The sequence below is a fragment of the Pseudarthrobacter sp. NPDC092439 genome, assembly GCF_044754945.1.
Classification (GTDB): domain Bacteria; phylum Actinomycetota; class Actinomycetes; order Actinomycetales; family Micrococcaceae; genus Arthrobacter.
Window position 1 is genome coordinate 165,493 of the sequence record NZ_JBIVQB010000003.1, and the last position, 115,343, is coordinate 280,835.

Sequence of the window (115,343 nt, forward strand, 5' to 3'; positions counted from 1 at the left end):
CTGGACCGGCTCCACTTCTCCCCGCTGGGTCACCACACCATCGCGGCCATGGTGCTGGACGCCCTCAACGTGGAACACACCCTGGAACCGCTTCAGCCCAAGCCGCTGCCGCCCCGCACCTGGCGCGAGGCGCGCTCCGGGGACCTGGTGTGGGCGCGCGAGTACTTCGTGCCGTGGGTGCTGCGCCGGCTCATGCACCAGTCCTCCGGCGACGGCATCACCGCAAAACGTCCGACGCCGGGTCCCGTCTTTGGCCCTGGGGTTCCGCTGGGTTCCGGCGAGGGGCCGCCCGGCAGCGCCAACGGGCAGGGCACCCGGGAAGAAGGCACCCGGGAAGGAGCCGGGCAGGGCAGCCGGGCTTAAGCTGGAAGGACACACCTGAGAGGCGATTCCCCGTGAACAACCTGTTTTTCTGGATCCTTGTCCTGTCCTTCCTCATCCCCATGGGGCTGCGGATGTACCGGAAGTCCGTGGCCCGCCGGAACCAGGACCAGGGATTCCCCGGCCAGTACCCGGGGCAGTTTCCGGGGCCCGGACAGTTCCCCGGATCAGCCGGCCCCCGGAACAGGCAGCCGCGCGACGGCTACACCCAGCAGGACTACTTCTCCGGCGGATTCCAGGACATCAGCCGGCCGCGTCCGGTGGAGCCGCCGGCTCCGCTCCCGGATCTCTATGGCGGGCCGCCCGCGCCGCCCCGGCCCTGGCAGCAGCAGCCGGCTCCGGAAGAGCCGGCTGCCCCGGCCACTCCCCCGCCGCCGTCGGCCCCGCAGGGCTTCCGTGCCCGGAAGCTCGCGGAACTCGACAGGCAGTACAGCGACGGCGAAATCTCCATGGAGGAGTACATGGCCCGCCGCAACGAGATCATGAACGGCTAGTGTCAGTCCACCTGCGGGAAGCCGAGGTCGATGACGGAGGTTGAGGGGTCCGGCCACCGGGTAGTGACCACCTTGCCGCGGGTGTAGAAGCGGATGCTGTCCGGGCCGTACATGTGCGTGTCGCCGAACAGCGAGTTCTTCCAGCCGCCGAAGGAGAACGTTCCCACCGGCACCGGGATGGGGACGTTGATGCCCACCATGCCGGCCTCGACATCAAACTCGAACTGCCGGGCCGCGCCGCCGTCGCGGGTGAAGATTGCAACTCCGTTGCCGAATTCGTGCTCATTGACCAGGCGGACGGCATCGCTGTAGGTTTCGGCGCGGACCACGGACAGCACGGGACCGAAGATTTCCTCGTCGTAGACCTTCATGCCGGGCTTGACATGGTCCACCAGGCTGACGCCGATGAAGAAGCCGTCCGAATCGAACTGCTGCCGGCGGCCGTCCACCACCACGGTGGCGCCTTCGTCTTCAGCGCCGGCCACGTAGGACGCGACGCGGTCCCGGTGTTCGGCAGTGATCAGCGGGCCCATCTGGGAGGCCGGATCCGTGCCGGGGCCGATCTTCAGGTCCGCCATCCGCGTCCGGATTGCCTCCACGAGGTCGTCGGCGATGTTGCCCACCGCCACGAGGACGCTGACGGCCATGCAGCGTTCACCGGCCGAACCGTACGCGGCGGAAACCGCGGCGTCGGCTGCCATGTCCAGGTCGGCGTCGGGAAGGACCACCATGTGGTTCTTCGCGCCGCCCAGGGCCTGGACTCGCTTGCCGTGGTCCGCCGCACGCTTGTAGATGGACTGGGCGATGGGGGTGGACCCCACGAAGCTGACCGCCTTGACGTCCGGGTGCTCAAGGAGGACGTCAACGGCTTCCTTGTCGCCCTGGACCACATTGAGGACGCCGGCAGGCAGGCCGGCCTCAGCGAACACCTCGGCGATGAAAACGGCCGACGACGGGTCCTTTTCGCTCGGCTTCAGCAGCACGGTGTTGCCGCAGGCCAGGGCGCTGCCGATCATCCACAACGGGACCATCGCCGGGAAGTTGAACGGCGTGATGCACGCCACCACACCCACTGGCTGGCGGACCGAGTGGACGTCGACTCCGCTGGAGACCTGCTCGGAACGCTCGCCCTTGAGCATGTGGGACAGTCCGGTGGCGAATTCGATGTTCTCGAGGCCGCGGGAAATCTCGCCCTCGGCATCGGAGAGGACCTTGCCGTGCTCGCTGGTAAGGATGGCGGCAAGTTCGGGCTTCCGCTCGTTGAGGATCTCGCGGACCTTGAAGAAGATGTTGCTGCGCCGGGCCAGGCTGGTGGCGCGCCACGCCGGCAGGGCAGCCTTCGCCGCCGCGATGGCTTCCTCCACCCGGGCACCGGAGGCCAGGGCAACCTGCTTGTCCTGGGCGCCGGTGGCGGGGTTGAAAACAGGGCCGAAGCGCTCTGCGTCGCTGACGCGCTGGCCATTGATGAAGTGCGGAATTGTCTGCATGGGTCTCTTTCGGGCTGGGAAGTTCGGTACGGTCAGGCGGACTGGTCTGCGGCGTCGAGCGAGCCGTCGGCGAGCTTGATGATCATGGAGCAGTCCTTGCCGGACTCCCCCGCATCGATCAGCCGCTGGAACAGCTGCTGGACGTGCTTGCCGATTTCCAGCGGAGTCCCGGTGTCCTCTGCTGCGCTGATGGCCAGGCCGATGTCCTTGTTGGCCAGTTCCGTGGTGAAGGTGGGGGCAAAGTCGTTGTTGGAGGCCGCCGTGTCCACCACACCGGGGACGGGGTACCACGTCCGCAGTGCCCAGCTGTCCCCGGAGGACACCGAGGCGATGTCCCAGAAGACCTGCTTGTCCAGGCCCAGGCGGTCGGCCAGGACGGCGCCTTCGGCGGTGGAGGCCAGGTTGATGAAGAGCATGAGGTTGTTGCAGATCTTGGCGGCCTGGCCGGTGGTGGCACCGCCGGTGGGAATGATGTTCGATGCCATGGGGCGGATGTATTCGGTGGCGTCGGCCACCGCGCCGTCCTCGCCGCCCACCATGAAGGTCAGCGTGCCGGCCTTGGCCCCGCTCATGCCGCCTGACACCGGGGCATCCACAAAGCGGAAGCCGGCGGCAGCTGCGGCGTCGTGCAGTTCCTGCGCCGAGGCGATGTCGATGGTGGAGGAATCCACCAGGAGGGTGCTGGTGGACGCGTGGGCCAGGACGCCGTCCGGGCCCAGGTACACGGCTTTGGCGTGCTCGCCCTTGGGAAGCATGGTGAAGACGACGTCGGCCCCCTCCACCGCCTGGGCAATACCGGCGACGGGCTTGACCCCGCCGGCCTCCGCAGCGGCCACGGCGGCGGGGTTGAGGTCGAAGCCCCGTACGTCATGCCCCGCCTTTGCGAGATTCACTGACATGGATCCGCCCATGTTTCCCAACCCGATCCAACCGATAACTGCCATGTGCAAGCTCCTTCGCTTCTGTCCCGGCCGCCTTGGCCGGAATGGTCTGTGTCCACCATCACATGCTGCTAAAGTGCAATCAAGGTAAAAAATCACAGATGCCATGTGCATTGATGCACAGGCTTGGAGGGCGGAACACGTGGGCAGTCTGCCGAGCCCCGACGATTTGCTGATTCTGCTGACGGTGGCGAGGCTGGGCCGGTTCAACGCGGTGGCGGAGACACTGGGCACCACGCATACGACGATTTCGCGGCGCATCCTTGCCCTGGACCGGCAATTGGGCGGCCGCACGCTGGAGCGCAGTCCGCACGGCTGGGAACTGACGGAACTCGGCGCCTCCGCCGTGGCGGCGGCCGAGGCGATCGAGGAGACGCTGGGTACCCTGGCCGGCGCCATCGGCCAGGAGCGCGATGCGCTCTCCGGGATGGTGCGGATCAGCACCTCGGACGGTTTTGGCGCCGACTTCGTCACCCCTGCGCTGGTCCGACTGCAGCAGCGCCATCCGCTGCTGAACGTGGAGATGCTCAGCGCCACCCGCAAGGTCAGCCAGAACAGGTCCGGCGTGGATCTGGAAGTGGTGGTGGGGGGAACGGACGTGCGGAATGCACAGACCATCTTCCTCACCAATTACTACCTCCGGCTGTACGCCAGCGCCGGCTATGCGGCCCGGCGGGGGGTTCCGGACACGCCCGACGACGTCGGGCAGCACGGCTTCGTCTCCTACGTTGAGTCCGCGCTCCAGGTGGCGGAACTGGGGCACCGGTCCTCGCAGCTTCCGATGCCGAAATCGAGCTTCCAGGCCACCAGCATCTTCGCCCAGGTCGAGGCGGTGCGCCAGGGCGCGGGCATCGGGCTGCTGCCGAGCTTCATGGTCAGCCGCGACCCCGATTTCGTTCCGGTCCTGCCGCACGACTTCGAACGGCAGCTGCCCATCTGGGCCGTGGCCCGGCCGGAGTCGCTGCGCTCAGGACGGGTGCAGGCGGTCATTACGGCGCTCAAGGAAGAGGTGGCCGCGCGGCAGGACCTGCTCGCGTCCTGAGGACAGCATCCTTCCGGGCCTTGCGTTGATGCGTGCGCCCGGGCCGGCTCAGGGCTGGAAGAGCCGCCGCACTACGCGGCCGGCCGCGAGGGCGTCCAGGCCTTCGTTGATTTCAGCCAGGGGCCGGGTGTCCGTGTGCAGGAGTTCCACGGGCAGCCGTCCTTCACGCCAAAAGCCCAGGTAGCGCGGGATGTCGCGCTCCGGGACCGCGTCGCCCATGTAGGAGCCCAGCAGCCGCTTGCCCGCGCCGGCGAACTGCAGGGCCGGGACCGTCAGTTCCGCAGAGGGATGCGGCAGGCCCACGGACACCACTGCACCCCCGCGGGTAACCTGCTCCAGGCAGGACGCGATCACGCGCGCGGAACCTACGGCCTCCACTGCCACGTCCACGCCGTCACCGGTGGCCTCCGCGATCAGCCGGGAGGCATCGTCCGGAGTTCCCGCCGCCGTGGCTCCGCAGTCCAGGGCGAGCCGGTGCTTGCCCTCGTTCGGGTCGATGGCAATGACGGAGGCCGCGCCGGCAAGGCGTGCTGCCATGACTGCCGAAAGCCCCACGGCGCCGAGGCCGAAGACGGCGACCGACTGGCCGGCGTCGACCGCTGCCGTGTTGAAGACCGCGCCCATGCCGGTGAGCACTGCGCAGCCGAACATGGCCGCCACGGTGTCCGGGATGCCGTCGTCGATGACCACCACCGACTCCCGAGCCACTACCGCGTAATCGGCGAACGCCGAGACACCCAGGTGGTGGTTGATTCGTTCCCCGGAGGCCGTCCGAAGCAGGGCCTCACCGTGCAGCAGGTCCCCTGAGCCGTTGACCTCGGCGGCACGGTGGCACAGGGCAGGCCGGCCGGCCCGGCAGGCGCGGCAGTCGCCGCAGCTGGGAACGAAGACCAGCACCACGTGGTCGCCCACGGAGACACCTTCGACGCCGGGTCCCACGGCCTGCACCCGTCCTACCGCCTCGTGTCCCAGCGCCATGGGAAGCGGGCGAACGCGCGATCCGTCCACCACCGAGAGGTCCGAATGGCAGAGGCTGGAATAGGTGATGGCGATGCCCAGTTCCCCGGCGCGCGGCTCGGGGCGGTCAAGCTCCTCCACCACCAGGGGACGGGCATCTGTGTAGCTGGTTCCGGCGGGAACGGTGTTGTAGAGGACAGCGGCTCGCATGGCGGCTCCTTGCTGTGGATGGTTCATGGCATGCAGCTGCCCGGACCCGGAAACCGGATCCGGGCAGCTGCCCTGGCTGGTGTCGCCGTGGGTTACTTCTTGGACGCGGCGAGCAGGTCCGCGGTGCCCTTGGCATCCGCAGCGTCAACGTCGCGCAGCGAGATACCCCGGGTTTCCTTGAGGAAGAAGACCGAGATGGCCGTGACGACGCAGGCTCCGAGCAGGTACAGCGCCACCGGCGTGGAGGAGCCGAAGTTGCTCAGCAGGGCCGTGGCGATGATCGGGGCCAACGAACCGGCAACGATCGAGGTCACCTGGTAGCCCAGGGATACGCCGGAGTAGCGCATCCGGGTGGGGAACATTTCGGCCATGATGGAGGGCTGGCCCGCGTACATCAGGGCGTGGAAGATCAGGCCGATGGTGATGGCTGCCAGGATAATCATGTCGTTGGCGGTGTCCATCATGGGGAAGGCGAAGAATCCCCAGGTGCCGCCCAGGATGGCGCCGGCCATGTAGACCGGACGGCGGCCGAAGGCATCGGACATCTTGCCCACCAGCGGCACCGTGCAGAAGTGGATGAAGTGGGCCACCAGCAGCAGGAGCAGGATCCGGGACGTGTCCGTTTCCACGACGACCTTGAGGTAGGTGATGGAGAACGTCACCACCAGGTAGTAGAGGATGTTCTCGGCGAAGCGCAGGCCCATGGCGGTGAAGACACCGCGCGGGTAGCGGCGGAAGACCTCTGCGACGCCGTAGCCCTTGTTTTCAACGGCAACTTCCTTGCGGGCCTCGATGAAGATCGGGGCGTCCTGGACTTTGGTCCGGATGTAGTAGCCGATGATGACGATCACCGCGGAGAGCCAGAACGCAACACGCCAGCCCCAACCGAGGAAGGCCTCCTGGGAGAGCGTGGAGGACAGGGTGAAGAGGACGCCGGTTGCCAGCAGGTTGCCCATGGGAACTGCGGACTGCGGCCAGCTGGACCAGAAACCGCGCGACTTGTTCGGGCTGTGCTCGGCCACGAGCAGGACGGCGCCGCCCCACTCACCGCCGACGGCGAAGCCCTGCACGAACCGCAGGAAGACCAGCAGGGCCGGTGCCCAGTAGCCGATCTGCGCAAACGTGGGCAGGCAGCCCATGAGGAAGGTGGCAACGCCCACCAGGATGATGCTGAGCTGCAGCAGCTGCTTGCGGCCGAACTTGTCGCCAAAGTGGCCGAAGACAATGCCGCCGATGGGGCGGGCGACGAATCCGACGGCGTACGTCACGAAGGCGGCGATGATGCCGTCCAGTTCCGTGCCCGAATTGGGGAAGAACGTCTTGCCGAACACCAGCGTGGCGGCCGAGGCGTAGAGGAAGAACTCGTACCATTCAACGACCGTGCCGGCCATGGAAGCCGTAACGACCTTCTTAAGGCCGCTGGCCTGGACGTCAGGTTCCCCGACCCGCCCTGCGGCTGACTTTTCCGTACTCATTAATGAACTCCTTCGGCGTCTACGTCGACGCCAGATGCGACCAGGATGAGGCAATGCGATGTGATGTACACAACATACCGCCACTTCACACGAGTATGGCCTTTCTACAGGCGCAACCTCAACGGCAAATAGTGCAGAAGGCATCTGCATAAATGCACACAGGAGGCTGCAAGGGGCCCGGATTATGCGCCGAGGTGATCACGCAGCCGGGCGCCGAGCTGGCCGATCTCGGTCAGGAAGCCGTCATGGCCGATGGGCGCGGCAATGAGGTGGACGTCCACCTCTCCGGGCAGGGCGGCGGCGAGCTCGCGCGACTGCTCCGGAAAATACAAACGGTCGGAATCCACCGCGGCCACGAAGAATCTCGCGGTAGTCCGGGCCAGGCTTTCCGCCAGCGATCCCCTGCCGCGGGTGACGTCGTGGCTCATCAGCGCCTCGGTGAGCACGATATAGCTGTTGGCGTCGAAGCGCCGGACCAGCTTGGCGCCCTGGTGGTCGAGGTAGCTTTCCACCTGGTACCGGCCGCGCCCAGCCAGGGTCTCCGCCTGCAGCGGAGCTTCGCCCGCTTGCGGGTTGCGGCCGAACCTGCCGTCAAACTCCTGCGCGGAACGGTAGGTGATGTGGGCGATCCTGCGGGCCAGCGCAAGGCCGCCCTCGGGGAACGCGCCGTCGTAATAGTCGCCGTCGTTGTAGTTGGCGTCCTGTCGGATGGCGAGCGTCTGGGCCTGGGCAAAGGCGATCTGCTCGGCGGTGCTGGCTGCGCCGATGGCGATGACCGCACAGCGATGGACCCGCTCAGGGTAGGTGACGGCCCATTCCAGCGCCCGCGCCCCGCCCAGGGATCCACCCAGCACTGCGAACCAGGACCGGATGCCCAGCTGGTCGGCGAGCCGCGCCTCGGCCACGGTGCTGTCGCGCAGGGTCACCAGCGGGAAGCGGGAGCCCCAGGGTTTCCCGTCCGGAGCGGGCGACGACGGCCCGGTGGACCCGTAGCATCCGCCCAGGATGTTAATGGCCACCACAAAGAATTTGTCCGTGTCCACGGGCGCGCCGGGGCCGGCGAGCTCTTCCCACCAGCCGTCCTCGTCCGTGTCGCCGCGCGTCACGTGGGTACTGCCGGTCAGTGCATGCTCAATAAGGACGGCATTGGAACCGTCGGCATTCAGGGTGCCCCAGGTCTCATAGGCCAGCGTGACATCCGGCAGGAATCCGCCGGCCTCCAGCTCCATCCCGCCAATGCCTGCGTAGCGGACCACGCCATGCCGGGGCCCTGCGGTACGGGGAACGGTGACTGTCATATACAAACCTCTTCTGCGCGCTTGCCCGCCGCCGGGAGGCCGGCAGGCCAGGTCCTCACCCGGGGCACCCCGCCGCGGAAGGAGGGTTGCCGGCCAGCAAGCCGGGGCTGTTGCTGGCACTCATGACCTCCCCCGAGTGTATGAAAGATCCCCCGGGCGGCGCCACGCATGTGACCCGTTATGACATCCGGCGTCACGCCGGCGCGCCCTTCCGGGTGGTCGTCCGGGACGGCTCCCCGCTTATTTCCAAGTAAGGCGATCCTAAGCTGAGAGCCCGATCACAAAGTGCCAAGATGTTGCCATGCGCATGGATCACGTCTCTTACGCCTGTGAACACGATGGCCTGGCTGCCACCACTGACCGGATTTCCTCCGCCCTTGGCGTCGAGGCGGTTAAGGGCGGGGTGCATCCCCGCTTCGGGACGCGCAACATGATCATCCCTCTGGCGGGCCACAAGTACCTTGAGGTCGTGGAGGTCCTGGACCACCCGGCGTCGGACAAGGCTCCGTTCGGCCAGGCCGTCCGCTCCCGTTCCGCGGCCGGCGGCGGCTGGATGGGCTGGTGCGTCGAAGTGGACGACCTGGCACCCTTCGAGGAGCGCCTGGGCCGCTCCGCGGTCAACGGCAACCGCAAGTTCCCTGACGGCCGCGAACTGGTCTGGAAGCAGATCGGCATCCTGGGCCTGATCGCTGATCCGCAGGTCCCCTACATGCTCAAGTGGGAGGGGGATCCCTCGCTGCACCCCTCGAACGCCTACAACAGCAGCCTGAAAATGCGCTCGCTGACCATCGCCGGCTCCCCCGAGCGCGTCACCGAATGGCTCGGCGAGCCGGTGGAACGCCCGTTGGAAGACGTGGCCGTGGACTGGGTGGCCCCACACGGCACCCCGGGCATCCTCGCCGTCACGTTCGAGACCGCCACTGGCCCCGTCACGATCTGACCGCACCACAGCTTCGGCCGCCATCAGCGGGTGACAACGGCGTCGCCCACCGATGGCGGCCGAATTCTCTTTAAGCCAAATTCCCTTCAACCGCGCTGAATCAGCCCAGGCCCACGGCACGGCCGAAGAGGCTAAAGCCGACGAAGGCCACCGTGTCCAGCAGGGCATGGGCGACGACCAGCGGCATGACCCGGCGCGTCCGGGTGTACAGCCAGGCGAAGACGATCCCCATCACCACGTTTCCGATGAAGGGCCCAAACCCCTGGTACAGGTGGTAGGTGCCGCGGAGCAGGGCGCTGACGGCAATGGCAGCCGGCACGCTCCAGCCGAATTTTCCGAACCGGTCCAGCAGGTAACCCACCACGATGACCTCCTCCACCACCCCGTGGCGGACGGCGGACAGGACCAGTACCGGGACCGTCCACCAGTAAGCGTCGAGGGCGCTGGGGACGATGGCGGTGGTGATACCAAGTGCCCGGCCGGCCGCGTAGAGGCCCAGCGAAGGCACCCCGATCAGGGCGGCCAGCCCCAGTCCGTGCAGGATGTCCCGGCCGGGGCGGGCCAGGTCGAAGCCCAGTTTCCGGAAGGCTGACCCGCTCTGGGCAGGATCCCCGGTGCCTGCCTGCCGCTGGCCCGTGAGGAAGTAGATCACCAGCAGCACCGGGACCAGGGCAAAGATGATGTCCAGCAGCTGGTAGGCCAGGTCGAAGTACTCGCGGCTGCTCTGGGAGCGGTTCAGCGTGGACGTGCCTTGTGCCAGCGGCGCGCGGGACATCTTGTCCAGGAGCTGCACCACGGAGTACACCGCCGACTGGCCCAGGGACAGGCCCAGGACGATGAGGACTTCGAATGTGAGGCGTCGGCGCGATGAGACCAGCATGTCAGGCAGGCGCCACGATCACTTGAGTGCCACTGGCTTCGAAGGCGGCCTTGTCACGCGCGGAGATCCCGGCGTCGGTGATGAGCCTGGTGAAGTTGTAGCCGTGCATGGTGGCGAAGGCGCGGACCCCCACCTTGGAGGAATCGGCCAGGACGTAGGACACGCGGGCCCGGCTGGCCAGGAGGGTGTTGACGGAAGCTTCCCCTTCGCCGGTGTTGGTGGGCCCCACCTCGGGATCGATGCCGTTGACGCCGATGAAGGCGATGTCCAACACCACTTTCTGCATGATGATGTCCGTATAGGGGCCCACCAGTTCGTAGGAACGGGGGTTGAGGATGCCGCCGGTCACCATGACCTTGATGTTGGGCCGGACGGCCAGCTGCCCGGCGATATTGATGGCGTTGGTGACCACGGTGAGGGTGGGCTGGTTGGACGGCGCGTTCAGGTCCTCGCGCGTGGCCAGGATCTGCGCCAGCACCGTGCTGGTGGTGCCGCCGCACAGTCCGATGACGGCACCGGGGGTAATCAGCGCGGACGCGGCCTGGGCGATCTGCTGCTTGGCCTCTGCGTGGTCGTCCCGGTTGTACCGGCCGGGAAGGTCATAGGCCAGGGCACCGGTGGTCGCCCCTCCCCGCGTGCGGGTGAGCAGCCGGCGCTTGGCCAGGCTGTCCAGGTCCCGCCGGGCGGTGGCGGGCGAGACGTTCAACGTGTTGACGATCTCCTCGACTTCCACCTGGCCTGTCCGGGCCAACAGGTCCAGGATCGCCGTGAGTCGGTCGGTTCGGGTCATGCGGCCTCCGGGGATTGCAGTCTGGGGGCCGGCTGCTACGCCACCCGTACGCCGGCCCGCCACACAGCGTACGTCAGCGGCATGCCCGGACGGTAGGCGAGGTGCGTGGCGGAGGGAGCGTTGAGCAGGTGAAGGTCCGCGCGGTGTCCGACGGCGATGGAGCCCACCGCGCGTTCGCCGTCGGCGTCCTTTCCGGCCTCCCGATGGAGGGCGAGCGCGCCCCCGTAGGTCGCGGCCCGGACGGCCTCGTGAACGCTCAGCCGCATCTGCAGGACTGCCGTAGTGACGCAGAATGACATGGAACTGGTGTACGAGGTGCCGGGGTTGCAGTTGGAAGCCAGCGCCACCTGGACGCCGGCGTCCAACAGGGTGCGGGCGGGGGCCAGCGGCTGGCGGGTGGAGAGGTCGCATGCCGGAAGGCACGTGGCCACGGTGCCGCGGTTTCCGGTGCCCGCGGCGGCATCCCAGCCGGTCCAGGTATCCGCGAGCGCGGCAACGTCCCGCTCCGACAGGTAGTTGACGTGGTCCACGCTGGCCGCTCCCACTTCCACAGCAAGCTGCACGCCCGGGCCTTCGCCCAACTGGTTGCCGTGCACCCGCAGTCCCAGTCCGGCGTCGCGGCACGCCAGCAGGACCCTGCGGGACTGCTCGGCGGTGAAGGCCCCTTCCTCGCAAAACACGTCCGCCCACTTCACATAGGGGCGGACGGCGTCCAGCATGGGGCCGCACACCAGGTCCGTGTACGCCTCCGGGTCCTGGCCCGCCGGGACCAGGTGCGCGCCGAGGAAAGTCACTTCGTCCGCGACGGTGGACGCGATGCGGGCGCTGCGGGCCTCGTGCTCAACGTCGAGGCCGTAACCGGTCTTGGTTTCCAGGTAGGTGGTGCCCTGGGATGCCGCTTCCGCCACCCGCCCCATGGCCAGCCGGGTCAGGTCGAAGTCGGAGGCCTCCCGGGTGGCCCCCATGGTGACGCCAATGCCGCCGGCGGAGTAGGACTCCCCCGCCATGCGTGCCTCGAACTCCGCGGTACGGTCCCCGGCGAATACCAGGTGGCTGTGCGAATCCACCCAGCCGGGCAGCAGGGCACGGCCTCCGGCATCCACGGACTCATCGGCGGCCGGGGCGTCTCCCGCGGAACCGATCCAGGCGATCCGCTCCCCTTCCACCACCACGGCCGCTCTCTTCAGGACCCGGTGCTCCAGGTCCTGGGTCATCAGCTCGGCAATGTTCGTGATCAGGGTGCTCATGCAACCATTCTTCAGCGCCGGATGGACCAGCGCGTGGCTGCCACCGCCTGCGTTGTCCGGGATTCCGGACTGCCTCCAGCCGCCTGGCCGGCCAGGATTTGCGCCGCGGCGAGTTCGGCCAGGGCCGAGGAGGTCTGGAAGCCGTAGCCGCCCTGGCCCGCCAGCCAGTAGAAGCCGGGCGCTTCGGCATCGAACCCGGCTACCGGAATGCCGTCCGCAGCCTCGGTCCGCAGCCCGGTCCAGGATTTCCGCACGGCCGTGATTCCCAGCGTGGTCACCGTGTTCAGCAGTTCCACCAGCCGTTCGACGTCGTCCGGGCGCGGCCGTGCATCCTCCGGGCCGCTGGGCACGCTTTCGGACGGTGAAATCAGCACATCCCGCCCTTCAGCGCGGAAATAGAAGGTACGGTCGGCGGCCGCCACCATCGGCGCGGACTCCGGCAGGGGACGGTCGACGGCGGCAATCGCCGCGGTGCGCCGGTACGGCTGGAAGCCGAGCTTCTCCACGCCGCTGAGCACGGCGAGTTCATCTGCCCATGCCCCGGCGGCATTGACCAGCACTCCGGCCTGGAACGCCTCGGTCCCTGCCCCCGCCTGCCAGCCGGAGCCAAGCCGCTGGGCCGAATGCACCCTGGCGCCGGTGATGATGTCCGCACCGGCGGCAAGGGCGCGCTGGCGGTGGTCCGCCAGGAGCAGCGGCGCGTTGCACGCGAAGGATCCGGTGTCCAGCCCGGCGGCCTGGAAGGAATCCGGAACCAGCGCAGGGCACAGTTCAAGCGCATGCTCCGCCGTAATGGGCTTCATGTGTCCGCTGGCTTGTGCCGCCACGGCAGCCTCCGAGCCCACCAGCATGAAGCTGCGGGGTGTGAGGACCGGTTCGCGGAGCGCGGAGTCGCGCTCGGCCATGAGTTCAAGCGTCCGCATGGTCAGCTCCTGGACTACCGGCGGCCCATAGCTGGGTATCAGCTGGCGGGCGGAGCGGGAGGACGTGTGGTACGCCAGCTCCTGCTCCGCCTCCACGAGTGCCACACTGCAATGGCCGGCAAGCCGGGAGGCCAGGGACAGCCCGGCGATACCGCCGCCCACGATCAGGACATCGTACTGTGCGCTCATGGGTCCATGATGGCAGAGTACGGGCCTCGTGGCCGCGGTCTAGGCCGCCACCTCCGCGCGGCTGGCCATGAAGGCGCGGACGCACGCTTCGACGTCGCCGGCAGAATGCGCTGCGGAGAGCTGGACCCGGATCCTGGCCGCTCCCCTGGGGACCACCGGGAAGCTGAAGGCTGTCACGAAGACGCCGTGCTCGAGCATGCGGTCCGCCACCTTGGCGGCCTGGACGGCGTCGCCGAACATGACCGGGACGATGGCGTGCTCTCCCGGCAGCAGGTCGAAGCCTTCCTGTGACATCCGGCGGCGGAAGAGTTCCGCGTTCTGGAACAGGCGGCTCCGCAGGTCCGCCGAATTTTCCACCAGGTCCAGGGCCTTGATGGTGGCGGCTACGATGGCGGGCGCGAGCGAGTTGGAGAACAGGTAAGGGCGCGCCTTTTGCCGGAGCATGGACACTACCTCGGCCCGGCCGGACACATACCCGCCGGAGGCACCGCCCAGAGCCTTCCCGAAAGTTCCGGTGTAGATGTCCACGCGGTCCGAAACGCCCGCGTGTTCCGGCGTTCCGGCGCCGGTCTCGCCCATGAAGCCCACGGCGTGCGAGTCGTCCACCATGACCAGCGCGTCGTACTTCTCGGCAAGGTCGCAGATGGCCTCCAGCGGAGCAAGGTAGCCGTCCATGGAGAACACGCCGTCCGTCACGACGATCCGGCGGCGTGCGCCCGCGGACTCGATGAGTTTCGCTTCAAGGTCCGCCATGTCCTGGTTGGCGTAACGGTAGCGCTGCGCCTTGCAGAGCCGGATGCCGTCAATGATGGAGGCGTGGTTCAGGGCGTCCGAGATCACTGCATCTTCGGCGCCCAGCAGGGACTCGAACACACCGCCGTTGGCGTCGAAGCAACTGGAGAACAGGATGGTGTCCTCGGTGCCCAGGAAGCGCGAAACCCGGGCCTCGAGCTCGAGGTGAAGGTCCTGGGTGCCGCAGATGAAGCGCACGCTGGCCATGCCAAAGCCGCGCTGGTCCATGGCGTCCTTCGCGGCGTCGATGATGTCCGGGTGGTCCGCCAGCCCGAGGTAGTTGTTGGCGCAGAAGTTGAGCACGTCCGCGCCCGGCCGGCCGGGCTGCCCGGCGGTGATGTGGCTGGACTGGGGCGAACTGATGCTGCGTTCGGCCTTGAACAGCCCGGCAGCGCGGATGTCGTCCAGCTCGGCGCGCAGTTGGTCCTTGATTGAGGTGTACATGGCGTTTCCTTAGAGTTTGGTCCAGTCGAGGACGACCTTGCCGCCGGTCCCGCTGCGGGCAATGTCGAAGCCTTTTTCCCATTCCGCGGCAGGCAGGACATCGGTCACCACCGCTGAAATCCCGGCATGGAGCACAGGGTTGGAGGAAAGCATGGCGCTCATGGCATACCAGGTCTCATACATCTCGCGGCCATAAATACCCTTCAGCGTCAGCATGTGGGTGACCACCTTGGCCCAGTCGATGGTGATGTCCTGGCTGGGCAGGCCCAGCATGGCGATGCGGCCACCGTGGTTCATGTTGTCAATCATCTCCGGCAGGGCGGACGGGTGCCCGGACATTTCCATGCCGATATCGAACCCTTCCCGCAGGCAGAGCTCCTGCTGGGCTTCGCGGATGCGGGTGGTGGAGACATCGATGGCAAGGTCGGCGCCCAGGCGGCGCGCCAGCTCCAGCCGCGGCCCGGAGACGTCCGTGATGGCGATTTTGCGGGCGCCGGCGTGCCGGGCCACGGCGATGGCCATCAGCCCGATGGGACCGGCGCCGGTGATCAGGACATCCTCGCCCACCAGCGGGAAGCTCAGGGCAGTGTGGACAGCATTGCCGAAGGGATCGAAGATGGCACCGAGTTCAGGCGTGACGGAAGGGTCATGGTGCACCCAGACGTTCGTCTCGGGAATAACAACGTACTCGGCAAAGGCGCCGTCCCGCTGCACGCCCACACTGACGGTATGAATGCACATCTGCCGCCGGCCGGCCCGGCAGTTGCGGCAGATCCCGCATACCACGTGGCCTTCGCCGGAGACGCGGTCGCCCACCTTGACGTCCCGGACGCCCGCGCCGGTTTCCACCACTTCGCCATAAAATTCATGGCCGGGAATCAGCGGTGCCTCGATGATGCCCTGCGCCCAGGCGTCCCAGGACTGGATATGCAGGTCCGTTCCACAGATGCCGGTGGTCATGACGCGGATCTTGACGTCCGCCGGGCCGGTGACGGGGTCCGGCCGGTCCACCAGCTCAAATCCGGCTTGCGGGCCGGCCTTGTACAAAGCCCTCATCGGCTTCCTTACTCTTCGTCCATACGCTTGGGCAGGGTGCTGCCCTCCCCATTACAGCCGGGAAGAAGCTTTAGAACAACAGCAAATATCTCAATCGACGATGTAGCACTTCCTAATGTTTAGACTGATGCGATGGAAATACACCAGCTGGAAATCCTGCGCGAACTTGGCGCCTTGGGCAGCGTGAAGGCGGTGGCGGACACGCTCATGGTGACGCCCTCGGCCGTGTCGCAGCAGCTTGCCCTGCTCCAGCGCTCCGTGGAGGTCCCGCTGACGCGCAGGGAAGGCCGCAACCTGGTGCTGACGGAGGCCGGCCAGGTGCTCGCGGACGCCGGGGCGGCGGTGGTCAGCGCCATGGCCGACGCCCGGAGCGCGATCGGCAGCTACCACGGCTCCGCGGCGGCGCGCGTCACCCTGTCCGGGTTCCACAGCGCCGGGCAGGCACTGTTCGCGCCGCTGGCCAAGGCGCTGGACGGACCCGGGCGGCCGAAGATCGAACTCTCCGACGAGGACGTGGCCCAGAATGACTTTCCCGCGCTCACCGCCCGGTACGATCTGGTCCTGGCCCACCGGATGGACCACAGCCCGCGGTGGCCGGGCGAACGGGTTACCGTCATTCCACTGGCACACGAACCGCTGGATGTGGCCCTGCCCGCCGGTCATCGGCTGGCGCAGCAGGAGTCGGTGTCCGTGGCCGATGTGGTGGATGAAGCCTGGGTGACCAGCCACGCCGGCTACTCCCCCGCGGACGTCCTCTCCGCCGTCGCAGCGGTGTCCAGCCGGGAGCTGAGGATCGTGCACCGGATCAACGACTATTCCACGGTGGCCGCACTGGTGGCAGCCGGCGGCGTGGCCGGCCTGCTGCCGAGGTACACGGCGGGGCCGGTCCTCAACCCGGCCGTCATCCTGCGTCCCCTCCAAGGCATCAGCACGCGGCGCCGGATAGACCTCCTGGCCCGGCCCGAAAACCTGAAGCGACGCGCGGTCATGGTGGTCTGCGAGACGCTGCAGGACATCATGGCCGGCCTGGTGGAGCCGGATTAGCGTCCTCCGCCCCGAACATTTCCGGCGCCGGGGGCAATCCGCGTCGCCGTCACCCGGTCCCCCTCCTTGACACCGAAAACGCGGACCCAGTCCCCGACGGCAATGTCCGGGACGGTGCCGGTCCGCGGCCCGGCCGGCTTGTCGTCGTCGTCCGCTGCAGGCGACCGGTGGCCGAAGGCCGCAGGGTGCCCGCTGATCCTGGTGTCGGCGTCCACAGCGTAAGCCTGTGAGTAGCCGTCTTCGCTCCGGACGGTAACCGAGGTGCCGCTGACCGCTTCCACGGTTCCGCGCTGGACCAGGACGGTCCGGAAGCTGCCGTCCGCGTCCTTGACCACACTCTCGCTGTGCTGGAGCCTGCCGCCGCGGGCATGGTCGGCCTGGTCTTGTTTGTCAGGCCCGTGCTGTTTGTGGGCCCGGTGCTGCTTGCCGCCTTTGTCCTGCCGGTACTGGCTGTCCTGGTGGCCCGGCGGAGAACCGGCACGGCCCGGCGGATCGTGAGAGGGCGAAGGGGCCGGTGCGGTGGAGGACGGCGACGGGGAGGGGCCGTCGGCGGGCCAGGCCAGTGCCGCGCCCGTACCCGCGAGCGTGAGGGCAACAGCGCCGGCGAGTACCAGTCTCCGCGCCCTTCCCCGGTCCTTGAACGGCACGGCCGCCCCCCTTTACATAGCTGGCCGGGACCGCAGCCGCGGCCCCGTGGGGTCCAGTGTAGGGCTGAGGGGCCCACTGCACACGAGTACTTCTTGCAGCGCCAACCTGAGTACTTGAAGCGTGAACCGGGTAGCGCCCAGCGTCGGTTTGGGCGATCAGAACGACACTTTGCGCTACCCGGCGGGGCGGGAACAGCTAGGCGGAGACGCCCAGCCTTTCGAGGATGAGCTCGCGGACGCGGCCGGCATCGGCCTGGCCGCGGGTGGCCTTCATGACCCCGCCCACGATGGCGCCGATGGCCTGGACCTTGCCGCCGCGGATCTTATCGGCGACGTCCGGCTGCGCCGCAAGGGCGGCGTCGATGGCCTCCAGGAGGGGGCCGTCGTCGGACACCACGGCCAGGCCGCGCTTCTCCACGATTTCCGCGGGAGTGCCCTCCCCGGCGAGGACGCCGTCCAGCACCTGCGACGCCATCTTGTTGTTGATCTTGCCGTCCTCCACCATGCGGCTGAGCTCCACGATGGTGGCAGGCTGGACGCCCAGCTGGCCTGGGTCCACGTCGGCGGCCTTGGCACGGCCCACGATCTCGCCCATCCACCATTTGCGCGCCACAGACGCGCTGGCGCCGGCGGCGATGGTCTCCTCGATCTCGTCAAGGACGCCGGCGTTCACCACATCGCGGAACTCCAGCTCCGAGTAGCCCCAGTCCGACTTCAGCCGCTTGCGGCGCTCGGCCGGCGGCTCGGGCAGGGTGGCGCGCAGTTCCTCGACCCATTCACGCGACGCCACCACGGGGACCAGGTCCGGCTCGGGGAAGTAGCGGTAGTCGTCGGCGTCGGACTTGGGCCGGCCCGAGGTGGTGGTGCGGGTGTCCTCGTGCCAGTGGCGGGTTTCCTGCACCACCGGGTTGCCGGCGTCCAGGACGGCGGCATGGCGCTGGATTTCGTAGCGGACGGCGTGTTCGACGGCGCGCAGCGAGTTGACGTTCTTCGTTTCGGACCTGATGCCGAACCGTTCCCGCCCGTGCGGGCGGAGGGAAACGTTGGCGTCGCAGCGCACGTTGCCGCGTTCCATCCGGGCATCCGAGACGCCCAGGTTCTTCACGATTTCCCGGATGGCCGCCACGTACGCCTTGGCAAGTTCCGGGGCGCGGGAGCCGGCGCCCTCGATGGGCTTGGTGACGATTTCGACCAGCGGCACGCCGGCGCGGTTGTAGTCCACCAAGGAGAAGTCGGCGCCGTGGATGCGGCCCGTGGCACCGCCCATGTGGGTCAGCTTGCCGGCGTCCTCCTCCATGTGGGCGCGCTCGATCTCCACACGGAACACCGTGCCGTCCCCGAGTTCGACATCCAGGTAGCCGTCATACGCGATGGGTTCGTCGTACTGGGAGGTCTGGAAGTTCTTGGGGGTGTCCGGGTAGAAGTAGTTCTTCCGGGCGAAGCGGCAGCTCTCTGCGATCTTGCAGTTCAGCGCCAGGCCGATCTTGATCGAGGACTCTACGGCCGTCCGGTTCACCACGGGCAGGACACCCGGCATGCCGAGGTCCACCTCGTTGACGTTGGTGTTGGGCTCGTCGCCGAAGACGTTGGGCGCGGAGGAGAACATCTTGGTCCGGGTGTTGAGCTCCACGTGGACCTCAAAGCCCAGGACGGGGTCGTACTTCTCCATGGCCTCTTCGAAGCTCAGGATTTCGTCAGTGCTCATTATTTTGCCTCCTGGGTTTCGAGGGCCGGGGAGCCGGCAAGTTCGGGGGCCTGGGCCAGCAGCGGGCCGCCCCACTTGTCCTCAAGCAGCGATTCGAGCACGGCGCCCACGCGGTACAGCCGGGCATCCTCGCGGGCGGGGGCCAGCAGCTGAATACCGACGGGCAGCCCGTCCTCGTCCGCCAGGCCGCCGGGCAGGGAGAGTCCCGGAACACCGGCCAGGTTTGCGGGGATGGTGGCCACGTCGTTGAGGTACATGGCCAGCGGATCGTCCAGCTTTTCGCCCAGGCGGAACGCCGTGGTGGGCGCCGTGGGGGAAATCAGGACGTCGGCCACCGTGAAGGCGGCGTCGAAGTCGCGCTGGACAAGGGTGCGGACCTTCTGCGCGGAGCCGTAGTAGGCGTCGTAGTAGCCCGCGCTCAGGGCGTAGGTGCCCAGGATGATGCGGCGCTTGACCTCGTCGCCGAAGCCTGCAGCACGGGTTGCGCCCATGACGCGTTCGATCGTCATGGGACCGTCTTCGGGCAGGACGCGCAGGCCGTAGCGGACGCCGTCGAACTTCGCGAGGTTGGAGGAGGCCTCGGACGGCATGATGAGGTAGTAGGCACCCAGGGCGTACTGGAAGTTGGGGCAGGACACCTCGACGATTTCCGCTCCCGCGTCCTTCAACAGTGCCAGGGCTTCCTTGAACCGGTTTTCCACGCCGGCCTGGTAGCCCTCGCCGTGCAGCTCCTTGATGATGCCCACCCGCAGGCCCTCGACGTTGCCGGTCTTCGCCGCGGCTACGAGGTCCGCCAGCGGTTCAGGCAGGGAGGTGGAGTCGCGGGGGTCGTGTCCGCCGATTACCTGGTGGAGCAAAGCGGAGTCCAGGACGGTGCGGGTGACAGGGCCGATCTGGTCCAGCGAGGATGCCATGGCGATGGCTCCGTAGCGGGAGATGCTGCCGTAGGTGGGCTTCACGCCCACGGTGCCGGTGACCGCACCGGGCTGGCGGATGGAGCCGCCGGTGTCCGTGCCCAGCGCCAGGGGGGCCTCGAAAGCAGCGACGGCGGCAGCGGACCCGCCGCCGGAGCCGCCGGGGATGCGGTCCAGGTCCCACGGGTTGCGGGTGGGGCCGTACGCGGAGTGCTCGGTGGAGGAGCCCATGGCGAACTCGTCCAGGTTGGTCTTGCCCAGGATGGGCATCTTCGCGGCGCGCAGGCGCTCCACCACGGTGGCGTCGTAGGGGCTGTGCCAGCCTTCGAGGATCTTCGAGCCGGCGGTGGTGGGCTGGCCCACGGTGACGATCAGGTCCTTGACGGCGATGGGGACGCCCGCCAGGACGTGCAGGGCCTCCGCTTCGGCCCCTCCCGCGGCGCGGATGGCATCCACTTCGGCGGCGACGGCAAGCGCTTCTTCGGCGTTGACGTGCAGGAACGCGTTGACGCCGCGTTCGCCGCCGTCCACGGCCGCGATACGGTCCAGGCAGGCCTGCGTGATGGCCACGGAGGTGACCTCGCCGGCGGCGAGCTTTGCGGCCAGTTCCGCGGCCGAAAGCCGGATCAGGGCCGAGCCGGCGGTGTTCAGTTCAGTCATGGTTATGCCTCATCCAGGATTGCCGGGACCTTGAAACGGTTGTCTTCGGAATCCGGCGCGCCGGAAAGTGCCTGTTCGGCCGTGAAGGTGTGGCCCACAACGTCCGCGCGGAACACATTGGTCAGCGGGATGGGGTGGGACGTTGCCGGGACGTCGTCCCCGGCGGCCTGACTGACGGACTTCACCGAATCCACGATGACGGCAAGTTCCCCCGCCATCCTGTCCAGCTCTTGGTCACTCATCTCGATGTGAGCGAGCCGCGCGAGATGCGCAACATCGTCACGGTTGATCGCAGCCATGGATCTCCCCTGCAAAGTACGAATTGTTTTCCGATCCAGTCTAGTGGGGAAACGGCGGCGCCCGCCGGACCACCCCCGGCGGGCGCCGGTACCGGACCGTTGCGGCTAGGAGCCGCTCTTCCGGGCCACCAGCTCGATCTCCACCAGCATCTTCGGGTCCAGGAACGGCAGGACGTGCACCAGTGACAGCGTGGGCCGGATGTCGCCGAAAACCTCGCCGTGGGCGCGGCCGGCGTCCTCCCATTTGCTGATGTCCGTCAGGTACAGCTTGGACTGGACCACGTCTTCGAAGCTGAAGCCGGCGTCGGCCAGCACTTTGCCGAGCTTTTCCAGGATGTACTGGGTCTGGGAGTAGAAGTCCTCGCCTACGATCCCGTCATCACCGCTTGCCGCGGTGGCTGAGATGTACAGGGTGTTGTCCACCTGGACGGCCCGGGAGTAGCCGAGGGTCTGTTCCCAGACAGAGCCGGTGCCGAAGGTTTTGCGCATGGTGGAGCCTTTCAATACTGGATTGGGTCGGCACCACTTTAGGGCTGGTGCACGTCCAGCCGGTAAACCAGCAGCTTTATGTCGGTCCCGGGGACCAGCCAGTCACGCTCCGGGACCCGGCGGAAGCCGGTCGCCTGGTAGAGCCCGTGCGCGCTGAGCCAGCTTTCGCCCGTGGTCAGTGCCACGGCGCGGATCCCCGGAAGCGCCCGGGCGTGCGCGATGATCGCTTCCAGCAGGGCACGTCCGGCGCCGCTGCGCTGCACGGCGGGGTCCACCACCAGCATGCGGAACTCAAGTTCGTCCTGCAGCGCGATGTCCGCATAAGGCTCTCCGGCCACAGCCAGCGTCACAGACCCCACGACGGCGCCGTCACGTTCGGCAACCCAGATGGTGGCCTCGCCGGCGCGCAGGGCCACGTCCTGGATCCTGCGCATGTACGGATGGTCCGCGTCATCGAAGTACCCCGCAGCGAGGTAGGCGTCGCGCGTGATGCGGGCGACGTCGTCGTAATCTGCCTCGACGGCGGGACGGATGGTTATCTGCGGCTGCACCCGTCAATGGTAGTGGCGGGTGCGGCCCCAGAGGCGCCGGAGGGCATTTTCCGTGACTGAACTATCACTCCCGGCGCCGGGTCAGAGCGGAAACCTGCCCGAAAGCTCCAGCCCCGCGGCGCACGTCCAGGCATCCAGTCGTTCCTGGTCCGACGGACCGCCGTCCAGCGGGCTGGCCAGCCGCGGCCGGCGTACCCAGCAGCCGGCCTCCTCTGCGATCAGGGCACCGGCGGCGAAGTCGTGTTCATTGAGTCCCCGCTCGCCGTAGGCGTCGTGCGTGCCGTCCGCCACCATGCACAGGTCGAGGGCAGCCGAGCCCAGCCGACGGACGTCCGCAAAGCCCTCGGCCAGCCCGGCGAATGCCGCCGCCTGCTGCGACCGGACGGCCGGATCGTAGCTGAAACCGGTTGCCAGGATCTGCCCGGTCCGCCCGGGCACCGGGCCCTCCAGCCGGGCCTGTCGCCCGCCCTCCTCAAGCCACGCCCCCTGGCCGCGCACCGCGTGGTAGATCCGGCCAAGGGCGGGGGCATGGACGACGCCGGCCAGCCACGTCCCGTCCGGACCGGCCACTGCCACCGAGGTGGCGTAGTAGACGATATTGCGGATGAAGTTGGTGGTCCCATCCAACGGGTCGATGGACCAGCGGTAGCCGCTGGGTTCAGCCGGGCGCGTGGTGCCGTGCTCTTCCCCGGTGATGGTGTCGCCTGGACGGGCCGCGGTGATGACGCCCCGGACGGCGTCCTCAGCGGCGACGTCGAAGGCCGTCACCCAGTCTCCTGCCGCGCCCTTGTTGCTGGCGGCCAGGGCGTCGGCGGTGCGCCCGGCGAGGACTTCGGCGCCTGCTGACGCGGCTGCCCTGGCCACGGCCAGGAGTTCGGCCGGGGCGGTCATGCCTGACCCTCCGCGGTGACGGCCGCGTCTTCCGGCGCATCCGGATCCGGGATGTCGCCGGCCGGATCCCCCAGCGCTGCCGGTCCGCCGTCGAGCAGTTTCCGGAAGCCGTCCTCATCCAGGACGGGAATGCCCAGCTGCTCGGCCTTGTCCAGCTTAGTGCCTGCGCTTTCGCCGGCCACCAGGTAATCGGTCTTCTTCGAGACCGAGCCCGCTGCCTTGCCGCCGCGGACCAGGATGGCTTCCTTGGCCTCGTCCCGGCTGAAGTTGGGCAGGGAGCCGGTGACCACCACGGTCAGGCCTTCCAGGGTACGGGGCGTGGATTCGTCGCGCTCGTCGGCCATCCGCACACCGGCGGCTGCCCAGCGGTCCACGATCTCCCGGTGCCAGTCCTCGGCGAACCACTCCTTGAGTGCCGCGGCGATGGTGGGGCCAACGCCGTCCACGCCGGCCAGTTCCTCTTCCGAGGCCTGCCGGATGGCGTCCATGGTTCCGAATTCGGTGGCCAGTGCCCGCGAGGCGCGGGGGCCGACGTGCCGGATGGACAGCGCCACAAGCACCCGCCACAGCGGTTGGGACTTGGCCTTTTCCAGCTCCTTGAAGAGCTTCTGGGTGGTGGCCGTGGGCTTTGACGGAGATTTGGCCGTGCCTTTGCTGTAGAAGTAGGGCACCAGTTCAAACTCCCCGGTGGGCACGCCCTTGCTCCGCTTTTCCCGCCGGATCCGGACCTCGGCGAGGGATTCGGGGGTGAGGTCGAAGAGGTTCGCCTCGGAAGTCAGCGGCGGCTGCTCAGGCTCAGCGGGCTGCGTCAGAGCGATCGCCGCCTCCCAGCCGAGCGCTTCGATGTCGAACGCCCCGCGGCCGGCAAGGTGGAACACCCGCTCGCGCAGCTGCGACGGGCAGGACCTGGCGTTGGGGCAGCGGATGTCCACGTCCCCCTCCTTGGCCGGCTTCAGCGGCGTGCCGCAGGAGGGGCACTCAGTGGGCATTACGAAATCGCGGACGGGCGGGTCCTGCTGCCCGCGGAGCGCCAGGACAGGACCCACGATTTCAGGGATGACGTCGCCGGCCTTGCGGAGGACCACGATATCGCCGATCTTCACGCCCTTGGCCTTGACCACGTCCTGGTTGTGGAGCGTGGCCATCTCCACGGTGGACCCCGCAACCTTGACCGGCTCCATGATGCCGTACGGGGTGACCCGGCCGGTGCGTCCCACGTTCACGGCGATGTCCAGCAGCCTGGTGTGGACTTCCTCGGGCGGGTACTTGTAGGCGACCGCCCAGCGCGGAACACGGCTCGTGTAGCCCAGGGCCCGCTGCGTGGCGAAGTTGTCCGCCTTGACCACGATGCCGTCGATTTCGTGGAGCAGCTTATGGCGCTGCTCACCGTACTTCCGGATGAACTCCAGCACCTGGTCCAGCCCGCCCAGGACCTCGAAGTAGGGGCTGACCGGCAGGCCCCATTCCTTCATCAGCGCATAGGTTTCGGACTGGCTCCTGGCCACCAGCCCCTCCCGGGCGCCGATGCCGTGGACGAACATCTTCAGCGGCCGCTTGGCTGTTTCCGCGGGGTCCTTCTGCCTCAGGGAGCCGGCAGCAGCGTTGCGCGGGTTCGCCAGCGGTGCCTTGCCCGCCTCGATGAGCGCCGCATTGAACTCCGTGAACGCCCTGGACGGGATGAAGACCTCGCCGCGTACTTCCATCTCCGCAGGGAAGCCCGAACCCGTGAGCTGCTGCGGGATCTCCTTGATAGTGAGGACGTTGTGGGTGATGTCCTCACCGGTGGTGCCGTCTCCGCGGGTGGCTGCCCGGACGAGTTTGCCGTCACGGTACAGAAGGTTGACCGCAAGTCCGTCGATCTTCAGTTCGGTCAGCCAGGCGGTTGCGGATGCGCCGTCGCCCAGCCTGGCGATGTTGGCCTGCGCCTTGGCAAGCCAGGCTTCGAGCTCCTCGAGCGAGAAGACGTCCTCAAGGCTGTACATCCGCTGCAGGTGTTCCACCGCCGCAAAGGCCGTCGAGACTTCACCCCCCACTTCCTGGGTGGGCGAATCGTTAGCCACCAACCCGGGGTGCAGCGCCTCGATTTCCTCCAGGCGGCGGAAAAGAGCGTCAAACTCCGCGTCCGAGACAAGCGGGGCGTCTTCCTGGTAATACGCAAAGCGGTATTTGCGCACCAGGTCCACCAGGTTTTCGTACTCCTCACGGATCGCACCGGACGGCGTGGGCTCCTGGCCCTCCGGCGCTTCAATCCTGGTGGCGGTCAATTCTGCGGGGCCTGATCCTGTGCTCACAGACCTATCTTGCCTTACCCGCGCAGGGCCCGCTTAGTGCGCCCGTACCCGGTTCCTGCCGTACCAGGCGAAGGCGGCAGCACTGATTCCCACCAACATGCCGCCGGCGGTGATGTTCAGCGGGTCAGGTCCCCCGGAGCCGCCGGAACGGGAAACAGCGGCGGCCTGTGTGGGCCGGTCGGACCTGGTGTAGGGGGTGTCCCAGTTCGGACCCGTCGACGCAGCCGCCGTGGCCGGAGCCGTGGCCGCGGATGTGGCAGTCTTCGACGGCGCTGCCGTGGCCGGAGGCGCCGCGGGATCGGTTGCGGGCGCGGGAGCGGGTTCCACGACGGGATCCCCCGGGGCCGGTGCTTCCGGCGGCGAGGTCTGTTCGGGTGCCGGCGGGCCGGGCGTTTCCTTGTTCTTGCCGCGTCCCTCGCCGGGACGGGATTCCGTTCCCAGGCAGGAGTCGCCGCAGTCCGGGGACGTGGTGGCGTCCGGCGAATCCGCCGCCGCTGCACCGCCTGCCGAGAGGCTCACCGAGAGCGCCAGGACGGCAGCCGAGGCCGAGGCGGACATAGCGCGGAGTGCCGGATGGGAGGGGGTCATTGCTACCTTTCGATGCGCGCAGTCCCCCCGCCCGCGGCTTTCTGGTCCAACCGGTAGTCTGCTATACCAGCCGGAGGGCCGCAAATCAGGTAACGGCAGCTGCCAGGGCGTCCACGACAATCACGGTGACATTGTCCCGGCCCCCGTGGTCCAGTGCCGCGTGGATCAATTCCATCGCGGCTTCCTGCGGATCGGCCACCGTTTGGAGGATTCGGGCGATGATCCGGTCCGCCAATTCGCCCGTCAGTCCGTCCGAACAGACCAATATGCGGTCGCCGGCTTCCGCGGGTACCAGCCAAAAATCGGCCTCGTTGTCCTCCCCGGTTCCCAGGGCCCGGGTGACCACGTGCCGCTGCGGGTGGACAGCGGCCTCTTCAGCGCTGATCTCACCGTCATCGACCAGCTCCTGGACCAATGAGTGGTCCACACTGAGCTGTTCCAGCCGCCCGTGGCTAAGCCGGTACGTGCGGGAATCGCCAACGTTCATGACCAGCCAGTAGGGCAGGCCGAGATGCTCCACCAGGACCGCCCCGGAGAGCGTGGTTCCGGCGCGCGACCCTGTGGCGCGGCGAATTTCCGCGTCTGCCCGGAGCAGATGGTCCTGGAGGGCGGCGGCCGTGAGGCTCCGCTCCCCCGTTTCGACCTGCGGAATGGCCTCAAGGGCACGCACGCACAGGCCGCTGGCCACTTCCCCTGCCTCGTGGCCACCCATCCCGTCAGCCACCGCGAAGACAGGTTCCTGGGCGAGGTACGCGTCCTCGTTCAACGCCCGGCGGTGTCCCCGGTCGGTACCGTGCCCGCAGGCGAGGGCGAGGCCGGTGCGGGCGGTAGTCCCTGCGGCCTGGTGTGGTTGTTCTTTCATCTTCGTCATCACGTTAGGACAGGCACCCGGCCTAGTCCACCACCAGCCCCTTGCCCAGTCCGCGTGTCAGCCGCACCGGCCTGATCTCGCCGAAGCCGCGCACGTTCTCCGGCGGCCGCGGCTCCATGACGAAGCGCTCGTCGTGTTCCAGCGCGGCGGCGGTCATGGAGTCGATCAGCACCGTTCCTGGATCTGCCAGCGAGGTGAGGCGGGCGGCGAGGTTCACGGTGGGACCGTAAATGTCGCCGAGGCGGGACAGGATCCGGCCCCACACCATGGCCACCCGTGCTTCAGGCAGGATCTCGTCCTCAGTGAAGGCCTGCGCCAGCGCCAGGGAAATCTCTGCCCCGGCGGCCGGGGTTTCGGCGATGTAGAGGACTTCGTCACCCACCGTTTTAACCAGCCGGCCGCCGCCCACGGAGATGATCTCGGCGCACTTGTTCTCGAACCGCTGCACCAGCCGGGCCAGCGTCTTCTCGTTCATCCGCCGGGACAGGCTGGTGTAGGAGACCAGGTCCGCAAAGCCAACGGCGCGCGCCAGCGGCAGCGGGGCATCATCTTCGTCGCCTTCGCGGCCTTCCTCGCTGGCGCGGAGCCCGGCTTCGGCGCGCACGGCCAGCCTTTGGATGCCGGCATTGAGCTGCCGCCGCCAGGAGTAGACGAGCATCTCCTCCAAGGCATCAACCAGCGCGGGAAGTTCGTTGACCAGCCTCTTGCGGGCTATCGCGTCCGTCACGCCCTGTTCGTGGACCATGTCCTCCACCAGGGCTTCGATCTGCCACACCACCATCCGGTCCGTCATCTGGCCGATGGAGCGGGTGATCGAGATGGCCGCTTCTTCCGTCAGCTTCCCGGAGCGGACCAGGTCCACGACGGTGGAGAGGGCCGCCTGGTCGCGCTCGGTGAAGGCGACGTCGTCGTCACCGAAGTTGGGGAAGCCGAGGGCCCGCCACAGTTTCCGCGCTGACAGCAGGGAGAGGCCGGCACCGGCAGCGACTTCACGACGGCGGAGCTTGCGTTCACCGCCCAGCAGGCGGGACTCGAGGGCCTTTGCTGCCAGCCGCTCGGCGGACAGGGCTTCGGGCGCGGCGGCTTCGACGGGCTCCTCTGCGTGCTCACCGTTCATACCGTCCACCTTCTCCCGCTGCCCGCTGTCCGCCATTGCCTGCCCCACCACTGCCTGTACCGTCACCCTCCGGCGCCCTGCTGCCCAATCCCTCCGCGCCTGTTCCGGATTCCCGCGGGTCCGCCGGGAGGTCCGCGATGGCGTCCAGGATGAAGTCCCGGAACCGCGCCGCCTCCGGCACGTCCGGGAGTGTCATAGTGCCCTGGTATCCGGTTTCCAAGGATATATTCCCGCTCCGGAGCAGACGCTGTACCAGCGTTTCATGGACGGTGAGGTTACGCACGGAGGCAAGGTTCACCTGGTTTTCCCGGCGCCCCACCACCCCTGAACGGGCCAGGAGGCGGCGGCTGGTGAGGATGTAGCGGGTCCCGTGCCAGCGGAGAAGCCGCGGCAGGCAGTAGCCCAGCCAGGCCGCCAGGACGGCGGCAGCGCAAGCTCCCAGCAGCCAGGGTGTCCAGCCCGGGCGGACGGCCGGCACGAGCCGGGCGGCCTCGCCGCGGACCACCCAGGCAGTGGCGAACGCGGCAAGGGCGGGAGCCAGCACGAAGACGACGGCGGCACCGGCAAGTTTCCGTGGCTGCGGACGGGTGGTGACAATTACCTGCTCGCCCGGAACCAGGTGTTTACGCATAGCCGCCCTGGCCGGAACTGTCCGGCGGTGTCCACGGCCGCAAATGGACCACGTCGCCGGCGGTGACCACGTGTTCACGGCCGTCCCGGTCCACCACCAGCAGGGACCCGTACTCGTCCAGCCGCGTGGCGTGTCCGATGATTTCATGATCGCCGGGCAGCTGCGCGCGCACCTGCTTGCCCAGCGTGACCATGACCGACCCGACACGCTTGTGCAGCGAAGGTCCGCCGGCCAGCCCGGCCGCAGGGTCGCCGTCGGCATTGCAGAAACTTCGGTAAAGCGCGGCAAAGTGCGAGAGGTAGCTCTTAAGCAGCTCCGTGCGGTTCACGGTCTTCGGCGACTCCAGCGCCACGGACGTGGCCGTGGGCACCGGGAGGTCTTCCTCCCGTAGGGTCACATTCAAACCGGTGCCCAGCACCACGGGCACGGCCCCGTCCACCATGGGGGCCAGCTGGGCCAGGATGCCGGCGATTTTCCGGCCCCGGACCAGGACGTCGTTGGGCCATTTCAGTTCAGCGGGGATGCCTGCCGTTTCCAGCAGGGTTTCACGCAGCGCCACTGCGGCGATCAGGGACAGCCACGAGTAGGTGTCCGTGGGCAGCGGCCGGCCTTCCGCATTGACCGGGCGCAGGACAAAGGAGACGGAGACGGAACTCAGCGGCGGCGCTTCCCAATGCCGTTCCAGGCGCCCGCGTGCCGCCGTCTGGTACTCGGCCGTAAGGACGGACAGGTCCGTCCAGGTGGCGGGATCGGACGCGACCGCCCGCAGCAGGTCGGCGTTGGTGGAGCCGGTGGAGTCCACCACGTCCAGCCGCGGGATGCCGACGGCGGACAGGAAGCGCTGGTCCGCCAGGTCCGTCCGGTCCAGGGGGGTGCCGTGGGTGAGTGCGTCGTCCATGACTTGATCCTATCGACACGGACCGGCCGCGGCCTGCACGGAAACCGGCTGGGCCCGGGGCCTTCCGCTGATGGCTTAGAGGAAGATGTCCGGGACAAGCCGGTCTTCCGGCGCGCCCAGGCTGTAGGGACGGAAATCCTTCACTCCGGCCGCCCGGAGCACGTCCTCGTCCGTATAGAAATTTCCGCTCGGCGCCCGCCCTTCCCCGATCGTCCCCGTCAGGATGGCGTGGGCGGCGTCCGCCATGATGCGCGGCCCCCGGGCGGCCTTGACGATGGCTTCCCCGTGCGGCATGTTGCGGATCGCCGCGGTGTCGATCAGGGTGCACGGCCACAGGGAGTTAACGGCGATGCCGTCTTCGGCGAGTTCCTCGGCAAGGCCCAGGGTGGTCAGGCTCATGCCGTACTTCGCCATGGTGTAGGCGAGGTGACGGCCCGCCCAGGCGGGATCGAGGTTCAGCGGCGGCGAGAGCGTGAGGATGTGGCCGTGCGGGGACTGCCGCAGCGCCGGCAGCGCCAGCTTGGACAGCAGGAAGGTGCCGCGGACGTTGATGTCCTGCATGAGGTCGTACTTCTTCATGTCGATCGCGTCTGTTGTGGAAAGGTCGATCGCGGAAGCGTTGTTGATGACCGCGTCGATGCCGCCGAAGCGTTCCACGGCCGCCTCAACGGCGCGGGCCACGTCCCCGTCCCGCCGCACGTCGCCCACCAGCGGCAGCGCAGCGCCGCCGGCAGCGGTGATCTGTTCAGCAGCCGTATATACCGTGCCGGCCAGGCGCGGATGCGGCTCGCCGGTCTTGGCCATCAGGACGATGTTGGCGCCGTCCTGTGCCGCCCGTTCCGCGATTGCCAGGCCAATGCCGCGGCTTCCGCCGGAGATGAGAAGGGTCCTGCCCTGCAGGGATCCGGTGGCCCGGTAGGGGCCGCCGGCTGCCGTCAAAGCGTCGTTGCTCGAAGTCATGCCAACACTGTAACCCAACTAAGTTACTGGCGAGTAACATTACGTTGAGGCTGACGGCGCGGCAGAAAATTGTAGGTTCCCTACAGCTGCAGGCGCAGGAAGCGTCACTAGACTAGCCAGCAGGGTCCGTTTTTTGTGTGGAAGCTACTTAACGTCCAGCACCGCGGTCCGCCAGCAAAGACAGCGCCACAGAACCAATCTGCTACAGAGCCGGAGATATTGATGAGCCACGATCTGACAACGACAGCGGGAAAGATTGCCGATTTCCGCGACCGCCAGGCCCGTGCAGAGCAGCCCTCCGGCCCCGAGGCCATCGAAAAACAGCACGCGCGCGGGAAGAACACCGCCCGGGAGCGCATCGGCCTGCTGCTGGATGAAGACTCGTTTGTGGAATTCGATGCCCTCGCCGTCCACCGGTCCGCGGCATTCGGCATGGAGAAGAAGAAGCCGCTGGGAGACGGCCTGGTCTCCGGCTACGGCACCGTGGACGGGCGCCTGGTCGCGGTCTACAGCCAGGACTTCTCCGTCTATGGCGGTTCGCTGAGCCAGGTCAACGGCGAAAAGATCGTCAAGGTCCAGGAATTCGCGCTCCGCAACGGCTGCCCCGTCGTCGGCATCCTGGACGGCGGCGGCGCCCGCATCCAGGAAGGCGTCGCCTCGCTGGCCATGTTCGCGGACATCTTCCGCAACAATGTGCACGCGTCCGGAGTGGTGCCGCAAATTTCGCTCATCATGGGCCCGTCAGCAGGCGGCGCCGCCTACTCACCCGCTCTGACCGACTACGTGGTGATGGTGGACAAGACCTCACACATGTTCATCACCGGTCCGGACGTCATCAAGACCGTCACCGGTGAGGACGTGGACATGGAAACCCTGGGCGGCGCCCGACAGCACAACGCCACCACCGGAACCTCCACCTACCTGGCCTCGGACGAAACGGACGCCATCGACTTCGTCCGCGAACTGCTGGACTTCCTGCCCTCCAACAACCTCGCCGAAGCACCGGTGCTGGAACACCACCAGGAGCTCGAAGTCGACGACGACGATCTGGCCCTGGACACGCTCATCCCGGACTCCGCGAACCAGCCGTACGACATGCGCACCGTGGTGGAGCAGATCGTGGACGACGGGCACTTCCTGGAGATGCAGGCGCTGTACGCACCAAACGTGATGATCGGCTATGGCCGCGTGGAAGGCCACACCGTAGGCATCGTCGCGAACCAGCCGCTGCAGTTCGCCGGCACCCTGGACATCGCCGCTTCGGAGAAAGCGGCCCGCTTTGTCCGCCACTGCGACGCATTCAACATCCCCATCATCACCCTGGTGGACGTGCCCGGCTTCCTGCCCGGCAAGGACCAGGAGTTCCAGGGCATCATCCGCCGCGGGGCCAAGCTGCTCTACGCGTACGCGGAAGCTACCGTCCCCAAGCTCACCGTCATCACGCGCAAGGCGTACGGCGGCGCGTACATCGTCATGGGCTCCAAGAAGCTCGGGGCGGACCTGAACCTGGCATGGCCGACGGCGCAGATCGGTGTGATGGGCGCCCAGGGCGCGGTGAACATCCTGTACCGCCGCGACATCGCCGCCGTGGCCGAGGCCGGGGGCGACGTCGAGGCCCGCCGCGCCGAAATGATCCGTCAGTACGAGGAAGAGCTCCTCAACCCCTACCAGGCAGCGCAGCTGGGATACGTGGATGCCGTCATCGCGCCTTCCGAGACCCGGGTGCAGATTATCCGCGGGCTCCGGGCCCTGCGGGACAAGCGCGCCAGCCTGCCCGCCAAGAAGCACGGGAACATTCCGCTGTGACGGATCCCAAGGAAAACCAGGCGTTCGAAGCCCAGGCAAACGGAGAGCGGGCACCCGAAGCGCCGCTGCTTTCCGTAGTCAAGGGACAACCTACAGCCGAAGAGCTCGCGGCGCTGACCGCCGTCGTACTTTCCCTGGGCGGAAGCGAAAACGCCGGCGCCGTCCGTCCCGGCGTCCGCCACTGGGTGCGGCGGCAACAGCTGCGTCTGGCGCCCACCCCTGGACCCGGGGCTTGGAAGCGCAGCAGGGGCTGACGTTCGGCTAGTCTCGGGGTGTGACTACCGACACTGCCCCGTCCCGCCGCCCGCGTACCCGGATTGACGCCGTCGCCGACGATTACACCGAGACCCTCCTCGCGCTGAACCCGACGTTTGCCACCACCCTGGGCATCCCGGGCCACGAAACCGAGTACCAGGATTTCTCCCCGGCCGGAATCGCCGGGTTTGCCGAGGCTGCCCGCGACGCATTGGCCCGGCTGGAGGGCCTGGAGCCCGAAGATGATGTGGACGCCGTCACCCTCGATGCGATGCAGGAGCGGCTCGGGCTGCAGCTGCTGATCCACGCCTCCGGCTGGGACTATGCGGAACTGAACAACATCGCTTCGCCTGCGCAGGATATCCGGGCCATTTTCGATCTCATGCCCACCGACACGGAAGAGCAGTGGGCGCACATCGCCGGCCGTGCCGGCAACGTTGCGGGAGCCATCGACGGTTATATCGAATCGCTGCGGGAAGCGCGCGACGCCGGCCGGGTTGCCGCCGCGCGCCAGGTCAGGATAGTGGCGGGGCAGGCTGCGAAGTACGCGGCGGAGGACGGCTTCTTCGCCCGGCTCGCCGCCGATGCGGCGACGGCAACCGGCCCCCTGGGCTCCGCCACGCAGAAAATGCTCGACGACGGCGCGGCAGCCGCCCGGGGCGCTTACGCCCGCCTTGCCGAATTCCTCGAGACGGAACTGCTGCCGTCCGCACCGGAGAAGGACGCGGTGGGCCGGGCCCGCTACGCCCTGGCTTCGCGGTCCTTCCTGGGCGCCACAGTGGACCTTGAAGAGACGTACGCGTGGGGCGTGGAGGAGCTGGACCGGCTCATCGCCCAGCAGGAGGAGGTGGCCGGCGTGATCAGGCCGGGCGCCACCATCGCGGAGGCAAAAGAGTTCCTGGACAACGACCCCGCCCGGCAGCTGCAGGGGACGGAGGCGCTCCGCGCGTGGATGCAGGCGTTGTCCGACAAGGCTGTAGCGGAGCTGGCCGGGGTGCACTTTGAGATCCCGGATGTGATGAAGAAGCTGGAATGCCGGATCGCTCCCACCGATGAGGGCGGCATTTATTACACCGGTCCCTCGGACGATTTCAGCCGGCCCGGCCGGATGTGGTGGTCCGTCCCGGCCGGGGACGATACCTTCACAACGTGGGCCGAGACCACCACCGTCTTCCACGAGGGCGTGCCCGGCCACCATCTCCAGGTGGCAACCGCGACCTATCGCCGCGAACTGCTCAACAAGTGGCGAAGGAACGTGTGCTGGACCTCCGGCCACGGCGAAGGCTGGGCCCTCTACGCCGAGAAACTGATGCAGGAACTCGGCTACCTGTCCGATCCCGGCGACCTCATGGGCATGCTGGATATGCAGCGCATGCGGGCGGCGCGCGTTGTCTTCGACATCGGCGTCCACCTTGAACTCGACATGCCTGCACGATGGGGCTCCGGGACCTGGACCGCGGTCAAGGGCTATGCCTTCCTGAAGGAGAACCTGCCCATCAGTGAGGGCCAGCTTGACTTCGAGTTCGCCCGGTACCTTGGCTGGCCCGGACAGGCTCCCTCCTACAAGGTGGGCCAGCGGCTTTGGGAGCAGATCCGGGCCGAACTCGAAGTCCGGCCCGGGTTCGACCTCAAGGAGTTCCACACGCGCGCACTGAACATCGGCTCGGTGGGGCTGGACACCCTCCGGCGGGCACTCCTCGCCTGATCCGCGCCTGCCCTTCCCTGCACCACGCCGGGAGAGATATGTCATATTGGGGCCGGGAATATGTAACACTCCGGCCGGAGATCCGCGTGTTTGCACCGACTAAAGCGGCCGCGCCGATTTCCGGCTGCGTAATATTTCTCAATGTTCATTCGTGGTGCTATGTACCGTGGGCCTAGCTTGTACCGGTGAGCACATCGACTAGCACCCTTCCCCCCGCCGGAAAGACCGGCTTCCAGCTGCCCCGGTGGGCCGGATCCTTCGGCGTCCAGATCATCGCGGCCCTCATCGTTGGCCTGGGCCTTGGCCTGCTGGCCAAGTACACCGGAAGCACCAAAGACATGCCCAACGGCCTGGGCGCCACGCTGCAGACCATCGGCTCCAGCTATGTCTCTCTGCTGCAGACCGCCGTGGTGCCCCTGATTTTCACGGCCGTGGTCAGCTCCATCTCCAACCTTCGGGAAGTCTCCAACGCAGCCAAGCTCGCCTGGAACACCCTCCTGTGGTTCGCCATCACCTCCCTGATCGCGGTTCTGATCGGCATCGGCCTCGGCATCCTCCTGCAGCCGGGCACCAACACCGGGATCACCGGCGAAGGCTCTGAGCCGGCCAAGGTGGGCACTTGGTGGGCCTTCCTGATCGGCCTGTTCCCCAAGAACTTCCTGGGCCTCGGCGCCGCTTCCACCGTGGCCGAAACCGGCGCGGTCACCACCGCTGTCAGCTTCAACGTGCTGCAGATCCTGGTCATCGCCATTGCCGTGGGCGTCGCCGCGCTGAAGGTGGGCAAGGCCGCCGAGCCGTTCCTGGCGCTGAACGCCTCGGCCCTGGCGGTCATCCAGAAAGTCCTCTGGTGGATCATCCGGATCGCCCCGCTGGGCACGGTAGGCCTGATTGGCAACGCCGTAGCCGTCTACGGCTGGGACACCATCGGCTCGCTGGGCCGGTTCACCTTCGCCATCTATGTTGGTCTTGCCCTGGTCATCTTCGGTGTCTACCCGGCGCTGGTTCGCAGCCACGGACTGTCCGTGAAGCAGTACTTCTCCGGCGTCTGGCCTGCTGTGCAGCTGGCGTTCGTGTCCCGCTCTTCCGTCGGCACCCTGCCGCTGACCCAGCGTGTCACCGAGCGCAGCCTGGGCGTCCCCCGCGCCTACGCCTCCTTCGCCGTGCCGCTGGGCGCCACCACCAAGATGGACGGCTGCGCGGCAATCTACCCCGCCATCGCGGCGATCTTCGTGGCCCAGTTCTTCGGTGTCCAGCTGGACCTGAGCCAGTACCTGCTCATCGCCCTGGTCTCCGTCCTGGGCTCGGCGGCCACCGCCGGAACCACGGGCGCCGTAGTGATGCTCACCCTGACGCTCTCCACGCTGGGACTGCCATTGGCCGGCGTCGGACTCCTCCTGGCCGTCGACCCGATCCTGGACATGGGCCGCACCGCGGTCAATGTTGCCGGCCAGGCACTGGTGCCCACCATTGTGGCCAGGCGCCACGGCATTCTGGACGAAGCACTGTACAACGCACCCCGCAACGGCACCCCGTTCGTGGATGACAGCGAAGACTCCGCCGCTGGGGACACCCTCGTCCTCCAGGACGCCAAGGCCTAAGCCTCCACGCCGAAAAATCCCCGGGACGCCTGTCCCGGGGATTTTTGCGTGCATTCTGCAGCCAGCGGCCGGATCAGTGCCCGCCGCCGCCAATCACGCCGGCCTCCACGGCTTTGGTAACGGCGTCGGCCTCCGCCTGCGTGAGCTTGCCGTCGGTTACAGCCTGGTCCAGCCGGTCCTTCAGGGCCGCAGCCCGTTCAGCCTGCGCTTCGGTCCGGAGCTCCTCGAGCGCCGCGGTGACCTTGGCCTCCTCGATGCCCAGGGCTTCGGCCAGCGATTTCGCCAGTTTCTCATCCATGGCGGCCCGGTCCGGGCGCCCCTCCGCCGGCGGGGTGGACGGGCGGTTCGCTTCGTGGAAGGCCTGCAGCGCCTCCGTCACTTCCGCTTCCTCCACTCCCAGCTTCCCGGCGAGGGCCGCGGCCTTTTCATCACCATGCATGCCGCCGCCGTGCATGCCGCGGCCGCCGTGCATGCCCATGCCGCCTTCAGGTGCCGCGGCGCCGCTCTCAGCGGATGCGCTGACGCTGGGTGACGGGGCGGGCGTGGTGGCGGCGGCCATGCCCGCCAGTCCCAGTCCGGCGCCGAGGGCCAGCGCGGTGGCCGACAGTCCGAGGGTCATTTTCTTTGTGCGTGACATTGCTGTATCTCCTGGATCCGCCGTCCGTGACGGCTGCTTGCGGTTCGTTCCCTTCCGGGACATTTCCAGCATGGGCGGGGAGGATCTGTGCGGGCTTTCGGGAACCTTTCATTCTGCTGTGAAGGTGTTTCCAGGAGCGGGGGCAAGAACTTGCTCACAGTGCAAAGTTGCACGTAGTGTAATCACGTGAGCATTCCTGCCGCTGTAACACCGGCGCCTCCCGCATCCCGCCGCGAACTTAACAAGGCGGCCACCCGCCAGAACATCACCGACGCCGCGCTGGGCCTCCTGCGCACCAACGGCCCGGGAAACTTCACCGCAGAGGACATTGCCGAGGCCGCTGGCATCTCCCGCCGCACGTTCTTCAACTACTTCGGCAGCACCGACGCCGCACTGGCCGCCATCACGCACAGCTTCCTGGACAACGCCATCCAGCAACTGCGGCTGCGGCCCGCCGGGGAACCCATTCTGGAATCCGCCCAGGCGGCCCTGATGGCCCTGGCGGATCCGGCGGCCGTGGCGCCGCTGGCCGAGCTGTTCTCACTGACGTCGGACAGCGCACTGATGTCACAGTCCGAGCTCGCCGCCTGGGACTACTGCCGGGGACAAATCACCACAGTGGTCCGGGAGCGCACGTCCGGCACGGCCGGCGACCTTTACGCCCACGCGCTCGCTGGCTCGGTGATTGCCTGCGGCAAGGCCGCCCTGGAGGTCTGGTTCAGCCACTGGGGGCCGGACCTCTCCGCTGAATCCCTCGCTGCCCTCCGCGGGCAGCTCATCAATGCCATGGGCCTCCTGGGCTCGGGCTTCACCGCACCACAGCCTTCTTCCTCCCGTTCCTCCTGACCAGATCGGTTCCCTCATGGCACTCCTCCTCTACCGCCTTGGAATGTTTTCCTACCGCCGCCGCTGGCTGGTTATCTCGCTCTGGCTCGCCGCCCTCCTGGCAGTAGGCGGTTCCGCCGCCGTCTTCCACGGCACGCTGTCCAACAACTTCCAGATCCCCGGCACGGAAACGCAGCGGATCGCGGACAAGCTCAAGGCAGACCTGCCGTCGGCGTCCGGCGGCACGGCCACCATCGTCTTCGAAGCGCCCGACGGCGGATTCACCCCCGCACAGCGCACAGCGGTGACGGATGCGCTGGGCAAGCTGGAGTCCCTGCCGGAGGTCCGCGGCACGGTGGACCCGTTCGCCACCCAGGCCGAACTGGACCAGGCCGGCCAGGCCATCCGTGACGGCGAAGCCCGGCTGGCCAACGGCACCAGGGAGCTGGAAGACAACCGGGCCCGGCTGGAAGCCGGCGAGGCACAGCTTGCAGCAGCGGAGCAGCAGCTCGCCGCCGCAGGAGCCCCTGCCCAGGTCATAGAAGCACAGCTGGGCCAGCAAAAGGCTGCGCTCGCTGAAGGCCGCGCCAAGCTGGAGGCCGGAACCAAGGAGCTTGAGGCCGGCAAGGCAAAGCTGGAGCTGGGCAAGCGCCAGGCGGAGGCCTCCGAAGGCATCCGGTTCGTTTCCGAAGACAACCTTGCCGCCGTGGCGCAGGTGCAGTTCAACACCTCCATCAACGGACTCAGTCCGGAGCTGCGGCAGCAGGTCCAGGACATCGTGCACGGAACCTCCAAGGCCGGCGTCACTGCCCTGGCCAGCAAGGAAATCACCGAGGACATTTCGGAGCTGTTCGGCACTGCTGAAATCATCGGCATCGGCGTCGCTGCCCTGGTTCTGATCATCATGCTGGGTACCCTGGTGGCCGCCGGGCTGCCCCTGCTTATGGCCGTCATCGGGGTGGGCATCGGCGTGGGCATCACCTTCGCACTCTCCGGGGTGTTCGACATGAGCTCCATCTCCCCCATGCTCGCCCTCATGCTGGGCCTGGCGGTGGGGATCGATTACTCGCTTTTCATCGTGAACCGGCACCGGACGCAGCTGCGGGCCGGCATGGACCCGGCCGAATCGGTGGCCCGCGCAACGGGCACCTCCGGCAACGCCGTGGTGTTCGCGGGCCTGACAGTGATCATCGCCCTGGCCGCCCTGGTGGTCCCCGGCCTGCCGTTCCTGGCCGTGATGGGCCTGGCGGCTGCCGGGACCGTCGCGGTGGCCGTACTGGTCGCCATCACACTGACGCCGGCAGTGCTGTCCCTGATCGGCCGGCGGATCATCTCCCGCCGCGCATGGGCCCGCGCGGAGGCGCACAACGCCGAGCCTGGCCACGAAGCCGCGGACCAGGCCGAGGACCGGGCGAAGAGCAACCGGGGCTGGGGCGGGCTGGTGACCCGCCATCCGGTTCTGTCACTTATCGCAGGCGTCCTGCTGCTGGGCACCCTGGCGCTGCCCGCCGCACAGCTGCAGCTCGCCCTGCCGGACGGCCGTTCCGAACCTGTCGAGTCGGAGGCTTACCAGGCCTACAGCGTCACGGCCCGCAGCTTCGGGGAAGGCGTTACCGGACCCATCGTGGCCGTGGGGGAGTTCCCGGCAGGCCTCGACGCTGCACAGGCGCAGAACCTGCAGTTCGACGTGGCGGACAGGCTTCGCTCGGTGGACAACGTGGTGGCAGCGGTCCCCGTGGCCCTGAGCGGGGACCGCCGCACGGCCGTCTTCCAGATCATTCCCGAAGAGGGACCCGCCAGCGCCGGCACCGTCCAGGTGGTATCCGAGCTGCGCGGCCTGAACACGGAAATCAAGGACGACTTCAACGTGTCCATGGGGCTGACGGGGCAGACTGCCGGCAACATCGACGTCTCCACCAAGCTCGGCGACGCCCTGCCGCCCTACCTGGCGATCGTCGTCGGACTGTCCCTGGTCCTGCTCCTGCTGGTGTTCCGCTCCATCGTGGTTCCCCTGCTGGCCACGGGCGGATTCCTGCTCTCGCTCGCCGCAGCCTTCGGCGCCGTGGTGGCCGTCTACCAGTGGGGCTGGCTGGGCAATGTGTTCGATGTGGCCAACCCGGGGGCGGTCCTGAGCTTCCTGCCCATTATCCTGATCGGCGTGCTGTTCGGGCTGGCCATGGACTACCAGGTGTTCATTGCCTCCGGCATGCGCGAGGCCTTCATGCACGGCTCTCCGGCCAGGCAGGCGGTCCGGGTGGGCTTCCACCATGCCGCGGCAGTGGTAACGGCGGCCGCGATCATCATGGTGAGCGTCTTTGCCGGCTTCATCTTCAGCCACCTGACCATGGTGCGTCCGCTGGGCTTCGCGATGGCTTTCGGGGTGCTGCTGGACGCCTTCGTGGTGCGCATGACCATCGTGCCGGCGGCCATGTACCTGCTGGGCGAAAAGTCCTGGTGGCTGCCGCGCTGGCTGGACCGCATTCTCCCGGACGTGGACGTGGAAGGCGCGCAGCTGGCACGCCCGGAGGCATCCGCCGCGGCGCCCCAGCCCGTCCACTAGGCTGGAGGCGTGGTCCGCCTGATTCTCGCTTCCCAGTCCCCTGCCCGCACCAAGCTCCTGGCCGAAGCCGGCATCCGGCACACCGTGCTGGTCTCAGACGTGGACGAGGACGCCGTCCAGGCCAGGTACGGCGTCACGGACCCGCACGACACCGCCCTGCTGCTGGCCCGGGCCAAGGCCGAGGCGGTGGCCGCGCTCCCGGAAGCCGAGGGGGCCCTGGTACTGGGCTGCGACTCCGTCTTCGAATTCGACGGCGAGGCGCACGGCAAGCCCTATACCGCCGCCGTCGCGCGTGAACGCATGCTGCGAATGAGCGGAAACTCGGGCGTCCTGCACACCGGCCACTGGCTGGTGGACTGCCGGGACACCTCGGCCGACGGCGGCGCGGGCGTAGCGGGGTCCGGCGCCACGCTGGGGACGGTCGCCTCAGCCGAGGTCGCCTTCCTGGAGATGGAACCCGCGGAAATCGACGCGTACATCGCCACGGGCGAGCCGCTGCACTGCGCCGGGTCCTTCACGATTGACGGGCTGGGCGGGGCGTTCATCCGGAAGGTGGACGGCGACCCGCACACCGTGGTTGGCCTTTCCGTTTCCACGCTGCGGGGTCTGCTGGCCGCCGCGAACGTGCGGATCACCGAACTCTGGACGGCACCGGAAACGTCGTACTGAAATGTCCCGTTTCCGGCGCACTTGTAGCTTCCCTACAAAGCGGCCGCCGTTTACACGCGGAATCCGCAAGTAATATCGGCGGAACCTCCAAAACCGCGCTAGGCTCCCTGAAGGAAAGAAGGAGACGCCTTGTCAGCAAATTTGGAGCAGTCCGCACGTCCGACGCACTCGACCCTCACAAAGGTGCTGATAGCCAACCGCGGTGAAATCGCCGTGCGCATCATCCGGGCTGCCCGGGACGAAGGCATCGCCTCGGTGGCTGTGTACGCCGACCCGGACCGCGACGCCCTGCACGTTCGCCTGGCCGACGAGGCCTACGCCCTGGGCGGGAACACCGCCGCGGAGTCCTATCTGGTGATGGACAAGATCATCGACGCCGCCCGCCAGTCGGGCGCGGACGCCATCCACCCCGGCTACGGCTTCCTGGCCGAGAACGCCCAGTTCGCCGCGCGCGTCATTGAGGCCGGCATCACCTGGATCGGCCCCTCCCCCGAGGCCATCTCCGCACTGGGCGACAAGGTCCAGGCGCGGCACATCGCCGAGAAGGTGGGCGCACCCCAGGTTCCCGGCACGGCGGACCCTGTCGAATCGGCCGAAGAGATCCTGGCCTTCGTGGACAAGTACGGTCTTCCCGTCGCCATCAAGGCGGCCTTCGGCGGCGGCGGCCGCGGCATCAAGGTGGCCCGTACCCGGGAGGAGATCCCCGAGCTCTTCGAATCCGCCGTGCGTGAGGCCACCGCCGCGTTCGGACGCGGTGAATGCTTCATCGAACGCTTCCTGGACGCCCCGCGCCACGTGGAAACGCAGTGCCTGGCGGACGCGTATGGCAACGTGGTGGTGGTCTCCACCCGTGACTGCTCACTGCAGCGCCGCAACCAGAAGCTCGTGGAAGAAGCACCGGCGCCGTTCCTCACCGAGGAGCAGAACCGACGCCTGTACGAGTCCTCCAAGGCCATCCTGAAGGAAGCCAAATACCTGGGCGCGGGCACCTGCGAGTTCCTGGTGGGCCAGGACGGCACCATCTCCTTCCTCGAGGTCAACACCCGCCTGCAGGTGGAGCACTGTGTCTCCGAGGAAGTCACCGGCATCGACCTGGTCCGGGAGCAGTTCCGGCTGGCCCGCGGCGAAGAGCTGGGCTATGGCGACCCCGAGGTCCGCGGCCACTCCATCGAGTTCCGTATCACCGGCGAGGACCCGGGCCGGAACTTCATGCCCGCCCCCGGCACCGTCCGCGTCCTGAAGAACCCCACCGGCCCCGGCATCCGCATCGACTCCGGCATCGAGCAGGGCGACGTGATCAGCGGGAACTTCGACTCCATGCTCTCCAAGCTGGTGGTCACCGGAGCCACCCGCAAACAGGCACTGGAGCGGTCCCGCCGCGCGCTGGAGGAGATGGTGGTGGAGGGCATCCCCACCGTCATCCCGTTCGACCTCGCTGTGGTCTCGGATCCCGCATTCGCGCCGGCGGAGGGTCCGTTCAGCGTGCACACGCGCTGGATCGAGACCGGCTTCACCAACAACCTGCCCGCCTGGACCCCGGACGGGGCGGCCGACTCCGACGCAGGGGGCGGCGACCGCCAGCGCGTGGTGGTGGAAGTAGCCGGCAAACGCCTCGAGGTGGTCCTGCCCGCTGCCCTGGGGTCCGTGTCCGCTTCTTCCGCAGGCACCGGCAAGCCTGCCAAGGCCAAGAAGCGCTCCCGCTCCGGCGGGCCCGCCGCCGCCACCGGCAATGCGCTCGCATCGCCCATGCAGGGCACCATCGTGAAGGTGGCCGTTGCCGACGGCGACGTCGTGGCAGAGGGCGACCTGGTGGTGGTGCTGGAGGCCATGAAGATGGAACAGCCCCTGACCGCCCACCGCTCCGGCACCATTACCGGGCTCAAGGCAGCCGCCGGCGAAACTGTATCCGCCGGCGCCGTCATCGCCACCATCGAAGACTAGGCCCGGGGAGGACCTCATGCTTGCACCCAGTTTCCAGGAAGAAGTGGACCGCTACCACGCGGCCGTTCCCGAAATAACCCGTGGCAACACGGATCCCATCAAGGACCTGTATTCGCGGCAGGACGATGTCACCCTGGCGAATCCCTTTGGCGGGATCGCCCGCGGCTGGGCCCAGGTGGAGGCCCGCCTGGACCAGGCCGCACGGCAGTTCCAGGACGGCGAAATGCTGGGCTTCGATACCGTCACGTCCTTCCACGCGCAGAACACCGGCTACCTGGTCGAGACTGAGCACTTCCGGGCCCGTCTCGAAGGTGCAGCCGCATCGGAGGAGTTCGCCCTGCGCGTCACCAGCATCTTCCGCCGCGAGGAGGGCTACTGGAAGCTGGCGCACCGCCACGCCGACCCGGCGGCCAAGTCCGGGTCCCGCCGCTCGCTGGTGCAGCCCGCCGGCTGACACGGGCTTGCGGCCAAGGCAGACTTAGCAGATGCTGCCATTCCTGCTCCTGGCCTCCCGCGCGGAAGATGCCGCCGCCGAGGACGAATATGCCGCCTACCTGCGGTATTGCGGGCTGGATCCGAGGGAATTGCACCGGATCCGGCTGGAGGCCGGTCCCCTGCCGCGCCTGGATCTTGAGCGCTATTCGGGCATCATCGTCGGGGGCAGCCCGTTTACCTCCAGCGATCCCGTGGAGCAGAAAAGCGCCGTGCAGCGCCGGGTGGAAGGCGAGCTCTCGCAGCTGCTCGATGCCGTCGTCGAACGCGATTTCCCGTTCCTGGGCGCCTGCTACGGGGTGGGTACGCTGGGCAGGCACCAGGGCGCACTGATCGACCGTACCTATGGTGAGCCGCTGGGAGCCGTACAGGTGGAGCTCACCGACGCCGGCCTCGCTGACCCCCTGCTGGCCGGCTTGCCGCCGTCGTTCACCGCATTCACGGGCCACAAGGAGGCCTGCACGGTTTTGCCCGCGCACGCCGTGCTGCTGGCCCGGTCCGCCACGTGTCCGGTGCACATGTTCCGTATCCGCCGAAACCTGTACGCCACCCAGTTCCACCCCGAGCTCGACTCGGAGGGGCTGGCCACGCGGATCGACATTTACCGGCACGCAGGCTATTTTCCGCCCGAGTCCGCCGGAGAGCTCATGGCAGCGGCCCGGCAGGCCACGGTGACCGAGCCGATGGCCATACTGAGGAACTTCGTGAGCCGCTACGCCCGGTGAGGCGCCGGCGCTTCAGGAAGGGTGGCACCGGCAGCACAATGCCCGGCGCACTCCCCGCTTCGACAGGGAGCACACCGGGCATTCCAGCGCAAAGCAGTCCGGTATGTCAGGCCACGTTGTTCTCGTAATCGGTGTTCTTGGTCTCGCGGGTCATCCACAGTGCGATGAAGGTGAGCACCGCGGCAGCCGCCATGTAGAGGCCGACCAGCCAGGTGCCTCCCCCGGCCGCCTGCCACAGCGCAATGGCCACGAACGACGCCGGTGCCGCGCCAATGACGCTGGAGAGGTTGTAGGCGACAGCGGAGCCGGTGTACCGGACGTTGGCCGGGAACAGCTCCGGCAGGATCGCCGCCATGGGTCCGAAGGTCAGGCCCATCAGAGTGAAGCCGACGATGAGGCCGACGACAGCCGCCGCCGTACCCGGTCCGAACATGGTGAACCAGAAGATACCGAAGACGAAGATACCCGCGGTGACGCCGAGCAGGAACTTCCGGCGCCCCCACTTCTCGGCCAGCGGACCCGAGACCAGGGTGAAGATACCGAAGAAGACGACGCCGAGGATCAGCATCCAGAGAAAGTCTCCCCTCGGGATGCCGAGGCCGGGAACAAAGTTGGCCACTTCAGCCGCGGACATTGGCTTGCCGGCCTTCTCTGCTGCTGCCTGGGCGGCTTCGACGGATGCCGGCTTGGTGCCGTACGTCAGCGTGAACGACGTCATGACGTAGAACAGGACGTAGGTGGCAAACATGATGAAGGTGCCCGCGAGAACCGGCCGCCAGTGGCCCTTGAACGTGGCGAAGAACGGAATCTTCGCCACCTTGTCCTCGTTCAGGACCTTCTGGAACGAAAGGCTTTCAACGAGCTTCAGCCGGACATACAGGCCAACCACCACCAGGACGGCGCTGAGCAGGAACGGTACGCGCCAGCCCCAGGCGAGGAAGGCCTCCGGGCTGAGGGCGAAATTCAACCAGATGAACAGCAGGTTGGCCAGGATGAAGCCGATCGGGGCGCCCAACTGCGGGAAGGTTCCATAGACTGCGCGCTTGCCTTTGGGGGCGTTTTCGGTGGCCAGCAGCGCTGCGCCGGACCATTCGCCGCCGAGGGCCAGGCCCTGGGCGAAGCGGAGCACCACCAGCATAAGCGGGGCCAGGACGGCCCAGCCGGGCAGTGACGCCGTGGGGAGCAACCCGATCAGGAAGGTCGCGATGCCCATGGTGAGCAGGGAAGCCACCAGGGTGCCCTTGCGGCCGAACTTGTCGCCGAAGTGGCCAAAGAGCACGGACCCGACCGGGCGGGCGATGAAGGCGACGCCGAAGATGGCGAACGAGCTCAGGAGGGCGTTGATGTCCGTAGCGTTCGGGAAGAACAGCTTGGGGAACACCAGGACGGACGCCGTGGCATAGATGTAGAAGTCGTAAAACTCAATCGTGGTGCCGATGAGGCTGGCAAAGATTACTTTGCCCTTGGAGTTGACCGGTTGTGCCGATCCCGGCTCCGTCGTGGTTTCGAGTGAGGACATGTAAGCGCGCTTTCGTGAGAAACCGGCCGGACATTGATCAGCCCGGCATGCATGGGATGCATTACGTAGAGTTCGATATTACTTGGCGGCGTCCAGTCATTGGACAAAAGGTCCACAATGCGGACAGGCGTGTCGCGCGAAGGCGCCGCGAGTGCCCTCACCCCCGCCCGGGAACGCAGATAGGCAAATGTCACAGCGTGTTAACACGCGGCGTCGGTCCGCGAAACGCGCCGTCCCTACCTTGGAGGAACAACATCCCCCAACAGGAGGTACCCCGTGACTGATGACCGAACCGCAGGTGCCGGTACCGGACATTCCCTGGACCTTGACGACGCAACGCGTCCCGCAGCCGCAGCGGCACTGGATTTCCGCCCTGGCCGCTGGATCGCCAACTGGGATGCCGAGAACCGCGGACAGTGGGACAGCGCCGGGCGCTCCATCGCCCGCCGCAACCTTAACTGGTCCATCTTTGCCGAATTCCTGGGCTTCGTGGTGTGGCAGCTCTGGTCCATCGTGGTGGTCCAGCTCCCCGCCGCAGGGTTCTCGTTCACCACATCCGAAATTTTTTGGCTTATTTCGATGCCCAGCCTGGTGGGCGCCACGCTCCGGATCCCCTACACCTTCATGGTCCCCCGCTTCGGCGGCCGCAACTGGACCATCGTCTCCGCCCTGCTCCTGCTGATCCCCTCCGTGGGCCTGGCACTGTGTGTGTCCAACCCGCAGACCCCCTTCGGAGTCATGCTCCTGGTGGCAGCCCTTGCCGGTTTCGGCGGCGGCAACTTCGCCAGCTCGATGGCAAACATCACCTTCTTCTACCCCGCCCGGGAGAAAGGCTGGGCGCTCGGACTGAATGCGGCCGGCGGCAACCTGGGTGCGGCCGTCGCACAGCTTGCCGTCCCGGTGGCGATCACCCTGCTGGGCGCCGGAAGCGTCAACCTGCCGATGGCCGGCCTGATGTGGGTTCCGCTGATCATCATCGCCGCGTTCGGCGCGTTCAAGTACATGGACAACCTCACCAGCGCCAAGGGGGACGTAGCCGGATCGATCGCCGCGGTGAAGGAACCGCACCTGTGGATCATGGCCCTGCTGTACATCGGCACATTCGGTTCCTTCATCGGATTCGCCGGTGTGTTCCCCAAGCTCATCAAGGACTACTTCCCGGAATTCTCCACCATCGGGCTGGGAACCGTGGCCCTCTCGCTGGCCTTCCTGGGTCCCCTGGTGGGATCCCTGGCCCGGCCCTACGGCGGCCGGATGGCTGACCGCATGGGAGGGGCCCGGATGACTGTCAGCGCCTTCGCGGCCATGGCCGTCATCACGCTGGTGATGGTGTGGACGCTTCCGCTGAAGAACTTCTGGCTCTTCCTGGCCCTGTTCCTGATGCTCTTCACCGCCAGCGGATTCGGAAACGGTGCGACATACCGCATGATCCCGGTCATCTTCGCTACCTCCAGCCGGGCGGCACGCTCAGGTGCCAGTTCGGTGGCAACGCAGCGGCTGGCGTCCTCGGCGCTGGGCCTGATCTCGGCCATCGGCGCCTACGGAGGGTTCGTGATCCCCCAGGTGCTCAATGCCTCCAACACCGCCAGCGGTTCCTACACCCCGGCGTTCTACGGCTTCGTTGGAGCGTACGTCGTGATGCTGTCCGTGTGCTGGTTCTTCTACATCCGCAACGCCAACCGGAATGCGATGGGACACGTCTAACATGACCACAAGCGCCAACACGCACTGCCCCTACTGCGCCCTGCAGTGCGCCATGACGCTCACTCCTGCCAAGGAGCAGGCCCCGGCCGCCGCGCCGGGGCCTGTCCCCGTGGCCCTGGCTCCCCTGCTGGAGGTTTCGGGCCGCGACTTCCCCACCAACCGCGGCGGCCTCTGCCGCAAAGGATGGACGTCCGCCACGCTGCTGAACCATCCGGGCCGGATCACCGAGCCGCTGCTCAAGGGCCCCGACGGCATCCACCGGCCCATTGGCTGGGACCAGGCGCTGGACCTTGCCGCGCAGTCCGTCAGGGACGCCCGTGCACGCCACGGTGCGGACGCCGTCGGCGTGTTCGGCGGCGGGGGCCTCACCAACGAAAAGGCGTACATGCTGGGCAAATTCGCCCGTGTCGCACTGGGTACCTCGCGCATCGACTACAACGGCCGGTTCTGCATGTCCTCCGCCGCAGCAGCAGGAATGCGCGCGTTCGGCGTTGACCGCGGCCTGCCCTTCCCGCTGGAAGCCCTGGACACCGCCAGCACCATCCTGATGCTCGGCTCCAACGTGGCGGAGACCATGCCGCCGTTCATGCAGCACCTCCAGGGAGTGCGCGACGCCGGCGGGCTGATCGTGGTGGATCCGCGCCGCTCCGCCACGGCTGCGTTCACCAACGACGGCGGCGGGCTCCACCTGCAGCCCCGGCCGGGCACCGACCTGGCCCTCCTCCTGGGCATCTCCCACGTTGTCATCCACGAAAACCTCGCGGACACGGCCTTCCTCCAGGACCGTACCTCCGGCTTCGACGCCGTGGCCCGCAGCATCAACGCGTACTGGCCCGAACGCGTTCAGTCGCTCACGGGTGTCCCGGCAGGCCTGATCCGGGACACCGCGCGCCGCCTGGCCGCCGGTGCCCGGCAAGGCGGCAGCTACATCCTGACCGGCCGCGGCGTTGAGCAGCACGTGGACGGGACGGACACCGCCACTGCCGCCATCAACCTCAGCCTCCTCCTGGGCCTGCCCGGCTCGGCCCGCAGCGGCTACGGCACGCTTACCGGCCAGGGCAACGGCCAGGGCGGCCGGGAACACGGCCAGAAGGCAGACCAGCTTCCCGGCTACCGCAAGATCACCGACCCCGCCGCCCGGGCCCACATGGCCCGCGTTTGGGGTGTTCCGGAGGAAACCATTCCCGGCCCCGGCCTGCCCGCGGTCCAGCTGCTGAAGTCGCTGGGACAGCCCGACGGCGTCCGCTGCCTCTTCGTCCACGCCTCCAACATCGCGGTCGCCTCGCCGGATGCCACCAGCGTCATCGCGGGCCTGCGAAGCCTGGACTTCCTGATGGTCTGCGACTTCTTCATGTCCGAGACGGCGGCGGAGGCCGACCTGGTGCTGCCGGTGCTCCAGTGGGCCGAGGAGGAAGGCACCCTGACCAACCTCGAAGGCCGGGTCCTGCGCCGCCGCCGCGCCCTGGCCCCGCCCGCCGGAGCCCGGAGTGAACTCTGGATCATGGCCCGGCTCGCGGAGCGGCTGGGCGCACCCTCCACGTTCAGCGAGGACCCGGAAACGGTCTTCGAGGAGCTGCGCTCTGCCTCCGCCGGCGGGCTCGCGGACTACTCCGGAATCGACTACGCCATGCTGGACCGCGGCGAAGCCGCGTACTGGCCCTATCCTGCCGGCAGCACCGGCACGCCACGCCTGTTCCTGGACCACTTTGCGCACCCCGACGGCAAGGCGGCCCTGGTCCCGGTGGCGCCGCGCCGCCGTCGTACGTCCGCAGGAGGCCCTGACGCCGAAGCGAAGGAAATGACCCTGATCACCGGCCGCCTCCTGGAGCATTACCAGTCCGGCTCGCAAACCCGGCGGGTGGCCGAACTGCTGGCCGCGCGTCCGGAGGCCAAGCTGCAGATCCACCCAGCCGCAGCCGCAGCCCTGGGGATCACCGAGGGGGCGCTGGTGTCAGCGTCCAACGGGCGTGGCGAGGTGGTGTGCGCGGCGGAACTGAGCCCGGCCATCCGCCCGGAAACGGTCTTCCTGCCGTTCCACTTCCCCGGGCCGGAGAGCGCCAACCGGCTGACCGAGGCCGCCACGGACCCTATCTCCGGGATGCCCGAATTCAAGTCCAACCAGGTGTGGGTCCGGCCGGTGGCCGCACCCGCGTCCGCCAGCATGCTGCAGACGATGGAGGCCTCATGAGCGAGCAGATTGTCATAGTGGGTTTCGGCCCGGTCGCGGCCCGGCTGGTGGACGAGCTCCTGCCCGCCGTGCGCGCCGGCCAGGTGCGCCTCACCGTGGTGGGCGAAGAAACATCCGCGGCCTACAACCGCGTGCTGGTCGCTGACCTGGGCGTGGGCCGCACCACCATGGACGCCCTGGCGCTGGCCGATGCCGTGGCGCTGGCCGCGGACGGCGTGGACGTCCGGCTGGGCGTCCGGGCGAAGCGGGTGGACCGCGCCCGGCAGCAGGTCCTGCTCTCTGACGGATCCCGTGCCGGCTACGACCGGCTGGTGTTTGTTACCGGCTCCCGGCCCGTCATCCCCAATCTCACCGGTATCAACCCGGACCCCTCCTCACCTGTGCTTCCGGCCGGAGTGACCGCGCTGCGCGACCTGCGCGACGCCGGCGTGCTCCGGCAGGCCGTGGCCGGCGGCAAGCGCGTGGTGGTGCTGGGCGGCGGCGTGCTGGGCCTGGAAACCGCGCTGGCTGCGGCCGAGGAGGGCGCCACCGTCACGGTGGTCCACAACGGACCGCACCCGCTGGGCCGCAGCATCGACCAGGGCGGCGGCGCCGTGCTGGCTGCGGGGCTGCGCCGCTGCGGCGTCCGGGTGGCCGGCAACGCGCGGTCAACGGGGGTGGAACATAACGCGCCCGACGGCGGGTTCTCGGCCCTGCTGCTGGACGACGGTTCCGCGATTGACGGCGACCTCCTGGTCATTTCGTGCGGTGTGCGCCCCCGCACCGAACTCGCCGAAGGCTGCGGGTTGTCCACCGGCTCCGGGATCCTGGTGGACCACCGGCTCCGCGCCCACCACGAGCCGCACATCTTTGCCATCGGGGACTGCGCGGAGGTGCGCTGCCCGGATCCCGGCTGCGCCGAATGCCGCGGCGCGCAGGGCCCGTCCGGGCTGGTGGGCCCGGGGTGGCGGCAGGCCGAATGGCTGGCCGGGTACCTGACGTTGCTGGCCTCCGGTTTGCCGGAGGATGCCGGCCTGCTCCCCGAGCTGCCCGCCGAAAGGCCGGGCGTCATCGTCCTCAAGGCCCGGGGCATGAACCTGGCGTTGGCCGGGGACAATGGCGCCGACCCCTGGGACGAAGAGGCGCTCACAGCCGGAGCGGTGGAGGGCCGGCCGCGCCTGCAGGTGGCCCAATGGGCGGATCCGGAACACGGCCGCTACGTGAAGATGACCACCCGCGGGGGCGTCCTGGAAGGGCTGGTGGCGGTGGGCATGCCGCGGACGGCAGCGGAACTGGTAGGACTGTTCGAGCGCTCCGCCGAACTGCCCGCAGACCGGTCGCTCCTGCTGCGCCTGGACGGCCCCGACCAGCTGGCCACCGCAGCGGCGGATCCGGCGGGCACCGTGTGCCGCTGCGCCGGGGTGGCCGGCGGCACCATCGCTGACGCCGTGGCCGGCGGCTGCGCCACCCTGGGCGAGGTCTCCAAGGTTACCCGCGCCGGCACCGGCTGCGGCGGCTGCCATGAGGACATCAAGGGGCTGATCGAAAAGCACTTCCAGGCGGTTTCTGCCGCGTGAGCAGGCCGGCGCTGCCCGAACTGCTTCGGGCGGGGCCGGCCGGCGTCAGAATTTGGCGCGGCGGACAAGGTTGATGAGTTGTTCCCTGGTCTCCTCGGCGGACGGTCCGGACGGGGAAATCAGGACCTGCGCGACAAATGTGGCCAAAGTGCGCCCGCTGACTGCCTGGATGGTCAGGACCGTGATGGGCACGTCCCCGGACGGTCGAAGCGACTTGGCGCCAGGGGGCTCGGTGCTCATCGAGAACGTCGCCCTGTCCCCGATTCCTGTAACCGGCTCCCCTTTCATCATCGGGACGGCGGGGCTCGAAGATGAAGCCTGGAGGACTTCGGCGACGAAAATCGTCGAATCCGGCCCCGGCGTCCCCAGGTCTCCAAACGTATAGCGGCAGCTGACCTCGCCCGGAAGCAGTTGCGGCTCCTTGGACGCTCCAAAGGCGTTCCTGACCTCAGCGGCACTGAACATTGCGCAGACCGGGTTGCTGGTCGTAGCCGGCGGGCCCACCGGCGGAGCGGCCGGAACGGTGAGCGGAGCCCCGTTTCCCCAGCCGGCGTCCACGGCGGCCTGGGCGAGGGCCCGCGCAATGGCATTGCCGTCAGGAGCACTGCCACCCTCCGTGGGCGGCCCGGTGACATAAGGCATTTCGAGCGTTTCGGTTCCGCGGACGGCCGTCAGGACCACGTTCGCCGATGCACCACCGATGTCACCGCGGAAATATCCGGTCCACTGGAGGCATGCGAAGTCACCAATGCCTGTCACCGGTGCGCAGTCGGACGTGGCCTTCGCTTTGGCGATGTCCTCCTCCGACGCAGGCGAAACCAGCGCCACGGACAGCGCAGTCATGCCCGTGTCTGACTTGGCCCAGTAGGAACACTGGTCGGCCTTGCTCCCAGGGGGCCTGGCCCCGCCATACGGGCCCGACGGTTCCAGGCCGGGCACAACCTGTGCCGCGATCTCCGGCGTGATGAGATCGCAAGCCGGGCTGCCGGTGACGGGTGCCGCGCCCGGTCCGCCCGTCGACGGCGGAGAACCCGCATTCGGTCCGGCCGGCGGCGAGCAGGACGCGGCCAGCAGTACGAAGGCCCCACCTGCCAACAGCCTGACGGCAAACCGGGGGGTGGGCAACGGAATCCGGACGCGGTGGGGACACATAGGGCCAGTGTGACGCTGCGGGGCTGGTCCCCCTAGGGTCCAAAGTACCGCTTCGGGCCGATACTGGCCGCGGCACCGGGTATCCCGAGGCCTTCGTTGAGGAGGGAGGCCGCCAATGCGCGGCCGCCCCCCGGTCCCGGGGCCGCCCCCGGATGCCCGTCCTGCAGGTGGTTACAGGTGCACGTGCAGGCGGCGGGCAGCCTCGGAGATGGATCCGGTCAGCGACGGGTAGACCGTGAAGGTGCTCGCCACATCGTCCACGTGCAGCTTCTGCTTCACGGCGATCGCGATCGGGAAGATCAGCTCGGAAGCGTTCGGGCCCACCACTACGCCACCAATGACGGTTCCGGAACCCTTGCGGGCGAAGATCTTGACGAAGCCGTCCCGGTGGTTGCGCATCTTGGCACGGGCGTTGCTGCGCAGCGAAAGCTTGATGATGTCGCCCTGGTACTTGCCGGCGTCGATCTCCGCCTCGGAGACACCCACGTTGGCGATTTCGGGGGACGTGAAGATGTTGGACGCCACCTGGTGCAGCTTCAGCGGCGTGACGGTGTCACCCATGAAGTGCGCCACGGCGATGCGGCCCTGCATGGCGGCCACCGAGGCCAACGGCAGGACACCGGTGCAGTCACCGGCGGCATAGATATTCGGCGCGGTGGTGCGGGAAACGCCGTCCACCTTGATGTGGCCGCTTTCGCTGACAGCCACGCCGGCTTCCTCCAGCCCGATGCCCGCGGTGTTGGGAATGGACCCCAGGCAGAGCAGGCAGTGGCTGCCGGTGACCTTCGTGCCGTCACCCAGGGTGACCACTACGCCGTCGTCCGTCCTTTCCACCGACTCCGCGCGGGACCGCGAGAGGACCCGCACGCCCCGGCGCTCGAAGACCTCCTCCAGGACCACCGCGGCATCCGTGTCCGAACCCGGCAGGACGCGGTCACGGCTGGAGATCAGCGTGACCTTCGACCCGAGTCCGTTGTAGGCGGAGGCGAACTCAGCGCCCGTCACGCCGGAGCCCACCACGATCAGGTCCTCGGGGAGTTCGTCCAGGTTGTAGATCTGCGTCCAGTTCAGGATCCGCTCACCGTCCGGGCGTGCGGTGGCCAGCTCACGCGGGTGGGCGCCGACGGCCAGCAGGATGGTGTCTGCTTCCACGGTCTCGGTGCCCTCTGCGGTGAGGACCTCGATGGTGTGGTTGTCCAGCAGCCGGCCGGAGCCCGCCAAGATACGCACGCCCTGATGCTCCAGGCCGTCGTGGATGTCCTTGGACTGGCTGCGGGCCAGGTTCAGCAGGCGGTCGTTGATGTGTTTGAGGTCCGCCCGCATGACCGGCACGAAGTCTCCGCCGTCGACGTCGAACTTCACGCCCAGCTCCCCCGCCTCGCCCACGCGCGTCATCAGGTCAGCCGTGGCGATCAGGGTCTTGGACGGGACCACGTCGGTCAGGACGGCCGAGCCGCCCAGGCCGGCGCGCTCGATGATGGTCACCTGCGCTCCGAGCGAGGCGGCCACCATGGCGGCCTCGTATCCGCCCGGACCACCTCCCAGGATTGCGATCCGGGGAGAACTGAAATCTGGATGCGTAGTCACAATCAACCATTCTCGCCCATCCGGCACCGGAGGGCCAAGAATCCCCAGGGGCGGCCGGGGTGGGCGCAGCGGGAACGGCAGGATAACTTGTACCAGTGAGTACAACAGACTTCCTGAACACGGATCCTTTCGCCGCCGCGCGCGCAGCCGCCGACTACATCGCCGAGGAAACGGGCGTGGACAGCCACGACGTCGCCCTTGTCCTCGGCTCCGGCTGGGGCGAGGCCGCTGACCTGATCGGCGACACCACTGCAACCCTGTCCGCCCAGGAGGTGCCGGGATTCCACGCACCGGCCGTGGAAGGGCACGTGGGCACCATCCGCTCCGTCCTTACCTCCGAGGGCAAGCGCGCTTTGGTGCTCGGTGCGCGGACGCACTACTACGAGGGCAAGGGCGTCCGTTCCGTGGTGCACGGCATCCGCGTGGCTGCCGCCGCAGGCTGCACGACCCTGGTCCTCACCAACGGCTGCGGCGGGCTCAACGAGGACTGGGCCCCCGGCACGCCCGTGCTGATCAGCGACCACATCAACCTGACTGCCGCGTCACCGCTGGAAGGTGCCACCTTCGTGGACCTCACGGACCTGTATTCGCCCCGCATCCGCGGCCTGGCGCGCGAAGTCGACCCCACGCTGGCCGAGGGCGTCTACGCCCAGTTCCCCGGTCCGCACTACGAGACCCCCGCCGAAGTGCAGTACGCCAAGCGCATCGGCGCCGACCTGATCGGCATGTCGACGGCGCTGGAAGCCATCGCGGGCCGGCATGCGGGCATGGAGGTGTTCGGGATTTCGCTGGTCACCAACCTTGCCGCCGGCATCAGCCCCCAGCCGCTGAGCCACCAGGAGGTCATCGAGTCCGGCCAGGCGGCCGGCCCCCGGATCTCCAGGCTGCTGGCGGGGATCATCTCCCGGCTTTAGCCGAACGCGGGGTCACTCCCGGCCCGATGACGGCGTGTCATCCGGCCGGAAGTGACCCCGCGCTGCCGTTGGGGTCGGGGACGGCGCCGCCCGTTGCCGCCTTCGCCTGCTGGTGGAACCACTCGATGTGCTCCTCCAGGAGCCGCGCGGCGAGGTCGCCGTCGCGGGCCCGGACGGCATCGAAGATTCCATGGTGCTGGGCCCGCAGCACGGCAAGGACCTCCGGCCAGTCCTCCATGGCTCCCATGGCGCCCTTGACGTATCCCACGATGGACCCGCTGAGGGACTCCATCATCGTGGCCACCACGGCGTTTCCGGCCAGCGAACTGAGCGCCACATGGAAGCGCGCATCGAGCTCATGGAACGTTGCCCGGTCGATGCCGGTGTTGTCCATGGCGTGCAGCAGGCCGGCTGCCTGGGCCAGGTCTTCGTCGGACACCTCCCTGGCCGCGGCCGCCCTGGCGGACCACGTCTCCAGGAGGATGCGTGTCTCCACGATGTCCGCCACGGGCAGCCGGCTGCTGGCCACGTGCAGCCGGAGAGCCGACGAGAGCCCCACCGAAGGGTCGGAGATGACGATGGCCCCCGAGGTGGGTCCGGAGCCGACCGACCGGCGCAGCACGCCCATGGCATCCAGCACGCGGATGGCCTCGCGGACCGAGGCCCGGGAAATGCCGTAAGCCTCGGCCAGCGCACGCTCACCGGGAAGCCGGTCGCCCAGCTTGATCCTGCCCGAGCGAAGGTCCGCCTCGATGTCCTTTAGAAGGGCGTCATGCGTGCGGCCGCGGGGGGCCGCACCGGCTTCTCCGGCTGTCACTCTGGTTCCTTCCGCGGCAGGGCAACTGTTCCGCCTACCTTATTGCAGGGACGGGCGGACGCAGCGGAGCGTCCGGCCATCCCACCTTACGCAATCCGGGCAGGCCGGTCCCCGTCGCCCGTTTCCTGGACAAATGTGCGCCTGTTCACGTCCCGCCGGGGGGCTGCAGCTGCCCGAAGCGGCTTGGATTGCAGCCGAGGCAGGGCAATGACGATAGCGTTAGGACCATGACGTCTTCCGATCCCACGCTCCGCCTGCTCGATGAAGCCCGCGGGTGGGCTGCCCAGGACCCTGACGCCGCCACAGCCGCGGCCCTGCTCGACCTGCTCCGGCTCGCGGAGGAAGGTGTTCCGGCAGCGCTGCAGGAACTTGAGGACAGCTTCAACGGCACGCTCCAGTTCGGTACGGCCGGACTCCGGGCAGCCCTCGGACCCGGGCCGAACCGGATGAACCGCGTGGTGGTGCGCCGCACCGCGGCAGGCTTCGCGGACTTCCTGGTCCGGACGGTCCGCGAGGCTTCCCCCGGAACCCGGCCGCGCGCCGTCGTCGGCTACGACGCCCGGCACAACTCCGACATCTTTGCCCAGGAGAGCGCCGCGATCTTCACCGCCGCCGGCATCGAGACGTTCCTGATGCCCGCGGCCCTGCCCACTCCCCTGCTGGCCTACGCGGTGCGGGCGCTCGAGTGCGACGGCGGGGTGATGGTCACTGCCAGCCACAACCCGCCGCAGGACAACGGCTACAAGGTCTACCTGGGGCGGCACGCCGTTCCGGAAAGCGGCAACGGCGCCCAGATCGTGGCTCCGTACGACGCCCGGATCGCGGCCCGGATCGCGGCCGTGGGAACGCTTGACTCCATCGCCCTGGCCGCGGACGGCTGGACGGTCCTGGGAGACGACCTGGCCGCCGGGTACCTGCGCGACACGGCGGCCCTGGCCCGGCCGGAACACTTCCCGGCGCGGGACCTGCGCATTGTCCTCACCCCGATGCACGGGGTGGGCGGCGAAACGGCCCTGGCCGTCCTGGCCGCTGCGGGATTCAACGACGTCACGCTGGTGGCTGAGCAGGCCGATCCGGACCCGGATTTTCCCACGGTCAATTTCCCCAACCCCGAGGAACCCGGCGCCCTGGACCTGGCACTGGAAACCGCCGGCCGGCTGGACGCGGACCTCGTCATCGCGAACGATCCGGACGCGGACCGGGCCGCCGTGGCAGCCAAGGATCCGGACACCGGCGCCTGGCGTATGCTCCGCGGGGATGAAGTGGGCGCGCTCCTGGGCGCCCACGTGGCGGCCCGCCTGGCGGCAGCAGATGCTGCGGACGCCGGCGCTTCCCACCCCGGCGAAACAGCCGCCGGGGATGCAAACCGCGGCGTCTTCGCCAACTCCATCGTCTCCTCCCGCCTTCTGGCACGCGTCGCCGCCGCAGCGGGATACGCCCACGAGGAAACCCTGACCGGATTCAAATGGATTTCTCGGGTTCCCGGCCTGGTGTATGGCTACGAAGAAGCGCTCGGCTACTGTGTGGCGCCGGAGCTCGTCAAGGACAAGGACGGCATCTCGGCTGCGCTGCTGATCGCCGAACTCGCCGCAGCCGCCAAGGCAGCCGGGAAAACCGTCTTCGACACGCTGGACGAGCTCTACCTCCAGCACGGCCTGCACGCCAGTGACCAGCTCAGCATCCGCGTGGCGGACCTGGGCCTGCTGGACGCCATGATGAACCGGCTGCGGGTGTCCCCGCCGGAATCGTTCGGTTCATCAGCCGTGACAGTCTATGCTGACCTGGCCGAGGGCTCGGAGCAGCTGCCGCCCACGGACGGCCTGCTTTACATCACCCGCGACCTGACCCGCGTGATCATCAGGCCGAGCGGCACCGAGCCCAAGCTCAAGTGCTACCTGGAAGTCATCCATGAGGTGGGCTCCGCCGCGGAACTTCCCGGGGCGCGGCAGGCGGCCCGGGCAGCCCTCGACGAGGTGTTGCGCGACGTGAGTGAGGCGCTGGGGCTCTAAAGTTCCACTTCCACCCAGCCCCCGGTGAGGCGGGTGCGGAAGGTGGCCAGGCCGAGCCCGGGCGTACTGAAGCACTCTCCCGTTTCCAGGTCGTAGACCTCTTTGTGCAGCGGGGAGGCAATGGTCAGACGGCTTCCCTTCGAGCCCAGGATGCCGCGCGCCATGACATGCGCGCCCGTGGCCGGGTCTTCCTGCGCCACGGCGTAGACACTGTCCGCAGTGCGGAACAGTGCCACCTGCCGCCCCGCGATAAGCGCCGCCTCGCCCCATGCGGGCTCCAGGTCCGCAAGCGGGCACACCCGGTGCCAGCCGGCGGCCGCAGTTCCGGCGGCCGTGTCAGTACCGGTAGCCAGTGCCCCAAATTCCAGTGTTGCCGTCATATCCGGCTCCTCTCCCCGTGGTGGTCCGTGCCTGCAGGTGCAGTGGCCGTCAGTGCAGCCTTTTTCCACGGTAGAGCCGGGGTGTTTCAAGGGCATGCGATGAATGTGTCCGGCGGGTAAAAGCCACCTCACGGAGCCGGAAACGCGTTCGTGATGCAGAAGTTAAGTCTGCGAAACAATCGGGAAACTGAAGCGAAACTGCGGCTCCCTAGTCTGGATGGACACTCGACAAAGAAGGCTGCGCAGCATTCACCTGCAGCCCTTGCGAAAGGCCCGCCAGTGACCGAACAGACTTCCCGCACAGAGATTCCGCGCCGCATCGTCGTCGCCGGCGGCGGCCCTGCGGCCCACCGTTTCGTGGACGCCATGCATGCCCGTGGGCTTGAGGGCTGGCATGTCACGGTCCTCACCGAGGAAGCCCACCTCCCTTACGACCGGGTGGCGCTCTCCAAAGCCCTCACCGACATGGACTACGACCTCACCCTGGGTGAGGCGTCCATGTGGGACCACGAATCGCTGGAGCTGAAGACCGGCGAGCGCGTGGTGAAGATCAACGCCGGGGCCAAAACGGTTGAGACCGCTGCGGGCAACACCTTTGCATACGACGAGCTGGTGGTCGCGACAGGCTCGAACGCGGCGCGGCTTCCCATCCCCGGCAACGAACTGACCCACGTCTACCGCACCCTCGAGGACGTGTGGGCCATTAACAAGTCCATCGCAGAGCTCACCAAAAAGCTGGGCCGCAAAGTCAGGGCAGTCACCATCGGCGGCGGTCTGCTCGGCCTCGAATCCGCCGCCGGCACCGAACAGCTCGGCGCTACCCCTGTAGTCATCGACGGCTCACAATGGCTGATGGCCACGCAGCTCGACGAAGGTGCCGGCCAGGCAATGGGCCGGCTGATCAAGGAAAAGGGCTTCGAAGTCCACGGCGGCGTCTTCCCGTCCGAGGTCCTCTCCGACGCCGAAGGGCAGGTCACCGGCGTCCTCATGGCCGACGGCCGCATCATCGATGCGGACATGGTCATCGTGGCCATCGGCGTCCGGCCCCGCGACGAACTCTTCCGCGCCGCCGAGGGCGAGGAACAGGTCTTCAGCCTGGGTCCCCGCGGCGGCGCGGTCATCAACGACTACTGCGAAACCGAAGTACCCGGCATCTGGGCCATCGGCGAGGTGGCCAACTACGGCGGCATGTGCCTGGGCCTGGTGGCTCCGGCCAACACCATGGCGGAGATCGTTGCCGACCGCCTCCACGGCGGCGAGGCCACGTTCCCCGGATTCGACACCGCCACCAAGCTGAAGCTCTCCGGCGTGGACGTGGCCAGCTTCGGTGACGCCTTCGCCAAGACCGAGCACGCCCTCGAGATCGTCTACGCCGACCCGGCCCGCGGCGTCTACCAGAAGATCGTCACCACCGACGACGCCAAGACCCTGCTGGGCGGCATCTTCGTCGGCGACGCCTCGCCGTACATGAGCCTCCGCCCGCTCCTCGGCCGCGAACTTCCCGCCGAGCCCGGCGCGTTCCTCAGCGCCGCCGGCGGCGGCGACGCACCCGAGACCGAGCTGCCGGACGACGCCACCCTCTGCTCCTGCAACAACGTCACCGCGGGAAGCATCCGCGACGCCATCAACGGCTGCGGCGCCTGCGAGGGCAACGCACCCGTCCAGGAACTCGGCGGGCTGAAGGGCTGCACCCGCGCCGGCACCCAGTGCGGCTCCTGTGTTCCGATGCTCAAGAAGCTGCTGGAAACCGAACTCACCAAGTCCGGCGTCGAGGTCTCCAAGGCACTCTGCGAGCACATCGAACTGTCCCGCCAGGAACTCTTCGATGCCATCCGCGTCCTGGAACTGACCTCCTTCGAAGAGATCATGGCCAAGTACGGCACCGGCGCCGGCTGCGACATCTGCAAGCCGACCATCGCGAACATCCTGGCCAGCCAGAACAGCGCCTACGTGCTGGACGCCGGCCGCGGCACCCTCCAGGACACCAACGACCGCGCCCTGGCCAACATGCAGAAGGACGGCACCTACTCGGTGGTCCCGCGCATCGCCGGCGGTGAGATCACGCCCAAGAAGCTCGGCGTCATCGCCGCCGTGGCCGAGAAGTACAACTTGTACACCAAGATCACCGGCGGGCAGCGGATCGACATGTTCGGCGCCCGGCTGGAACAGCTCCCCGAAATCTGGAAGGAACTGGTGGACGCCGGCTTCGAATCCGGCCAGGCCTACGGCAAGAGCCTGCGCACGGTAAAGTCCTGCGTCGGTTCCACCTGGTGCCGTTTCGGCGTCCAGGATTCGGTGGCCATGGCCATCAAGCTGGAGCTGCGCTACCGCGGCCTGCGCAGTCCGCACAAGCTCAAAATGGGTGTTTCCGGCTGCGCCCGCGAATGCGCCGAGGCCCGCGGCAAGGACGTGGGCGTGATCGCCACCGCGGACGGCTGGAACCTGTACGTCGGCGGCAACGGCGGCGCAACCCCCGCGCACGCACAGCTGCTCGCCAAGGACCTCGACGACGAAACGCTGATCAAGTACATCGACCGCTACTTCATGTACTACATCCGCACCGCGGACCGCCTGCAGCGCACGGCCCGCTGGCAGGAAGAGCTCGACGGCGGCATCAAGCACGTCGAGGACGTGGTGGTCAAGGACACCCTGGGCATCGCCGAGGACCTCGAGGCGGCCATGGCCAGGCACGTGGACACTTACATCGACGAGTGGGCCGACACCCTCAAGGACCCCGAGCGCCTGCGCCGGTTCCGTTCCTTCGTCAACGCCCCGGACCAGAAGGACGACTCCATCACCTTTGTCCCGGACGAGCGCGGCCAGATGCGCCCCGCCACTCCGGAAGAGAAGGGCAAGGTCCTGATCGGGGCTTCCATCCCCGTCAGGCCAGGCGCCCCGGAAACCGCCGGAAACGAGGCATAGCCATGCAGCTCAGCATCGATCTCACCGGACGCGACGTCCTGGTCACGGGCTCCGACACTGCCGCCCGGCAGGCGGTGCGCCGCTACGAAGCCGCGGGTGCCGTCGTCTACCGCCTGAGCACCCCGCAGGGCGCGGGCCATGACGGCCCGCTGCCCGAACGGCCGTTCCTCGTGGCGGCGGTCGACGACGGCCAGCCCGGCTGGGCGGCGCTCCTTACCCGCTGCGCGGAAGCCGGAATTCCGGTGGCGGCCGAGCCGGCCGCGGGTGCGCCCGGGCACGTCACCCTGGTGGGCGGCGGACCCGGTACGGCTGAACTGCTGACCGTTGCCGCTGTCACCGCGCTGCGCGACGCGGACGTGGTGTTCTACGACCGGCTGGCCCCGTACCAGGAGCTGCCGTCCCTCACCTCGGCCGAGCTCGTGGACGTGGGCAAGAAGCCCGGGCACCACAAGGTCAGCCAACGGGACATCGAGAAGCTAATGGTGGAAAGCGCCCTGGCGGGGAACAACGTGGTCCGGCTCAAGGGCGGGGACCCCTATGTGTTCGGCCGCGGCGGCGAGGAAGTGGCTGCCTGCGTGGCCGCTGGGCTCAAGGTGCGCGTCGTCTCCGGAGTCACCAGCGCCATCTCCGTGCCGGCAGCGGCGGGCATCCCGGTCACGCACCGGGAAGTCAGCCACATGTTCACCGTGGTTTCCGGGCACGCGCCGCTGACCGAAGAGGAACACCGGCACCTGGCGGGCCTGGGCGGAACCATCGTGGTGCTGATGGGAATAGGCACCCTGCACCAGCTGGCGGCCGGACTCCGGCGGGCAGGCATGCGCCCCGACATGCCGATGGCCGTCGTCGAGCGCGGGTACCGCCCGGGCCAGCGGACCACCATCGCCGACCTGGGCACCATTGCCTCCGCAGCTGCGGGGTGCAGCAACCCGGCGGTGCTGGTCATCGGCGAGGTGGTACGGGTGGCTGAGGCCAACCGCGGGCATGCGGAGGCCGCCGCGGACCTGGACCGGCTGGCGGCCTCGCTGCTCGGTTCATGAAAGGATTGACCCCCATGACTGTCCTTGCAGCGGCCCAGGCCGCCCAGCCCGTGGCGCTGCCTGACCCCGCCGAGTCCGTGCCGGTGCCGGAAACGCCGTTGGAAGGGTTCCGCATCGGCGTGACGTCCCATCGGCGTTCCCGCGACCTGATCGAGGCCCTGGAGCGCCGCGGGGCGGAAGTGCTGCACGCCCCGGCGCTGAAGATCGCCCCGGTACGGGAGGATCAGCACCTCATCGAGGACACCCGGGCCATCATCGCCGCCAAGCCGGACCTGTGCATCGCCACCACCGCGTATGGCATGCGGCGCTGGTGCGAGGCGGCCGACTCATTCGGGATCGGCGACGAACTGCTCGAAACGCTGGGCGCCTGCCGGATGTTCGTCCGCGGACCCAAAGCGCGCGGCGCCGTGCGCGCGGCCGGTCTTGCCGACGTCGGCATCAGCAGTGACGAAACCACCGCCACCCTGGTGGATATGCTGCTGGCGGAGGGCGTGCGCGGCAAGACGGTGGCGGTGCAGCTGCACGGCTATACGGACGTGCGGCAGCTGGAACGCCTGCGGATGTCCGGCGCCACCGTCCTGACTGTCACGCCGTACCGCTGGGTCAAGCCCGACGGTGCGGACCGGCTGCCGCGGCTGATCGAGGCCGCGTGCAGCGGAAACCTGGACGTCCTGACGTTCACCAGCGCCCCGGCGGTAGACGCCGTCTGGAGCACGGCCCACGAGATGGGCGTGTACCAGGACCTCATCCACAGCCTGAAGACAAACGTCACTACGGCCGTGGTGGGGCCGGTGACCGCGCAGCCGCTGCTGGACGCCGGAGTGACGCCGATCGTGCCGGAGCGGTACCGCATGGGCGCCCTGATCCGGCTGGTCTGCGAGCACCTTGCCCTGAACCACGTGCGCCGGCTAGAAACCCGCTCGGGAATGATTGAGCTGCGGGGGCGCTGCCTGCGGATCGATGGCGAGCCCGTGGAGCTGCCGCCGGCTCCGCTGCTGTTGCTCCGGGCGCTGCTGGGTGCGGGGGGCGCGGTGCTCTCGCGGGAGTCGCTGTCCGAGCTGCTGGAACTGCGGGGATCCGTCCACGCGCTGGACATGACCGTCAGCAGGCTGCGCTCCGCGCTGCCCGACGGCAAGCTCGTGGAGACCGTGGTGAAACGGGGTTACCGGATCCGCCTCTAGGGTGTCCAAAGCGGGCTAATGTGTCGGATTCCTGCACGGATGAGAGGCCGGTCACGGGTTCTGTTACCGGCCGGTAAACACTGGCGAACGCGACCCTGATAAACAGCAACTGCGGGGAAACACCCCGGAAAAGAGGCGGGCCTACGCTGGGTCCATCACGAAGTTCCGGCCGTTTCCGGCCGCCAGCGAAAGGGCCAGCACATGTCCGCTCCGGTACCCACCTCCGCCACCCGCATCGTCATCGCAGGGGCCGGCCCGGCTGCCCAGGCACTGGTCAGCCGGCTTGACCGGGCCCGTTTCGCCGGCACCATCACTGTGCTGAGCAGCCGGGACGACACCCCGGCGGAACTGCTCAAGCTAGCCATGCTGCCGCAGGTCTCAGTGCGGTTCGGGCAGCCGGCCAGCCACATCGACGCCGTGAACCGCACGGTGACCACCTCCGACGGCATGGACTTTGCCTACGACCAGCTGGTTATCGCCACCGGCTCGGCAGCCGTGGCCCGCCCCGTCGAGGGAGCAGCCCGGTGCTTGAGCTACTCCACCATCGACGACGCCGCACGCGTCGGAGAGGCCGTGAGCCAGGTGGCCAGGGAGCTGGGCCGGCGTCCGCTGGGAATCCTGGTGGGTACCGGCGCAGCCGCTGGCCAGGCAGAGGCCGTCCTCCGGGCCCGCGGTGTTCGCCCCGTCCGTACGACGGCGCGCCCCGCTTCCGTAATCCCTGCCCCATCAACGTCGGGCTTTGCCGCCGCCGGTGTGGTTTTCGAGGACGGCAGCAGCATGTACGGCGACCTGGTGGTCCTGGCCGAAGAACGCGAATCCCGGGACGGCCTCGCCGCCAGTGCGGGCCTGGTGACGGCGGCCACCGGCGGGATCGTCATCAGCCAGGACTTCCGGACCTCCGTGCCGGGCATCTGGGCCATCGGCGACGCCGCAGCGTTCGACGGCGTCCGGCTGGGGCTTCTGGTGGCCGCCGCTTCCGCTGCGGGCGCCTGCGCCACGCAGCTGCTGACGGCAGCCTGAACAGCAGCGCGGGCCGCCCCCGGCCCTGTGCGCCCTGCCGCTATCGGGCCGGAAGTATCCGCGCGCTGCGGTAGGGTGCGGGCTGCGGCGGCTGTGCGGTGCGGGATGCGGTGTGTGGCAAGATGGTTCCCGAAAGAGCCCCGGACGCTGTAATGCGGCATGCCCACAAGGCCTGCCGGAGAGGACCACCATGAGCAACGACGCCCCTTCCGCCAACCCCGCGGATGCAGCCACCGGCAACCTGGCCAAGTTCATCGACCACACCCTGCTGAAGCCCGAAGCCGGCGAAGCCGACATCCTGAAGGTCTGCGCTGAAGCTGCCGAATACGGCTTCAAGTCCGTCTGCGTCAACCCGGTCTGGGTGAAGACCGTCAAGACCGCGCTTAAGGGCTCCGGCGTGCTGACATGCTCCGTGGTGGGCTTCCCGCTGGGCGCCACGCCGACCGACGTCAAGGCCTTCGAGGCCCGCGGCGCCGTGCTGGATGGTGCGGACGAGGTGGACATGGTCATCAACATCGCCTCGGCACGGGCAGGTGACAAAGGCGCCCTCGTGGAGGACATCACCGCGGTGGCCGATGCCGTGCACGCAGGCGGCGCCATCCTGAAGGTGATCATTGAGACCGCGCTGCTCACCGACGACCAGAAGGTCATGGCGTGCCAGGCCTCCGTGGAAGCCGGCGCGGACTTCGTCAAGACCTCCACCGGGTTCAATGGCGGCGGCGCCACGGCGGAAGACGTGGCATTGATGCGCCGCACCGTTGGCCCGGACCTCGGTGTCAAGGCCTCCGGCGGAGTACGGTCCCGCGAAGACGCTCAGGCTATGATTGCTGCAGGTGCAACGCGTATCGGCGCCAGCTCGGGGATTGCCATCGTCAAGGGTGAACAGGGTTCATCCGCTTACTGACGGCTCCCTGCCGGACGCCACAGACTGAGGGCCCCGCGGGGCCAAGGAGGAACAATGTCCAGCAAAATCACGGCCACTGCCGACGCGGCGGAAGACCGCCCCATCCGTACCCCGCAGAACGAGAACAACCTGGCCACCAGCGTCATGCTGTTTGTGGTGTGCATCGTGCTGTTCCTCGGCGCGATCTACTCGCTGTCCTTCCTCACCCTGGACAACTCGTGGCCCATGGCCATCTGCCTGGGTCTGTTCGCGCTAGCATTCTGGGTTCCGCTGACGATCACCGGCCGCTCCGATTCCGCCGGCGAGCACTAGATTCTTCCAAGACAGCAACGGCCGTTATGAACATTCATAACGGCCGTTGGTGTTTGCCGGGCCAACTGCTTCCCGCTTCAGCGGCCCAGGCCCGCCCACGCATCAGCTGCCAACGCGGCCACACGGGGCCAGTGGCCTTGCACGAGGGCCCATCCTGCCGCGGCCATGCCCACCATCGCGTAGGCGCTGACCGGGATCAGCAGCAGCCATTCACGCTTCGACCCGGCGCGGCCCAGGAACGGCAGGGCCAACGCCCCATTGGGCCGCCAGACTGCCCGCAGCAACGGCATCTTCCGCAGGAAACGGGGCGGACGAACCACCAGCGGCCACAGCAGCGGCACTCCCCCGGTGGTGATGAGGTCGCCCACGATGTGCGCCACCACACCGATCAGCATGGACATGGGCAGCCATATCCATTGCTCCGGCGCATAAATGGTGACCAGCCCGGCCATCACCAGCGCGAAGATCCAGTTGGAGATGAAGCCGTTCTTCGGAAACAGCTTCAGGGCTTTGGCAGCGATGTTGATCATGAACATGCACAGCAGGCCCGCGCCAATGGACAGCTGGCCCCGGGGTGTATCCAGGTGTATCTGTCCGGCCACGGCGGCAAGCGCCACGAATGCCCCTCCGCCCACGATGGAGTGCGTGCCCTGCCGGTGCCCGCCGCTGGCGCTCTCGATTCCCCGCGCGACGGCGTTGGACAACGGCGGCAGGGAATGTGCCACGGTACTGGACCGGTGGTCCCAATCGCACACCAGAGCAGTTCCGGCCGTTGCCATGCCGCCGATCAGGATGCCGGTGGCGTCCAGCGGGTACCAGCCCAGGGTGTACGGACCCGTCGAGGCAACAGCAACCCACGCCGCAGCTCCCGACGCGGCGTGGTGTCCTCCCATCACGGTCAGTCCGCCGCGGGTGCGGCGGCAACCGGCTGGTCGGTGAAGATGTTGCGGATCACGCCATTGGCCCACTCCAGGATCTCGGCGTCCTGCAGGTCCCGCCCGCCGATCCGTGCGGTCTTGGGTTTGGGAATCAGCACCGCGTCCAGTGCCGGCTTGGCCTGCGACCCCGGGTACATCCGGTTCAGGCGCATGACCTTGGACTCCGGCAGCCGGGCCGGCGAGAACCTGATGAAGTTCCCCTGCAGGGCGACGTCGGAAAGGCCGGCTTCGCGGGCGCCCACCCGGAAGCGGGCCACGGCCACGAGGTTCTGCGCAGGCAGCGGCGGCTCGCCGTAGCGGTCCACCAGTTCGGCAAGGACTTCGTCGATCGCCTCATTGGTGAGCGCGGAAGCGAGCTTCCGGTAGGCCTCCAGTCGCAGCCGTTCACCCGGGACATAGTCGTGCGGCAGGTGGGCATTGACCGGCAGCTCGATCTTCATCTCGGCGGCCTTTTCCTCTGCTTCGCCGCGGAAGTCCGCCACGGCCTCGCCCACCAGCCGGATGTAGAGGTCGAATCCGACGCCCTGGATGTGGCCGGACTGTTCGCCGCCCAGCAGGTTGCCCGCACCGCGGATCTCCAGGTCCTTCATGGCCAGCTGCATGCCCGCGCCGAGCTCGTTGTGCGCCGCCACGGCCTTGAGGCGTTCCAGCGCCACCTCCCCCAGCGGCTTCTCGGACGGGTACAGGAAGTAGGCATAGGCACGTTCCCGGCCGCGGCCCACGCGGCCGCGAAGCTGGTGAAGCTGGGACAGCCCGTACTTGTCCGCGCCGTCCACGATCAGGGTGTTCGCGTTGGAGATGTCCAGGCCGGTCTCGATGATGGTGGTGCACACCAGGACGTCGAAGCGCCGCTCCCAGAAGTCCACGATGATCTGTTCCAGGCGGCTCTCGGACATCTTGCCGTGCGCCACCTCCACGCGGGCTTCCGGAACCAGCTCTCGGATCTTCGCCGCCGTCCGTTCAATGGTGGACACCCGGTTGTGGACCAGGAACACCTGGCCTTCGCGCATCAGCTCCCGCCGGATCGCGGCGGAGGTCTGCTTGTCCGTGTACGGGCCCACGTAGGTCAGCACGGGGTGGCGTTCCTCAGGCGGGGTGGCCAGGGTGGAGGTCTCGCGGATGCCGGTGAGGGACATCTCCAGGGTCCGGGGAATCGGGGTGGCACTCATGGCCAGCACGTCCACGTTAGTGCGCATCTTCTTCAGCGCTTCCTTGTGCTCGACGCCGAACCGCTGCTCCTCGTCCACTATCACCAGTCCGAGGTCCTTGAACTCGAAGTCCTTGGACAGCAGCCGGTGCGTGCCGATCACCACGTCCACCGCGCCGTTCTTGACACCCTCCGCCGTCTCCTTCGCTTCCTTGGAACTCTGGAAACGGGACAGCGGCTTGACGCGCAGCGGGAAGCCGGAGAACCGTTCGGTAAAGGTTTCGTAGTGCTGCTGGGCCAGGAGCGTGGTGGGCACCAGCACAGCCACCTGTTTGCCGTCCTGCACCGCCTTGAAGGCTGCGCGCACGGCGATCTCGGTCTTGCCGTAGCCCACGTCCCCGGACACTAGGCGGTCCATCGGGATCTCCCGCTCCATGTCCGCCTTGACCTCGTTGATGGTGGTCAGCTGGTCCGGCGTCTCCACGTACGGGAAGGCTTCCTCCAGTTCCCGCTGCCACGGGGTGTCGGGGCCGAAGGCGTGCCCGCGCGAGGCCATCCGAGCCGAGTACAGCCGGATCAGCTCCCCGGCGATCTCCTTGACGGCCTTCCGGGCCTTGGACTTGGTGCTTGCCCAGTCCGCGCCGCCCATCTTGCTCAGGACCGGGGTGTCCCCGCCCACGTAGCGGGTCACCTGGTCCAGCTGGTCCGTCGGCACGAACAGCCGGTCCCCCGGCGCGCCCCGCTTGGACGGTGCGTACTCCAGGACCAGGTATTCGCGCACGCCGTCGGCGCCGCCGGCCACCTTGCGCTGGATGAGCTCGACGAACCGGCCGATGCCGTGCTGTTCGTGGACCACATGGTCCCCCGCCACCAGCTGCAGGGGGTCGACGGCGTTGCGCCGCTTGGACGGCATCCGCCGCATGTCCTTGGTGGAGGCTGCGGAGGTCCGGCCCAGCAGGTCGGCTTCCGTGAGCAGCCCCAGTTTCAGGCCGTCCAGGACGAAACCGCGTCCGACGGCGGCGGTGGTCACCTCGATGATCCCCGGCTGGGGCTCGTGGTCCAGGCTGTCCACCCGGGCACAGGGGATGTCGGCGTCGTGGAACAGTTCCGCGAGCCGCTGGGCGGGGCCCGGGCCTTCCGTGGCCACGACGATCCGCCACTGGTCGCGCACATGCGAACCGATGAAGTCCATCATTTCGGCGACGTCGCCCTGGTAGCCGCGGGGCTCCCGTGCGTGCAGGTTCAGGACGTCGATTTCCGGGAGCAGTTCCGCGTCCTGGGCCAGCGAGGTGATGGACCACCAGGAGACCTGGTGGGCCAGGGCCGAGCTCCGGGTCTCGGCGAGCGAGCGGAAGCTGGCCGAGTGCAGCGCCGCCGACGCCTGGGAGCTGAGGTCCAAAGGCGCCGTCCCGCCGTCGGACGCCGTGGACCAGGCAGCTTCGAGGAATTCCTCATTGGTCGCCGCGAGGTCGTGGGCGCGGGTGCGCACCTTTTCCGGTTCGATGACCACGGAAATGGAACCCTCCGGAAGCTGGTCCACGAACGGCACCATCGCATCGACCAGCACCGGGGCCAGGGATTCCATACCCTCCACGGCGATGCCGCCGGCGATCTTCTCCAGCATGTCCGCTGCCGCGGGCAGCTGTGCCTTGAGCGTGGCGGCGCGGGACATCACCGACGGCGTAATCAGGATTTCGCGGCACGGCGGGGCGTGCAGTTCCGTGGGATGGTGGATTCCGGGGGCTGACAGCGAGCGCTGGTCGGCCACGGCGAACCAGCGCATCTGGTCCACCTCATCCCCGAAAAACTCAATACGGATGGGGTGGTCCTCGGTGGGCGGGAAAACGTCGATGATGCCGCCGCGGACGGCGAACTCGCCCCGGTGCGTCACCATGTCCACGCGGGCGTAGGCGGCATCCGCCAGGCTGCGGACCACTTCGGTGAACGGGATGTCCTGGCCCACCTTGAGCGTGACGGGAACCAGGTCCCCCAAGCCGGCCACTACCGGCTGGACCACGGCGCGGACGGGCGCGACGACGACGCGCAGCGGCCCCGCCGTCGAACCTTCCGGATGCGCAAGCCGGCGCAGCACGGACAGCCGCCGCCCCACGGTGTCCGAGCGTGGCGATAGCCGCTCGTGCGGCAGGGTTTCCCAGCTGGGGAATTCGGCCACGGCGTCCGCGGGAAGGTACGCGCGCAGTGCGGCGGCAAGGTCCTCGGCTTCGCGTCCCGTGGCGGTGACTGCCAGCACGACACCCGGCGCGCCGTCTTCGTCTCCTGCCACGGCCGCCAGCCCGTCGGCCATCTCGGCAAGCAGCACGGGCCGCAGGCCGGACGGAGCGCTGATCTGGTAGTCCTGGCCGCGGACGCTGAATCCCCTGGCGGCTTCCGCCCGGACGCGCGCGAAGGTCTGGTCCTCGGCGAGGACGCGCCGCAGGCCATCCAGCGACGGTCCTGCAGTGGATGTGCCGGCGGCGGACGGGCCGGGAAGGCTCATGGCGGAAGCTCCTGTGGTGTTCAAGGGGATCGCAGGCAACGCGAAAACCCGAAATTCGCTGCGAATCCCGGGGAACTTCCAGCCTACCGCGCACGGGCGGCATTCCGGGCCCCCGCCAGTCCCGGAAGCGGCCCCTGCGCTTAGGCTGGCAGGGGGGCCGCTGGTTCAGCAGGGCTCACTGATTTACGGGCGCGGCCGTCCGGACAGGCTGCCGCTCCGAACCGCTGAGGACGAACAGGAGCGAGCATGACCGGAACCAATGCACCGCAGATCCCCAAGACAGTCCTGGTGACGGGAGCCACCGGCTACATCGGCGGCCGGCTGGTGCCCCGGCTCCTCGAGGCGGGCCACACCGTCAAGGTGCTGGTCCGCTCTCCGGACAAGATTGCAGGGGTGCCGTGGCGGGACAAGGTGGAGGTGGTGGAAAGCAGCCTGGACGACGGTGAGGCGCTGCGCAAGGCGCTGGACGGCGTCGAGGTCTTCTACTACCTGGTGCATTCCATGGCTGCCGGGGCGGGTTTTGAGGCCAAGGAGAAGGCGATGGCGGCCGTGGCGGCCCAGGCGGCGGCGGATGCCGGAGTGGGCAGGATCGTGTACCTGGGCGGACTGCATCCGCAGGGTGTGGAACTGTCCACCCACATGCGTTCCAGGGAGGCCGTTGGCCAGGTGTTCCTCGACGGCCAGGTGGACGCCATCGTCTTCCAGGCCGGCGTGGTGATCGGCTCCGGTTCGGCGTCCTTCGAGATGATCCGGCACCTTTCCGAGACGCTGCCCCTGATGCCGGCGCCCAGCTGGGTCCGGAACCGGATCGAAGCGATCGCCGTGCGGGACGTTCTGTACTACCTGGTGGCTGCGGCATCCCTGGACGGGTCCATCAACCGGAGCTTCGATATCGGCTGCCGACAGGTGCTCACGTACGCCGCGATGATGAAGGAGTACGCGGCCGAGGCCGGCCTGCCCTACCGGGTGGTGCTGGCCCTGCCGGTCCCGGCCCCCAAGCTCGCCGGGATGTGGGTGGCGCTCACCACCCCCATCCCGCTGTCCATGGCGTTCCCGCTGGTCCAGTCCCTGCAGCACGACGCCGTGTCCAGCGAGCATGACATCGACCGGTACATCCCGCAGCCCGACGGCGGCCTCACGCCCTATCGGACCGCCGTCGCGCTGGCACTGGGCAAGGAACGGGACGGACAGGTGGAAACCACTTGGGCCAACGCCGGCGTGGCGTCCGATCCCCTGCCCAGCGACCCCGACTGGTCCGGCCATACGGTCTACATCGATGAACGCACCTTCCACGGGGACGTGGACCCGGAACACGTGTGGACCATCATCGAGGGGATCGGCGGCCGGAACGGCTGGTACTCGCTTCCGCTTGCGTGGCAGGTTCGCGGCTGGCTGGACAAGCTCACCGGCGGTGCGGGGCTGCTGCGCGGGCGGCGGCATCCGCACAGCCTTGCCGTAGGTGAAGTGGTGGACTGGTGGCGTGTGGAACGCATCGACCGCGGCCGGCTGCTGCGGCTGCGGGCCGAGATGCGTGCGCCGGGCCGGGCCTGGCTGGAGCTGTCAGTGGAACCCGACGGGAAGGGCAGCCGCTACCGGCAGCGGGCCATCTTCTTTCCGAAGGGTCTCAGCGGCCGGTTGTACTGGCTGGCGGTGCTGCCATTCCATTCGGTGATTTTCCCGGCCATGGCACACAACATCACTGCCGCGGCGCAAAAAATCACCGATGCGGAGCGGACGGGCTCAAACCCATAGGATGTTTGGAGCCAATTTCGTTCCGAATGTCCCCCAGGAGGACCCATGGCCCTGAGCGCCACCACTATGCTTCCCCACTCCGTTGACAGCGTCGCTGCCGTGCTGGTCAACGAGGACTTCCAGCGCCACGTAAGCCAGTTGGTAGGCGGCACGCTGGAATCCTTCACCGTCGACGGCGACGTTGCCGGCGCCTTCAGTGCAACGTCCGTGCGTACCCTGCCGACCACCCGCCTGCCCGAGATCGCCCGCAAGTTCGTGGGCGATCACCTGAAGGTCACCCAGGTGGAGAACTGGGACGCCCCCGCCGCGGACGGTTCGCGCCAGAGCAACATCTCCCTGAAGGTTGCCGGCGCGCCGGTGGACGTCACCGCAGTCCAGCGCCTGGTGGCCGAGGGCGGGAGCACCCGGGTTGAGCTCGCCGGCAACGTCACCTCCTCGGTGCCGTTCCTGGGCAGCAAGATCGCCGACGCCGCTGAGCCCATGGTGGCCAAGGCCCTGAACCTGCAGGCAGCCCAGGCGCAGGCCTGGCTGGAAAGCCACTAGCACCGTGGAGTTGCCCGTACTTGCCGGCCTGGTGCTCATTGTGTCCGGCATCTGGTCCCTGGTGGTGTGGCCGCAGTTCCTGCGCCGTGTCCGGAAGGACCCGCGCGCCCGGGATGCGGCAGGAAAGGCAACGAAGTTCCTGACCGTCCACCTGGTGCTGGTCAGCGTCTCGATGGTCCTTGGCGCCGCCACCGCCGTCATCGGGCTTCTGGGGCTTTTGGGCTAGCAGTACCTGCGCGGGCCAGCCACGTCCCACGCCGTCTCCGAGGCATCTGCGGAAGCCCTGTGGAAGCCCGCAGGGTTTTCGCAGGGCCATGGTTATGTCCCCGGCAGTGCGGGATGGTGGAGCTGTGCGGATCTCTGTTATTGGTTGCGGCTACCTGGGTGCTGTCCACGCAGCATGCATGGCAAAGCTTGGCCATGACGTGGTGGGGATCGACGTCGACCAGGGCAAGGTCGCCCGGCTAAGCGAGGGAAAGGCACCGTTCTACGAGCCTGAGCTTGATGCCCTCCTGACAGAGCTGGAGGAGTCCGGACGCCTCAGCTTCACCACCGGCATGGAGGCTGCAGGAGGCTGCGAGGTCCACTTCATCTGCGTAGGCACGCCGCAGAAACGGGGAGAAAACGCAGCCGACCTGCGCTTCGTGGATGCAGCCGTGGCGGAACTGGCCGGCTTCTTGTCTCCGGGGGACGTAGTGGCCGGCAAATCGACTGTTCCAGTAGGGACCGCGGAAAGACTCGCTGAAGTCATCGCCGCCAGGCAGCCGGCGGCCGCCCTCCTGTGGAACCCCGAGTTCCTCCGCGAAGGCCATGCCGTTGACGACACCCTGCGTCCTGACCGCTTCGTCTACGGAGTCCCGGACGGCAACGAGGACCATCCGGCAGTAGCGGTCCTCGATGAGGTCTACCGGACGGCGCTTTCCACCGGGACGTTGCGGCTCATTATGGATTATCCGACTGCGGAACTCGTCAAAACCGCCGCCAACTCGTTCCTCGCCACCAAAATTTCCTTCATCAACGCCATGGCTGAGGTCTGCGAAGCCACCGGGGCGGACGTCACGCGCCTGGCCGACGCCATCGGCATGGATGACAGGATCGGACGCAAATTCCTCAACGCCGGCATCGGATTCGGCGGCGGATGCCTCCCCAAAGACATCCGCGCCTTTATGGCCCGGGCCGGGGAACTCGGCGCAGACCAGGCACTGACCTTCCTGCGCGAAGTCGACGCCATCAATATGCGGCGCAGAACCCGGGTGGTCGAGTTGACCCGGGAACTCTGCGGCGGCATACTTCTCGGCCAACGTATCGCGGTCCTCGGCGCTGCCTTCAAGCCGGAGAGCGACGACGTCCGGGATTCGCCGGCGCTGAGCGCCGCCGCACAGCTCCAGCTTCAGGGTGCCGTGGTCACGGTCACCGATCCGCAAGCGCTGGACAACGCAGCGAAAAGGTTCCCGGAGCTCCCGATGGAGCCGGACCTGGAAACGGCACTTACCCGGGCGGACGCCGTTCTCCTGCTCACCGAGTGGAAGCTCTACCGGGAGCTGGATCCGTATTCAACTAAGTCCTTGGTGTCCTCAGCCCGGGTCCTTGACGGCCGCAATGTCCTGGACCCCGCCAAGTGGCGCGCTGCAGGGTGGACGTACCGGGGGCTGGGCAGGCCGTGACCTGCCCAGCCCCCTGCGGACCGCGATGTCATTACCCAGGATCAGGCCAATGGTGCTGCAGCCGGACGGCGCCGGGTTCCGCCCCCGCCCACATTGGTCGAGGAGTTATTGGTGACCACCCGCATGTACTTCCGTATCTTGGCGAAATCGTTGCGCATTCGGTTGAAGGCCGCTCCCGCCGCGGCAGGCTCCGCGTAAAGGACGGTTCCGCCCGCCGCATCGACCACGTACGCGCCATAATCCTGAAGAGCGCGTGCCAGTGCGAGCCCTTCCGGGCTTAGCCCCAGCGATGAGATGTTGACCTGCGGAGGTATGCCGAGCAGGGTACCCATCGGAATGGGGCCGGTGTAGGTGGAACTGGCGTTGCCGTCCTGGCGGTTGGCCGGCCACACGGGTCCGAGCTTCAGCTTTGACCGCGGAATGGCGACGGCCAAGGCGTGCGGGATGTTCAACGCAGCAACTTCGTGGGCACGGATGAGTCCGCCCAGCGCGCTCACACCGGCCGCCCGGACGCCGTTCACCCCTCCGCTGCCCCGCATGTCAGTCCTGACCTGGAACTTGGACGTCCACGACGTGTCACTGATCTTCCGCATCACCCAGTTCTCGTAGGCGATCGCGGCGTAGTCGGGCTGGGTAACCACAGAGTGGCCGTCCGTGCCCAGTGCGACCTGGGCAGTGGTTGGGACCCGGTAATTCCAAGCCCATGTCGAGCTGGTGCGCACGGTGGCGACGGGATCGGTCGTGCGGGCGTTGACGACCGGAATCGACCATTGCTCGCAGTTGATGTAGCAGCTGCCCGAGATGAAGCTGGCGGTCTTGGTGCCCGTCACGGATTCGAACCGGGCCCCGGAACCAAGGGAGATGTTCCAAAACGAACTGGAGGCAAACGGATGCTTCCAGGGACTGCGTGTTGTCACGGCCTGGGCGGCGCTGCCTGTCGCGGTAGCTCCTGCCGCCGCTGCAGCAACGGCTGCAACGCCTTTCAGGAACGAGCTGCGTGACAGAAACGCAGAGCCTGGCCGGCCGGTTAATAGGTTTTGCTGTTCATACGACATTCGAGACCTCTAGCGGTTTGCGCTGCCCCAGCATCCGTAGTTCGTCGCAGGAAACCTACAACGAAACCGCTTCCTTAATAGGTGGACATTGAGATCAGAACGTTACCGAACGTCCGCAGGGCAGCGCGAATAGGCGCGCCGACACGGGACGGCCGCGCCCAAGGCTGCTGGGCCCGGGAGCCGTTTTCCGCCACGGCGGCAGCGGACCACTCTGTGCAGGTCAGCGACCGGTTAGGAATTCTTCGCCGCGGGCCGGACGTCGGCGCGGGCGGCACAGGCCGCGCCGGCACATGTGAGGATTCTCATAACCGGGGTGGCTACTGGATGGTCCCGAGGAAGACGCTTTTTTGGGGTTCGTGGGTCTGGATTCCCCCCAGTGCCATGACGATCCTGTTGCCGACGCGTTGAACCAGCGCTCCCTGCCGGGGGGCGGGGAGGGACGGAAGGACCGTCCACGCATTTTTCGGCACGTCCAGTGCCACCACCTGGGAGGTGGGCTGGAAGTTGTCCGTCTGCCCGCCGGCCATGATGATCCGTCCGTCGGAGATGAACGTTCCCGACTCGATGTGGCTTTTGGCCATTGGAAGGCTTGCAACGGCAGTCCAACTGTTGGTTCCGGGATCATAGGCGTGGCAGTCCGCCTGCTGCTCGTGCAGGACATCGTGGCCGTGTTCGCCTCCGATAATGAAGATCCTGCCCCCGAGCACCGCGCAGCTCATGTGGTCCTTCGGATTCGGGAGCGGTGCGGCGGATGTCCAGGTGCCAGTGCCTAGGTCGAAGACGAAATGGTCTCCCACATTTGTCACCCGGTCGGCGGGGTTTCCGCTGATGTAGTGCAGCTTGCCGTCCAGGTAGGCGAGCGCTCCCGCCCCGCGCGGCTTGGGCAGCCTCGTAATGAGGCGGAAAACCCCGGAGCCGGGGTCAAAACTGTAAACCCTGTCGCTGACGGTCTGGGTGGGGGTCTTGGTTGTATCGAGGTTGCCGGCAAAGCCTCCCGCCAGGTAGATGTACCGGCCATCATCGGCCACTCCAAGGTGGCTTTCCGCCATTCCAGCCGGAAGGGTGCCCAGGGCGGACCACGAGTTGGTAGCGGGGTTGTAGGTCCCGTAGCTGCGCAGAACGCGGAACGAGGAATCGAATCCGCCGAAACGGTACAGCAGGCCGCCCAGGGCCAGGCCTGCTCCCTCAAAGCAGGCAACGGGAGACGGGGCGCCCTGGCTCCAGGCCGAGGGCCACGGCACGGTTGACGCCGGCGGCAACGGTGCCCCGTCGGGGAAGACAATCTCCAGTGCCGATATCTTGGGCTGGTCAACTTTGGCCGTGAAGTCGATGGTCAGGGTGCCGTCGCTCACCGGTACGCTGAACACTTTCACGGCTGCCCGGGCAGCGCCGACCTCTGCGTAGATGTCGTAGTCCTGCAGTTCCACCGCTCCACCCTCCAGGTTCGCGCTAAAGACACGCTTCCCTGTCCCGCCTGGGCCGCCTCCTGGCGCACCGAACCAGATTTCCGCGAAGTACAGCTTTACGAGATAGGTGCCCGCGGCCGTTACCGGGATGGCGTAGCCAAAGGAACCCAGGTTGGACGTGGCACTGCGCTCAGACGTGTAAAGCACGTCGTCCGTGGTTCCTGCAACGTCCCCGACACTGCTGTTCACATACGATTTGCCGCCCGTGAAAAACTGGTCCGCGCGCCACTGGACGCCGCCTGCGGTCACGGCCGGTCCGCCGGCATTGATCCTCAGCACTTGGCCGGCCGGTTCGGGAGGCGGCGGCGCTGCCGGAAAGACCACCTCAATGGCCGAAATCTTGGGCTGGTCCACCGTGGCAGTGAACACTATGTCCAGGCTGCTGCCGCTGACCGGGACCACGAACTGCCTGGTGACGGCATTCATCGCCCCGGCAGCAGCGAACAGGTCAAAGTTGACCAGTTCCGCTGCTCCGCCCTGGAAGTTGACGCTGAACACCCGCTTGCCCGCACCACCGGGGCCTCCCCCGGTGGCTCCGAACCAGATCTCGGCAAAGTGCAGCACTACCGTGTAGTCCCCGGCGGCCGGCACCGGAATTGAGTAGCTGAAGCCACCGAGATTCGACGTGGCACTCCGCTCGGTCAGGTAAAGCGCGTCATCGGCGGTGCCGCCTATTGAGGACACAGCGGAATTAGAGAAAGACTTACCACCGGAGTAGTAGCGATCAGCACCCCACGTAACGCCGCCGGTCGTGATTTGGGGACCCCCGGCATTGATGCGCAGAACCGTGGCGGTGTCCGCAGCGCTCGCCTGGGTTCGCGTGGAAAAAGCGACCGCACCCGCGGCGGCGAGTCCCATCAGAACAGTTGTCCGGCGCCGGGTCTCGTACTCAAGGAATCTGGACCACGGGGTGGAGGACCCGGACCCGGAGGAGGACCCGGACTCGGGGCGGGATGTTCCGGCCATATCGATTCCTTAGCATCGCGGTGTGGATGTCCCCTTTCCCGGGAGTTTATAGGCGTGCGGTGGCAGAGGTCACCGGATTTTCCCGGGGGACGCGTAAGTCCAGTAATGCGCCGCTGAATCCGCGTAGCAGGCAACTGCCGCACAAGTATGTATCGGCACGGCATGAGTAGACCGGCACTGTACATGCGTATGCCGGCCACCAAAGACCAGTCCCGACTTCGCTGGTGGACACGGGGCGCCCGTTATTAGCTGGGAGAGCGCAATAGCCCGCAATGGCGACTTCGGAGGCTGGATGAAAACGCAGTTCCTTGCACTGCTGCTGGCCCGGGTCTTTGCGACGGCCGTCCAGGCCCTGACTTTCATACTGCTCGCACGCTGGGCCGGTGTTCGGGACTTCGGAACCGTGGGGATCATAGCCGGCATCTGCGCCGTTCTGTTCACGGTCGCAGACTGGGGCCTCTCGTCATACATCCCTCGTGCCAGGGCAGTGGGCAAAAACGACGACGTCGTTGCCGGCATCAGGATGGATTTCGTTGGAAACGCTGTTGCGGGGACCCTCGCGGCTACCGTTATCGGAGCTTTGTCCGTTCCTCTCGGGATAAGTGCCTGGTTCATCCTCGTCCCCCTCGGCCTCGCCATAGAACAGTTCGTCGAGGTCGCCCTCACTGTCCCCATCGCTGACAAGAACAAGCGTTCATTCGTCTTTTCGCTGGTACTCCGGCGCGTTGTCTCCGTTGTCATCTTCGTGTCTCTTCATCTGCTCGCATTCGAGGCAGTCGCGTCCTATGCCATCGCCGTCCTGACGGCGTCCGCCGTAGGTTTCCTTCACGTGGTGGGGGTCCTGCGCAACCGGCTCGGGGGAATGCGCACGCGGAGCAGTTCGGCTGAACTCTACCGGCGTCTCATCCCGTACCTCCTCGCCAACCTGAGCGCGCAGTCCCGAACCCTGGACACGGCCGTCGTCGGCGCAGTTTCCTCGTTATCCTCGGCGGGGTTATATTCGGCAGCCTTTCGCCTGGTCAATCCGCTGATGCTGGTTTCCTCATCACTCGTCGCTGTGCTCCTCCCCCATGCATCCCGGAAGGACCTCAGGCAGACCCGGCGGATCGGCCGGGTTCTGTCCTGTGGGGCCATCATCCTGTGCGTCGCAATGATCCCGGTGATTAGCAACGCGGGCCAGGTCATGGAATTCCTGTTCGGTCGCGAGTTCGCGGCCGCGGCTCCGGCTTTCGCTCTCGCCATCGCAGCGTTGCCGTTCCTTTCGCTGGCGCCCCCGTTGGGCGGGCTGCTTCAGAGCCAAGGCTTCGAACGGTTCGTTGCCGTAAATGGAGTCACGTTCGCGGCCCTCAATCTGGCGCTCGTATTCGTTGGGGCGACGTTCTGGGGGCCGGCAGGTGCAGCTGCCGGCGTCGCCGTAACCTACGCCGGGAAATCCATGTCCCTGTTGATCCGTCTCGAGACGGCACGCCGCCCGGATGAACCCTCACAGCTGCACGGTCAGACCGTCCAGCTCAGAACGGCCTGACCGTGATGCGCCCGCATGCACACGTCGAAGGCGTCTCAGTCCTGATGCCGGCCTTGAACGCGCGCAGCACGATACAGCTGGCGGTCAGATCGACGTTGCTGGCGCTTCCCCCCAACGGTCGGCTGCTGGTGACCGACGACGGCAGTACAGACGGCACCACAGAGATTCTGTCCGGATTCCAAGACGCCCGGCTAACCGTATTTCGGAACAGCACACCGTTGGGCGTGGCCGCCACATTGAACTCGCTCCTCAACCGGGCGGTAACGCAGCACGTAAGCCGCATGGACGCCGACGACGTTTCCTTTCCGCACCGGTTTGTCAGCCAACGGGCACACTTGGGGGACGACTGCGACCTGACCTTTTCGACAGTCATCAACTTTGGTGACTCTCCCCGCGGCTGGAAGCCCGCAATTCCCATAGGGATCAGCCCCGAGGCCATGCCATTCTTCCTCCTCATCGGCAACCCGTTGGGCCATTCGGCGATGTACGGCTCGGCGCCAGCGCTGCGGACCAACCATGGCTACGTCGCCGGACCGGCCGAAGACTACGACCTGTGGATGCGACTGGTGGCCGCCGGGCACCGTCTTCGCCGGACCGCTGCCCCGCTGATCGCGTATCGGCATCACCGCACACAGATCACCAAGGCAGCGGATTGGCGTGTCCGCGTAGCCCGGGATCCGCAGCTGCGTTCCAGTCACCGCGCACTTAGCCATTCGGTCGGATGGGAGGGCCCGGATTTCTTTGATCTTGCCGTTCAAGGCGCCCGAACTCCGGCGGACCGCAAGACCCTCGAAGATCTGGCCAGGTTTTTCGCAACACGCTGCCGGCACTTGTCCTCCGTCGAGCAGCAACACCTGAAATATCAACTTGGCAAACTCAAAAGGTAGGCACGCGTGCAAAGAATTTCCTATCGCCTCCACGGGCTGAAGATACACGATGTCTCGATGCCTGAGGCCGCAGACGCCGTAGTTTCCTTTGCCGCTGACGGCCGCGCGAATCTTGTCGTCACGCCGAATTCGGATCATTATCTCCGCTGGCAGGATTCACCAGCTTTTAGGGAACTTTACGGCCTTGCTGCGCTGGTGGTCCCGGACGGATTTCCCCTGGTACTGATGGCCCATCTGGAGGGCCGGAGATCTGTACAACGGATCCCAGGCGTTGACCTGTTCTACGCTTCAATGCGTCTGGCAGCCCAAACAGGCATACCCGTTGGTCTGATCGGCGGCAAACAGGGAGTAGCAGGAAAAGCAGCCCAAAACCTGGCAGCGGTCATGCCCGGACTCAGGGTCTTCCTTACCGAATCCCCCAATCCCGAAGAACTTGCCGACCCGGCGTACGTTGCAGATCTTCGGTCTCGGTTGGGACGCGAGCCCGCCAAAGTCGTGGCGCTATGCCTGGGGTCACCGAAACAGGAGGAACTTTTCCGGGCACTCACGGCAGACGGGAACACCACAGGGTGCTACCTCGGGGTTGGCGCAGCGATCGACTTCGCGGCCGGCGAAGTCCGGCGGGCACCACGTGCTGTCCAAGACGCCGGCCTCGAATGGCTCTACCGGCTCGGCCAGGAGCCCCGGCGGCTGTGGAAACGGTATCTGCACGATACTCGGATCTTCGGGTACGTGGCCAGGTCCACCGCAGCTGGCGTGACATCAAGCGCCCTTGCATTGGTAGCCCGCACCGTCGGCGCGACAGCCGTGTTTTCTTCCGGAGTCCACCTTTTCGGTTCTTCAGGTTCGGCTTCGCAGCAAGGCAAAGACGCCTCCATGCGAATAGTCCATGTCGGTCCGGATCCGCAAACCCAGGGGGGAATGGCATCCGTTATTGCCGAGTACCTCACGTTCACGGGCGAAACTTTCACGAGCAGCAGTATTCCGACGTGGGCGCCCCGATCCCGCTTTCGCTCGCTCGGGAACGCAGCACGGCTCTGCCTTCAGATTCTCGTTGGGCAGCACGACCGCAACACACTCCATGTCCACATGAGCGAATTCGGCAGTTTCATTAGGGAAGGCGCTGTTGTTCTTGCAGCCCATATGCGGGCGGTCCCGGTCCTGGTGTCACTGCACGGCGCTGACTTTGGCGAGACTGTCGCGCGATACCCCGGGATCACCAGAAACGTCCTTTCCAAAGCATCCGGCATAATCTGTCTCGGTCCCAAACAGAAGGCCATGGTTGCAAGGCTGGTCCCCCGTGTGACAACCCATATCGTTCCGAATCCCAGCGGTCCCGGCACTTCCGCGGGACTGCCTGAACGCCTGGCCGCTGCCGGCTCAGCCCCCCACTTTGTCTTCGCCGGTGATGTCGGCACCCGCAAGGGATTCGACCTCATCCAGACTGTGTGGCCGGAGGTCATAGCCAAGTATCCGGGCGCTACGCTCGACGTCTGCGGTCCCGTCACCGATGTGGCGGCGCCAATCGAGCTCCCCCGATGTACATACCACGGAACGGTTACCCGCGAAAAGGTGGCGGAGCTCCTTTTGGGGGCGGAGTGCCTTCTGCTGCCAAGCAGGAAGGAAGTTCTGCCCATGAGCGCCCTGGAGGCACTCAGGTTGGGCACCCACGTAATTGCCTCCCATGCCGGCGAAATGGATTCCTTGGCAGGATCGGCAGCCGTTACCTATTGCGATCCCACACCGGACGCGTTGCTGGCAGCCATAACAAGCGTGCTCGAGTCAACTCCGGCGGATAAACAGGCCAGGTCCGAAAAAGCGATCCGCTGGTCTGCCGAGAACTCCTCCAATGAACGGATAGCACTGCTGTTGCAGCACATCTACACATCACATCAAAGGACGTCACATACCTCGCAAGGGGGAAAACACTGTGGAAAAGCCGACTATCAATTGCGTCATTCCCACGCACGGCCGGGACCATCTGCTTCTTAAGGCACTCGAATCGGTCCGGCTCCAGACGCGTCAGCCGGAACGGGTGACCGTCGTTGACGACACAGGATCGGAATCCACCAGAGTCCTCGTCTCGGGCTTCGTGGGCCTGCCATGCATCGCCTACCTGGACAACTCAGGCGCAGAGCACCCTGGAGCCTCCTCATCCCGGAACGCAGGCGCCTGGTCCGCGGAATCAGACTTCCTGGCATTCCTCGATGACGATGACCGCTGGGAGCCGGAATTTCTTGAAGAATCCCTGGCGGCAATCGGGTATTCCGGTGCCGACCTCGCCACCGCGCCTGGGACTGTTGAATTCGGCAGTGGATTCGCGGAACGGCCGTGGCTCGCCAAACGAGTACTGACCCACCGGGAGTGTCTGGCGTGGAACCCTGGGATAACGGGCAGCAGTTTCGTTATCTCGGCCAAAAGCTTCCGGTCAATCGGGGGGTTTGACGAACGCCTGCCCGTGTTCAACGACCTGGACCTCTTCGTACGATTCCTTGCCCGAAACTACAAGTACACCGTCCTGACTGCTCCGCGATTCATCCAGACCGCGGACGGCGCAGGACACCTTTCATCAAGGAATGAAAGAAGGGCCCGAGGCGTCCGGATGTATATGGAAAAGCACCGGGCCGAGCTCCGCTGGCACCAGCGCAGGCGGCTGCTTCGCGAGATCCATCTGTCCAAAAGATACAAAGGACAGGCACTTGCGCTGCGCGCATATCATTTTGTGGTGATGTGGCTGCTGTCGAGCCCAACCCAGTTCATCCAGGTACTCCGCGCAAAGATATCCGGGCGCGGAACCATGTATGCCTAAGGATTCAGCCGCCGGCATAACGGCCGATCCGACTGCCTACACCCGTGGCCCCGCACTCTTGGCCACGAGTCCGCGGTGCTTCAGGGGGTGGGTGCCGGAAAGGCCTGGCCGGTCCTTTTGCAGGCCGCCGATGGCGGCCAGGATGAAAAGCAGAACTGTCATGGACGATGGGTAGAACAGAACAGGGTCGCTCATCGAAGTCAGCAGCACATAGCTCCAACCCAGGAGCACGGTGCGGTTTCTTCTCCCGGCCATCAACACCGTAGCCACCACAGCCAGGCCTGCCGCCAGTGCTCCTGCCCAGCCCAGTTCAACGACAAGCTGCACATACGCATTATGGGCGCCCAGCCCATTGCCAATGCGCAGCGGTATCTGCCCCCATCCGATGCCTGCTTCCTCGTGCCCGTCCAGCAAACGCAGGGCGCGACCCCACTGCCCCAGCCGCCACGCGCCGGAATTTGCACCGGACGCCGCACCCAACGCAGTCTCAGCAGCGAAGTCGAGGCGATTAAGAAGTGTTTGACCGGCAAGAGCGAGAAAGAACGCTGCTGCCAGGGCCGCCAGGATAAGCCTCCTGAAACTGTGGGCCAGCGCCAGCCCCAGACACGCGGCCAGAATGAGGATTGCCGTGATGCTTCCCGTCATCATGAGCGCGCCGGCAGCGCACAACAGGAAGACCGCCCGCCATACATTGAGTTTCATCGATGCGACGTACAGAATGGCCAGCGACAAGGAATAGGCCGCAAAGTTGGGATGACCAAACAGCCCTCCGAACCGAAGGCCTGTATTCTCAACGTCCTTGAACGGCAATGGATAGCCGATGATCGGCTGGGCCAGGACGGAACCCGCGCCCAGGCTGAGGACAATCATGAACAACTGGTCGTTAGGACCCCGTTGCCCTGGAAAGCGGGAAACTACCCAGGGAACGGTGGCCAGTGAGATGAACCGCAGGCAGGCCTCAAAGTTGGGGCTCCCATTAATGCCGCCCGTAACGAAGATCGCTGCCGCAAGGACCAGGGGCAGCAGCGACCACTTTGTGAAGGGAAGCTCCCGGCGCGCGATGGCCAGCAGGACCACCATGCCAAAACCCGCCAGTACCGCGATGTTGTCCACGGTCAGGGCACCCACTTGGAAGGTCGAGGTAAGGAGCGGCCCGACGAGAAGCAGCGCCAGGGCTGCCGGCTGGGGGTACCGGATGGCGATACCCAGGGCAAGGGCAGCAAGGGGAACAAGGACGGCCGGCGGCCACCACACTGTTGCTACCGTGACGGCGGACACGAGCAGGAGCGTTCCTGCGACCCCTGCCCGACTGGACCAGTCACGGCTTAGGAAGCTCGAAGCGGTCCGGGACCCGCCGACACTGCTGACCCGCCCGCCGGTCCGCTTAGCCATCATCACCCCCGAGGCGTGCTGCTCCCACCGCGAGGGAGCCTTTGCGCCAACCCTATCGGCCCGGACGGGAAGGGGCACGAGTAGTTCAGGCATCGCCTACTTGCTTTTCCCCTTGAAACATCGGCAAAGATACCTGTTTCCCTCCGTTTTCGGCGGGATCGATTGAATACGCCATCCGGCAGGTCTAAGTTCGGGGCAAGAGGGAGAGGACCCGAACGGTTCCGAACTATCAGTTGCTCAGCTGCGTAGACGTCCGGGGGATAACGACATGGAATTCAGCGACTATGGGCAGCACATCCGCCGCAACTGGAAGCTCCTGGTCGGCTGCCTGCTGCTTGGCCTTGTGTCCGCCGCGGCTGCATCAGCTTTGATGGCGCCGGTCTACCAATCGACAACCAAGCTCTTCGTAGCCACCCAAAGCTCGGGCAGCGTTCTGGAACTGCAGCAGGGCAACAACTTCACGCAGCAGCGCGTCCAATCCTATGTGCTGACAGCGTCCACGCCCCTGGTTCTTCAGCCCGTCATCGACAACCTCGGACTGCCCCTGAATTCCAGCCAGCTGGCAAACAAACTCCAAGTGAGCGCGGAACTCAACACCGTCGTCATTGCCATCACCGCCAGTGACGCCACGCCTGAAGGAGCTGCACGGATCGCGTCCGGCGTCGCCGAAAGCCTCATGGGAGTCATCGGAAACCTGGAGTCAACGGCCGAAAAGACTCCCCTGAAACTCACGGTCGTGGCCCCTGCGGAGATTCCTTTGGGCCCAGCTTCCCCCAACATCCTGCTCAATCTCGTCATTGGCCTGATCGTCGGGCTTGCCGTGGGGATCGGCGCCGCAGTGCTCGGGACGGTCCTTGATACGAAGATCAGGAGTGAAGCGGACCTCAAACGCATCACTGACGGCGCCGTCCTGGGCGGGGTTCCGCATGACCCGGCGACCGGCAAGAAGTCGCTGATCACCCATTCCGTACTGAAATCGGCCCGTGCTGAAGCCTTCCGGCAGGTGCGCACGAATCTTCAATATGCGCACTTCGGTAAGGGTGCAAACTCCATGCTGGTGACCTCTGCGATTCCGGGGGAAGGGAAGTCGACCTCTTGCATTCATCTCGCACTCACCCTGGCTGAAACCGGACAGTCCGTCGTCATTGTCGACGCTGACCTGCGAAGGCCCAGCGTTGCCGGCTACCTGGGACTGGAACAGACAGCGGGACTGACCACTGCCCTGATCGGCCGAGCCGAAGTGGATGACCTGCTTCAGCCGTACGGGGCCCACGGCGTTCACGTCCTGGCCTCAGGGCACGTTCCACCCAATCCGAGTGAACTGCTCGGGTCGAAGGAAATGACAGAGCTGATCCGGTACCTGGAGGGCCGCTTCGACCACGTACTTCTCGACGCGCCCCCATTGCTCCCCGTCACGGATGCCGCTGTCCTGGCCCCGCGTGTCGGCGGTGTGGTGCTGGTTGCGGGCGCCCGGCAGGTCCGCCTGGCCGAGGTCCGCAAGGCCCTCGCGTCGCTGTCGATGGTCGATGCCCGGCTTCTGGGGATCGTCCTGAACCGGCTGCCGGGACGGGGCCCCGATTCCCAACGCTACGGCTACGGCAGCTACCAGCTTTCTGAAAAAGAGGCCAGAACGGCAGCGGATGCCGAGGCCCTGCGGACGCAGCTGAGGGTTGTGACGCAGCTCCACCCTTCCCCGCGCGTGTACGGGCCGGGCGGCCCCGAGGGCACAGGCGAAGAACGGATGGCTGATCCGACAACGGAACGTGCGGTGCGGCATTAACGGGACGCCTGTACCGTCGCCCGCTCCAGGACCGGCACCCGGTTACTTGTCTTCTCCCGAGGGCTACTTGCCCGCCGAAATGTGCTTACTTGTCTTTGCCCGGAAGCGGTATCGATAACTTTCCCCGAATGGCACATTGAGGGGACAACGCTATGTGGGCGCGGTCCCCCGGCCGGAACATTGCCGGCGCGGACCCGTGGGATCGGCCCCGCCGCGTTCAAGCCACCGCAGGGGGCCGCAGTCCGGCACCCCGCGCTCACCACAGGCTTCCCGGGGAAGGGACTTATATGTCACGCACTAGCGGATCATCAGGAACATCCACCGGCTCCCGATCTTTGCGGGCAGCTGTCGCAGGCTTCACCAGCATCACCGTGATGACTGCGGCTCTCGTCTCCGCTTCCCCCGCCCGGTCCCTGGATCCGTTCGACCCGGACGAGCCGGGCACATGGCAGTCATCGCCGTATTCGCCGCTGGGCCCGGCAGATCTCGTGGTCACCAACAACACAACGCGCCTCACCTTCGAAAGCCAGGCGGGCCTTCCGGCCGCTGATGGCAGGGGCACCGGATTCACACTCCTCCAGCCTTCAACCGCACACGACGGCGGCCCCTTCTTCGTGCCGGCGGACCTCACAGTTGCCTCCGGCTTCCTCCATGTCACCGCATCTTCAGGAAGCACGCTTCTGGACTCCAACTCGCAGGACAATGCGCTGGGTGTCGGGCTTGTACCGGCCGCTGCCACAATTCGGATATCCGCCACGCTCGACGCCCCCCGGCGGCTGCAGCCCGCGACGGAGGCCGGCGTGTGGCTTGGACCCGACGACGACAATCTTGTCAGACTGTTCCTGACAGGTTCGGATGATGCCGGAACCTGGGAGATGAAGCTGCAACGTGAACGGGACGGCGAATCGGAGGCGGCATCCCAGGACCTTATCTCGGTTCCACTGCATGCTGTGCCACAGGGTCGGGCCGTGAAATTGGTGCTCGACGTTGATCCCGCGGCGGAAGCCGTCCTGGCCTCGTACCAGGTCGGTGCAGATGCTCCTGTCAACATCGGACGCATGGAGGTTCCCGCGAACTTCCTCGACGGAACCCTGCTTACGGCATCCGGCGCAGGCGGTGCAAAGTCCCTGGCAGGAATCTTCGCCACGGCAGCCGGGGAACCGGCAGGCGAGCGGCCCACAGTCAGTTTCGACGATTTCAGCGCCAAAGAGCTGCCGTCCACCGCCAAACCAGCCCCGGCCAGCCCCGGCTCAACGGCAAAACCGACGGCAGAACCCGGCGCCAAGCCGTCATCCTCTCCGGCCCCGGACCCCGGCCAGCTACCCTCGCCGTCGCCGTCGGCCCCGCCGTCGACCTCACAACCACCCTCGCCGCCGGCCATCGCCTCTCCGCTTGAGGACGCTCCTGCTCCATCCGGGTCGTTGCCGGCGACGCGGCCGGCCGCTCCCCCCGGCAGCGGGCCGGGTCCGGCCCCGGCCGAATCCACCACCGGCGCCGGCCCGGCAGACGGAATCGATTCAAGCCCCGCGACCAAAGAAGGCGCGTCCCCGAACAACGGCTGCCTTGAGGGAGAGTGGCGCGTTGAGTACTTCTTCGGCACGTCCCTTGAAGGGTCCCCTGTCGTGACCGGATGCGATGCGGCGATAGACCAGGATTTCCTGCCCGGCGCCGGCCCGGAGGGGGTCGGCTCTGAGAACTACTCAACACGCTGGGTAAAGGTCCTGCACGCGGGGGCAGGCGACTACTCGTTCGCAGCCAATGCCGACGACGGCGTCAGGATCACCATCGACGGCGACCTCCTGATCGACGCATGGAAGCAGGATATTGTCGGCGGGCCCCATACAGCCGAGGTGAGCCTCGACGGCGGGGCGCACGTCGTGGCGGTGGAATACTTTCAAGCCGGCGGCGCTGCCTCAGTCCAGGCCGGTTACAGCAAGGACGGCGCAGACACCGAACCGCCGATCCCGGCGTCGGGATTAACCACCCGCGGAGGACCTTCCGCTGTGCACCTGAGCTGGAAAGCGAGCGGCTCCAAGGATGTCGCGGGATACCGCGTCTACCGGGGAACCCGGCACGGCGTCGACGTCAAGCTGGATCCGCTGTCCGGCGACGAACCGGTGACAGGCACATCCTTCAGCGACACTTCGGCCCAGGCAGGGACCACCTATTACTACACCGTCGTGGCCCTTGATGCCGCCGGCAATGACTCGTCCGCGTCCAACGAAGCGGCGGGTTCGCTCGCAGCAGCGGACACGACGCCTCCTCCTGCACCAAGCGGGCTGACGGCAGCCTCCGGGGACACCCGGGTAAGCCTGTCCTGGACCGCGCCGTCCGCAGCGGACATTGCGGGATACCGCGTCTACCGCTCCCTCCAGCCCGTGGTCAAAGATACGGGATCCCTCCATTCAGGTCCGGCCCTGGTTACCGCACCAGCGTATGAGGACACCACTGCGACAAACGGCACCACCTACTTCTATGTGGTGTCAGCCGTGGATCTGTCCGGCAACGAGTCAGGCGTCTCCAATGAGGTCCACGCCGTCCCCGTAGTCCCGAACTCGACCAACATCAGGGTGGACTTTACTGTTACATCCGGCGTGCCTGCTTCCGGGTATGCCGCCGACTGGGGCGAAGCGTTCTCCGCCCGGACCGGCCCGAACCAAGGGACCGGACTCACATACGGCTGGAAGACACCGGACGGAAACCCGCTAAGCCTGGTCGGAAACGGGCGGGACCGGAACCGTACCGGAGTAGACGCAAGACTCGATTCCATCATCCACATGCAGTACGGCGATGATCCGGGAACAAACGGCGTGAAAACCGAGGGTATCTGGGAAGCTGCAGTGCCGGACGGACTCTACCGGGTCACCGTCGCCGTAGGAGACCAGGCTTTCTCCGCGGGGTACAACTCGGTGCATGCCATCAACGTCGAGGCCGGCGTCGGCATAGAAAAGTTCCAAGGTTCGGCGGCACAGGAGTACCAGACCACCACTGTCATTGCCGGCGTCTGGGACGGCGCCCTGACCATCACCGCCTCCGGCGGCACCAATACTAAGCTTGCCTACATCGACATTGTCGGTATGGAACGCGCACCGCACATCGATACGATGCGCCCTGAGAACCGCTCCACCGGACAGGACCCCACAGACGGCGTATCGGCGACAATCCGCGTCCCCTACGCCGGAGTAGGCGTGGACGCGAGCACCCTGCCCGGCAACGTCCATATCTACGAGGTTGCCTCCGGGAGCGAAGTCCCGTCATCCACCGGAACGTCCGGGGGCAACGACGTGATTGCCACGCAGCCAACTTCGCCACTGAAACCGGACACCACCTACCGGTTTACAGTGACCAGCGGCGTCAAAGACAACTACGGGGCCCCGTTCATTCCCTTCACCTCGATCTTCACCACGGGCCACGGGGGAATTTCGGCAGGAGCGGACTACACGCCGCTGACAGGGGTCTCCTTCACCAAAGTCGAACAGCCGGCAGCTTCCGGGAAGTACTGGTCCTCCATGGCCTTCGGCCCCGACGGGAAGCTGTATGCCTCCACGATAGGCCAGGGACTCTTCCGGTTTGCCGTGGCCGCGGACGGCTCGCTCTCTGCCATGGAGGACCTGGGCTATGCCGGCCGGGCCATCATCGGCCTGGTCTTTGACAGGACAGGGACTGCAGCCAGCCCCAAGCTGTGGATCACCTCCACGAGCGCCAACACGTACAACGAGCAGGGCGAATGGATCTCGGGCGTAAGCATGCTCTCCGGCCCGGCGCTGCAGACCGAATCCCGGGTCTTTACAGGGCTGCCCCGCTCGCAGGCTGACCACCTGACCAACTCCATGGCTTACGGCCGCGACGGCCGCCTCTACTTCATGCAGGGCTCCAACCAGGGGGCCGGCGACCTGGACAATTCCTGGGGCCAGCGGGGCGAAAAACTCCTGACGGCCGCTGCCCTCGTCTTCGACCCCGCAGATCCGGCTGTGCAGCAGGCCATCACCAGCGGGACGCCGATCAACGTCCAAACTTCCGGAGGAGGAACCTACGACCCGTATGCTCCCGGGGCGCCCCTGAAGATCTATGCCACCGGCATCCGGAACGCCTACGACCTGGTCTGGCACTCCAACGGCCATCTGTACGTCCCCACCAACGGCACGGCCGGAGGTGCGAACTCCCCCGGGGTAACACAGAATCCGGACGGCACCTACACCCGCGTGGCGGCCGAGGGGATCCCCGGCTACAGCTCCGTGAACGGCCAGGACGTTACCCGGCAGTGCCAGCGCCGCTCTTACACGGGAGGCACGGCACCGGCCGTGGGAAACCAGCCGACCCAGCGGGACTTCCTGTTTGATGTGGTGGAAGGCGGCTACTACGGGCATCCCAACCCTGAACGGTGCGAATGGATACTGAATGAAGGCAACGACCCCCTGAACCCGCCCACCGCTCCGGGACAGGGCGGAAGTAAGTACCCCTCGGGGACGAAGGCCGACCCTAATTACCGGGGCTTTTCCTACGACTTCGGCTTCAACAAGTCTCCTAACGGCTCCATCGAATACAAGAGCAGCACTTTCGGGGGACAACTGAAGGGCCGGCTCATTGTTACCCGGTTCTCCAACAACAACGACCTTTTGTTCCTCCAGGTGGACCCCGCCACAGGCAAAGTGCTCGGCGAACAAACGTCACTGGGCATCAGTGGCGTACCGAACTCCGCGATCAGCGGCGTTGATGGTTTCAACGACCCGCTGGAAGTCGTAGAGGACCCTAAGACCGGAAATCTGTACGTGAACCAGTACGACCGGAGCGGCAGCAACCAGGCGATGTTCCTCCTGAAGGTTCCCGCGGCGCAGCAGGCAGCCCCGCTGACGTCGTCCGTGTCCGAAATGGTCTTCTCGGCCGTCAAGAGCACCGTCGGCCCGACCAAGTCCGTGACTATCACCAATACCGGTTCCGCTTCAGCCACCCTCAGCACGTCGATCGCCGGAACCAACCCGGCGGAATTCAGCTTTAACGGGGGCAACGGGACCACGCTCAGCCCGGGCGCCACCACCACCATCCAGGTCACTTTCAAGCCCGGCACCACGGTGGGGCAGCGACAGGCCGTCCTGCGTATCGCAGCGGCCGGGAGCACCCTCGACGTCGGACTCTACGGCCTGACGATGAACGGCCTCGAGGGGCTGAATGAGCCGCCCTTCCAGGACGTTGCCGGTACCCTCGGCTACAAGATCAATGTCGGCTGGAGCACCCTGGAGGGGGGTACGCAGGCCACGGCCAAGGGAGATGAACTCCTGGAACCGCTTTTCCTCAAGGCCGGCACACAGCCCGTCTCGATAGTCCCCCTCGCCCAGTACGCGCCCAGGGAGGACCTGCCCTTCGGGTGGTACACGGGCGACGGAACGCCGGCGCAACTGCATAAACTCGGCTCAATCGACATTTCCGGATACCAGTCCCTTCTGCCGCCGTCGTCCCCGGGAACCCTGCAGACTTTCGACCCCGGCACCCAAAGTTTCGGGTTCTACTACTACTCCAACGCCTTCCAGCGGACGGGTTATACGGAGGACCGCCTAAACTCCGGAGGCGTCGCCCACCGTGCACGCGTTTACCCGGCCAAGGACCGGACGGGAACGCCGATGGCCAACAGCTTCATTGTGGCCTTCGAGGACGCCTCCAACGGCGACTACCAGGACTATGTCTTTCTTGTGCAGGGTGTCCGGCCGGCCTCCGGCGGTGCCACTCCTCCGGCCACGGGTGCGTTCAAGGTCAACTTCTCCAACCTCGCGGCAGGGCTTCCCACCGGGTATTTCCGGGACTTCGGTGAGCCGTTCGGTGCACGTACCCGGACCGATCAAGGCACAGGCCTCAGCTACGGATGGAAAAACCAGGCCACGGGAGCGCCCATCGATCTGTCCACCGCCGGCACAGCGGGGCCGGGCAACGGACGCCTGCGCACCACAAGCCAGCCCGACCTGCGGCTGAACACCCTCATGCATATGCAGGGTGCGGACGTTCCATCGTTCAACGGCGTCCCTGCGTACGCCTTCTGGGAAGCAGCCGTCCCCAACGGCGATTACGACGTGACGATCACCGTAGGGGATCCCGTCCCTCAAACAGCCACGGAATTACACACCATCAACCTCGAAGGCAGGAAGATCATCGACCGGTTTGCCCCGTCCGGGGATTCCGGGTCGGCTACGCGGCACCAGACGGCGGCAACGCGTGTCACCGTGACCGACGGTCTTTTGACGGTGGATGCGCAGGGCGGAATCAACACCAAGATCGACTACATCGACGTCGTTCCGGCGCCCACCGACCCGGGCGGCGATCCCACGGTGGGCGCCCAGGTGAAGGTCAACTTCCAGACGGCAGGTGCTCCGACGCCGACCGGATGGATACCGGACACGGGTGCGGCCTTCCTGGCGCAGCGCAAGTTCGGTTGGCTGGCGGGCGGCGCGCCCGCTGACCGCAGCTCCGCCACCCGTTACCGGACTGCCGCAACTGCGGGCATTGCCTATCCTGCCGACCCGCTGCTGCAGACACTGAATATCATGGGGCCCGCAAGCAATGTGTCCACCGGCGTTTGGGAGTATGCCGTCCCGGACGGCACTTACACGGTGGCAGCTTCAGCCGGGGACGCCGGTTACCTTGACTCCACCCACGGGATCCTTGCCGAAGGCCAACCACTGATCGCCAACTTCGTCCCGACGGGCAGCACGCCTTTCCAGACCGGCTCACGGCAAATCACTGTTGCCGACGGCAAGCTCACGCTGAGTTCCAGTGGAACCAACACCAAAATCAATTGGGTATCGATCAAGGGCGCAGGCCTGGACACCCAGCCGGACCCGGTACCGACGGCAAAGTACAACTTCACTTTGCCCAGTGCCGTCACGCCCACCGGGTGGATCGCCGATTACGGAGGCATGTACGACGGCGACGGGTACGGCTGGTTCGTCAATGGCACCCCGACTGACCGGACGCTTGAAGCGAGGAACCGGCCGTCGGCGACGCCCGGAATCACTTATCCGGCGGGAGATCCGCTGCTGCAGTCGCTCGTCCAGATGCAAACGGCATCCAAGGGCGGGACGGATGGAATATGGCAGCGGGCCATTCCGAATGGAACCTACGAAGTAACGGCGTCCGTAGGAGACTCCGGCTATCTCGACTCGGTTCATGCCCTCAAGGTAGAGGAAACGCAACTCATTGCGCCTTTCACGCCTACCGGAACAAGCCCGTTCGCCTCCGGGACCGCAAGTGTGGACGTCACTGACGGGAAGCTTACGCTGACGCCGACCGGGACGAACACGAAGATCAACTGGGTCACCATCAAGGGCCCGAACCTGCTGAACCCCCTTCCGGCTGACACGACTGCGCCGGCGCCACCGACAGGCCTGACTGCGACCGCCGGCACCAACAAGGTCACCCTGAACTGGTCGGCGAACACCGAACCCGACCTCGCCGGCTACCACGTCGAACGCGCCACGGCACTCGCCGGGCCCTGGACAAGGCTCACCGGTACAACACCCGTCACCGCAACTGCGTACACCGACACCGCACCACCGGCGGCGTCCGCGGTCTACTACCGCATCATCGCCCTCGACACCTCAGCCAACGCCTCCGCCCCCTCGGCCACGGCACAGGCCAACACCACCGCCACGTCCCCGCCGGCCACCAGGATCAACACCGGCGGACCCGCCGTAACCACCGGAGGCCTGAACTGGCTCGCAGACACCTACTTCACCGGCGGAAAAACCTACACCAACGCCCTGGTCACCCAAATCGCCGGAACCACCGACGACTCCCTCTACCTCAACGAACGCAGCGGCAAAACCGCCTTCGGCTACGCAATACCCGTCCCCTCAGGCACCTACACCGTCAAACTCCACTTCGCCGAAATCTGGCACGGAGCCACCGGCGGCGGACCCGGCGGCACAGGCAAACGCATCTTCACCGTCAACCTCGAAGCCGGCACCCCGGAAATCACCAACCTGGACCTCAACGCCGTCGTAGCACCCATGACCGCCTACATCCGCACCCAACAGCTCACGGTAACCGACGGAACCCTCAACATTGACTTCACCGCCACCACCGACGAACCCACCATCGCCGCCATCGAAATCATCCCCGGCGGAACGGCTGACACGACTGCGCCGGCGCCACCGACAGGCCTGACTGCGACCGCCGGCACCAACAAGGTCACCCTGAACTGGTCGGCGAACACCGAACCCGACCTCGCCGGCTACCACGTCGAACGCGCCACGGCACTCGCCGGGCCCTGGACAAGGCTCACCGGTACAACACCCGTCACCGCAACTGCGTACACCGACACCGCACCACCGGCGGCGTCCGCGGTCTACTACCGCATCATCGCCCTCGACACCTCAGCCAACGCCTCCGCCCCCTCGGCCACGGCACAGGCCAACACCACCGCCACGTCCCCGCCGGCCACCAGGATCAACACCGGCGGACCCGCCGTAACCACCGGAGGCCTGAACTGGCTCGCAGACACCTACTTCACCGGCGGAAAAACCTACACCAACGCCCTGGTCACCCAAATCGCCGGAACCACCGACGACTCCCTCTACCTCAACGAACGCAGCGGCAAAACCGCCTTCGGCTACGCAATACCCGTCCCCTCAGGCACCTACACCGTCAAACTCCACTTCGCCGAAATCTGGCACGGAGCCACCGGCGGCGGACCCGGCGGCACAGGCAAACGCATCTTCACCGTCAACCTCGAAGCCGGCACCCCGGAAATCACCAACCTGGACCTCAACGCCGTCGTAGCACCCATGACCGCCTACATCCGCACCCAACAGCTCACGGTAACCGACGGAACCCTCAACATTGACTTCACCGCCACCACCGACGAACCCACCATCGCCGCCATCGAAATCATCCCCGGCAGCGTGTGAGGGCAGCGGAGGGCAGGGCGCAAGGGCAGCATCTGATGGGTTTGTGACACCTGAAGCAGGGTCCGGACGGGCGCCAACACTGCGGTCCCTAAGGCAGCCTCCGCTGCAGTTCTCCGGTCCGGGTGGAGGGTCCCGCCGATGTAGCCAGCAGCACTTCCTTGAGTTCGGCCCTGCTCGCCACATGCAATTTTGCGTAGACCTGGTAGAGATGCCCCTCGATCGTACGAATGGAGACGTGCATCTGTTCGGCGAGTCGCCGGTTTGATATCCCTGCGGCGGCGGCCTTGGCAACCTCCCGCTCCCTCGTGGTGAGGACAGAGGTAACCAGCGAATGAAGACCCTGACTGGCCCCGCAGAATCTGTCCTCGAACGATTGCTGTGCCCGCTGTGCGACCCGGAGGATAAGCCTGTTGCCCGATTCCCCGGCGCACAGAACAGCCTTTCGCGCCGCATCCCTTGCCATGAGGACGTTGCCCGCGGCTTCGGCGTCCCGCGAGACGGCCAGCAGCGCCTCGCTGTCGCCTGAAGCCAGCCCGTCTGCGAACTTAGCGCAGAGGACTGCGAAAGAGCCGCTGCTCCGGTCGGCATGGAGCCTCAGCTCCCGCGCGAGCGGCTGGCTGCCCTGCCTCGCGGCCGCGGAGAGGAAGTGGAGCGCCGGCGCGACGGCGCCTGATTGCGCATCGCAAAGCGCTTCGCTGAGAAGCAGCCCGGTCAGGTCCCCTTGTTCCCGGGATTCAACCCGGGCGGAGGCCGCATAATAGGCGGCGAGCCGGGAAACCATCCAGGTACCGGCCGGCAGTCCGTCCATCCCGGCCAGGAGGGCTTCCGTCTTCTGCTTCTTGCCGAGCAGCGCGGCTGCATAAGCGCCCGCGGCGAGCGCCAGGACAGCCACGCCGTCGTGGTCCCTGGCCAACAGCTGCCGCGCTCCAGCCTCCAGTGCGTGTAGCCCGGACTTCACGTGGCCCCGGTGGAAGAGAAGGACACCCGGAGCAATTTCAAACATTCCGCCGAGCCGGGAAGGAGGCTCGTTGGCAGCGGACATCTCCTTGAGATACTCCTGGCATTTTGCCAGTTCACCGAGCAGCAGCCATACCTGCAGCAGGAGGGCGCGCACCTCCCGCACCACACGGTCCGGCAGGTGCGTGTCCGCGGCTGCCTGGGCGATCTGCGCGCCGAGGCCGAGCGCGCGCCGGCTGTCTCCGAGAACAGCCCACGCCATACACTGCAGCGCAGTTGCACGGATCTGCCGCTCACGCCCAAGCTCGGAGGCGTCGACGCCCCCCAGCAACGTCACAACATCCTGGTAGCGGCCCTGCATGGCAGCCAGGTCCGCTTCCGCCACGCGAAGCCGGGCCCGAAGGGTCGGGTCACCATGGGTGCCTGGTGCCTGCCGGTCGAGCCTGGCCTCCACCTCCCGGAGGCGAAGATGCGCACCGTCCGTTGTTGCCCCGGCCTGCGTGGACAGTTCAGCGATGGCCAGCTGCACGTCGGTCCATTCGCCGGCGGACATCCCGGACGGAAGGGACCTGTCCAGCCCCCGCAACGTCATTAATGCCGCTTCGCGGTCATCCAATGCCAGGTGCGCCCGCGCGGTTTCAAGGGCAGCCGCCGTCTGCACTTCATGCGCCGTGGCCCCGGTGAGGAAGCGCAGCGCGGTCGCGGGATCGGAGGCGTTGTTTGCAGCCCTGGCGGCGGACAACGCCGACCCGGCAGTCAGGTGCTCTCCGCAGTCCAAGGCCCATACGGCGTCCATCAGTTCCTGCTCGTGCATCCTGTCCGGATCCATGACGGCAGTGAGCCGGCGGCGCAACTCGGAGCTTCGTCCGGGAGGCACGACTCCGGCAGCGATGCCGGCGGAGACTGCATCGGCGATGGTGACTGTCTGCAGGTGGTCACTGCCGACGGCAATAACGGATGCTTCCTGCAGGGAGTCGATGTCCCGAGGGTCGGAGACGCTCATGAGGGCCCGAAGCGGGACCGAGCCGGCCAGAGCGAGCAGTTCGAAGACATCGCGCTGGCCCGCGGAAAGCAGGTTAAGCCTCGCCTTCACTATCTCCCTTATTTCGTCTCCGGGAACGGCGTGCTCATCGCCAAGCAACCAGGTATCGTCCTGCCGGACCAGGGTGCCCTGTCTGATCTGTTCCTTCGCCGCAGTCGTCAGGAAGAGGGCGTTACCTCCGCTGGCATGCCATAGTGCGCGCACGGCCGTTTGCGAAAAGGTACCACCGAACCGAAGCCGGAGAAGTGCCGCAGTTTCGTCGAAATCGAACGGCAACACGTTGATGCGGCGCAGGAGGTCATCCTTGCATAACGCCTGGATCTCTCCGCCGGCCAGCTGCAGGTCTGCGCAGGCTGCCAGGAGACGCACGTGACCCCCGGAGCTGAGATGGGCGATCGTCATCGCCGACAGCTCATCGAGCTCATGCGCATTATCCACAAAAAGTACGATGCCCTTGCCTTGGGCTTTCTTGTGCAGCAACTGGGTCAGGCCCCGCAGGACCATGAGCGGCTGCTGGGTGTTCACCGGTTCCAGATCGTTGAGGAGAACGCTGAGCGCCCCGTAATGGAGCGTCTTCGACGCGGCAGTGCCCCTGACCTGCACCACAACGTAGTTCTGCCCGAGCTGCTCCAACGCCCTTCGCGCCATAAAAGACTTACCGGATCCAGGTCCGCCAACGAGCAACACTCCGCAGCCGGTTCCGGACGCGAGCTCGGAGGCGATGCCCATGATCGCGTCATGCCGGATACAGTCGCCCCGGCAGGCTGCGGTTTTTTCGGCGTCAGGTGGCGGCCCGGACATCTGGTACATAGCGAACCTTCTCGATGAAAGCTGGATCGATGATCACATCAACCTATGGAGAAGGGGGACGGAACGCATGCGTAACGACTACTCGATTCGAATCCGCGCTGTTACGCGTACGTACTTGCCTGTACTTGGTAAAGGGGCAGGGGGTTGTTATTCAAAACCAGGTAGTCGGCCGCGCCGCCCGGGGCTGTTGAGCCCGCAGCCCAAGTAGTTTCCGGGCTTCATCCGGGTGCGGTTCCGCCTACGCAGCCTGGTTCAAGGCATCCTCGGCGGCGACCCACGAGATCATGGCGCACTTAACCCGGGCGGCGTAGCGGGCCACTCCTTCAAAGGCCGCGGCATCGCCGAGTAGTTCGGCGTCCGCCGGCACCTTCCCGCGGGACCGCAGGACTTCCCGGAAACTGTCGATGACTTCATGCAGTTCCGCCACGGTCATGCCTTCGGCCATTTCGCTGAGGACCGAGGCCGAAGCCATGGAGATGGAGCAGCCGGCACCGTCCCATGACACCTGCGCCACTTTTCCGTTGGCGACGGCCAGCCGCAAGGTAACTTCGTCGCCGCATACGGGGTTGAGCTGGTGCGACTGCCCGGTGCTGGCGCCTTCCGGTGCGGCGGTTTCCGCCAGGCCGCTGCCGTGGCGGGCTTTGGAGTGGTCCAGGATGATCTGCTGGTACAGCTGGTCAAGGCTCATGGTTATACCTTCGAATCTGCTCTGCTAGGCACCGAAGTATCCCCGCACGCCGGACACGGCGTCCAGGAAGCGGTCCACGTCGTCGGTGGTGTTGTACAGGTAGGCGCTCGCCCTGGTAGTGGCCGTCAGGCCAAGCCGGCGGTGCAGCGGCTGGGCACAGTGGTGGCCCACGCGGACGGCGATCCCGCGCGCATCAAGGAACTGTCCGACGTCGTGCGCGTGCACGCCTTCGACGTCGAACGCAGCCAGTCCGATCCGGTCCTCCCCCGCTGCAGGGCCAAGGACCCTGATCCCGGGCAGCTCCGCGAGCCCCGCGACCATGCGCTGGCCGAGCGCCGACTCCCACTGGTGGATGCGGTCCAGGCCCGTCTCCGTCAGGTAGTTCACGGCCGCGGCCAGAGCTACGGCCTGCGAAATGCGCTGCGTTCCGGCCTCGAAGCGCTGGGGCGCAGGCAGGTACTCGGCACGTTCCATGGTAACCGTGGTGATCATGGAACCGCCCGTGAGGAACGGCGGCAGGATGTCCAGGAGCTCCTGCTTGCCGTAGAGCACACCGATCCCGGTGGGCGCCAGCATCTTATGGCCGGACAGGACGGCGAAGTCGACGTCGAGTTCCTTCACGTCCAGGGGCATGTGCGGGGCGGACTGGCAGGCGTCCAGGACTACCAGCGCGCCCGCCTTCCGGCCCAGCGCCACGAGGTCATGGACCGGGTTGATGGTACCCAGGACGTTCGATGCGTGCGTAAAGGCGAGGACCCGCGTGCGGGGGTTGATGATCCGGGCGGCCTCGTCCATGCGCAGGCGGCCGGCGTCGTCAATCGGGATGTAGCGGAGCTTGGCTCCCGTTCGGAAGGCCAGCTCCTGCCATGGAATCAGGTTGGCGTGGTGCTCCATTTCGGTGACCACGATCTCGTCACCGGGGCCGGGTGCCAGCTCCTTCAGCCCGGAGTCGCCGCGGCCCTGTGCAGCCCACAGGCCGGCATTGGACAGGGCATAGCTGACCAGGTTCAGGCCCTCGGTGGCATTCGAGGTCCAGACGGTCTCGGCGAAGTCCGCACCGATGAACGCGGACACGGTTTCGCGGGCAGCCTCGAAAACCTCCGTGGCTTCCACTGCCAGGTGGTGTGCGCCCCGGTGGACGGCCGCGTTGCGCTGTTCGTAGAATTCCTGCTCGGCTTCGATGACGCTCAACGGATTCTGCGAGGTGGCACCGGAATCGAGGTACACCAGGGGCTGGCCGTTGACCTGCTGGTCCAGGACCGGGAAGTCGTTCCGGATCCGGGCGACCTCACTGTTATCCATCGCCGGCAGGGCAGGCGAGAGGGTGGCTGGCGTTGATACTACGGCCAAAACGAACTCCTTGAACTGCCAATGGATGACATTCAATTGTCCCACAGCACGGCTGTGGCGGCCGCCCGGAGCAGCCGCCACAACCGCTCCGGGCTTCACCCCGCGGAGCGGAGGGCCGGCGGCGGCTGGGGGGAGAGTCTCGGTCTCAGAAGACTCTGTCGTCGCCGGCCCCGTCTTGACCGGCCCGGGAGCCGGAAGATCGTTTCCGCTTTAAGTAAAGACCGGGAAGCCGGCGGGCACACGAGTAGGAAGTACTCTAATCATCCGGTACGGACTACCGGCACCCCCGCAGGCTACCCGGGGCGGCGGCAGCGCACCTTTTGCGGCAGCGTCGGCGGGGGCACACCGCTAGTTTGGCAGGGCGGACTCCAGCTCTTCCCTGCTGCGCACCCCGAGTTTGACGTAGGTGCGGTACAGGTGGCCCTCCACTGTGCGGACCGAGACCATCAGCCGCTGGGCTATCTCGCGGTCCGTCAAGCCCTGCACGGCCAGTTCCACGATGTCCTGTTCCCGGCGCGTGAGGTGGACGCTGGGTGCCGCAGCGATGAAGCGGCCCTCCCGGAACCGTTCGCCCAACTCGTGGTCGCACCGTTCCCGCTGGGCTACGGCCTGCCGCGATCGCCTGCGTTCGCCTTCCGCGTCAAGGACCGTGCTGGCCCGCGCATAGGCTTCCCGGGCGAGGTTCAGGAATCCCGCGCCTTCCAGGGCGGCTGCGGTTTCCATCAGGCCGTCCCCGCCTGCCTGGTCCCAGTCCGCCGCCAGTTTGTGCAGCGCCTCCGCCCAGCCGCCCTGCACCGTCCCGGCAACGGCCTGCACCTGCGGTATAACCGAGCTGTCGCCGAGGTCCCAGCACATCGCAAGGATCTCCAGCAGCGTCCCCATCCTGCCCGAGGCCTCAGCTGCGGTGGCCAGCGTATGCAGCGACGCAAGTCCCTTTCCGTCCCGCCCCAGGTATTCGGCAGCTGCGGCGGCATGTCCGGAGGCCAGCAGGTCGTAGGCCGGGCCGCCCGCCGACGTATCCTTGTAGTCCTGCTCCAGCCGCTTGGCCTGGGCGGTGTCCCCCAGTCGCGCTGCAGCGTAGAATCCCAGCGCGGAGCCCAACCGGAACAGCAGCAGTGGATCGTTCAACCGCAGCGCCTCAACCGCAGGCAGCAGCAACTGGTACGCACGCTCCATCCGGCCCTGCCGCAGCATTGCGTAGCCCCGGAGGATCTGCAGGCTGCCGTTGAACGTGGCTGCGCCGGCGGCATGGGTGTCGGCGTAGCTGCTGATTTCCTGCTCGGCGGATTCCCATTCACCCAGGGCGACGTAGCTGGCAGCCAGCCTGCCAAGTACGAACTCGGGAAAGAAAAAGAGGCTGTCCTGCAGGCCAGGAAGTTCCGCTGCCGCCATCAGGGCAGCCTCAAGCCCGTCCACTGCCCGGCCCGCTGCGTCCAGGGTCTGGGCCAGCAGGGCATCACCCATGGCAATGACGGCCGCATGGCCGGGGCCAGGATGCGGGACGGCCCGGAGTTGGTCCATGGCCTCTTCCAGCGCACGGGGCTGGGCCTTGTCCCCGAGGTGCAGCAGCCATGGCAGGGCTTCCCGCCATCCATGCCCGTCCACCCCGCCGGCGTCCGCGGCGGAGCCCGCGGCCTCCGGAGGCGGCGGGTGGCCCGCCGCCTGGTGGGCGCAGGCGCGGAGCAGCAGCACGGAAGGACCCTGGGGATGGTCGGCCAGGCTGTCAGCACAGGCGTCCAGTAAGGCCGCAGCGTCCGCATAGGCCCCTTGGTTGTAGAGGGCACGGCCCTGGATGGCCCGGGCCAGGGGTGCCAGGGAGGGGTCGTGCACCCGGGCGGCGATGGCTGCCGCGCTGCCGTCGCGGAACCGGTCCACGGCCTCCTGGGCAGCTGCGGCGAGGTCCGGTTCCGCCACGGTAACCCCGGATTCCAGGGCCCATTCGGTGTGGCGCAGGAGGCCTTCCCCGTGCAGTCCGGCCGTGTCCTGGTACGCCGCTGTCTTTTCGAACAGCTGGAGGCTGCGCGAGACGGAGACCGTGTTCCGGATGGCCCGTGCATACAGTTCATTCCACAGCGACAGCTCCGCCGGGACGCCCGTATTCTCCACGATCAGCTGCTGGTCCAGGAGTGACCGGACCACCGCCGCCCCGGTGGCCTCCTCGATCGCCTTGCGGCCCACGGGTCCGGCCAGCGCGATCAGTTTCAGCGCTTCCTGTTCTTCCGGCGGGCGACGGAGCTGGTCTTTGGCCACCACGGCTCTGAGTCGGGGACCGTCAGCCGGCAGCGGGCCCATCAGGATCCAGATGCCGTTCCGCCTGGCAAGCGTCCCGGCCTCGGCAGCGTCGTGGAGCAAGGCATCGAGGATCCGCGGGTTCCCGCCCGTGGCATTCCAGATGGCATCCACGGTGGCATCAGGGACGGTCCCGTCGAGGATATGGCCCAGCACCTCTTGGACGTGGCTCCTGTCCAGTGGCCTGAGATCCACCCGTTCAGCCAGCCCGTCGAACCACAGCTGGCTCATCGGCTGCGGGAGGCCGGGACGCGGCCGCGCCGCCGCCACCACGCTGGCCCACCCCGCTGCGATCAGGTCGGCCACTACCGCGGCGGATGCCTCATCGAGGTAATGGGCGTCGTCCAGCACCAGCAGCACCGGCGCGCTGCCGCCGGCCCTCAGCTCCTCAAAGTAGCTCCAGATGGAACGCAGGACCGCCACCGGGGACACTGATTCCTCGGCGGTCAGCTCTCCGGTGTAGGGGGTGAGGACTCCGAACGGCACCGATGAGAGCGCCGCGCTGCCGTGGACCCTGACCACCGTGAGCTCCCCCTCCAGCCGCTCCGCCACTGCATCCGCGAGGGATGATTTCCCTACGCCGGGGCCGGCCATGATGAAGGCGGCATGGCTGGTGCCGTTGCGGATCATGGCGCAGATCCGGTCAAGAGACTCACGACGGCCGGCCAAAGGGCGGCGCGTGCTGGCAGGTTTGCGGCCGTTAGACGAGTCCAGTCAGATCACCCCTGGAAGTCACGCCCAGCTTGGTGAACACCTGGTACAGGTGTCCCTCCACAGTCCGCACGGAAACACCCATTTCCAGGGCGATGTCGCGGTTGGATGCACCGCCTCCGGCCAGCCGGGCTATCTGGCGTTCCCTGCTGGTCAGCAGGGGGCTGCCGCTGGTGGGAACAATGGGAAGGTGGGCTACGGTCGCCGCGAGGATGTCCAGGCGGGCCTGCGCGGTCCGGGCAGTGGCGGCGTCGCCGTCGTGGCGGGCAAAGTCCACCGCGAGGGCCATGCAGCGCGCCTCGACGGCGTCGAGCTCGAGGGTGGCCGCAAGTTCGCCGGCGGCAAGCAGGGTTTTTGCGTCCTTGGTGCGGCTGCCGGCGGCGATCAGCCGCGACACCTCCGCCAGCGGCCCCTGCCGGTGTCCGGCGATGTCCTCCAGGAGGCGGAAGTCGGCATCCCCGCCGTTGACAGTGCCGGCCAGCTGGTGGATCCCGGCGATGGTGTACCGGCCGGCCGCGGCGTTAAGCCGGGCTTGTTCCTTCAACCCCTTCACCGCGTCGGGTTCACCCAGCCACCGGCGGGCCACAAGGGAACAAAACCCAATGATGGTCTCCGCGATGAAGCTGCTTCGGCCCGGGGCGGACTGCAGCTTGGCGAGGTATTTGCGGGCTTGTGCCGAGTTACCCGTCTGGGCGGAGGCGAGTGCGGTGGCAGCGTAGGCCGTCCGCAGGGGCGTCTGGACGGGCTGGTGCTCGAGCTGCGCCACCGCGGACACGAGCGGATCCAGTGCCTCTGCGCCGCGGCCGGCGAAGGTGTTGGCGATCCCGGCAGCCAGTTCCGCAGTGGCGGTGCGGTAGGGCAGGTAACTGGGCTCCCGGCTTCCTTCGGCGGGAAGGAGGTCCGCACACCGCCGCCACTGGCCGGCCAGCAGGAGCACGAGGTAGGACTCCCGGTGGTACCGCTCGCGCAGCCCAACCACCTCGGAAGCGTCGCTGAGCTGGCCGCCCAGCTGGCGCATCAGGCCGAGCGCGTCCATCTCCCGGCCGGACACAGCCAGCGCGGTCATGAGCAGGACTGCGGCATGCATCCGGTATGCCGTGTCCGGGTTCAGGGCGGGATCCGCGGCGGCTTCCAGGTCCGGGATCATGGCCGGGTAGTCGCCGGTGAAGGCCCGGTATTCAAGGCTGCTGAGGGCAATCCGGTTCGCTGCCACCGCCACAGGTTCCGGCCACCGGGGGCGCCCGCCGCCGCTGGTGATTCGTTGCCCGGCACGTTCCAGGAGCGCGGGGATCCCGGCCGTGCGCTCGGGGAGCCAGAGCATGGTCCGGCATTTGGCAGCGGTGATCTCCGCGTACTCCACCTCGTCCAGGGCATCCAATTCCGGCGGGGAGATTTCTTCCAGGGCCGCCATGGCCTGAAGCGGCAGGTCAAGCTGGAGGTAGGCGGCAGCCTTCCGGCGCTGCCCGGGCACCCATTGGGGGTCCGTCCTGCGCAGCATATCGGCATAGGTGAGTGCGAACCTCGGATCGAACAACTGCACTGCGGCGTCGGCTGCGGCGAGTGCCAGTGCCGGGCTCAGCTCCGCCTCGCACTCGTGAGTCCAGGCGGCGAACGCCATCAGTTCCTCGACAGTCATCCCGGCCGGGTCCGGCTCCGCACCTTCAAGCAGTAACGCGCGGAGTTCGCGGCGGCGGCCTATCCCCAGCCAGGTCCGGACCACGTCCCCGATGTATTTTTCCCGCAGCGAGACCCAGCGGTGTTCGGAACCATCGATCCCAAGGAGTCCCCCATCCTCCATGTCAGCCACCACGTCCGCGCCGTAGAGTGCGCTGAGCCGGGTCAACTCCACCCTCCGCGCACAGGAGAGCATTTCAATGACGTTGCGGGTTTCCGGGGTTTCCCTGGACCAGCGCGACCGGACTATGTCCTCCAGGCTGGCGGCCCCGTCCAGGACTACTTTGTCGCGGAGGGTCCAGACCGAATCGGAGAGCACCAGGTTGCCGGACAATTGCTGCTCGGCAACAAGGGCCTTGAGCAGGAGCGGGTTGCCGCCCACCATGTGGTGGCAGGTGCTGACCAGGGATGCGGAGACCTTGTGGCCCAGCAGGGAGAGCAGGACCTGCCGGGTCTGCAGTTCGTTGAGGTTGTCCAACCGGACCTCGCTGAGCCGGCGGTCGGCAAGCAGCCAGTGGAAATCCACGGGAAGGTCGCTGCTCCTGGGTGCCACGGCAATGATCCTGGCCGTTCCGGTCATGAGAACATTCAGCAGGACGCCAGCGCTCATGTCGTCAATGGCCCCGCAGGTGTCCAGCGTGATGATGCACTGGCGGCCGGCGGCATCGGAACGGATCAGCGAGGTGATGCCCCGAAGGATGGCGGTGGGCGAGCCCATATACGCCTGCGGGAGCCGTGCCAGGAGGAAAGACAGGCAGCCGTACGGTGTGGCCGCGCCGGCGGGGCCGCACCTCAACTGGAGCGGCCAGGCCTCTTCTCCCAGGTCGGCGACAGCTGCACGCGCCAGCGAGGATTTTCCCACCCCGCGGGGGCCGGTGATGACCGCGCCCAGCGATCCCTCGCGCGTGAGTGCCGCCCGGACGGCGTCCAGGTTGGCGCTCCGTGCGGGTGCTGACCAGCGCGGGGCCTCCGGCACCGCGGCCGCACGGCCGTGCGGCCCAACACTGTGGGGTGCTGACCCACGTCCCCAGCTGAGTGGCTCGATTGACATGAACTTATCCCCTACGTCCCCGGTAGCGGAATGTAGCTCCATTGCTCCCCCGCATAGGAAGAAGAGTACTCCCACCCCCTGACAACACGACAGGGCCGATGGGCTTAAAGTTTCGCCGGACCCTTACCCGGACTTTGCGGGGTGGAACCGCTGCTGGGCGGCCGGCAGCCCTTCCCGTACCAGCGATTCCACGGCGTCCGCAGACTCATCCAGCAGGAACGGCAGCTCCTTGAGCTCTGCGGTGCCGAAATCACGGAGGACATAATCGGCGGTGTCCATCCTGCCCGGAGGCCGGCCCACTCCCACGCGCACGCGCAGGTAATCCTTGGTGCCGAGGGCCTTGGAGATGTCGCGGAGCCCGTTGTGCCCGCCCTCGCCTCCGCCGATCTTCAGCTTCACTGTATTAAAGGGAATGTCGATCTCGTCATGCACCGCCACCACGTGGCCGGGTTCGATCCCGTAGAAGTTCGCCAGGGCTGACACCGGCCCGCCGGAGACATTCATGTAGCTCATCGGCTTGGCGAGCACCACACGGGGACCGCCGATGCCGAGCCGTCCTTCGAGGACCTGTGCCCGCGCCTTGTGTGTCCTGAACCCGGCACCCATGCGGCCTGCGAGTTCGTCCAGGACCATCTGTCCCACGTTGTGCCGGTTGCCCTGGTACTGGGAGCCGGGGTTGCCGAGGCCGACGATCAGCCAGGTGTCAGTCATGGATCCATCCTAGGGTGCTGGAGGCGGACAGGGCCGGACACGGCAATGGCCGGACCCCGCAGGGTCCGGCCATTGACTTGCGCCGGGTGATTACTCGGCTGCTGCTTCTTCAGCCTCTTCGGCGGCTGCGGGAGTCTCCTCGGCAGCTGCTTCTTCGCCTTCGGTCTCTTCCTCGGCAACAACGGTGGCTTCGGAGATGTTGACCACGAGTGCGTCGGCGTCCGTCAGCAGGACGGTGCCCTTCGGCAGGACCAGGTCGGAAGCGTGGATGTGCTCGCCGGCGCCACGGCCTTCGATGCTGACCGAAACGGACTCGGGCAGGTGGGTTGCCTCTGCTTCGACGGACACGGAGGTCAGTTCGAGGTTGTGGACAGTCTCGGGAGCGGTTTCGCCTTCGACGTGGACGGGAACGTCAACGGTGACCTTTTCGCCCTTGCGGACGGTCAGAAGGTCGATGTGCTCGATGATCTGCTTGATCGGGTCGCGCTGTACGTCCTTGACCAGTGCCAGGTGGCCTTCGCCGTTGATGTCCAGCGACAGCAGGGCGTTCGGGGTGCGGACGGCCAGGGTGGTGGCCTTGGCGGGCAGGGTGACGTGGATGGGCTCTGCACCGTGGCCGTAGATGACGGCGGGGATCAGGTTGGCCATCCGGGCGCGGCGGGCGTAGCCCTTGCCGAATTCGGTGCGCAGTTCTGCTGCGAGCTTCTGCTCAGACATGGATTATCTCCTTGAAGATGAAACGGTGTTCAGCAAGGGCGGAGGTCTGTACGACCTTCAACGCCGGACGGCCCGGAGGCGGCCCTTCAAGAAGGCACCCTTCCGCTGGAAGGGCAGTTCAGACCCAGTCGATAACGGAGAACTGCCAGCCGGACGTCCGGTTTATACCGGTTGCCGCGCTGCTCTCCCTCGCCAAGGTATCGCTGACCAGCTTACCAGCGCCCGCCCCCATAACTGAAACCGGCCGAAAGCGGCTAGGCGTTGCCGTCGAACAGGCTGGTGACGGAGCCGTCGTCGAACACCTCACGGATGGCGCGCGCAATCAGCGGTGCGATGGACAGCACCGTCAGCTGCGGGAAGCGCTGCGCTGAGGACAGCGGCAGCGTGTTGGTGACCACAACTTCCCGGGCGCCGGACTCGGACAGGCGCTGCGCGGCCGGCTCGGAGAACACGGCGTGGGTGGCGGCGATGATGACATCCTTGGCGCCGGCGTTCTTCAGAACCTGGACAGCCCCGGAGATGGTTCCGCCGGTGTCGATCATGTCGTCGATGAGCACGCAGGTGCGGCCTTCGATCTGGCCCACCACGGTCTTGGAGACGGCCTGGTTGGGCACGGTCAGGTCGCGGCTCTTGTGCACGAAGGCCAGCGGTGCACCGCCCAGGCGTTCGGCCCACTGCTCGGCAACCCGGACGCGGCCGGTGTCCGGGGAGACCACGGTGATGTTCTCGGCGTCCACGCGGGTGCGGATGTAGTCCGCCAGCAGCGGGATGGCCATGAGGTGGTCCACGGGGCCGTCGAAGAAGCCCTGGATCTGGGAGGTGTGCAGGTCGACACTCATGATGCGGTCGGCGCCGGCAGTCTTGTACAGGTCGGCCACAAGGCGGGCGGAGATGGGCTCGCGGCCGCGGCCTTTCTTGTCCTGCCGGGCGTACGGGTAGAACGGGGAGACCACGGTGATGCGCTTGGCGGAGGCGCGCTTCAGCGAATCGATCATGATCAGCTGTTCCATGAGGTGGTTGTTCAGCGGGGCCGGGTGCGCCTGGATGACGAACGCATCCGTGCCGCGCACGCTCTCGCCGGCGCGCACGTAGATCTCCCCGTTGGCGAAGTCGTAGGCGTCGACGGGCAGCAGGTCCGTACCGAGCTCCTTGGCGATCTCCCGTGCCAGCTCCGGATGGGCCCGCCCGGAGGCGAGCACCAGCTTCTTCTCGCCGTGCGCCGTAATTTCGCTCATGGTTACTTGCCCTCTTCTGTAGATGCCGGGGTACTTGAGGAATCTGTGGTGGCCGCCTGTGCCAGTTCCGCGGAGCGGGTTCCCGGCCTGTGGGCGGGAACCCAGCCTTCGGTATTGCGCTGGGCGGCGATGCTCAACGCAAGGGCGCCGGCTGGCACGTCTTTCCGGATCACCGCGCCGGCACCGCTATAGGCGCCATCCCCCACGGTGACCGGAGCAACGAAGACCGTGTTGGAACCCGTGCGGACGCCCGAGCCGATGACCGTGCGGTGCTTCTTCTCGCCGTCGTAATTGGCCGTGATGTTGCCGCACCCGATGTTGGTGTCCTCGCCGATTTCGGCGTCCCCGGCGTACCCGAGGTGCGAGAGCTTGGAGCCGCGCCCGATGGTCACGTTCTTGGTCTCGTAGAACGCGCCAATCTTGCCGCTCTCGCCCAGGACGGTGCCCGGGCGGAGGTAGGTGAAGGGGCCGACGGCGGCGTCCGCGCCGATGCGCGCGCCGGAACCGTGCGTGCGGGTCACCTTGGCACCCTCGCCGACGGTGACATCCGTCAGCGTGGTGTCGGGGCCCACGACGGCGTCCCGCGCCACGGCAGTGGCGCCGTGCAGCTGCGTGTTGGGAAGGATCCGGACGTCTTCCTCCAGCGTGACGGAGGAGTCGATCCAAGTGGTCGCAGGGTCCACCACCGTGACGCCGGCGCGCATCCATGCTTCCACCGTGCGGCGGTTCAGTTCGGCCCCGAGCGCGGCGAGCTGGACGCGGTCGTTGGCGCCTTCGACCTGCCAGCGGTCGGTGGTGACGACGGCGGCCACGCGGCCGCCTGCCTCCCGCGCCAGCCCCAGGACGTCCGTCAAATACTTCTCGCCCTGGGCGTTGTCCGTGGTGACCTTGGCGAGGGCGCTGCGGAGCACGGCTGCGTCAAAAGCGTAGATGCCGGAGTTGACCTCGCGGACCTCACGTTCGGCGTCCGTGGCATCCTTGTGCTCGCGGATGCCGGTCACCGTGCCGTCGGCGGCGCGCAGGATCCGCCCGTAACCGGTGGCGTCGTCCAGGACGGCGGTAAGTACAGTCACCGCGTTCGCGTCCCGTTCGTGGGTGGAGACCAGCTCCGCCAGAAGACCTGCGGTCAGCAGCGGAACGTCGCCATAGGTGACCACCACGGTGCCGTCCAGCAGCCCCCGTGCGTCCAGGGCTTCCAGCGCCACCTCGACGGCGCGCCCGGTACCCGGCACCTCATCCTGGTCCACCACGACGGCGGCGGGGTCCAGGTTGCTGACGTGGCGCGCCACCAGGTCGCGTTCGTGCCGCACCACGATGGCCAGCTGCTGCGGGTTAATGCTGCGGGCCGCCAGGAGGGCGTGGCCCACCATGGAACGGCCGCCGATTTCATGCAGGATCTTGGGGAGACGCGATTTCATCCGGGTACCGGCGCCTGCTGCCAGAACGATTACTGCGGCGGGGCCGGCATTCTCGGGGATCACGTACGGGCTCTCCTTGCTTCGGTTCGCTGGCCGGCCGTGTCCGCCGGATTCCAGCGGGCACCGCATGCCATCCTGCGGGGCGCTCCTCGCCCCGGCAGTTCCGCCCATAGGATTCGAACCTATACTCCACGGCTCCAAAGGCCGGGGTGCTGCCGTTACACCAGAGCGGACCATGCCCAAGTCTCGAGGCCCGGGCACAAGTCCCTATTTTGCCACGGCTTCGGTGCGGTGCGCGACATGGCGGGACCTCCCCCGCCCCTTCAGCGGCTCCACCGCCTGCAATTCCGGGGGGAAGCGGTAGGGCATGATGGAAATGTGAGCAACAACCCCCTCCCCCGGACGCGCATGACCGGGCTCCAGCGCAGGAGCCAACTGATCGACGTCGGACGCGGCCTCTTCGCCGCACGGGGGCTGGACGGGACCACCATCGAGGAAATTGCGGTGTGCGCGGGGGTGTCGAAACCCGTCATCTACGAGCACTTCGGTTCCAAGGAAGGCCTCTACACCGAGGTGGTGGACTTCGAGTTCCGCATCCTCCTGGACGCCATCAATGCCGCCCTCGGCGACGAGGCGAAACCGCGCGTCCTCGTCGAGCGCGCCGCCCTGGCCCTGCTGACCTACATCGAGGACCGCACGGAAGGCTTCCGCATCCTCATGCGGGACGCGCCGCCGTCCCAGCCCGAAGGCGCATTCTCCACCCTGCTCTCGCACGTCACCGCCCGCGTGGAACATATGCTGGCCGACGAATTTTCCCGCCGCGGGCTCAGTGGGGAGGACGGTGCAATGTACGCGCAGATGCTGGTGGGCATGGTGGCCATGACGGGCCAGTGGTGGCAGGACAGCCGGCGGCCTGACAAGCAAACCGTCGCAGCGCACCTGGTCAACCTTGCCTGGAACGGCCTCACCGGCCTCAAGAAGGACCCGGAACTGCAGTCCGAAGGGTAACTCCCTGGTTCCGTCCGCGGCACAGGAGCCCTTCGCCGTCGCTTAGACACATCGCATAGGTGAGGTTCCGGTCGCTGGGCGACCTCCACGCCACGATGCGCCGCGATGCGCGACTACACGAAGGACCACCACGCCGCTTGTGCGCGCGGCGCCCCTGGGTATCAGTCGCCCAGGAGCTCCGAGGCTTCGAGCCACTCCATTTCCAGTGCTTCCTTTTCCTCGCCCAGGTCCTTGAGCTGCTTGTTCTGTTCCGCCAGGGCGTCGAAGTCGGACTTCTCCGTGCTCTTGACCATGTCGTCGTGGAGCTTCTTTTCCTGCTGGTCCAGTTTCTTGAGCTGGCGTTCAATCCGGTTCTGGGCCTTGCGTGCGTCCCGCTTCTCTGCCTCCGACGGGCCGCCTGCTGCCGCGGCGCTTGCGTTGCCGGCGCCGGCGCTGGTGACGGGGTTGCCGCCGCCAGCCACCGTGGAACCGGCCAGCGCGGACTCGCGGAGTTCCAAATACTGGTCAACGCCGCCGGGGAGGCCGCGGAGCTTGCCGTCCCCCAGCAGTGCCATTTGGTGGTCCGTCACGCGTTCCAGGAGGTACCGGTCGTGGCTGACCACCACGAGGGTTCCGGGCCAGCCGTCAAGGACGTCCTCCACCGCGGCGAGGGTGTCCGTGTCGAGGTCGTTCGTGGGTTCATCAAGCATGAGGACGTTGGGTTCGCCCACCAGGAGCCGGAGGAGCTGCAGGCGGCGGCGTTCGCCACCGGAAAGGTCGCGGACGGGGGTCCACTGCTTCTGGTTGGTGAACCCGAGCTGCTCCACCAGCTGGCCGGCTGTGAATTCCCGGCCGCCCACATTGAAGGACCGCTTTTCCCGCTCGATGACCTCGATCACGCGCAGGTCGGCCACGTCGTCGAGTTCCTTGACCTCCTGCGTGAGGACCGCCGTCACCACGGTCTTGCCCCGCTTCACCTTGCCCGCATCCGGGGTGATCTCCCCGTTGAGCAGCTTCAGCAGTGTGGTCTTGCCGGCACCGTTGACGCCGACCAGGCCCAACCGCTCACCCGGGGCCAGGCGGAGGGTGATGTTGTCGAAAAGCTTCCGGCCGGCGTCGTCATCCTGAAAGTTCAGGGACACGTTCTCCAGGTCCAGGACATCCTTGCCCAGCCGCGCCGTCGCCATCTTGCTCAGGGCCATCGAGTCGCGGGGCGCCGGAACGTCCTCAATCAGGGCGTTGGCCGCCTCGATGCGGAACTTCGGCTTGGACGTGCGGGCCGGGGCGCCGCGGCGCAGCCACGCCAGTTCCTTCTTCACGAGCTGCTGGCGTTTGCTTTCGACGACGGACGCCATGCGGTCCCGCTCGGCGCGCGCCAGCACGTAGGCCGCGTAGCCACCTTCGAACGGGTCGACGATGCCGTCGTGGACTTCCCAGGTCCTGGTGCAGATTTCGTCGAGGAACCAGCGGTCGTGCGTGACCACCAGGAACGCACCCTGGTTGGCACGCCAGCGGCTCTTCAGGTGCCGTGCCAGCCAGGCGACGCCTTCGACATCGAGGTGGTTGGTGGGCTCGTCCAGCATGATGACGTCGTGGTCCTCGATGAGCAGCTTGGCCAGGGCCACGCGCCGCTTCTGGCCCCCGGAGAGTGCGTGCACGTTGGCGTGCCAGTCCACGTCGGACACCAGTCCGCCCATGATTTCCCTGATCTGGGGGTTGCGCGCCCATTCGTAGTCCGCCTGGTCCCCCACGATTGCGGCACCCACGGTCAGGTCGCCGTCGAGCACGTCGCTTTGGTCCAGGTAGCCGATGTTGACGTCGCCGCGCTTGGTGACACGCCCTGAATCGGGGGTCGACCGCAGGGCCAGGAGCCGCATCAGCGTGGATTTGCCGTCGCCGTTGCGGCCCACCATGCCGATCCGGTCGCCCTCTTCCAGTCCCAGGGTGACGCCGTCCAGGACAGTGCGGGTTGCGTACGAGACGGTGAGGTTCTCGCCGCCAAGAAGGTGTGCCAAAGGGAGCTGCTTTCTGCTGCGGGGGTTCGGAAAAACTAGAGGAGGGTGTCGGACATGATGCGCGCGCCGGGTACCGGGCCGTGGACCGGCAGGGCGGTCAGGCCGAAGCGGCGCAGGTCCGCAGCCAGTCCTTCGGCTGCTATGGAGTCCTCGGCAAGGAGGGCCACCGTGGGGCCGGAGCCGGAAACGATGCCGGCCACCGCTCCGTGGGATTCGCCGATTCCCAGCGTATCCCGCAGGGAAGGCGCCAACTCGATGGCGGCGCGCTGCAGGTCATTGACCAGCACCGTGCCCAGGGCGTCGGCGTCGCCACCGCGCAGGGCCGTGAGGATCCGGGGATCAACCCCTGCAGGTTCGGCGGCCTCCACGCCTTCGGCCGCCCGCATCCGGTCCAGGGTGCGGTACACCTCGGGAGTGGAGAGGCCAAAGTCGGCGGCCACCAGCACCCAGTGTGTCTGCGCTTTCGCCAGGGCCGGGGACAGGTCGTCGCCCAGTCCGAGGCCGACGGCGGTGCCTCCCAGAAGCGAAAAGGGCACGTCCGCGCCAAGCTCGGCTGCGAGGTGGGCCAGCTCTTCGCGGGACAGGCCGCTGTTCCAGAGGGCGTCACAGGCCAGCAGGGTGGCCGCGGCGTCCGCTGACCCGCCGCCCATGCCGCCGGCAACAGGCACCCTCTTGGTGATTTCAAGATGGACTCCGGTGGCGTGCTCGGAAACATCGGCCATGATGGCAGCCGCTTTATAGGCCAGGTTCCGGTTGTCCAGGGGGATGTCCACACCGTCCAGATCCAGCGTGCTTTCTGCGCTGACCGACACCGTGATACCCGGCGTTTCCGTGCTGGTGGCCGCTACTTCCTCATAAAGCGAGACGGCCAGGTAGACGCTGGCAACGGAGTGGTAGCCGTCCGGCCGGAGTGGCCCCACATCCAGGGCGACGTTGACCTTGCCCGGCGCCTTGACCCGGACCGTCCGGGGCGCGAACCGCCCGGGCACGGCGTTCACCGGGCGGCCTCCCTGGCCTCGGCGATCCGCGCAAACGCGGCAATGTCGATGACCTCGCCGCGGGCGGTGGGGTCGACACCGGCAGCCACCAGGCAGCGTTCGGCCTCCGGTGCCCCTCCCGCCCAGCCGGCGAGTGCAGCGCGCAAAGTCTTCCGGCGCTGGGCGAATGCGGCGTCCACCACGGCGAAGACCTGCTCGCGCGTGGCGGTGGTTGCCGGCGGTTCACGGCGCGTGAAGGCCACCAGCCCGGAGTGGATCTTCGGCGCAGGCCAGAAGACGTTCATGCCGATCACTCCGGCCTTGCGCATGTCGCTGTACCAGGCGGCCTTCACCGAGGGAACCCCGTAGGTCTTGGAGCCCGGGCCGGCGGCCAAACGGTCTGCCACCTCGTCCTGCACCATCACCAGGCCGTGCCGAAGGGTCGGGAAGTGCTGCAGCAGGTGCAGCACTACGGGCACGGCAACGTTGTAGGGCAGGTTCGCCACGAGCGCGGTGGGCTCCACAGGCAGTTCGGTGACCTTCATGGCGTCTGCGTGGACCAGGTGGAAGGCATCGACGGCCCCGGGGCGCCAGTGGGCCACGGTTTCCGGAAGCTTGGCGGCCAGCACCGGATCGATTTCGACGGCGACCACGGTGCCGGCCGCGTCCAGGAGCCCCAGCGTCAACGAGCCCAGGCCCGGGCCGACTTCCAGGACCGCCTCGCCGGGTCCGATGTCGGCGGCGGCCACGATCCTGCGGATGGTGTTGCCGTCGATCACGAAGTTCTGGCCCAGGGTCTTGGTGGGCCTGACACCGATTTCCTCCGCCAGCCTGCGGATGTCGGAGGCACCGAAGAGGGGTGCGGGCGCGGCAGGGGTCGGTTCAGTCACGTAGGTATCCTATCCCGGGGCGTGACCGGGCCGCCGTCGTCCTTGACGCCAGTGGCCGGGCCCGGGAGTCCGGGTCCGGCCACGGTGCCCTCAGCCGGGCATGCGGTGCAACGGGTCAGGCCGTGGCGGCCCATCCGCAGCCCCAGGGCTGCAGGCCGCGTTGGGCATAGACGCGGTTGGCGATGTCGATCTGCTGGGCCTTGGTGGCCAGGCTGGCGTTGGGGGCGTAGGCACCGCCGCCGGCGCCGATCCAGGTCTGGATGTCGAACTGCAGCCCGCCGTAGTAGCCGTTTCCGGTGTTGATGCTCCAGTTGCCTCCGGACTCGCACTGGGCAATCGCGTCCCACATGGCTTCATTCATCATGGCCGGAGCCGCTGCACCGGTGTTGCTGGCGGCGGCAGCAGGCTTCGGGGCTTCCTTGGTTCCCACGGTGACCTTGCGGGCCACGGGCTTGGCCAGGACGGTTTCGGCCACCAGGGCGCGGGAAGCTTCGCGGCCGTCCACCAGGACCAGCTTGAACGTCTTCTGCAGCTTGCCGGGGGTGCCCTCGCGGGTCACTTCCTCTTCGCCCTTGGGCAGTTCTGCGCTTCGGGTGGTGAGTGTCTCGAAGGGAACTTCCTCGGTGGCCACCACGGTCTTGCCCTTCTGCACGCGGGAGACCTTGATGACCATGTTGTCCACCACGTGCGCGCTGCCTGGCTGGGAAGAGCGGTCATTGGCACCGAGGCTTACACCCGCTTGATCCAGGACCTCCCGGACGGTAGCTGCAGTGGTGGTGGCCATGTCCACCTTGCCATCGGCAACGATGCTGACTTTCTTGGGCGTCGAGATGGAAACGAAGGACCCTTCCACGGCGAGCCGGGAGTCCTTGGGCACCGAGACCGAGGAGGCGCTGGCCACGCCGAGTTGGGTCACCAGTCCTGCCACGTCCGGCGCGGTGGTGTTAACGGTCTGTTCGGAGCCGTCCAGGCTGACCTGAACTTCCTTGGCCTTGTTGACGTTGATCACGGTCCCGTTGCGGACGGATTCGTCGATGGCCGGGGTCACCCGGTCTTCGGGCGACAGCTCCAGGCTGGCGCTCTTGACTACCTGCCCCACGGTTCCACCGAACGTCTGGACGGAAGAGACTTTGCCATCAACGTTGAGCGTGATGGTTTTGTTATTGCCGACGAAGGCCACCAGGCCTGCCACCAGACCGCACAGCACCAGGAGCTGTGCACCAACCTTCAAGAAGCTGAACTTGCCGTCCGACGAAAAAAACTTGACCACGATTGCCCGTAACTTTTGGTCCATCCGGGCACGGGGATAGCGCATTAAACTCCCGGAAGCACCACTCACGGGGCTGTCCGGGCACCCTTGCGCCGCCACACTCCTGCCCCTCGGACAGGCCGGGCCCAGGCCCGGCACCACACGGTGCAATAAGGAGTGAAATTACCCGCTGGCCTTCCCCGACCCCGGCTAACAGTTATCCACTGTAACCGTAGCGTTATAAACGGACCAACAAATATACATACCGGGTATGCACAAGCGGCGCTCCGCAGCGTTGCCGGTCAGTCCCAGGATCCGTAGGCCCGCAGGGTATTTTCGCTGATTGCCGCACACAGCCCGGCGAGGTCCGAACCTGTCAATTCCGCCATGGTCCGAACGGTGTAGGGGACCATGTAGCTCGCGTTCGGCCGGCCCCGGTGCGGGTGGGGAGTGAGGAACGGTGCATCCGTTTCCACCAGCAGCAGCCCCGGATCCGCCACGGCGAGCGCACCGCGCAGGTTGGCGGCGTTCTTGAAGGTCAGCGTCCCGGCAAAGGACATCCACCAGCCTTCTTCATTGCAGATCCGGGCCAGTTCCTCATCGCCGGAGAAGCAATGGAACACCACGCGCTCGGGTGCCCCTTCCTCGCGGAGGACCTGGACAACCTCGCGGTGCGCGTCGCGGTCGTGGATCTGCAGGGTCAGGCCCAGGCGTTTGGCGATATCGATGTGGCGGCGGAA

Annotated in this window: 87 protein-coding genes, 1 tRNA gene and 1 riboswitch (2 of these 89 only partly in view); of the genes, 37 read left to right on the top strand and 51 right to left on the bottom strand. The window is 67.1% G+C overall.

Annotated features, from left to right (window positions below):
* Together ACIQCM_RS08930 and ACIQCM_RS08935 are read left to right on the top strand one after the other, a co-directional pair.
* Positions 1 to 363, top strand: partial view of an SGNH/GDSL hydrolase family protein gene (locus tag ACIQCM_RS08930; RefSeq protein WP_400606419.1) — the final stretch only. 525 nt of this gene lie to the left of the window's left edge; only the last 363 of its 888 coding nucleotides appear in the window; its start codon lies beyond the left edge, outside the window; the stop codon is at positions 361 to 363.
* 32 nt (positions 364 to 395) lie between these two features.
* Positions 396 to 875, top strand: a complete 480-nt coding sequence (locus ACIQCM_RS08935) for an SHOCT domain-containing protein (RefSeq protein ID WP_400606064.1) — start codon at positions 396 to 398, stop codon at positions 873 to 875.
* A 2-nt stretch (positions 876 to 877) separates the two neighbouring features.
* On the opposite strand, the gene ACIQCM_RS08940 is transcribed toward ACIQCM_RS08935, so the two are convergent.
* Together ACIQCM_RS08940 and mmsB are read right to left on the bottom strand one after the other, a co-directional pair.
* Positions 878 to 2,362 (bottom strand): CoA-acylating methylmalonate-semialdehyde dehydrogenase, encoded by a 1,485-nt coding sequence (locus ACIQCM_RS08940; protein WP_400606061.1) that lies wholly within the window; start codon positions 2,360 to 2,362, stop codon positions 878 to 880.
* Positions 2,363 to 2,394: 32 nt separating this feature from the next.
* Positions 2,395 to 3,306, bottom strand: coding sequence for a 3-hydroxyisobutyrate dehydrogenase (gene mmsB, locus ACIQCM_RS08945; RefSeq protein WP_400606059.1), 912 nt, complete (start codon positions 3,304 to 3,306; stop codon positions 2,395 to 2,397).
* 139 nt (positions 3,307 to 3,445) lie between these two features.
* On the opposite strand from mmsB, the gene ACIQCM_RS08950 reads away from it, so the two are divergent.
* Positions 3,446 to 4,345 (top strand): LysR family transcriptional regulator, encoded by a 900-nt coding sequence (locus ACIQCM_RS08950; protein WP_400606057.1) that lies wholly within the window; start codon positions 3,446 to 3,448, stop codon positions 4,343 to 4,345.
* Positions 4,346 to 4,393: 48 nt separating this feature from the next.
* Here ACIQCM_RS08950 and ACIQCM_RS08955 read toward each other — a convergent pair whose 3' ends face one another.
* From ACIQCM_RS08955 to ACIQCM_RS08965, 3 genes are all read right to left on the bottom strand, one after another.
* On the bottom strand, positions 4,394 to 5,512 hold the full coding sequence (locus tag ACIQCM_RS08955) for a zinc-dependent alcohol dehydrogenase family protein (RefSeq protein WP_400606055.1): 1,119 nt from the start codon (positions 5,510 to 5,512) through the stop codon (positions 4,394 to 4,396).
* 92 nt (positions 5,513 to 5,604) lie between these two features.
* Complete coding sequence (locus ACIQCM_RS08960) at positions 5,605 to 6,987, bottom strand: MFS transporter (protein ID WP_400606053.1); 1,383 nt, start codon at positions 6,985 to 6,987, stop codon at positions 5,605 to 5,607.
* 182 nt (positions 6,988 to 7,169) lie between these two features.
* The gene (locus ACIQCM_RS08965) at positions 7,170 to 8,285 is read right to left on the bottom strand and encodes a homoserine O-acetyltransferase (protein WP_400606052.1); all 1,116 of its coding nucleotides are present in this window, start codon (positions 8,283 to 8,285) and stop codon (positions 7,170 to 7,172) included.
* A gap of 12 nt (positions 8,286 to 8,297) precedes the next feature.
* Positions 8,298 to 8,413, bottom strand: a riboswitch (SAM riboswitch).
* A 173-nt stretch (positions 8,414 to 8,586) separates the two neighbouring features.
* Between ACIQCM_RS08965 and ACIQCM_RS08970 the strand changes: the two genes are divergently transcribed.
* Positions 8,587 to 9,225 carry a VOC family protein gene (locus ACIQCM_RS08970; RefSeq protein ID WP_400606050.1) on the top strand — a complete coding sequence of 213 codons (639 nt, stop codon included), beginning with the start codon at positions 8,587 to 8,589 and terminating at the stop codon, positions 9,223 to 9,225.
* 100 nt (positions 9,226 to 9,325) lie between these two features.
* Here ACIQCM_RS08970 and ACIQCM_RS08975 read toward each other — a convergent pair whose 3' ends face one another.
* From ACIQCM_RS08975 to tdh, 6 genes are read right to left on the bottom strand one after another with little or no spacing between them, the layout of a single operon-like run.
* Positions 9,326 to 10,105, bottom strand: coding sequence for a CPBP family intramembrane glutamic endopeptidase (locus tag ACIQCM_RS08975; protein WP_400606049.1), 780 nt, complete (start codon positions 10,103 to 10,105; stop codon positions 9,326 to 9,328).
* Position 10,106: 1 nt separating this feature from the next.
* Complete coding sequence (locus tag ACIQCM_RS08980; protein WP_400606047.1) at positions 10,107 to 10,895, bottom strand: DeoR/GlpR family DNA-binding transcription regulator; 789 nt, start codon at positions 10,893 to 10,895, stop codon at positions 10,107 to 10,109.
* Positions 10,896 to 10,930: 35 nt separating this feature from the next.
* Positions 10,931 to 12,142, bottom strand: coding sequence for an imidazolonepropionase (gene hutI / locus ACIQCM_RS08985; RefSeq protein WP_400606045.1), 1,212 nt, complete (start codon positions 12,140 to 12,142; stop codon positions 10,931 to 10,933).
* An 11-nt stretch (positions 12,143 to 12,153) separates the two neighbouring features.
* Entirely contained in the window at positions 12,154 to 13,254 is a 1,101-nt protein-coding gene (locus ACIQCM_RS08990; RefSeq protein WP_400606044.1) for an NAD(P)/FAD-dependent oxidoreductase, read from the bottom strand.
* A gap of 39 nt (positions 13,255 to 13,293) precedes the next feature.
* Positions 13,294 to 14,490, bottom strand: coding sequence for a glycine C-acetyltransferase (locus ACIQCM_RS08995; protein WP_400606041.1), 1,197 nt, complete (start codon positions 14,488 to 14,490; stop codon positions 13,294 to 13,296).
* A gap of 9 nt (positions 14,491 to 14,499) precedes the next feature.
* Positions 14,500 to 15,546: an L-threonine 3-dehydrogenase gene (gene tdh, locus ACIQCM_RS09000; protein WP_400606039.1), complete on the bottom strand. Its 1,047-nt coding sequence runs from the start codon at positions 15,544 to 15,546 to the stop codon at positions 14,500 to 14,502.
* Between the two features lie 132 nt (positions 15,547 to 15,678).
* Between tdh and ACIQCM_RS09005 the strand changes: the two genes are divergently transcribed.
* Positions 15,679 to 16,590: a LysR family transcriptional regulator gene (locus ACIQCM_RS09005; RefSeq protein WP_400606037.1), complete on the top strand. Its 912-nt coding sequence runs from the start codon at positions 15,679 to 15,681 to the stop codon at positions 16,588 to 16,590.
* On the opposite strand, the gene ACIQCM_RS09010 is transcribed toward ACIQCM_RS09005, so the two are convergent.
* The 14 genes from ACIQCM_RS09010 to ACIQCM_RS09075 form a co-directional block, all read right to left on the bottom strand.
* Positions 16,587 to 17,237 (bottom strand): DUF5666 domain-containing protein, encoded by a 651-nt coding sequence (locus tag ACIQCM_RS09010; RefSeq protein ID WP_400606036.1) that lies wholly within the window; start codon positions 17,235 to 17,237, stop codon positions 16,587 to 16,589. The genes ACIQCM_RS09005 and ACIQCM_RS09010 overlap by 4 nt on opposite strands.
* Positions 17,238 to 17,433: 196 nt before the next feature.
* The gene (gene gatB / locus ACIQCM_RS09015) at positions 17,434 to 18,942 is read right to left on the bottom strand and encodes an Asp-tRNA(Asn)/Glu-tRNA(Gln) amidotransferase subunit GatB (RefSeq protein ID WP_400606035.1); all 1,509 of its coding nucleotides are present in this window, start codon (positions 18,940 to 18,942) and stop codon (positions 17,434 to 17,436) included.
* Entirely contained in the window at positions 18,942 to 20,516 is a 1,575-nt protein-coding gene (gene gatA, locus ACIQCM_RS09020; RefSeq protein ID WP_400606033.1) for an Asp-tRNA(Asn)/Glu-tRNA(Gln) amidotransferase subunit GatA, read from the bottom strand. The genes gatB and gatA overlap by 1 nt, the downstream gene beginning before the upstream one ends.
* A 2-nt stretch (positions 20,517 to 20,518) precedes the next feature.
* Positions 20,519 to 20,815, bottom strand: a complete 297-nt coding sequence (gene gatC, locus ACIQCM_RS09025) for an Asp-tRNA(Asn)/Glu-tRNA(Gln) amidotransferase subunit GatC (RefSeq protein WP_400606030.1) — start codon at positions 20,813 to 20,815, stop codon at positions 20,519 to 20,521.
* 105 nt (positions 20,816 to 20,920) lie between these two features.
* A complete protein-coding gene (locus ACIQCM_RS09030) occupies positions 20,921 to 21,304 on the bottom strand; it encodes a RidA family protein (protein ID WP_400606028.1) in 384 nt (127 codons plus the stop codon).
* 38 nt (positions 21,305 to 21,342) lie between these two features.
* Positions 21,343 to 21,855 (bottom strand): GNAT family N-acetyltransferase, encoded by a 513-nt coding sequence (locus ACIQCM_RS09035; RefSeq protein WP_400606025.1) that lies wholly within the window; start codon positions 21,853 to 21,855, stop codon positions 21,343 to 21,345.
* An 81-nt stretch (positions 21,856 to 21,936) separates the two neighbouring features.
* On the bottom strand, positions 21,937 to 22,746 hold the full coding sequence (locus ACIQCM_RS09040; protein ID WP_400606023.1) for an inositol monophosphatase family protein: 810 nt from the start codon (positions 22,744 to 22,746) through the stop codon (positions 21,937 to 21,939).
* On the bottom strand, positions 22,743 to 25,037 hold the full coding sequence (ligA, locus tag ACIQCM_RS09045; protein WP_400606021.1) for an NAD-dependent DNA ligase LigA: 2,295 nt from the start codon (positions 25,035 to 25,037) through the stop codon (positions 22,743 to 22,745). Before ligA ends, ACIQCM_RS09040 begins: the two co-directional genes overlap by 4 nt.
* A 33-nt stretch (positions 25,038 to 25,070) precedes the next feature.
* Positions 25,071 to 25,625: a hypothetical protein gene (locus tag ACIQCM_RS09050; RefSeq protein ID WP_400606020.1), complete on the bottom strand. Its 555-nt coding sequence runs from the start codon at positions 25,623 to 25,625 to the stop codon at positions 25,071 to 25,073.
* A gap of 85 nt (positions 25,626 to 25,710) precedes the next feature.
* Positions 25,711 to 26,487 carry a PP2C family protein-serine/threonine phosphatase gene (locus ACIQCM_RS09055; protein WP_400606417.1) on the bottom strand — a complete coding sequence of 259 codons (777 nt, stop codon included), beginning with the start codon at positions 26,485 to 26,487 and terminating at the stop codon, positions 25,711 to 25,713.
* 31 nt (positions 26,488 to 26,518) lie between these two features.
* A complete protein-coding gene (locus ACIQCM_RS09060) occupies positions 26,519 to 27,613 on the bottom strand; it encodes an adenylate/guanylate cyclase domain-containing protein (protein ID WP_400606415.1) in 1,095 nt (364 codons plus the stop codon).
* The gene (locus ACIQCM_RS09065; protein ID WP_400606017.1) at positions 27,603 to 28,244 is read right to left on the bottom strand and encodes a PH domain-containing protein; all 642 of its coding nucleotides are present in this window, start codon (positions 28,242 to 28,244) and stop codon (positions 27,603 to 27,605) included. Before ACIQCM_RS09065 ends, ACIQCM_RS09060 begins: the two co-directional genes overlap by 11 nt.
* A complete protein-coding gene (locus tag ACIQCM_RS09070) occupies positions 28,237 to 29,142 on the bottom strand; it encodes a biotin--[acetyl-CoA-carboxylase] ligase (protein WP_400606015.1) in 906 nt (301 codons plus the stop codon). Before ACIQCM_RS09070 ends, ACIQCM_RS09065 begins: the two co-directional genes overlap by 8 nt.
* 75 nt (positions 29,143 to 29,217) lie before the next feature.
* Entirely contained in the window at positions 29,218 to 30,102 is an 885-nt protein-coding gene (locus ACIQCM_RS09075; RefSeq protein ID WP_400606012.1) for an SDR family oxidoreductase, read from the bottom strand.
* 222 nt (positions 30,103 to 30,324) lie between these two features.
* Here ACIQCM_RS09075 and ACIQCM_RS09080 point away from each other — a divergent pair, with 222 nt between their 5' ends.
* The 4 genes from ACIQCM_RS09080 to ACIQCM_RS09095 all read left to right on the top strand — a co-directional run bounded on the left by ACIQCM_RS09080 (position 30,325) and on the right by ACIQCM_RS09095 (position 35,466).
* On the top strand, positions 30,325 to 31,908 hold the full coding sequence (locus ACIQCM_RS09080; protein ID WP_400606010.1) for an acyl-CoA carboxylase subunit beta: 1,584 nt from the start codon (positions 30,325 to 30,327) through the stop codon (positions 31,906 to 31,908).
* On the top strand, positions 31,905 to 32,162 hold the full coding sequence (locus ACIQCM_RS09085; protein ID WP_400606008.1) for an acyl-CoA carboxylase subunit epsilon: 258 nt from the start codon (positions 31,905 to 31,907) through the stop codon (positions 32,160 to 32,162). Before ACIQCM_RS09080 ends, ACIQCM_RS09085 begins: the two co-directional genes overlap by 4 nt.
* Before the next feature lie 20 nt (positions 32,163 to 32,182).
* Positions 32,183 to 33,868, top strand: coding sequence for a DUF885 domain-containing protein (locus tag ACIQCM_RS09090; RefSeq protein WP_400606005.1), 1,686 nt, complete (start codon positions 32,183 to 32,185; stop codon positions 33,866 to 33,868).
* A gap of 185 nt (positions 33,869 to 34,053) precedes the next feature.
* Positions 34,054 to 35,466 carry a dicarboxylate/amino acid:cation symporter gene (locus ACIQCM_RS09095; protein WP_400606003.1) on the top strand — a complete coding sequence of 471 codons (1,413 nt, stop codon included), beginning with the start codon at positions 34,054 to 34,056 and terminating at the stop codon, positions 35,464 to 35,466.
* Positions 35,467 to 35,539: 73 nt separating this feature from the next.
* Here ACIQCM_RS09095 and ACIQCM_RS09100 read toward each other — a convergent pair whose 3' ends face one another.
* Positions 35,540 to 36,103, bottom strand: coding sequence for a hypothetical protein (locus ACIQCM_RS09100; protein WP_400606001.1), 564 nt, complete (start codon positions 36,101 to 36,103; stop codon positions 35,540 to 35,542).
* Positions 36,104 to 36,295: 192 nt separating this feature from the next.
* On the opposite strand from ACIQCM_RS09100, the gene ACIQCM_RS09105 reads away from it, so the two are divergent.
* From ACIQCM_RS09105 to ACIQCM_RS09130, 6 genes are all read left to right on the top strand, one after another.
* Positions 36,296 to 36,949, top strand: coding sequence for a TetR/AcrR family transcriptional regulator (locus ACIQCM_RS09105; protein ID WP_400606414.1), 654 nt, complete (start codon positions 36,296 to 36,298; stop codon positions 36,947 to 36,949).
* Positions 36,950 to 36,965: 16 nt separating this feature from the next.
* Complete coding sequence (locus ACIQCM_RS09110; RefSeq protein WP_400605999.1) at positions 36,966 to 39,488, top strand: MMPL family transporter; 2,523 nt, start codon at positions 36,966 to 36,968, stop codon at positions 39,486 to 39,488.
* 9 nt (positions 39,489 to 39,497) lie between these two features.
* Complete coding sequence (locus ACIQCM_RS09115) at positions 39,498 to 40,157, top strand: Maf family protein (RefSeq protein ID WP_400605998.1); 660 nt, start codon at positions 39,498 to 39,500, stop codon at positions 40,155 to 40,157.
* 129 nt (positions 40,158 to 40,286) lie between these two features.
* Positions 40,287 to 42,098, top strand: coding sequence for an acetyl/propionyl/methylcrotonyl-CoA carboxylase subunit alpha (locus tag ACIQCM_RS09120; protein WP_400605996.1), 1,812 nt, complete (start codon positions 40,287 to 40,289; stop codon positions 42,096 to 42,098).
* Between the two features lie 16 nt (positions 42,099 to 42,114).
* Positions 42,115 to 42,552 carry a YybH family protein gene (locus tag ACIQCM_RS09125; RefSeq protein ID WP_400605995.1) on the top strand — a complete coding sequence of 146 codons (438 nt, stop codon included), beginning with the start codon at positions 42,115 to 42,117 and terminating at the stop codon, positions 42,550 to 42,552.
* A 31-nt stretch (positions 42,553 to 42,583) separates the two neighbouring features.
* A complete protein-coding gene (locus ACIQCM_RS09130; protein WP_400605994.1) occupies positions 42,584 to 43,315 on the top strand; it encodes a glutamine amidotransferase in 732 nt (243 codons plus the stop codon).
* A gap of 106 nt (positions 43,316 to 43,421) precedes the next feature.
* Here ACIQCM_RS09130 and ACIQCM_RS09135 read toward each other — a convergent pair whose 3' ends face one another.
* Complete coding sequence (locus tag ACIQCM_RS09135; protein WP_400605993.1) at positions 43,422 to 44,834, bottom strand: MFS transporter; 1,413 nt, start codon at positions 44,832 to 44,834, stop codon at positions 43,422 to 43,424.
* Positions 44,835 to 45,110: 276 nt separating this feature from the next.
* Between ACIQCM_RS09135 and ACIQCM_RS09140 the strand changes: the two genes are divergently transcribed.
* The 3 genes from ACIQCM_RS09140 to ACIQCM_RS09150 are packed head-to-tail and all read left to right on the top strand — an operon-like array spanning position 45,111 to position 50,282.
* Positions 45,111 to 46,538, top strand: coding sequence for an MFS transporter (locus tag ACIQCM_RS09140; protein WP_400605990.1), 1,428 nt, complete (start codon positions 45,111 to 45,113; stop codon positions 46,536 to 46,538).
* Between the two features lies 1 nt (position 46,539).
* Entirely contained in the window at positions 46,540 to 48,726 is a 2,187-nt protein-coding gene (locus tag ACIQCM_RS09145) for a molybdopterin oxidoreductase family protein (RefSeq protein WP_400605988.1), read from the top strand.
* The gene (locus ACIQCM_RS09150; protein ID WP_400605986.1) at positions 48,723 to 50,282 is read left to right on the top strand and encodes an FAD-dependent oxidoreductase; all 1,560 of its coding nucleotides are present in this window, start codon (positions 48,723 to 48,725) and stop codon (positions 50,280 to 50,282) included. The genes ACIQCM_RS09145 and ACIQCM_RS09150 overlap by 4 nt, the downstream gene beginning before the upstream one ends.
* A gap of 45 nt (positions 50,283 to 50,327) precedes the next feature.
* Here ACIQCM_RS09150 and ACIQCM_RS09155 read toward each other — a convergent pair whose 3' ends face one another.
* A complete protein-coding gene (locus ACIQCM_RS09155; protein ID WP_400605984.1) occupies positions 50,328 to 51,434 on the bottom strand; it encodes a hypothetical protein in 1,107 nt (368 codons plus the stop codon).
* 171 nt (positions 51,435 to 51,605) lie between these two features.
* On the bottom strand, positions 51,606 to 53,021 hold the full coding sequence (locus ACIQCM_RS09160) for an NAD(P)H-quinone dehydrogenase (protein WP_400605982.1): 1,416 nt from the start codon (positions 53,019 to 53,021) through the stop codon (positions 51,606 to 51,608).
* A gap of 95 nt (positions 53,022 to 53,116) precedes the next feature.
* On the opposite strand from ACIQCM_RS09160, the gene ACIQCM_RS09165 reads away from it, so the two are divergent.
* A complete protein-coding gene (locus ACIQCM_RS09165) occupies positions 53,117 to 53,935 on the top strand; it encodes a purine-nucleoside phosphorylase (RefSeq protein ID WP_400605981.1) in 819 nt (272 codons plus the stop codon).
* 37 nt (positions 53,936 to 53,972) lie between these two features.
* On the opposite strand, the gene ACIQCM_RS09170 is transcribed toward ACIQCM_RS09165, so the two are convergent.
* A complete protein-coding gene (locus ACIQCM_RS09170) occupies positions 53,973 to 54,752 on the bottom strand; it encodes a FadR/GntR family transcriptional regulator (RefSeq protein ID WP_400605979.1) in 780 nt (259 codons plus the stop codon).
* A gap of 227 nt (positions 54,753 to 54,979) precedes the next feature.
* Here ACIQCM_RS09170 and ACIQCM_RS09175 point away from each other — a divergent pair, with 227 nt between their 5' ends.
* Positions 54,980 to 56,761, top strand: coding sequence for a phospho-sugar mutase (locus ACIQCM_RS09175; protein ID WP_400605976.1), 1,782 nt, complete (start codon positions 54,980 to 54,982; stop codon positions 56,759 to 56,761).
* On the opposite strand, the gene nirD is transcribed toward ACIQCM_RS09175, so the two are convergent.
* Positions 56,758 to 57,141 carry a nitrite reductase small subunit NirD gene (gene nirD / locus ACIQCM_RS09180; RefSeq protein WP_400605973.1) on the bottom strand — a complete coding sequence of 128 codons (384 nt, stop codon included), beginning with the start codon at positions 57,139 to 57,141 and terminating at the stop codon, positions 56,758 to 56,760. The two genes, ACIQCM_RS09175 and nirD, sit on opposite strands and share 4 nt — an antisense overlap.
* Before the next feature lie 279 nt (positions 57,142 to 57,420).
* Here nirD and nirB point away from each other — a divergent pair, with 279 nt between their 5' ends.
* From nirB to ACIQCM_RS09210, 6 genes are all read left to right on the top strand, one after another.
* The gene (gene nirB, locus ACIQCM_RS09185; protein WP_400605971.1) at positions 57,421 to 60,063 is read left to right on the top strand and encodes a nitrite reductase large subunit NirB; all 2,643 of its coding nucleotides are present in this window, start codon (positions 57,421 to 57,423) and stop codon (positions 60,061 to 60,063) included.
* Between the two features lie 2 nt (positions 60,064 to 60,065).
* Complete coding sequence (gene cobA, locus ACIQCM_RS09190; protein WP_400605969.1) at positions 60,066 to 61,100, top strand: uroporphyrinogen-III C-methyltransferase; 1,035 nt, start codon at positions 60,066 to 60,068, stop codon at positions 61,098 to 61,100.
* Between the two features lie 14 nt (positions 61,101 to 61,114).
* Positions 61,115 to 62,281 carry a uroporphyrinogen-III synthase gene (locus tag ACIQCM_RS09195; RefSeq protein ID WP_400605967.1) on the top strand — a complete coding sequence of 389 codons (1,167 nt, stop codon included), beginning with the start codon at positions 61,115 to 61,117 and terminating at the stop codon, positions 62,279 to 62,281.
* Positions 62,282 to 62,482: 201 nt separating this feature from the next.
* Complete coding sequence (locus ACIQCM_RS09200; RefSeq protein ID WP_400605964.1) at positions 62,483 to 63,301, top strand: FAD-dependent oxidoreductase; 819 nt, start codon at positions 62,483 to 62,485, stop codon at positions 63,299 to 63,301.
* Between the two features lie 190 nt (positions 63,302 to 63,491).
* Entirely contained in the window at positions 63,492 to 64,205 is a 714-nt protein-coding gene (deoC, locus tag ACIQCM_RS09205; protein ID WP_400605962.1) for a deoxyribose-phosphate aldolase, read from the top strand.
* 54 nt (positions 64,206 to 64,259) lie between these two features.
* On the top strand, positions 64,260 to 64,517 hold the full coding sequence (locus ACIQCM_RS09210) for a hypothetical protein (protein ID WP_400605960.1): 258 nt from the start codon (positions 64,260 to 64,262) through the stop codon (positions 64,515 to 64,517).
* Between the two features lie 77 nt (positions 64,518 to 64,594).
* Here ACIQCM_RS09210 and ACIQCM_RS09215 read toward each other — a convergent pair whose 3' ends face one another.
* Together ACIQCM_RS09215 and mfd are read right to left on the bottom strand one after the other, a co-directional pair.
* A complete protein-coding gene (locus ACIQCM_RS09215; RefSeq protein WP_400605958.1) occupies positions 64,595 to 65,410 on the bottom strand; it encodes a metal-dependent hydrolase in 816 nt (271 codons plus the stop codon).
* Positions 65,411 to 65,415: 5 nt separating this feature from the next.
* Complete coding sequence (mfd, locus tag ACIQCM_RS09220) at positions 65,416 to 69,099, bottom strand: transcription-repair coupling factor (RefSeq protein WP_400605957.1); 3,684 nt, start codon at positions 69,097 to 69,099, stop codon at positions 65,416 to 65,418.
* 246 nt (positions 69,100 to 69,345) lie between these two features.
* Between mfd and ACIQCM_RS09225 the strand changes: the two genes are divergently transcribed.
* The 4 genes from ACIQCM_RS09225 (at position 69,346) to ACIQCM_RS09240 (ending at position 73,058) form a co-directional block, all read left to right on the top strand.
* Positions 69,346 to 70,851: an SDR family oxidoreductase gene (locus ACIQCM_RS09225; RefSeq protein WP_400605955.1), complete on the top strand. Its 1,506-nt coding sequence runs from the start codon at positions 69,346 to 69,348 to the stop codon at positions 70,849 to 70,851.
* A 45-nt stretch (positions 70,852 to 70,896) separates the two neighbouring features.
* Positions 70,897 to 71,394, top strand: coding sequence for a DUF2505 domain-containing protein (locus ACIQCM_RS09230; protein WP_400605952.1), 498 nt, complete (start codon positions 70,897 to 70,899; stop codon positions 71,392 to 71,394).
* A gap of 4 nt (positions 71,395 to 71,398) precedes the next feature.
* Positions 71,399 to 71,620, top strand: a complete 222-nt coding sequence (locus ACIQCM_RS09235; RefSeq protein ID WP_400605951.1) for an SCO4848 family membrane protein — start codon at positions 71,399 to 71,401, stop codon at positions 71,618 to 71,620.
* 124 nt (positions 71,621 to 71,744) lie between these two features.
* Positions 71,745 to 73,058, top strand: coding sequence for a UDP-glucose dehydrogenase family protein (locus tag ACIQCM_RS09240; protein ID WP_400605949.1), 1,314 nt, complete (start codon positions 71,745 to 71,747; stop codon positions 73,056 to 73,058).
* 41 nt (positions 73,059 to 73,099) lie between these two features.
* On the opposite strand, the gene ACIQCM_RS09245 is transcribed toward ACIQCM_RS09240, so the two are convergent.
* Together ACIQCM_RS09245 and ACIQCM_RS09250 are read right to left on the bottom strand one after the other, a co-directional pair.
* On the bottom strand, positions 73,100 to 73,975 hold the full coding sequence (locus tag ACIQCM_RS09245) for a hypothetical protein (RefSeq protein ID WP_400605947.1): 876 nt from the start codon (positions 73,973 to 73,975) through the stop codon (positions 73,100 to 73,102).
* A 455-nt stretch (positions 73,976 to 74,430) separates the two neighbouring features.
* Entirely contained in the window at positions 74,431 to 76,545 is a 2,115-nt protein-coding gene (locus ACIQCM_RS09250) for a malectin domain-containing carbohydrate-binding protein (RefSeq protein ID WP_400605945.1), read from the bottom strand.
* Positions 76,546 to 76,837: 292 nt separating this feature from the next.
* On the opposite strand from ACIQCM_RS09250, the gene ACIQCM_RS09255 reads away from it, so the two are divergent.
* From ACIQCM_RS09255 to ACIQCM_RS09270, 4 genes are read left to right on the top strand one after another with little or no spacing between them, the layout of a single operon-like run.
* Positions 76,838 to 78,070: a lipopolysaccharide biosynthesis protein gene (locus tag ACIQCM_RS09255; RefSeq protein ID WP_400605943.1), complete on the top strand. Its 1,233-nt coding sequence runs from the start codon at positions 76,838 to 76,840 to the stop codon at positions 78,068 to 78,070.
* Between the two features lie 44 nt (positions 78,071 to 78,114).
* The gene (locus tag ACIQCM_RS09260) at positions 78,115 to 78,957 is read left to right on the top strand and encodes a glycosyltransferase family 2 protein (RefSeq protein WP_400605941.1); all 843 of its coding nucleotides are present in this window, start codon (positions 78,115 to 78,117) and stop codon (positions 78,955 to 78,957) included.
* A 6-nt stretch (positions 78,958 to 78,963) separates the two neighbouring features.
* Positions 78,964 to 80,949, top strand: a complete 1,986-nt coding sequence (locus ACIQCM_RS09265) for a WecB/TagA/CpsF family glycosyltransferase (protein WP_400605939.1) — start codon at positions 78,964 to 78,966, stop codon at positions 80,947 to 80,949.
* Entirely contained in the window at positions 80,888 to 81,766 is an 879-nt protein-coding gene (locus tag ACIQCM_RS09270; protein ID WP_400605936.1) for a glycosyltransferase family 2 protein, read from the top strand. The genes ACIQCM_RS09265 and ACIQCM_RS09270 overlap by 62 nt, the downstream gene beginning before the upstream one ends.
* 36 nt (positions 81,767 to 81,802) lie before the next feature.
* Here the strand turns inward: ACIQCM_RS09270 and ACIQCM_RS09275 are convergent, their stop codons facing one another.
* The gene (locus tag ACIQCM_RS09275) at positions 81,803 to 83,251 is read right to left on the bottom strand and encodes a hypothetical protein (protein WP_400605934.1); all 1,449 of its coding nucleotides are present in this window, start codon (positions 83,249 to 83,251) and stop codon (positions 81,803 to 81,805) included.
* Between the two features lie 175 nt (positions 83,252 to 83,426).
* On the opposite strand from ACIQCM_RS09275, the gene ACIQCM_RS09280 reads away from it, so the two are divergent.
* Entirely contained in the window at positions 83,427 to 84,938 is a 1,512-nt protein-coding gene (locus tag ACIQCM_RS09280) for a polysaccharide biosynthesis tyrosine autokinase (RefSeq protein ID WP_400605932.1), read from the top strand.
* A 374-nt stretch (positions 84,939 to 85,312) separates the two neighbouring features.
* The gene (locus ACIQCM_RS09285; protein ID WP_400605930.1) at positions 85,313 to 93,832 is read left to right on the top strand and encodes a malectin domain-containing carbohydrate-binding protein; all 8,520 of its coding nucleotides are present in this window, start codon (positions 85,313 to 85,315) and stop codon (positions 93,830 to 93,832) included.
* Between the two features lie 88 nt (positions 93,833 to 93,920).
* Here ACIQCM_RS09285 and ACIQCM_RS09290 read toward each other — a convergent pair whose 3' ends face one another.
* The 10 genes from ACIQCM_RS09290 to ACIQCM_RS09335 all read right to left on the bottom strand — a co-directional run bounded on the left by ACIQCM_RS09290 (position 93,921) and on the right by ACIQCM_RS09335 (position 108,718).
* Positions 93,921 to 96,560 carry a LuxR C-terminal-related transcriptional regulator gene (locus ACIQCM_RS09290; protein ID WP_400605928.1) on the bottom strand — a complete coding sequence of 880 codons (2,640 nt, stop codon included), beginning with the start codon at positions 96,558 to 96,560 and terminating at the stop codon, positions 93,921 to 93,923.
* 319 nt (positions 96,561 to 96,879) lie between these two features.
* Positions 96,880 to 97,329, bottom strand: coding sequence for a Fe-S cluster assembly sulfur transfer protein SufU (sufU, locus tag ACIQCM_RS09295; protein ID WP_400605925.1), 450 nt, complete (start codon positions 97,327 to 97,329; stop codon positions 96,880 to 96,882).
* A gap of 24 nt (positions 97,330 to 97,353) precedes the next feature.
* Complete coding sequence (locus ACIQCM_RS09300; protein WP_400605923.1) at positions 97,354 to 98,679, bottom strand: cysteine desulfurase; 1,326 nt, start codon at positions 98,677 to 98,679, stop codon at positions 97,354 to 97,356.
* Between the two features lie 348 nt (positions 98,680 to 99,027).
* The gene (locus ACIQCM_RS09305; RefSeq protein WP_400605921.1) at positions 99,028 to 101,598 is read right to left on the bottom strand and encodes a LuxR C-terminal-related transcriptional regulator; all 2,571 of its coding nucleotides are present in this window, start codon (positions 101,596 to 101,598) and stop codon (positions 99,028 to 99,030) included.
* Between the two features lie 70 nt (positions 101,599 to 101,668).
* Entirely contained in the window at positions 101,669 to 104,404 is a 2,736-nt protein-coding gene (locus ACIQCM_RS09310) for a LuxR C-terminal-related transcriptional regulator (protein WP_400605919.1), read from the bottom strand.
* Between the two features lie 123 nt (positions 104,405 to 104,527).
* Positions 104,528 to 105,115 (bottom strand): aminoacyl-tRNA hydrolase, encoded by a 588-nt coding sequence (gene pth, locus ACIQCM_RS09315; protein WP_400605917.1) that lies wholly within the window; start codon positions 105,113 to 105,115, stop codon positions 104,528 to 104,530.
* A gap of 90 nt (positions 105,116 to 105,205) precedes the next feature.
* Positions 105,206 to 105,832 (bottom strand): 50S ribosomal protein L25/general stress protein Ctc, encoded by a 627-nt coding sequence (locus ACIQCM_RS09320; RefSeq protein WP_400605915.1) that lies wholly within the window; start codon positions 105,830 to 105,832, stop codon positions 105,206 to 105,208.
* 254 nt (positions 105,833 to 106,086) lie between these two features.
* Positions 106,087 to 107,067, bottom strand: coding sequence for a ribose-phosphate diphosphokinase (locus ACIQCM_RS09325; RefSeq protein ID WP_400605913.1), 981 nt, complete (start codon positions 107,065 to 107,067; stop codon positions 106,087 to 106,089).
* A 2-nt stretch (positions 107,068 to 107,069) separates the two neighbouring features.
* Positions 107,070 to 108,548 carry a bifunctional UDP-N-acetylglucosamine diphosphorylase/glucosamine-1-phosphate N-acetyltransferase GlmU gene (glmU, locus tag ACIQCM_RS09330; protein WP_400605912.1) on the bottom strand — a complete coding sequence of 493 codons (1,479 nt, stop codon included), beginning with the start codon at positions 108,546 to 108,548 and terminating at the stop codon, positions 107,070 to 107,072.
* 98 nt (positions 108,549 to 108,646) lie between these two features.
* Positions 108,647 to 108,718 (bottom strand) — tRNA-Gln (locus ACIQCM_RS09335).
* A 175-nt stretch (positions 108,719 to 108,893) separates the two neighbouring features.
* On the opposite strand from ACIQCM_RS09335, the gene ACIQCM_RS09340 reads away from it, so the two are divergent.
* Positions 108,894 to 109,493 (top strand): TetR/AcrR family transcriptional regulator, encoded by a 600-nt coding sequence (locus ACIQCM_RS09340; RefSeq protein WP_400606412.1) that lies wholly within the window; start codon positions 108,894 to 108,896, stop codon positions 109,491 to 109,493.
* 161 nt (positions 109,494 to 109,654) lie between these two features.
* On the opposite strand, the gene ACIQCM_RS09345 is transcribed toward ACIQCM_RS09340, so the two are convergent.
* The 5 genes from ACIQCM_RS09345 to ACIQCM_RS09365 form a co-directional block, all read right to left on the bottom strand.
* A complete protein-coding gene (locus tag ACIQCM_RS09345; protein ID WP_400605909.1) occupies positions 109,655 to 111,487 on the bottom strand; it encodes an ABC-F family ATP-binding cassette domain-containing protein in 1,833 nt (610 codons plus the stop codon).
* Positions 111,488 to 111,522: 35 nt separating this feature from the next.
* Complete coding sequence (locus tag ACIQCM_RS09350; RefSeq protein ID WP_400605906.1) at positions 111,523 to 112,485, bottom strand: 4-(cytidine 5'-diphospho)-2-C-methyl-D-erythritol kinase; 963 nt, start codon at positions 112,483 to 112,485, stop codon at positions 111,523 to 111,525.
* Positions 112,482 to 113,354, bottom strand: a complete 873-nt coding sequence (rsmA, locus tag ACIQCM_RS09355; RefSeq protein ID WP_400605903.1) for a 16S rRNA (adenine(1518)-N(6)/adenine(1519)-N(6))-dimethyltransferase RsmA — start codon at positions 113,352 to 113,354, stop codon at positions 112,482 to 112,484. The genes ACIQCM_RS09350 and rsmA overlap by 4 nt, the downstream gene beginning before the upstream one ends.
* Before the next feature lie 115 nt (positions 113,355 to 113,469).
* Positions 113,470 to 114,648, bottom strand: a complete 1,179-nt coding sequence (locus ACIQCM_RS09360) for a transglycosylase family protein (RefSeq protein ID WP_400633671.1) — start codon at positions 114,646 to 114,648, stop codon at positions 113,470 to 113,472.
* A gap of 257 nt (positions 114,649 to 114,905) precedes the next feature.
* On the bottom strand, positions 114,906 to 115,343 hold the 3' end of the coding sequence (locus ACIQCM_RS09365; RefSeq protein ID WP_400605898.1) for a TatD family hydrolase. It continues 477 nt past the right edge of the window; only the last 438 of its 915 coding nucleotides appear in the window; the start codon falls outside the window, past its right edge; the stop codon is at positions 114,906 to 114,908.

Excerpts from the sequence above, each read along its gene's own strand:
- ACIQCM_RS09175 (WP_400605976.1), top strand. The coding sequence starts at position 54,980 with ATGACGTCTTCCGATCCCACGCTCCGCCTGCTCGATGAAGCCCGCGGG.
- ACIQCM_RS08940 (WP_400606061.1), bottom strand. The coding sequence starts at position 2,362 with ATGCAGACAATTCCGCACTTCATCAATGGCCAGCGCGTCAGCGACGCA.
- ACIQCM_RS09110 (WP_400605999.1), top strand. The coding sequence starts at position 36,966 with ATGGCACTCCTCCTCTACCGCCTTGGAATGTTTTCCTACCGCCGCCGC.
- tdh (WP_400606039.1), bottom strand. The coding sequence starts at position 15,546 with ATGAGGGCTTTGTACAAGGCCGGCCCGCAAGCCGGATTTGAGCTGGTG.
- ACIQCM_RS09040 (WP_400606023.1), bottom strand. The coding sequence starts at position 22,746 with ATGACCGCCCCGGCCGAACTCCTGGCCGTGGCCAGGGCAGCCGCGTCA.
- ACIQCM_RS09360 (WP_400633671.1), bottom strand. The coding sequence starts at position 114,648 with ATGGACCAAAAGTTACGGGCAATCGTGGTCAAGTTTTTTTCGTCGGAC.
- hutI (WP_400606045.1), bottom strand. The coding sequence starts at position 12,142 with ATGAGCACCCTGATCACGAACATTGCCGAGCTGATGACCCAGGACCTG.
- cobA (WP_400605969.1), top strand. The coding sequence starts at position 60,066 with ATGCAGCTCAGCATCGATCTCACCGGACGCGACGTCCTGGTCACGGGC.
- ACIQCM_RS08960 (WP_400606053.1), bottom strand. The coding sequence starts at position 6,987 with ATGAGTACGGAAAAGTCAGCCGCAGGGCGGGTCGGGGAACCTGACGTC.
- ACIQCM_RS09280 (WP_400605932.1), top strand. The coding sequence starts at position 83,427 with ATGGAATTCAGCGACTATGGGCAGCACATCCGCCGCAACTGGAAGCTC.
- pth (WP_400605917.1), bottom strand. The coding sequence starts at position 105,115 with ATGACTGACACCTGGCTGATCGTCGGCCTCGGCAACCCCGGCTCCCAG.
- ACIQCM_RS09310 (WP_400605919.1), bottom strand. The coding sequence starts at position 104,404 with ATGTCAATCGAGCCACTCAGCTGGGGACGTGGGTCAGCACCCCACAGT.
- sufU (WP_400605925.1), bottom strand. The coding sequence starts at position 97,329 with ATGAGCCTTGACCAGCTGTACCAGCAGATCATCCTGGACCACTCCAAA.
- ACIQCM_RS09145 (WP_400605988.1), top strand. The coding sequence starts at position 46,540 with ATGACCACAAGCGCCAACACGCACTGCCCCTACTGCGCCCTGCAGTGC.
- ACIQCM_RS09065 (WP_400606017.1), bottom strand. The coding sequence starts at position 28,244 with ATGCGTAAACACCTGGTTCCGGGCGAGCAGGTAATTGTCACCACCCGT.
- ACIQCM_RS09275 (WP_400605934.1), bottom strand. The coding sequence starts at position 83,251 with ATGCCTGAACTACTCGTGCCCCTTCCCGTCCGGGCCGATAGGGTTGGC.
- ACIQCM_RS09100 (WP_400606001.1), bottom strand. The coding sequence starts at position 36,103 with ATGTCACGCACAAAGAAAATGACCCTCGGACTGTCGGCCACCGCGCTG.
- ACIQCM_RS08970 (WP_400606050.1), top strand. The coding sequence starts at position 8,587 with ATGCGCATGGATCACGTCTCTTACGCCTGTGAACACGATGGCCTGGCT.
- gatB (WP_400606035.1), bottom strand. The coding sequence starts at position 18,942 with ATGAGCACTGACGAAATCCTGAGCTTCGAAGAGGCCATGGAGAAGTAC.
- ACIQCM_RS09075 (WP_400606012.1), bottom strand. The coding sequence starts at position 30,102 with ATGACTTCGAGCAACGACGCTTTGACGGCAGCCGGCGGCCCCTACCGG.
- ACIQCM_RS09250 (WP_400605945.1), bottom strand. The coding sequence starts at position 76,545 with ATGGCCGGAACATCCCGCCCCGAGTCCGGGTCCTCCTCCGGGTCCGGG.
- ACIQCM_RS09255 (WP_400605943.1), top strand. The coding sequence starts at position 76,838 with ATGAAAACGCAGTTCCTTGCACTGCTGCTGGCCCGGGTCTTTGCGACG.
- ACIQCM_RS09125 (WP_400605995.1), top strand. The coding sequence starts at position 42,115 with ATGCTTGCACCCAGTTTCCAGGAAGAAGTGGACCGCTACCACGCGGCC.
- deoC (WP_400605962.1), top strand. The coding sequence starts at position 63,492 with ATGAGCAACGACGCCCCTTCCGCCAACCCCGCGGATGCAGCCACCGGC.
- ACIQCM_RS09225 (WP_400605955.1), top strand. The coding sequence starts at position 69,346 with ATGACCGGAACCAATGCACCGCAGATCCCCAAGACAGTCCTGGTGACG.
- nirD (WP_400605973.1), bottom strand. The coding sequence starts at position 57,141 with ATGACGGCAACACTGGAATTTGGGGCACTGGCTACCGGTACTGACACG.
- ACIQCM_RS09200 (WP_400605964.1), top strand. The coding sequence starts at position 62,483 with ATGTCCGCTCCGGTACCCACCTCCGCCACCCGCATCGTCATCGCAGGG.
- ACIQCM_RS09050 (WP_400606020.1), bottom strand. The coding sequence starts at position 25,625 with ATGACCCCCTCCCATCCGGCACTCCGCGCTATGTCCGCCTCGGCCTCG.
- ACIQCM_RS09320 (WP_400605915.1), bottom strand. The coding sequence starts at position 105,832 with ATGTCTGAGCAGAAGCTCGCAGCAGAACTGCGCACCGAATTCGGCAAG.
- ACIQCM_RS09230 (WP_400605952.1), top strand. The coding sequence starts at position 70,897 with ATGGCCCTGAGCGCCACCACTATGCTTCCCCACTCCGTTGACAGCGTC.
- ACIQCM_RS09080 (WP_400606010.1), top strand. The coding sequence starts at position 30,325 with ATGAGCCACGATCTGACAACGACAGCGGGAAAGATTGCCGATTTCCGC.
- ACIQCM_RS09340 (WP_400606412.1), top strand. The coding sequence starts at position 108,894 with ATGACCGGGCTCCAGCGCAGGAGCCAACTGATCGACGTCGGACGCGGC.
- ACIQCM_RS09150 (WP_400605986.1), top strand. The coding sequence starts at position 48,723 with ATGAGCGAGCAGATTGTCATAGTGGGTTTCGGCCCGGTCGCGGCCCGG.
- ACIQCM_RS09030 (WP_400606028.1), bottom strand. The coding sequence starts at position 21,304 with ATGCGCAAAACCTTCGGCACCGGCTCTGTCTGGGAACAGACCCTCGGC.
- ACIQCM_RS08980 (WP_400606047.1), bottom strand. The coding sequence starts at position 10,895 with ATGACCCGAACCGACCGACTCACGGCGATCCTGGACCTGTTGGCCCGG.
- ACIQCM_RS09135 (WP_400605993.1), bottom strand. The coding sequence starts at position 44,834 with ATGTCCTCACTCGAAACCACGACGGAGCCGGGATCGGCACAACCGGTC.
- ACIQCM_RS09290 (WP_400605928.1), bottom strand. The coding sequence starts at position 96,560 with ATGGGCATCGCCTCCGAGCTCGCGTCCGGAACCGGCTGCGGAGTGTTG.
- gatA (WP_400606033.1), bottom strand. The coding sequence starts at position 20,516 with ATGACTGAACTGAACACCGCCGGCTCGGCCCTGATCCGGCTTTCGGCC.
- ACIQCM_RS09285 (WP_400605930.1), top strand. The coding sequence starts at position 85,313 with ATGACTGCGGCTCTCGTCTCCGCTTCCCCCGCCCGGTCCCTGGATCCG.
- ACIQCM_RS09005 (WP_400606037.1), top strand. The coding sequence starts at position 15,679 with ATGGAAATACACCAGCTGGAAATCCTGCGCGAACTTGGCGCCTTGGGC.
- ACIQCM_RS09055 (WP_400606417.1), bottom strand. The coding sequence starts at position 26,487 with ATGAAAGAACAACCACACCAGGCCGCAGGGACTACCGCCCGCACCGGC.
- ACIQCM_RS09215 (WP_400605958.1), bottom strand. The coding sequence starts at position 65,410 with ATGGGAGGACACCACGCCGCGTCGGGAGCTGCGGCGTGGGTTGCTGTT.
- ACIQCM_RS09155 (WP_400605984.1), bottom strand. The coding sequence starts at position 51,434 with ATGTGTCCCCACCGCGTCCGGATTCCGTTGCCCACCCCCCGGTTTGCC.
- ACIQCM_RS09060 (WP_400606415.1), bottom strand. The coding sequence starts at position 27,613 with ATGAACGGTGAGCACGCAGAGGAGCCCGTCGAAGCCGCCGCGCCCGAA.
- ACIQCM_RS08995 (WP_400606041.1), bottom strand. The coding sequence starts at position 14,490 with ATGTACACCTCAATCAAGGACCAACTGCGCGCCGAGCTGGACGACATC.
- ACIQCM_RS09195 (WP_400605967.1), top strand. The coding sequence starts at position 61,115 with ATGACTGTCCTTGCAGCGGCCCAGGCCGCCCAGCCCGTGGCGCTGCCT.
- ACIQCM_RS08965 (WP_400606052.1), bottom strand. The coding sequence starts at position 8,285 with ATGACAGTCACCGTTCCCCGTACCGCAGGGCCCCGGCATGGCGTGGTC.
- ACIQCM_RS09325 (WP_400605913.1), bottom strand. The coding sequence starts at position 107,067 with ATGAGCGAAATTACGGCGCACGGCGAGAAGAAGCTGGTGCTCGCCTCC.
- ACIQCM_RS08990 (WP_400606044.1), bottom strand. The coding sequence starts at position 13,254 with ATGAGCGCACAGTACGATGTCCTGATCGTGGGCGGCGGTATCGCCGGG.
- ACIQCM_RS09210 (WP_400605960.1), top strand. The coding sequence starts at position 64,260 with ATGTCCAGCAAAATCACGGCCACTGCCGACGCGGCGGAAGACCGCCCC.
- ACIQCM_RS09305 (WP_400605921.1), bottom strand. The coding sequence starts at position 101,598 with ATGATCCGCAACGGCACCAGCCATGCCGCCTTCATCATGGCCGGCCCC.
- gatC (WP_400606030.1), bottom strand. The coding sequence starts at position 20,815 with ATGGCTGCGATCAACCGTGACGATGTTGCGCATCTCGCGCGGCTCGCT.
- ACIQCM_RS08955 (WP_400606055.1), bottom strand. The coding sequence starts at position 5,512 with ATGCGAGCCGCTGTCCTCTACAACACCGTTCCCGCCGGAACCAGCTAC.
- ACIQCM_RS09130 (WP_400605994.1), top strand. The coding sequence starts at position 42,584 with ATGCTGCCATTCCTGCTCCTGGCCTCCCGCGCGGAAGATGCCGCCGCC.
- ACIQCM_RS09070 (WP_400606015.1), bottom strand. The coding sequence starts at position 29,142 with ATGGACGACGCACTCACCCACGGCACCCCCCTGGACCGGACGGACCTG.
- ACIQCM_RS08975 (WP_400606049.1), bottom strand. The coding sequence starts at position 10,105 with ATGCTGGTCTCATCGCGCCGACGCCTCACATTCGAAGTCCTCATCGTC.
- mfd (WP_400605957.1), bottom strand. The coding sequence starts at position 69,099 with ATGAGCCTTCCCGGCCCGTCCGCCGCCGGCACATCCACTGCAGGACCG.
- mmsB (WP_400606059.1), bottom strand. The coding sequence starts at position 3,306 with ATGGCAGTTATCGGTTGGATCGGGTTGGGAAACATGGGCGGATCCATG.
- ACIQCM_RS09260 (WP_400605941.1), top strand. The coding sequence starts at position 78,115 with ATGCCGGCCTTGAACGCGCGCAGCACGATACAGCTGGCGGTCAGATCG.